96 protein-coding genes and 1 riboswitch (2 of these 97 cut by a window edge) are annotated in these 115,343 nt (G+C 54.1%); of the genes, 55 read left to right on the forward strand and 41 right to left on the reverse strand.

The annotated features are described in order from the left end of the window. Together araA and araB are read right to left on the reverse strand one after the other, a co-directional pair. On the reverse strand, positions 1–683 hold the start of the coding sequence (araA, locus tag ABK821_RS03035) for an L-arabinose isomerase (RefSeq protein ID WP_138361925.1). The gene continues 820 nt to the left of window position 1, outside the view; only the first 683 of its 1,503 coding nucleotides appear in the window; its start codon is at positions 681–683; its stop codon lies beyond the left edge, outside the window. A gap of 10 nt (positions 684–693) precedes the next feature. Beyond that, the gene (araB, locus tag ABK821_RS03040; RefSeq protein WP_138361926.1) at positions 694–2,403 is read right to left on the reverse strand and encodes a ribulokinase; all 1,710 of its coding nucleotides are present in this window, start codon (positions 2,401–2,403) and stop codon (positions 694–696) included. A 337-nt stretch (positions 2,404–2,740) separates the two neighbouring features. Here araB and araC point away from each other — a divergent pair, with 337 nt between their 5' ends. After that, positions 2,741–3,586 carry an arabinose operon transcriptional regulator AraC gene (gene araC, locus ABK821_RS03045; RefSeq protein WP_138361927.1) on the forward strand — a complete coding sequence of 282 codons (846 nt, stop codon included), beginning with the start codon at positions 2,741–2,743 and terminating at the stop codon, positions 3,584–3,586. A 179-nt stretch (positions 3,587–3,765) separates the two neighbouring features. Continuing rightward, positions 3,766–4,533 (forward strand): DedA family protein, encoded by a 768-nt coding sequence (locus ABK821_RS03050; protein ID WP_138362055.1) that lies wholly within the window; start codon positions 3,766–3,768, stop codon positions 4,531–4,533. Here the strand turns inward: ABK821_RS03050 and thiQ are convergent. The 4 genes from thiQ to sgrR all read right to left on the reverse strand — a co-directional run bounded on the left by thiQ (position 4,520) and on the right by sgrR (position 9,662). Next, a complete protein-coding gene (gene thiQ, locus ABK821_RS03055) occupies positions 4,520–5,221 on the reverse strand; it encodes a thiamine ABC transporter ATP-binding protein ThiQ (protein ID WP_142503020.1) in 702 nt (233 codons plus the stop codon). The two genes, ABK821_RS03050 and thiQ, sit on opposite strands and share 14 nt — an antisense overlap. Beyond that, positions 5,205–6,815, reverse strand: a complete 1,611-nt coding sequence (gene thiP, locus ABK821_RS03060) for a thiamine/thiamine pyrophosphate ABC transporter permease ThiP (RefSeq protein ID WP_138361929.1) — start codon at positions 6,813–6,815, stop codon at positions 5,205–5,207. The genes thiQ and thiP overlap by 17 nt, the downstream gene beginning before the upstream one ends. After that, positions 6,791–7,774, reverse strand: a complete 984-nt coding sequence (thiB, locus tag ABK821_RS03065) for a thiamine ABC transporter substrate binding subunit (RefSeq protein ID WP_343177934.1) — start codon at positions 7,772–7,774, stop codon at positions 6,791–6,793. Before thiB ends, thiP begins: the two co-directional genes overlap by 25 nt. A 31-nt stretch (positions 7,775–7,805) precedes the next feature. Further along, positions 7,806–7,969: riboswitch (TPP riboswitch) on the reverse strand. Between the two features lie 37 nt (positions 7,970–8,006). Next, positions 8,007–9,662, reverse strand: coding sequence for an HTH-type transcriptional regulator SgrR (gene sgrR, locus ABK821_RS03070; protein ID WP_138361931.1), 1,656 nt, complete (start codon positions 9,660–9,662; stop codon positions 8,007–8,009). An 87-nt stretch (positions 9,663–9,749) separates the two neighbouring features. On the opposite strand from sgrR, the gene sgrT reads away from it, so the two are divergent. Together sgrT and ABK821_RS03080 are read left to right on the forward strand one after the other, a co-directional pair. Further along, positions 9,750–9,902 (forward strand): glucose uptake inhibitor SgrT, encoded by a 153-nt coding sequence (gene sgrT / locus ABK821_RS03075; RefSeq protein ID WP_138361932.1) that lies wholly within the window; start codon positions 9,750–9,752, stop codon positions 9,900–9,902. Between the two features lie 261 nt (positions 9,903–10,163). Next, positions 10,164–11,348, forward strand: a complete 1,185-nt coding sequence (locus tag ABK821_RS03080) for a sugar efflux transporter (RefSeq protein ID WP_138361933.1) — start codon at positions 10,164–10,166, stop codon at positions 11,346–11,348. Between the two features lie 45 nt (positions 11,349–11,393). On the opposite strand, the gene ABK821_RS03085 is transcribed toward ABK821_RS03080, so the two are convergent. Continuing rightward, positions 11,394–12,704 carry an MFS transporter gene (locus tag ABK821_RS03085; RefSeq protein WP_138361934.1) on the reverse strand — a complete coding sequence of 437 codons (1,311 nt, stop codon included), beginning with the start codon at positions 12,702–12,704 and terminating at the stop codon, positions 11,394–11,396. Between the two features lie 222 nt (positions 12,705–12,926). Here ABK821_RS03085 and ABK821_RS03090 point away from each other — a divergent pair, with 222 nt between their 5' ends. Beyond that, positions 12,927–13,823, forward strand: a complete 897-nt coding sequence (locus tag ABK821_RS03090; protein ID WP_138361935.1) for a LysR family transcriptional regulator — start codon at positions 12,927–12,929, stop codon at positions 13,821–13,823. A 37-nt stretch (positions 13,824–13,860) separates the two neighbouring features. Here ABK821_RS03090 and aroD read toward each other — a convergent pair whose 3' ends face one another. The 8 genes from aroD to leuA form a co-directional block, all read right to left on the reverse strand. Next, a complete protein-coding gene (gene aroD / locus ABK821_RS03095) occupies positions 13,861–14,616 on the reverse strand; it encodes a type I 3-dehydroquinate dehydratase (RefSeq protein ID WP_138361936.1) in 756 nt (251 codons plus the stop codon). 30 nt (positions 14,617–14,646) lie between these two features. After that, a complete protein-coding gene (locus ABK821_RS03100; protein ID WP_142503018.1) occupies positions 14,647–15,858 on the reverse strand; it encodes an MFS transporter in 1,212 nt (403 codons plus the stop codon). A gap of 12 nt (positions 15,859–15,870) precedes the next feature. Beyond that, positions 15,871–16,734: a shikimate dehydrogenase gene (locus ABK821_RS03105; RefSeq protein WP_138361938.1), complete on the reverse strand. Its 864-nt coding sequence runs from the start codon at positions 16,732–16,734 to the stop codon at positions 15,871–15,873. 10 nt (positions 16,735–16,744) lie between these two features. Beyond that, entirely contained in the window at positions 16,745–18,781 is a 2,037-nt protein-coding gene (locus ABK821_RS03110; RefSeq protein ID WP_343177933.1) for an FAD-dependent oxidoreductase, read from the reverse strand. Between the two features lie 406 nt (positions 18,782–19,187). Beyond that, the gene (gene leuD / locus ABK821_RS03115) at positions 19,188–19,793 is read right to left on the reverse strand and encodes a 3-isopropylmalate dehydratase small subunit (RefSeq protein WP_138361940.1); all 606 of its coding nucleotides are present in this window, start codon (positions 19,791–19,793) and stop codon (positions 19,188–19,190) included. A 10-nt stretch (positions 19,794–19,803) separates the two neighbouring features. Next, a complete protein-coding gene (gene leuC, locus ABK821_RS03120) occupies positions 19,804–21,204 on the reverse strand; it encodes a 3-isopropylmalate dehydratase large subunit (RefSeq protein ID WP_142503016.1) in 1,401 nt (466 codons plus the stop codon). A 2-nt stretch (positions 21,205–21,206) separates the two neighbouring features. After that, entirely contained in the window at positions 21,207–22,298 is a 1,092-nt protein-coding gene (leuB, locus tag ABK821_RS03125; RefSeq protein WP_138361942.1) for a 3-isopropylmalate dehydrogenase, read from the reverse strand. Continuing rightward, positions 22,298–23,869 (reverse strand): 2-isopropylmalate synthase, encoded by a 1,572-nt coding sequence (gene leuA, locus ABK821_RS03130; protein ID WP_138361943.1) that lies wholly within the window; start codon positions 23,867–23,869, stop codon positions 22,298–22,300. The genes leuB and leuA overlap by 1 nt, the downstream gene beginning before the upstream one ends. A 208-nt stretch (positions 23,870–24,077) precedes the next feature. Here leuA and ABK821_RS03135 point away from each other — a divergent pair, with 208 nt between their 5' ends. The 24 genes from ABK821_RS03135 to mutT all read left to right on the forward strand — a co-directional run bounded on the left by ABK821_RS03135 (position 24,078) and on the right by mutT (position 52,147). Then, positions 24,078–24,251 carry a hypothetical protein gene (locus ABK821_RS03135; protein ID WP_171034906.1) on the forward strand — a complete coding sequence of 58 codons (174 nt, stop codon included), beginning with the start codon at positions 24,078–24,080 and terminating at the stop codon, positions 24,249–24,251. Positions 24,252–24,803: 552 nt separating this feature from the next. Beyond that, a complete protein-coding gene (leuO, locus tag ABK821_RS03140; protein ID WP_138361944.1) occupies positions 24,804–25,754 on the forward strand; it encodes a transcriptional regulator LeuO in 951 nt (316 codons plus the stop codon). 388 nt (positions 25,755–26,142) lie between these two features. Further along, entirely contained in the window at positions 26,143–27,867 is a 1,725-nt protein-coding gene (gene ilvI / locus ABK821_RS03145; RefSeq protein ID WP_308561877.1) for an acetolactate synthase 3 large subunit, read from the forward strand. A 2-nt stretch (positions 27,868–27,869) separates the two neighbouring features. Next, positions 27,870–28,361, forward strand: a complete 492-nt coding sequence (ilvN, locus tag ABK821_RS03150; RefSeq protein ID WP_138361946.1) for an acetolactate synthase small subunit — start codon at positions 27,870–27,872, stop codon at positions 28,359–28,361. A gap of 180 nt (positions 28,362–28,541) precedes the next feature. Continuing rightward, positions 28,542–29,546: a catabolite repressor/activator gene (gene cra, locus ABK821_RS03155; protein ID WP_138361947.1), complete on the forward strand. Its 1,005-nt coding sequence runs from the start codon at positions 28,542–28,544 to the stop codon at positions 29,544–29,546. A gap of 640 nt (positions 29,547–30,186) precedes the next feature. Further along, complete coding sequence (gene mraZ, locus ABK821_RS03160) at positions 30,187–30,645, forward strand: division/cell wall cluster transcriptional repressor MraZ (RefSeq protein WP_138361948.1); 459 nt, start codon at positions 30,187–30,189, stop codon at positions 30,643–30,645. Further along, positions 30,646–31,587 (forward strand): 16S rRNA (cytosine(1402)-N(4))-methyltransferase RsmH, encoded by a 942-nt coding sequence (gene rsmH, locus ABK821_RS03165; RefSeq protein ID WP_138361949.1) that lies wholly within the window; start codon positions 30,646–30,648, stop codon positions 31,585–31,587. It abuts the gene before it with no gap. After that, on the forward strand, positions 31,584–31,949 hold the full coding sequence (gene ftsL, locus ABK821_RS03170; protein WP_138361950.1) for a cell division protein FtsL: 366 nt from the start codon (positions 31,584–31,586) through the stop codon (positions 31,947–31,949). Before rsmH ends, ftsL begins: the two co-directional genes overlap by 4 nt. Positions 31,950–31,964: 15 nt before the next feature. Further along, positions 31,965–33,731, forward strand: a complete 1,767-nt coding sequence (locus ABK821_RS03175; protein ID WP_138361951.1) for a peptidoglycan glycosyltransferase FtsI — start codon at positions 31,965–31,967, stop codon at positions 33,729–33,731. Further along, the gene (gene murE / locus ABK821_RS03180) at positions 33,718–35,205 is read left to right on the forward strand and encodes a UDP-N-acetylmuramoyl-L-alanyl-D-glutamate--2,6-diaminopimelate ligase (protein WP_343177932.1); all 1,488 of its coding nucleotides are present in this window, start codon (positions 33,718–33,720) and stop codon (positions 35,203–35,205) included. The genes ABK821_RS03175 and murE overlap by 14 nt, the downstream gene beginning before the upstream one ends. After that, positions 35,202–36,560: a UDP-N-acetylmuramoyl-tripeptide--D-alanyl-D-alanine ligase gene (gene murF, locus ABK821_RS03185; protein WP_343177931.1), complete on the forward strand. Its 1,359-nt coding sequence runs from the start codon at positions 35,202–35,204 to the stop codon at positions 36,558–36,560. Before murE ends, murF begins: the two co-directional genes overlap by 4 nt. Further along, entirely contained in the window at positions 36,554–37,636 is a 1,083-nt protein-coding gene (gene mraY, locus ABK821_RS03190) for a phospho-N-acetylmuramoyl-pentapeptide-transferase (RefSeq protein ID WP_138361954.1), read from the forward strand. The genes murF and mraY overlap by 7 nt, the downstream gene beginning before the upstream one ends. Before the next feature lie 2 nt (positions 37,637–37,638). After that, positions 37,639–38,955 carry a UDP-N-acetylmuramoyl-L-alanine--D-glutamate ligase gene (gene murD, locus ABK821_RS03195; protein WP_142503012.1) on the forward strand — a complete coding sequence of 439 codons (1,317 nt, stop codon included), beginning with the start codon at positions 37,639–37,641 and terminating at the stop codon, positions 38,953–38,955. Further along, the gene (ftsW, locus tag ABK821_RS03200; protein WP_138361956.1) at positions 38,955–40,205 is read left to right on the forward strand and encodes a cell division protein FtsW; all 1,251 of its coding nucleotides are present in this window, start codon (positions 38,955–38,957) and stop codon (positions 40,203–40,205) included. The genes murD and ftsW overlap by 1 nt, the downstream gene beginning before the upstream one ends. After that, positions 40,202–41,272 (forward strand): undecaprenyldiphospho-muramoylpentapeptide beta-N-acetylglucosaminyltransferase, encoded by a 1,071-nt coding sequence (gene murG, locus ABK821_RS03205; RefSeq protein WP_142503011.1) that lies wholly within the window; start codon positions 40,202–40,204, stop codon positions 41,270–41,272. Before ftsW ends, murG begins: the two co-directional genes overlap by 4 nt. Positions 41,273–41,319: 47 nt before the next feature. Beyond that, complete coding sequence (gene murC / locus ABK821_RS03210; protein WP_343177929.1) at positions 41,320–42,795, forward strand: UDP-N-acetylmuramate--L-alanine ligase; 1,476 nt, start codon at positions 41,320–41,322, stop codon at positions 42,793–42,795. After that, entirely contained in the window at positions 42,788–43,708 is a 921-nt protein-coding gene (locus ABK821_RS03215; RefSeq protein WP_142503010.1) for a D-alanine--D-alanine ligase, read from the forward strand. The genes murC and ABK821_RS03215 overlap by 8 nt, the downstream gene beginning before the upstream one ends. Position 43,709: 1 nt before the next feature. Continuing rightward, positions 43,710–44,543: a cell division protein FtsQ gene (gene ftsQ / locus ABK821_RS03220; protein WP_138361960.1), complete on the forward strand. Its 834-nt coding sequence runs from the start codon at positions 43,710–43,712 to the stop codon at positions 44,541–44,543. Next, entirely contained in the window at positions 44,540–45,796 is a 1,257-nt protein-coding gene (gene ftsA / locus ABK821_RS03225) for a cell division protein FtsA (protein WP_138361961.1), read from the forward strand. The genes ftsQ and ftsA overlap by 4 nt, the downstream gene beginning before the upstream one ends. 188 nt (positions 45,797–45,984) lie before the next feature. Next, positions 45,985–47,136 (forward strand): cell division protein FtsZ, encoded by a 1,152-nt coding sequence (gene ftsZ, locus ABK821_RS03230; protein ID WP_138361962.1) that lies wholly within the window; start codon positions 45,985–45,987, stop codon positions 47,134–47,136. A gap of 110 nt (positions 47,137–47,246) precedes the next feature. Next, positions 47,247–48,164: a UDP-3-O-acyl-N-acetylglucosamine deacetylase gene (gene lpxC, locus ABK821_RS03235; RefSeq protein ID WP_138361963.1), complete on the forward strand. Its 918-nt coding sequence runs from the start codon at positions 47,247–47,249 to the stop codon at positions 48,162–48,164. 245 nt (positions 48,165–48,409) lie between these two features. Beyond that, positions 48,410–48,919 (forward strand): secA translation cis-regulator SecM, encoded by a 510-nt coding sequence (gene secM, locus ABK821_RS03240; RefSeq protein WP_206665978.1) that lies wholly within the window; start codon positions 48,410–48,412, stop codon positions 48,917–48,919. A gap of 60 nt (positions 48,920–48,979) precedes the next feature. After that, positions 48,980–51,685 (forward strand): preprotein translocase subunit SecA, encoded by a 2,706-nt coding sequence (gene secA / locus ABK821_RS03245; protein WP_308561868.1) that lies wholly within the window; start codon positions 48,980–48,982, stop codon positions 51,683–51,685. Positions 51,686–51,745: 60 nt separating this feature from the next. Continuing rightward, complete coding sequence (mutT, locus tag ABK821_RS03250; RefSeq protein ID WP_138361966.1) at positions 51,746–52,147, forward strand: 8-oxo-dGTP diphosphatase MutT; 402 nt, start codon at positions 51,746–51,748, stop codon at positions 52,145–52,147. 54 nt (positions 52,148–52,201) lie between these two features. Here the strand turns inward: mutT and yacG are convergent, their stop codons facing one another. From yacG to coaE, 3 genes are read right to left on the reverse strand one after another with little or no spacing between them, the layout of a single operon-like run. Further along, a complete protein-coding gene (gene yacG, locus ABK821_RS03255; RefSeq protein WP_138361967.1) occupies positions 52,202–52,396 on the reverse strand; it encodes a DNA gyrase inhibitor YacG in 195 nt (64 codons plus the stop codon). A gap of 12 nt (positions 52,397–52,408) precedes the next feature. Next, positions 52,409–53,152 (reverse strand): cell division protein ZapD, encoded by a 744-nt coding sequence (gene zapD, locus ABK821_RS03260; RefSeq protein ID WP_138361968.1) that lies wholly within the window; start codon positions 53,150–53,152, stop codon positions 52,409–52,411. Continuing rightward, positions 53,152–53,775: a dephospho-CoA kinase gene (gene coaE, locus ABK821_RS03265; RefSeq protein ID WP_138361969.1), complete on the reverse strand. Its 624-nt coding sequence runs from the start codon at positions 53,773–53,775 to the stop codon at positions 53,152–53,154. The genes zapD and coaE overlap by 1 nt, the downstream gene beginning before the upstream one ends. Positions 53,776–54,120: 345 nt before the next feature. On the opposite strand from coaE, the gene ABK821_RS03270 reads away from it, so the two are divergent. After that, positions 54,121–55,164, forward strand: coding sequence for a GMP reductase (locus ABK821_RS03270; protein WP_138361970.1), 1,044 nt, complete (start codon positions 54,121–54,123; stop codon positions 55,162–55,164). 29 nt (positions 55,165–55,193) lie between these two features. Here the strand turns inward: ABK821_RS03270 and hofC are convergent, their stop codons facing one another. The 4 genes from hofC to nadC form a co-directional block, all read right to left on the reverse strand. Then, on the reverse strand, positions 55,194–56,399 hold the full coding sequence (gene hofC / locus ABK821_RS03275) for a protein transport protein HofC (protein WP_343177928.1): 1,206 nt from the start codon (positions 56,397–56,399) through the stop codon (positions 55,194–55,196). Further along, complete coding sequence (gspE, locus tag ABK821_RS03280; protein WP_343177927.1) at positions 56,389–57,774, reverse strand: type II secretion system protein GspE; 1,386 nt, start codon at positions 57,772–57,774, stop codon at positions 56,389–56,391. The genes hofC and gspE overlap by 11 nt, the downstream gene beginning before the upstream one ends. Before the next feature lie 10 nt (positions 57,775–57,784). After that, on the reverse strand, positions 57,785–58,216 hold the full coding sequence (gene ppdD, locus ABK821_RS03285) for a prepilin peptidase-dependent pilin (protein ID WP_138361973.1): 432 nt from the start codon (positions 58,214–58,216) through the stop codon (positions 57,785–57,787). 183 nt (positions 58,217–58,399) lie between these two features. After that, positions 58,400–59,293, reverse strand: coding sequence for a carboxylating nicotinate-nucleotide diphosphorylase (gene nadC / locus ABK821_RS03290; RefSeq protein WP_343177926.1), 894 nt, complete (start codon positions 59,291–59,293; stop codon positions 58,400–58,402). Between the two features lie 201 nt (positions 59,294–59,494). Here nadC and ampD point away from each other — a divergent pair, with 201 nt between their 5' ends. Both ampD and ampE read left to right on the forward strand, forming a co-directional pair. Then, a complete protein-coding gene (ampD, locus tag ABK821_RS03295; protein WP_138361975.1) occupies positions 59,495–60,058 on the forward strand; it encodes a 1,6-anhydro-N-acetylmuramyl-L-alanine amidase AmpD in 564 nt (187 codons plus the stop codon). After that, positions 60,055–60,909: a beta-lactamase regulator AmpE gene (gene ampE / locus ABK821_RS03300; protein WP_138361976.1), complete on the forward strand. Its 855-nt coding sequence runs from the start codon at positions 60,055–60,057 to the stop codon at positions 60,907–60,909. The genes ampD and ampE overlap by 4 nt, the downstream gene beginning before the upstream one ends. Positions 60,910–60,985: 76 nt before the next feature. On the opposite strand, the gene aroP is transcribed toward ampE, so the two are convergent. Beyond that, the gene (aroP, locus tag ABK821_RS03305) at positions 60,986–62,356 is read right to left on the reverse strand and encodes an aromatic amino acid transporter AroP (protein ID WP_171034907.1); all 1,371 of its coding nucleotides are present in this window, start codon (positions 62,354–62,356) and stop codon (positions 60,986–60,988) included. A 651-nt stretch (positions 62,357–63,007) separates the two neighbouring features. On the opposite strand from aroP, the gene pdhR reads away from it, so the two are divergent. From pdhR to yacL, 6 genes are all read left to right on the forward strand, one after another. Beyond that, positions 63,008–63,787 carry a pyruvate dehydrogenase complex transcriptional repressor PdhR gene (gene pdhR / locus ABK821_RS03310; protein WP_138362058.1) on the forward strand — a complete coding sequence of 260 codons (780 nt, stop codon included), beginning with the start codon at positions 63,008–63,010 and terminating at the stop codon, positions 63,785–63,787. Positions 63,788–64,027: 240 nt separating this feature from the next. Further along, a complete protein-coding gene (gene aceE / locus ABK821_RS03315) occupies positions 64,028–66,691 on the forward strand; it encodes a pyruvate dehydrogenase (acetyl-transferring), homodimeric type (RefSeq protein WP_142503003.1) in 2,664 nt (887 codons plus the stop codon). 14 nt (positions 66,692–66,705) lie between these two features. Next, positions 66,706–68,592 carry a pyruvate dehydrogenase complex dihydrolipoyllysine-residue acetyltransferase gene (gene aceF / locus ABK821_RS03320; protein WP_343177925.1) on the forward strand — a complete coding sequence of 629 codons (1,887 nt, stop codon included), beginning with the start codon at positions 66,706–66,708 and terminating at the stop codon, positions 68,590–68,592. Between the two features lie 333 nt (positions 68,593–68,925). Then, a complete protein-coding gene (gene lpdA, locus ABK821_RS03325; RefSeq protein ID WP_138361981.1) occupies positions 68,926–70,350 on the forward strand; it encodes a dihydrolipoyl dehydrogenase in 1,425 nt (474 codons plus the stop codon). Between the two features lie 347 nt (positions 70,351–70,697). Then, positions 70,698–73,295 carry a bifunctional aconitate hydratase 2/2-methylisocitrate dehydratase gene (gene acnB, locus ABK821_RS03330; protein ID WP_138361982.1) on the forward strand — a complete coding sequence of 866 codons (2,598 nt, stop codon included), beginning with the start codon at positions 70,698–70,700 and terminating at the stop codon, positions 73,293–73,295. 209 nt (positions 73,296–73,504) lie between these two features. Next, positions 73,505–73,867, forward strand: coding sequence for a protein YacL (yacL, locus tag ABK821_RS03335; protein WP_138361983.1), 363 nt, complete (start codon positions 73,505–73,507; stop codon positions 73,865–73,867). Positions 73,868–73,900: 33 nt separating this feature from the next. Here the strand turns inward: yacL and speD are convergent, their stop codons facing one another. The 3 genes from speD to ABK821_RS03350 form a co-directional block, all read right to left on the reverse strand. Next, positions 73,901–74,695 carry an adenosylmethionine decarboxylase gene (speD, locus tag ABK821_RS03340; RefSeq protein WP_138361984.1) on the reverse strand — a complete coding sequence of 265 codons (795 nt, stop codon included), beginning with the start codon at positions 74,693–74,695 and terminating at the stop codon, positions 73,901–73,903. 14 nt (positions 74,696–74,709) lie between these two features. Further along, positions 74,710–75,573 (reverse strand): polyamine aminopropyltransferase, encoded by an 864-nt coding sequence (gene speE / locus ABK821_RS03345; protein WP_343177924.1) that lies wholly within the window; start codon positions 75,571–75,573, stop codon positions 74,710–74,712. A gap of 671 nt (positions 75,574–76,244) precedes the next feature. Beyond that, entirely contained in the window at positions 76,245–76,592 is a 348-nt protein-coding gene (locus tag ABK821_RS03350) for a YacC family pilotin-like protein (RefSeq protein WP_138361986.1), read from the reverse strand. 145 nt (positions 76,593–76,737) lie between these two features. On the opposite strand from ABK821_RS03350, the gene cueO reads away from it, so the two are divergent. After that, positions 76,738–78,315, forward strand: coding sequence for a multicopper oxidase CueO (gene cueO, locus ABK821_RS03355; protein WP_343177923.1), 1,578 nt, complete (start codon positions 76,738–76,740; stop codon positions 78,313–78,315). Positions 78,316–78,593: 278 nt separating this feature from the next. On the opposite strand, the gene ABK821_RS03360 is transcribed toward cueO, so the two are convergent. Beyond that, positions 78,594–80,984: a glucose/quinate/shikimate family membrane-bound PQQ-dependent dehydrogenase gene (locus ABK821_RS03360; protein ID WP_308561852.1), complete on the reverse strand. Its 2,391-nt coding sequence runs from the start codon at positions 80,982–80,984 to the stop codon at positions 78,594–78,596. A gap of 202 nt (positions 80,985–81,186) precedes the next feature. Here ABK821_RS03360 and hpt point away from each other — a divergent pair, with 202 nt between their 5' ends. Then, on the forward strand, positions 81,187–81,723 hold the full coding sequence (hpt, locus tag ABK821_RS03365) for a hypoxanthine phosphoribosyltransferase (RefSeq protein WP_138361989.1): 537 nt from the start codon (positions 81,187–81,189) through the stop codon (positions 81,721–81,723). Positions 81,724–81,784: 61 nt separating this feature from the next. Here the strand turns inward: hpt and can are convergent, their stop codons facing one another. Then, a complete protein-coding gene (can, locus tag ABK821_RS03370; RefSeq protein WP_138361990.1) occupies positions 81,785–82,447 on the reverse strand; it encodes a carbonate dehydratase in 663 nt (220 codons plus the stop codon). 107 nt (positions 82,448–82,554) lie between these two features. On the opposite strand from can, the gene ABK821_RS03375 reads away from it, so the two are divergent. The 4 genes from ABK821_RS03375 (at position 82,555) to ABK821_RS03390 (ending at position 86,120) form a co-directional block, all read left to right on the forward strand. Continuing rightward, positions 82,555–83,481 carry an ABC transporter ATP-binding protein gene (locus ABK821_RS03375; protein ID WP_138361991.1) on the forward strand — a complete coding sequence of 309 codons (927 nt, stop codon included), beginning with the start codon at positions 82,555–82,557 and terminating at the stop codon, positions 83,479–83,481. Further along, positions 83,478–84,248 (forward strand): ABC transporter permease, encoded by a 771-nt coding sequence (locus tag ABK821_RS03380; protein WP_138361992.1) that lies wholly within the window; start codon positions 83,478–83,480, stop codon positions 84,246–84,248. Before ABK821_RS03375 ends, ABK821_RS03380 begins: the two co-directional genes overlap by 4 nt. A 120-nt stretch (positions 84,249–84,368) precedes the next feature. Continuing rightward, positions 84,369–84,809, forward strand: coding sequence for a PTS sugar transporter subunit IIA (locus ABK821_RS03385; RefSeq protein WP_138361993.1), 441 nt, complete (start codon positions 84,369–84,371; stop codon positions 84,807–84,809). Between the two features lie 57 nt (positions 84,810–84,866). Beyond that, positions 84,867–86,120: a polysaccharide deacetylase family protein gene (locus tag ABK821_RS03390; RefSeq protein ID WP_138362059.1), complete on the forward strand. Its 1,254-nt coding sequence runs from the start codon at positions 84,867–84,869 to the stop codon at positions 86,118–86,120. Position 86,121: 1 nt separating this feature from the next. On the opposite strand, the gene panD is transcribed toward ABK821_RS03390, so the two are convergent. The 9 genes from panD to thpR all read right to left on the reverse strand — a co-directional run bounded on the left by panD (position 86,122) and on the right by thpR (position 93,340). Then, the gene (gene panD / locus ABK821_RS03395) at positions 86,122–86,502 is read right to left on the reverse strand and encodes an aspartate 1-decarboxylase (protein WP_138361994.1); all 381 of its coding nucleotides are present in this window, start codon (positions 86,500–86,502) and stop codon (positions 86,122–86,124) included. A gap of 94 nt (positions 86,503–86,596) precedes the next feature. Further along, a complete protein-coding gene (gene panC, locus ABK821_RS03400; protein WP_142502997.1) occupies positions 86,597–87,451 on the reverse strand; it encodes a pantoate--beta-alanine ligase in 855 nt (284 codons plus the stop codon). A gap of 112 nt (positions 87,452–87,563) precedes the next feature. Then, positions 87,564–88,355: a 3-methyl-2-oxobutanoate hydroxymethyltransferase gene (gene panB / locus ABK821_RS03405; RefSeq protein WP_138361996.1), complete on the reverse strand. Its 792-nt coding sequence runs from the start codon at positions 88,353–88,355 to the stop codon at positions 87,564–87,566. Between the two features lie 119 nt (positions 88,356–88,474). Continuing rightward, positions 88,475–88,954 carry a 2-amino-4-hydroxy-6-hydroxymethyldihydropteridine diphosphokinase gene (gene folK, locus ABK821_RS03410; protein WP_138361997.1) on the reverse strand — a complete coding sequence of 160 codons (480 nt, stop codon included), beginning with the start codon at positions 88,952–88,954 and terminating at the stop codon, positions 88,475–88,477. Continuing rightward, complete coding sequence (pcnB, locus tag ABK821_RS03415; protein WP_138361998.1) at positions 88,951–90,348, reverse strand: polynucleotide adenylyltransferase PcnB; 1,398 nt, start codon at positions 90,346–90,348, stop codon at positions 88,951–88,953. Before pcnB ends, folK begins: the two co-directional genes overlap by 4 nt. 178 nt (positions 90,349–90,526) lie before the next feature. Further along, entirely contained in the window at positions 90,527–91,408 is an 882-nt protein-coding gene (gene gluQRS, locus ABK821_RS03420) for a tRNA glutamyl-Q(34) synthetase GluQRS (RefSeq protein WP_138361999.1), read from the reverse strand. A gap of 60 nt (positions 91,409–91,468) precedes the next feature. After that, entirely contained in the window at positions 91,469–91,924 is a 456-nt protein-coding gene (dksA, locus tag ABK821_RS03425) for an RNA polymerase-binding protein DksA (protein ID WP_004098689.1), read from the reverse strand. Between the two features lie 163 nt (positions 91,925–92,087). After that, positions 92,088–92,804 carry a DNA/RNA nuclease SfsA gene (sfsA, locus tag ABK821_RS03430; RefSeq protein WP_142502996.1) on the reverse strand — a complete coding sequence of 239 codons (717 nt, stop codon included), beginning with the start codon at positions 92,802–92,804 and terminating at the stop codon, positions 92,088–92,090. Then, positions 92,804–93,340, reverse strand: a complete 537-nt coding sequence (gene thpR, locus ABK821_RS03435) for an RNA 2',3'-cyclic phosphodiesterase (protein WP_138362001.1) — start codon at positions 93,338–93,340, stop codon at positions 92,804–92,806. The genes sfsA and thpR overlap by 1 nt, the downstream gene beginning before the upstream one ends. 72 nt (positions 93,341–93,412) lie before the next feature. On the opposite strand from thpR, the gene hrpB reads away from it, so the two are divergent. The 6 genes from hrpB (at position 93,413) to fhuB (ending at position 105,060) form a co-directional block, all read left to right on the forward strand. Continuing rightward, positions 93,413–95,842: an ATP-dependent helicase HrpB gene (gene hrpB, locus ABK821_RS03440; RefSeq protein ID WP_343177922.1), complete on the forward strand. Its 2,430-nt coding sequence runs from the start codon at positions 93,413–93,415 to the stop codon at positions 95,840–95,842. 380 nt (positions 95,843–96,222) lie between these two features. Beyond that, positions 96,223–98,775, forward strand: coding sequence for a bifunctional glycosyl transferase/transpeptidase (mrcB, locus tag ABK821_RS03445; protein ID WP_308561799.1), 2,553 nt, complete (start codon positions 96,223–96,225; stop codon positions 98,773–98,775). A 320-nt stretch (positions 98,776–99,095) separates the two neighbouring features. After that, positions 99,096–101,345, forward strand: coding sequence for a ferrichrome porin FhuA (gene fhuA / locus ABK821_RS03450; RefSeq protein ID WP_142502993.1), 2,250 nt, complete (start codon positions 99,096–99,098; stop codon positions 101,343–101,345). A 48-nt stretch (positions 101,346–101,393) separates the two neighbouring features. After that, a complete protein-coding gene (gene fhuC / locus ABK821_RS03455; RefSeq protein ID WP_138362005.1) occupies positions 101,394–102,191 on the forward strand; it encodes a Fe3+-hydroxamate ABC transporter ATP-binding protein FhuC in 798 nt (265 codons plus the stop codon). Continuing rightward, positions 102,191–103,081, forward strand: a complete 891-nt coding sequence (gene fhuD, locus ABK821_RS03460) for a Fe(3+)-hydroxamate ABC transporter substrate-binding protein FhuD (RefSeq protein WP_343177921.1) — start codon at positions 102,191–102,193, stop codon at positions 103,079–103,081. Before fhuC ends, fhuD begins: the two co-directional genes overlap by 1 nt. Beyond that, positions 103,078–105,060, forward strand: a complete 1,983-nt coding sequence (fhuB, locus tag ABK821_RS03465) for a Fe(3+)-hydroxamate ABC transporter permease FhuB (protein ID WP_138362007.1) — start codon at positions 103,078–103,080, stop codon at positions 105,058–105,060. The genes fhuD and fhuB overlap by 4 nt, the downstream gene beginning before the upstream one ends. A gap of 141 nt (positions 105,061–105,201) precedes the next feature. Here fhuB and hemL read toward each other — a convergent pair whose 3' ends face one another. Continuing rightward, positions 105,202–106,482, reverse strand: coding sequence for a glutamate-1-semialdehyde 2,1-aminomutase (hemL, locus tag ABK821_RS03470; protein ID WP_138362008.1), 1,281 nt, complete (start codon positions 106,480–106,482; stop codon positions 105,202–105,204). A gap of 448 nt (positions 106,483–106,930) precedes the next feature. Here hemL and clcA point away from each other — a divergent pair, with 448 nt between their 5' ends. Together clcA and erpA are read left to right on the forward strand one after the other, a co-directional pair. Next, the gene (clcA, locus tag ABK821_RS03475; RefSeq protein WP_138362009.1) at positions 106,931–108,349 is read left to right on the forward strand and encodes a H(+)/Cl(-) exchange transporter ClcA; all 1,419 of its coding nucleotides are present in this window, start codon (positions 106,931–106,933) and stop codon (positions 108,347–108,349) included. Positions 108,350–108,430: 81 nt separating this feature from the next. Then, positions 108,431–108,775: an iron-sulfur cluster insertion protein ErpA gene (gene erpA / locus ABK821_RS03480; RefSeq protein ID WP_138362010.1), complete on the forward strand. Its 345-nt coding sequence runs from the start codon at positions 108,431–108,433 to the stop codon at positions 108,773–108,775. A gap of 39 nt (positions 108,776–108,814) precedes the next feature. Here erpA and ABK821_RS03485 read toward each other — a convergent pair whose 3' ends face one another. The 3 genes from ABK821_RS03485 to mtnN form a co-directional block, all read right to left on the reverse strand. Next, positions 108,815–109,438, reverse strand: coding sequence for a TRIC cation channel family protein (locus tag ABK821_RS03485; RefSeq protein WP_138362011.1), 624 nt, complete (start codon positions 109,436–109,438; stop codon positions 108,815–108,817). 182 nt (positions 109,439–109,620) lie between these two features. Continuing rightward, positions 109,621–110,418, reverse strand: a complete 798-nt coding sequence (btuF, locus tag ABK821_RS03490) for a vitamin B12 ABC transporter substrate-binding protein BtuF (RefSeq protein WP_142502989.1) — start codon at positions 110,416–110,418, stop codon at positions 109,621–109,623. Then, positions 110,411–111,109: a 5'-methylthioadenosine/S-adenosylhomocysteine nucleosidase gene (gene mtnN / locus ABK821_RS03495; protein ID WP_142502988.1), complete on the reverse strand. Its 699-nt coding sequence runs from the start codon at positions 111,107–111,109 to the stop codon at positions 110,411–110,413. Before mtnN ends, btuF begins: the two co-directional genes overlap by 8 nt. 83 nt (positions 111,110–111,192) lie before the next feature. On the opposite strand from mtnN, the gene dgt reads away from it, so the two are divergent. The 3 genes from dgt to ABK821_RS03510 all read left to right on the forward strand — a co-directional run. Continuing rightward, positions 111,193–112,707 carry a dGTPase gene (gene dgt, locus ABK821_RS03500; RefSeq protein WP_138362014.1) on the forward strand — a complete coding sequence of 505 codons (1,515 nt, stop codon included), beginning with the start codon at positions 111,193–111,195 and terminating at the stop codon, positions 112,705–112,707. 135 nt (positions 112,708–112,842) lie between these two features. Next, entirely contained in the window at positions 112,843–114,273 is a 1,431-nt protein-coding gene (gene degP / locus ABK821_RS03505) for a serine endoprotease DegP (RefSeq protein ID WP_138362015.1), read from the forward strand. Positions 114,274–114,464: 191 nt separating this feature from the next. Beyond that, on the forward strand, positions 114,465–115,343 hold the 5' portion of the coding sequence (locus tag ABK821_RS03510; protein WP_138362016.1) for a CdaR family transcriptional regulator. Its footprint extends 279 nt past the window's final position; the window shows 879 of its 1,158 coding nt (coding positions 1–879); it begins with the start codon at positions 114,465–114,467; its stop codon lies off the right edge, out of view.

The following is a 115,343-nucleotide window of genomic DNA, read 5'->3' on the forward strand; positions in this document are numbered from 1 at the left end:
GCGCTGATTTCGCCATCGGTAACGGCGTTGACCACCTGCACCAGATCGCCAACCGCCCAGGTGTTAACCGAGAAACCAAACTTGATCTGCGCGGCGACTTTATCACCGTCGGTAACCGCCACTTCGCGCATGTTGTCGCCGAAACGGCACACTTTCAGATGGCGGGTATCTTGTTTAGAAACCGCCTGACGCATCCATGCCCCGATACGCTGATGGGCATCGCGATCCTGCCAGTGGCCGGTTACCACGCTGTGCTGCTGACGCATACGCGCGCCGATAAAGCCGAACTCGCGGCCGCCGTGCGCGGTCTGGTTCAGGTTCATAAAGTCCATATCAATAGTGTCCCACGGCAGCGCCGCGTTGTACTGGGTATGGAACTGCAGCAGCGGTTTGTTGAGGATAGTGAGGCCGTTAATCCACATTTTCGCCGGTGAGAAAGTATGCAGCCATACCACCATCCCGGCGCACTTATCATCATAGTTCGCGTCGCGGCAGATATGAGTGATCTCATCCGGCGTGGTGCCCAGCGGTTTAAGCACCAGTTTGCACGGCAGTTTGGCTTCCGCATTCAGACTGTTCACCACATGTTCTGCGTGTTTCGTAACCTGGCTTAGCGCTTCAGGGCCATACAGATGCTGGCTACCGATGACGAACCACACTTCATAATTATTAAAAATAGTCATTTTCATGTCCTTAATGGGTGAGGGCGGCCTGGGATTGCGGGGCTGTTTCCGCCTTTGCAGTCGAAGGGAGATAAAGCTGTTCTGCGCTGACCGACCACTGCTGGTAGCGCTGATAGAGTTGTTCAAACCGTTGCGCCTGATTAGGGTGCGGCTGAAGGGTGCGTTCCACCTGGCTGGCCATATGCTGCTGTGCGGCGGGAATATCGGCGTAGACGCCAGCGGCGACGGCGGCAAAGATAGCCGCGCCAAGCGCGCAGCACTGATCGGACGCGACGATTTGCAGCGGGCGATTCAGCACATCACAGCAAGCCTGCATGATCACCGGGTTTTTCCGCGCGATACCGCCAAGCGCCATCACGTTATTCACCGGAATGCCCTGTTCGGTGAAGCACTCCATAATGGCGCGCGCGCCGAAGGCGGTGGCGGCAATCAGCCCGCCGAACAGCGCCGGGGCGTCGGTGGCGAGGTTCAGATCGGTAATCACCCCTTTCAGGCGTTGGTTAGCGTTCGGCGTGCGGCGACCGTTAAACCAGTCCAGCACCACCGGGAGATGATCGAGTGACGGATTGTTTGCCCAGGCTTCGGTCAGCGCGGGCAGCAGCTGTTTTTGGCTGGCTGTGATCTGCTCTTTTAGTTCCGGATGGGTCTGCGCCAGTTGTTCCAGCGGCCAGCCGAGAATGCGGCCAAACCAGGCGTAAATGTCGCCAAAAGCGGATTGCCCGGCTTCCATACCGATAAAATCAGGGACAACGCTGCCGTCGACCTGGCCGCAAATCCCCTTCACCGTGCGCTCGCCAACGTTTTGCTTATCGGCAATCAGGATGTCGCAGGTTGAGGTGCCGATCACTTTGACCAGGGCATTCGGCTGCGCGCCAGCGCCGACGGCGCCCATATGGCAGTCGAAAGCGCCGCCGGAGATGGTGACGGTTTGTGTCAAACCGAGGCGCTGAGCCCACTCGGCGGTCAGGGTGCCGACCGGGATATCCGCGGTGAAGGTATCGCTGAACATCGGGTAGGCGAGGTTCTGATTAATTATTGGGTCGAGTTCATCGAAGAAGCCGGCCGGCGGCAGGCCACCCCAGCTCTCATGCCACAGAGATTTATGCCCGGCGCTACAGCGACCGCGGCGAATATCCTGGGGACGTGTCGTCCCGGAAAGCAGGGCGGGCACCCAGTCGCATAGCTCAATCCATGACACGGCGGCGCGGGCGACGGCGCTGTCCTGGCGGGTGACATGAAGGATCTTGGCCCAGAACCACTCGCTGGAGTAGATACCGCCGATATAGCGGGAGTAATCCTCTTTGCCCGGCTGGTGGCACAGGCGGGTAATCTCCTCCGCCTCCTCTACCGAGGTATGGTCTTTCCACAATACGAACATTGCGTTCGGGTTACTGGCGAACTCTTCGCGTAGCGCCAGCACATTACCGTCGGCGTCAACTGGCGCGGGGGTTGAGCCGGTGCTATCGACGCCGATACCGACAACGGTAGCGCGTTGCTCAGCGCTCAGTGATGCCAGGACGCTTTTCAGCGCCGTTTCCATCGATTCGATATAGTCGCGTGGATGATGACGGAACTGATTGTTTGGGGCATCGCAGAACAGCCCTTTTTGCCAGCGCGGATACCACTCGACGCAGGTGGCCAGCTCTTCGCCGGTTGCGCACTCTACGGCCAGCGCGCGTACTGAATCACTGCCAAAATCGAGGCCAATCGCAATTGCCATGCTGTTACTCCATGCTAAAAATCATTCATGGTGAAACAGTAGATAGTCAGGCAGAAAACCGTCAGGCCGTATTCGCTAATCTTATGGACTATATTGCTGTGACGCTGCAAAGTGTGACATCGTGCAAATATTCAATGTGGACTTTTCTGCCGTCTTTATAGACACTTCAGTTATGCGCTGAAAGCGGTGGAATTGTCCGATTTTCTCAGTTATTACCGAGAAGCGGCGGGTTTTAATTCGATTTCAAACCCGCGTCGCAGTACAGGCTGTCAGCCAGGCGATAAAATGCAAGGTATGGACAATTGGTGTCCTTAATGTCTCCGGGAGAGCTGAGGTTATGGCCGAAACGCAAAACGATCCTTTATTGCCGGGTTACTCTTTTAATGCCCATCTGGTGACGGGCCTGACGCCGATTGACGCCGATGGCTATCTGGATTTCTTTATCGATCGTCCGCTGGGCATGAAGGGCTATATCCTTAATCTGACGATCCGTGGCGAAGGGGTGATCAAGAACCACGGGGAGCAGTTTACCTGTCGGCCTGGGGATATGCTGCTGTTCCCGCCGGGCGAAATTCACCATTATGGCCGTCATCCCAATGCTGGCGAATGGTATCACCAGTGGGTTTACTTCCGTCCACGCGCTTACTGGCATGAGTGGCTTAACTGGCCGACGATTTTTGCCCAGACCGGGTTTTTCCGCCCGGATGAGCAGTGGCTGCCGCGCTTTGGCGAGCTGTTCGGGCAAATCGTTGAGGCCGGGCAGGGGGCGGGGCGCTATTCCGAACTGCTGGCGATCAATCTCATGGAGCAACTGCTGCTGCGGCGTATGGAGGCGATCAATGAATCGCTGCATCCGCCGCTGGATAACCGGGTGCGCGACGCTTGCCAGTATATCAGCGATCATCTGGCGGACAGCCATTTCGATATTGCCAGCGTTGCCCAGCATGTGTGCCTGTCGCCGTCGCGGCTGTCGCATCTGTTTCGCCAGCAACTGGGGATCAGCGTGCTGGGGTGGCGTGAAGATCAGCGGATTAGCCAGGCGAAGCTGCTGCTCAGCACCACGCGGATGCCGATAGCCACCGTGGGGCGTAACGTCGGCTTTGAAGACCAGCTCTACTTTTCACGCGTCTTTAAGAAGTGCACCGGCGCCAGCCCCAGTGAGTTTCGCGCTGGATGCGAATAGAAAGTAAAGAAAGTGAAATGATGGTCCGGTTAATTAACGCAGCCAGTAAACAGGATCTACGCTAAATAATTCACGTTGCCATCTGCAACGTAAAATATGACGGGTAGAAACAATTGATGGCTTGACGAAGTATTCACGGCTCCGGAGAATCCGTGCTTCGTTTTAAAACCGGGTACATTATGCAAGCATTGCTGGAACACTTTATTACGCAATCCACGGTCTATTCTCTGCTGGCTGTTCTGCTGGTCGCTTTCCTCGAATCGTTGGCGTTGGTCGGGCTTATTCTGCCGGGAACGGTGATGATGGCCGGGTTGGGCGCGCTGATCGGTAGCGGCGAGGTTAATTTCTGGCAGGCATGGCTGGCGGGGATTATCGGCTGCTTGCTCGGCGACTGGGTGTCATTCTGGCTAGGCTGGCGGTTTAAGAAGCCGCTGCATCGCTGGTCTTTTTTGAAGAAAAATAAAGCGCTGCTCGATAAGACCGAGCATGCGCTACATCAGCACAGCATGGTGACCATTCTTATCGGGCGGTTTGTCGGGCCGACGCGTCCGCTGGTGCCGATGGTCGCCGGGATGCTTGATCTGCCGGTGGCGAAATTTATCCCGCCAAATATTATTGGCTGCCTGCTGTGGCCGCCGCTCTATTTTTTACCGGGAATCCTCGCCGGGGCGGCGATTGATATTCCGACGGATGAACACAGCGCCAGCTTTAAGTGGCTGCTGCTGGGGGCGGCCCTGCTGGCCTGGCTGGCGGCCTGGTTGTGCTGGCGACTGTGGCGGGGCGCTAACAGCGCGGGCGATCGTTTAACCCGTTTCCTGCCGCGTTCGCGCCTGCGGTGGCTAACGCCGCTGACGGTATGCGTTGCCGCGGCCGCGCTGGTTTTTACCTTCCGCCACCCGCTTATGCCGGTCTATCTTGATATTCTGTATAAGGTTATTGCGCGCTAATCCCCAGCAGCGCTGAGGCGCTGCTGTTGCCCCTGAGCAGCGCGGTAGTCTCGCCGTCCCAGAGTATCCGTCCCTCAGCCACTACCAGCGAACGCGGCGCGATGCGCGCCGCGTCCTCTACGCTGTGCGACACCATTAATAGCGTCAGTTGCTGCTGCTGGCAGACGTCGGCAACCAGCGCCAGCATCTCCTGACGTAGCGCGGGATCGAGCGCTGAGAAGGGTTCATCCAGCAGCAGTACCGGTTGCTGACGCACCAGACAGCGCGCCAGCGCCGCACGCTGGCGTTGCCCGCCGGAAAGCTCGCCAGGCAGGCGATCCAGCAATGCGTCAATCGCCATCTGCCCGGCAATGGTCTGCAAACGGGTGGCCTGCTCTGCGTTCAGCTTTAATCCCGGATGCATCCCCAGCGCGATGTTCTGGCGGATAGTCAGGTGATTAAAGAGATTATTTTCCTGAAACAGCATCGATACCGGACGGCGCGCGGGCGGCGTGTGAGTATGAGGCTGACCGTCGATCTCAATGCTGCCGCTGGCGGGTGATAAAAAACCGGCGATCAGATTCAGCAGGGTACTTTTCCCGGCACCGCTGGGACCGAGGACGGCCAGGCATTCGCCGCGTTCAGCAGAGAGGGTAAAACGCATCGGCAGATGCTGGTAAAGCCAGGTGACATCATTCAGTTTTAGCATCACGCCCCGGAAGTTTTTCAATTACGCTAAAGAGTAAAAAGCACAGCGCCAGCAGCAGCAGAGCGGTAACGGCGCCGTCCTGGCTACGATAAGCGCCAATTTGCTGATACAGATAGAACGGCAGGGTACGAAAATCTTCATTGCCGAACAGCGCCACGACGCCGAAATCGCCGATCGACAGCACGCAGGCGAAAGCCAGCGCCTGGGCCAGCGGGCGCGTTAAGGCGCGAAGCTCCACCACCCTAAGGCGCGTAAAGCCGTGCAAATCCAGCGACTGGCAAAGCGCGCCATAGCGGGTGCTGATATCGCGCATAGGATTTTCCAGCACCTTTAGCGCATAGGGAATCGCCATCAGCGCATTGGTGAAAATCACGATACCGTCGGCGGATTCCGGTAGCCCTGTGCTGTTATTGAGCAGCAGGAAGAATCCGGTGGCCAGTACGATGCCCGGCATGGCGAGGATCAGCATGCCGCTGAGTTCGAGCGCCTGTCCGGCCAACGGGCGATTACGGGCGCGAAGTTCGCGACTGCTCCACAGCAGCATCATGGTCAGCATCACGCTTAACAGCCCGGCGGCAAGGGCGATACGCAGTGAGGTCCCTAGCGCCTGCCATAGCGCAGGCTGTTGCAGGACGCTAAACAGATTGTTATTCAGACCGTCGTATATCACCGCCAGTAGCGGAGGCAGCAACAGTAAAAGCGCGATGACAATGAGCGCAATGTCGCTCAGTCGACTGAACAAACGGTCGTCAGGATCGCGCCAGCCGTGGATGTTGCTGACCCCGATGGCGAGGGCTTTGCTCAGGCGCTGGCTGAGTAATACCAGCCCGAGGCAGCAGACCATCTGGATCAGCGCCAGCATCGCCGCGCGCGCCGGGTCATAGTCGAAATTGAGCGCCTGGTAGATCGCCAGTTCGATCGTGGTCGCGCGCGGGCCGCCGCCCAGCGACAGCACGGTCGCAAAGCTGGCGAAACAGAGCATAAAGATCAGCGCCGCGACAGGCAGAATTTGCCGACGCAGCCATGGCCATTCAACCAGCCGGAAGAAGGCGTAGCCGCGCATTCCTAGCTGGGCGGCGATTTGCCGCTGTTCGCCGGGGATATTTTCCAGCGTTTGTAGCAGCAGGCGCGTGGCCATTGGCATATTGAAGAACACATGCGCCAGCAGGATCCCTTGTAATCCGTAGGGTGAAAACGTCCACTGCCAGCCGAACACGGTAAACAATTCAGCCAGCCAGCCCTGGCGACCGTAAACGCTAAGAATGCCGAATACCGCCACCAGCACCGGCAAGATTAAGGTCATCGCGCACAAGCGCAGCAGCAGCGTGCGCCCGGGGAAGCGCCGACGGTAGAGCGCGCGGGCGAGAAAAATCGCTGGTATCACGGAAAGCAGCGCGGAAAGAAACGCCTGCCAGAAAGAAAAGCGCACCACATGCCAGAGATAGCTATCGCTAACCATCGATCCCCAGACCGCTTCCGGCGCGCTGAACCACAGCGCCAGAAAAGCAGCCAGCGCGACGGCGACCAGTAAGGTCGCCGCCGTCAGGCCGGGCAGCAGCCAGCCGAAAGTTAGCGGCTGACGGCGCGTTGCCATGCGCTGATCCAGTTCTGGCGCTCAGCCGCCACCTGTTGCGGCGTAAATTCAAGGGTGGTTTGCGGTTTGATCAGCCCGTCAAAACCTGCGGGAAGCGCAACCTGGGTAACCGGATACATCCAGTTGCCGGTGGGGATCGTGTTCTGGAAGCCGGGAGAAAGCATAAATTTGAGGAATTTCTCTGCCAGCTCCGGTTGTTTGCTGGCCGCGGTGCGGGCGGCAACTTCGACCTGCAAATAGTGGCCTTCCGCGAAGTTGGCCGCCGCGTAGTTATCTTTTTTCTCTTCGATAATGTGATAAGCCGGGGAGGTGGTGTAGCTGAGCACCAGGTCGCTTTCGCCCTTGAGGAACAGGCCGTAGGCTTCGCTCCAGCCTTTGGTGACGGTGACGGTTTTCGCCGCCAGTTTCTGCCAGGCTTCCGGCGCGTTATCGCCGTAGACTTTTTGCATCCACAGCAGCAGGCCGAGGCCCGGCGTGCTGGTGCGCGGATCCTCATAAATGACCCGCCATTTCTGCTTGCCCTCAACCAGTTCTTTCAGGCTTTTCGGCGGATTTTTGAGCTTGTTTTTATCGTAAACAAAGGCGAAATAGCCGTAATCGAAGGGAACGAAGGTATCGTTGCGCCAGCCGCCGGGTATGCTGACCGCGCGGGTAGATACGCCGCTTTTGGCGAACAGCCTGCTCTGGGCCGCGGCTTCCAGCAGGTTGTTATCCAGTCCAAGCACCACATCGGCTTTGCTGTTTTTGCCTTCCATTCGCAGACGATTGAGCAGCGAGACGCCATCTTCCAGCGCCACGAACTTCAGTTCGCAGTCGCAGTCCGCTTCAAAGGCTTTTTTGACCGCCGGGCCTGGCCCCCAGTCGGCGGCGAAGGAGTCGTAGGTATAAACGGTCAGGGTGGGTTTGGCAAAAACCGGCGCGGCGACCAGCGCCAGCAGGGGAAGTAATTTTTTTAACACTTTGCACCTCAGAAGAAGGGGGGGCAAAGGATTTTGAGTGGGCCTCAAATCCCTTCGCCGGCGTTATCCGGATCAGGTTCGACGGGTATTTTCTCAGCCCATACGCTTTATCTTTCTGGTTGCTTCCGGGCTAACCGCGCGTCGATGCAACTCGAATGATATTGTGTATGTTTATTAGCACCCCGTTGAGAACGGCAGTTAGTGTAATGATTTTATCTGCTAACGAAAAGCGTTACGGCTCCGGCGGCGCAAACCAGGCTGACTTAAAGTCAAACCAGCCAAGGGTGTTCATTCGCACGCCGCGCATACTGCGTTGCCCCTGGATCATCAGCCAGTGGTGAATGAGCGGCACGATAGTTTGCGTGGTGAGCAACTGCTGGCTCCAGGCCGCCGGATTAAGCTCTCCCGCGCGCCAGCGGCCGGCATCGCGCTCCCAGTCAATGGGAATACATTTGCGAATCAGCGGGACTTCATACAGCCAGGCAAACAGGGAAAAATCGATCGGCAGCGTAAAGTTGGCGCTGTTGAGCCACACGTCACTCACTACCTCTCCGCGATGCCACTCTTCGTATTCCAGTTCCTGAATCTCCAGCTTCACCTGATGTTCGGCCAGCAGCGTCGCCATGATCTTGCCCATGACGCGATGTTCGACGTGCTCCTGATAGTAGGTCAGCCTGACCGTTTCCAGACCTGGCGGTTTTTCACAGGCATGGCTGCGCGCATGATGCCAGCGGGGCAGCAGGCCATAGGCTGGAAACCAGTTGCCCTGGTAGTGTTCACCAGCGTGATAGAGCAGGTTAGCGGGCTGGAACAGATAACTTAACCACTGGCGTACCGCCGTATTACCGCCGAGCGGGCTGCGGGAGTCGAACAGCAGGTAATAGCAGCCTTCTTCAAGGCGGCTTTCTACCGCTTTTTCACTCTCCGTACTTCCCTGAAGCGTTAACCCGCCGTTGGACTCTTCACCAATTTCCGGCAGTACCCAGACGTTGACTTCATCAATTAGCGCCCGGTAGCCGAAATAGTCGTCGAAAGCGTGAATTTTAAGTTGATTCTGGTTATTACGCACAACCGAGTAAGGGCCGGTGCCAATGGGCGTGCTGGCGAATTTTTCCATCGACCGCCACTCCTGGGGCAGGATCATCGCCTGAACCTGGCTGAGTAACCACGGTAGCCAGCGGTCGGGCTGACTAAGATGAATATCCAGGGTCCATGCGGTGGGGGAGTCGATACGCTCAATATGGGAGAAGAGCGGCAGCGTGTTGCTACGCTGTAAGGAAGAGATGACATCCGCCATCTCCAGTTCCCGACCATGATGAAAATGTATGCCCGGACGAAGAAAAAAACGCCAGTGAGTGGCGGTGATCTGCTGCCAATGGTGAGCAATATCCGCTTCCAGTTCCCCATTTTCCTCATTTACTCGCGTCAGCGCGCTAAAAATCTGCCGCACGATGTGCGTTTCTGAGCGGCGCAGCGCGCTGCCTGGCAGCAGATTTTTCATCGGTCGATAGTAGAGCACGCGCAGAATATGCCGACCCTGGCGGAAGCTGCGGCCAAGATGGGAGATCAGCATCTGTCGGACGGCGGCTTTATCACCGACTAACTGTACCAGCTGATCGATCCTGTCCTGTTCCAGCAGATCTTCCGCTCTTTGCTGCTGCAGGGCCAGACCGGTATAGAGAAAAGCCAGTCGGGAACGCTTACCGCGTCCGGCTTCCGCCTGCCAGGTCAGCCAGCCACGCTCTTCCATCATATTCAGTAAGGTGCGCATATGGCGGCGCGAGCAGCTCAGCATATCTGCCAGTTCATTAAGCGTCGTCTCCTGCGACTTACCGTCGCAGCACTGCCATAAGCGGATGAACTGCTGTTGTAAACGGCTGGAAGACATAAAAGGGGAACTCCTGATAAAAACTCAGCAATTTATGACTTCCTATATTAAGTCAATAATCACCTTCGATGAAGTGAGGAGGTGAATATGATGAGGTCTACCACACAACAGTTCTACCAACGCTACTTTTCTGCGACGCAGGATGCGTCCTGGCTGGCCCGCCTGATGGCAGGAAGACAGCAGAAAATGCTCGGCGAACTGATGCAGTGGGGAGTGACGTCGCAGACCTCGGTTCATTGACTTGCAGACATCATGTGTGACTGAGTATTGGTGTTATATTCGCCCGTTTTTCAAGCTGCAGTTATCTGTGTCGCCAGAGATTGACAGTCTGGCTGCATGATTCAGCCTGGGTCCCTCCTCTGGTGAGCCAGGGTAAGCGCTGTTCAGTAACCTTTGTATAGTTATTGTCCTGCAACTCGAAATTCATAGAGTATAGAATCACCCGCCAGCAGAAATCTTCTGCTGGCTTTTTTCTTTTTTTCGCGCGCTAAAGGATATGTGATGCTGTGGTTAATGACGATGGGGCGCCGTCTTAACGGCGTGTACGCCGCTTTTATGCTGGTCGCGTTTATGATCGGTATTGCAGGCGCGCTGCAGGCGCCGACGCTCAGTTTATTCCTTAGTCGCGAAGTGGGCGTGCAACCCTTTTGGGTGGGACTGTTCTATACGGTTAACGCGATTGCCGGCATTCTGGTCAGCCTGGCGCTGGCTAAGCGCTCGGATAGCCGGGGCGATCGTCGACGCCTGATCATGTTCTGCTGCCTGATGGCGGTAGGAAACGCGCTGCTGTTTGCGTTTAATCGTCATTATCTGACGCTGATCACCGGTGGCGTGATGCTGGCCTCGGTGGCGAACGCCGCGATGCCGCAGCTTTTTGCGCTGGCGCGGGAATACGCCGATAGCTCGGCCCGTGAAGTGGTGATGTTCAGTTCGATAATGCGTGCTCAGCTCTCGCTGGCATGGGTGATCGGTCCTCCGCTGGCCTTTATGCTGGCGCTTAATTATGGCTTCACGACCATGTTTTCGATAGCGGCGGGGATCTTTGTCATCAGTCTGGCGCTCATCGCTTTCAGGCTCCCGTCGGTCGCCCGTGTTGAACAACCCTCGGAGGAGGGGGGAGTGCTGAGGCAGGTCGGGGGATGGCACGATAAAAATGTCCGTATGCTGTTTATCGCCTCCACGCTGATGTGGACCTGCAACACTATGTATATCATTGATATGCCACTGTGGATCAGTAGCGATCTCGGACTGCCGGACAGCCTCGCCGGAGTCCTGATGGGGACGGCCGCCGGACTGGAGATTCCGGCGATGATTCTGGCGGGTTACTTCGTTAAGCGCTGGGGCAAGCGCAATATGATGGTGGCGGCGGTTGCCGCGGGCGTGCTGTTTTATATTGGCCTGATTCTGTTTCACGGCCGCGTGGCGCTGCTGGTTTTACAGCTGTTTAATGCGGTGTTTATCGGTATTATCGCCGGGATTGGCATGCTGTGGTTTCAGGATCTGATGCCCGGACGAGCAGGGGCGGCAACGACGCTATTTACCAACAGTATCTCCACCGGGGTCATTCTGGCAGGCGTCATTCAGGGCGCGCTGTCGCAAAGCTATGGGCATACCAGCGTTTACTGGATGATTACGGCGATTTCGCTGGTGACGCTGTTTATGACCAGCAGGGTTAAGAATATTTAGCGCCTGAGTGCTCCGGCAGCCTGCCGGAGCACTGTCCGTCATGCGTTATTTCAATACAATTCGTTTGATATCGCCGATAATGAAGATATACGCAATAACGCCAATCAACGCGGTCACACCGATATAAATGAGCGCGTAGAAGAAATTACCGGTCATTGAGATGATAACGCCAATGATTAATGGGGTAATGATTGACGCCATATTTGCACAAAAATTAAAAATCCCCCCGGTAAGCCCGGCCATATTCTTCGGCGCTATATCTGAGATCAATGTCCAGCCTAGCCCGACCATGCCCTGGCCAAAAAAGGCAATTGACATGATGATAATAACGGCGGTGTTACTATCCACCCAGTTAGCGGTAATTATTGTGCCGGAAAGTAATAGTCCGGAAATAATCGGGAGTTTTCTGCTAATATTTACTGAACATGTCTTTTTTAATATTTTATCCGATATCCAGCCGCCGAAAATAATGCCGATGGCCGCTGCCAGAAAGGGCCAGGAAGCAAAGAAACCAACGTGAAGCCACGGTAAATGACGCTCGTTCGCGAGATAGGTCGGGAACCAGGTCAAAAAGAAAACCAGCGTCGTGTTACCGGCATATTGCCCCAGGCTGGCGCCAATGATTTGTCGGCAGCACAGCAGGCGTTTCGCATCAGGCCAGTTAAAGGGAATATTTTCATTGGGTTGTGCGGTATTTTCTGCGCCGATATATTCCAGTTCGGCTTGATTTGCGGTTTTTGACTCATGAGGTTCATGATAAAACTTCCACCACACAAAGGTAAATACAATACCTAATCCACCGGTAATAAAAAATAATGTTCTCCAGCCATGATGTTCAAGAATTAAAAAGAGCAATGGAGAAAAAGCGGCCAGGCCAATATATTCTCCGACGGTGTAGGTCGCCGTTGCGCGCGCGCGTTCATGCTGTGGAAACCATTTACTGACAACCCGGCTGTTGACCGGGAAACAGGGCGCTTCGCTGATACCTAACCCTAAACGCAGCAGCAGTAGGGATTTCAACCCCACGCTAAAGCTTTGTAATAGGGTAAAGGTGGACCAGAAAAAAATTGACAGGGCATAGGTTAATTTATTGCCAAAACGATCTAAAAACATCCCGCCAGGAATTTGAGCCAGCGCATAAGTCCAGGCGAAAGCGGAAAAAACGATACCCATCATCGTCGGGTCGATATGTATTTCGCGGGTTAAACTGGGTGCAACAATACCCAAAATGGTACGATCGAGATAATTTATCATCGTCCCAATAGAGAGTAACAGTAGAATGACAATTCGCGTTTTGCTTCGTTTCTGTGTGGCCGACGGCAGAATCGGCCGTTCCTCAGCATTTATCGTCCTCATATAGAATTCCTTTAAAGTTTAAAATATTTTTGCATGACTACAGGCATGCAAAAATACTCTGTTGCAGGACCGATACATCGATCATCGGCAATACCGTATGCGTCGCTGGCATTAAATAACAAAATAATATTTGATATAGCCCTGGTATTTCTCTTTTATGGCTTATCAGCGATGGCTTGTATGGTATATTAGATCTATTTTTATATTATACGAGAAAAAATAATGAACCTGAAGCAACTTTATTATTTTAAGAGACTGGCGGAAACGGAGCATTACACGGAAGCAGCCTCCAGTCTTTTTATCACCCAACCCTCCCTGAGCCATGCTATTTCTGAACTGGAGAAAGAGCTGGGCGTCGCGCTGTTCGCCAGAAAAGGGCGCAATGTTAAGATCACGCAGAATGGCAAACGCTTTCTGCCCTATGTCGAGGATGCGCTGGCCTCTTTAGAAAATGGCCGTATGACGTTGCAAAAAAATAATTCAGAGAACAAAGAAAACATTCGCATCGCGTTTATTTACACCATGGGAGAGCATGTTGTTCCACGGTTAATCCATAAGTACTCACTTTCACCCTCTCGTCACAATGTGACATTTTCTTTTACTCAGGGTACCTCGCTAAGTTTATTGCAGGATCTTAAGGCCGGGAAAAGCGACCTGGTTATTTGTTCCTATATTGCTGATGAACCGGATATTGATTTTATTCCCATTATTCAGCAAGAGCTGGTGGTCGTGACGGCGAAAGATCATCCTCTGGCCAGATTGTATGAAAATGAAGTCGATCTGGCGGAAACGATTCATTATCCCTATATCTATTTTTCAGAAAACAGCGGGCTACGACCTTTTATTGATAATGTCTTTATGCAACAAAAACTGGTGCCGGATATTGCCTGCTATGTGGAAGAGGATACGGCGATGGCGGGACTGGTCAGTATTGATTATGGTATTGCGATCATGCCGCGAATTTCCGCACTCTCATATTATAACGTGCATATCCTGACGATAAAAAATGCGATTCCTCCTCGTTATATTTATCTGGCAACGATGAAAGAAAGGGTGTTTTCCCCGGCAATTCAGTCATTTAAAGAAGTCATTATCAATGACAGCCAAAAAATCAGTTGAACAGATGCCCGGAGAGATTCTCCGGGCAACCTCATTCTCAGGAGAGAATGTCCATAAGCTCACGCAGTTGGCTAATGGCGATTTGTCCCGGTGCCGAGGCGTGGCCCACGGTACCGAAAGTCATTGCCGAACCGAACAGGCGACCTGTTACCCGGCTAACGCCGCCGGATTTTCCCATCGACATGGTGATTAATGGGCGAGTGGCATATTTTTCTTTCATGGTCAGGGTCGCAGAGAGCAGCGTTAGTACATCCTGCGGTGACTGCGGCATAACCGCGATCTTCGGCAGGTCGGCACCCAGGTCCTGCATACGGCGCAAACGGTAGATGATATCTTCCTGAGCCGGTGTTTTATGAAAATCATGATTACTCATGATGACTTTTACACCAGCAGAGTGCGCATCGTTTACCAGCGAGCGAATTTGCGCTTCGTCGTTGAACAACTCAATATCAATGACGTCGGCCAGACCACTGTTGACCGCCTGGCGATTCAGCTCGAAATAGGCTTCATCGCTGATTTCCGTTTCTCCTCCCTCTTTTTTACTGCGGAAGGTGAACAGCAGCGGCATATTTTTTAGCCGCTGGCGAATTTCACTCAGTGCCAGCAGTACCTGCTCCGTCTCTCTAACCTGCGTGAAGTGATCGACGCGCCATTCGATAATGTCGGCTCCGGCCGTTGCCAGCGCGCAGGCATTGTCTTGCAGCTCCTCAAGCGTTTTGCCGATCAGCGGCACGCAAATTAAGGTTTCCCCTTCCCGGAAGGTAATGTTTTTTACTGTTACTGCGTTCGTCATGTGGGTATCCATTCTTTTTGTCAGCGACTATCAGAGGGTTGCCGCGACATGCGCGGTTTTTGCCGCGGCGCGAGTCTGAAACTGACGATAACCGATGTACAGCGCAATCACAAAACCAATGATGGCGATAAAGAAATCAAACCACATAATGCTGGCGATGCCGATCTTCGAGAGTTTTGCCGTGATCAACGGGATCGTAAAGCTGGCCACACTCCCTGCAGTGTAGAAAATCCCGGTAGCTTTGCCTTTCCCGTCCGGGAAACTCATAGCCATAATGGTCGCCCCTATTTGCATCACCCCGCCGGCGGCGGAGAAGCCAAAAACAAAAGCGAAACCGGTAACTATCATTGGCGTGGGGAACAGGCAGACGATCAGCAGCGAAATCATCGACAGACAGGTGTATATCATCATCGCAACTGCCGAACTGACGACGCCTCTGACAAGCGCGGCGGTGACGAATACGCACGTCAGCGAGCCCATGGTATAGATACTCAGCAGTTTGATGGCTGATGCGTAAGGGATCCCGGCAACAAACTGACCATACTGTGCGAGCCACTGGCTGACCAGATAAAACGTGGCCATGCTGATGTAGCCGTACAGAGTAAATACGATCATATCAAGCTTGTTGGCGTTGCTCTGCGGCGCTGGGGTCACCTGTACTTTTGCGACGCTCTCCTTTTTCGTCTGCTGGTCCGGGAACGGCATTTTCAGCAGATAGAGACCGCTGATAACGAACAGCGCGGCGGCAATGATAAACGACCAGCCAAACCACAGATTTGCCCATATCAGAAAACTAATGATAAATGGCAACAAGAACTGCCCGGCAGAGATAAAGGCTTTGATCAGCACATTCGCGCGGCTGGCAGAGTCAGGAAAAGATTCCATCAGCGCCGGGTAGGTTCCGGAGTCGAGGAAGCTGTTCGCCAGGCCCGCCATAATACCGCAGAAGTAGGCCAGATAGATGTTCTTCGTCATCAATATACCGATAAAGAAGACCAGATAGCTGGCTATCCCGAGATAAACAAAGGGTTTGCGGCCAAAGCGGTCGGACAGGAACCCTGTCACGATCGTGGCGAGCTTACCGATACCAAGCGACGAGATAACAATGGAGACGCCGGCAGCATCAGTTCCCCACTGTGTCTGTAAATTCGCCATATTGAGGGTAATTAACAAAACCCCCATGCCGTGGATCATGTAGTTGAGGTATAGCCCGGCTGCCGTTGGGACATATTTATTTTTCATCGCGCCCCATCCTTAAAAAAGGATACTTTTGACGTGTTCAACCGGCATCTCTTTTCCGGTCCAGATTTCGAAAGCTTTCGCCCCCTGCCAGAGCATCATTCCAAGGCCGTTTAAAGTACGGCAGCCTTTTTTCTCAGCGACTTCGAGCAGATAGGTTTTGCGCGGGTTGTAGACGACATCGGAAACAATCAGGTCCGGTCGCAGGAAGCTGTCGTCAGGCAGTAACATCTGGCCTTCAAACGGTTTCATGCCCACGCCGGTGGCGTTGGTCAGAATGACGCTACTGTCGATCTCGGCGCGCAGTTTATTGTGGTCGGCAATATCGTACAGGTGGATCTCGCAGTCGGTGTTGCGGCGGATCTTGGCGACAGTTTCTTCCGCGTTGGGGAAGAATTTGTCTTTCTGGTTAAAAATAGCGATCTCTTTTACGCCATCCAGCGCCGCCTGTACGCAGATCGCGGTAGCCGCGCCACCAGCGCCTAACACGGTCATTTTTTTGCCAATAATGTCGATGCCCGCTTCAGACAGGGCGCGCATATAGCCGGTGCCATCGGTGATGTGGCCAGTCAGCACCCCATCGTCGTTCACTACGGTATTTACCGCGCCGACCAGTTCCGCCGCCGGAGAGAGTTTATCCAGATACTGGCAAATATCAGTTTTGTTCGGCATTGAGACGTTCCAGCCCCGCAGCTTTAACCCTCGAAAGCCCTGTACCACATCTTTTAATTCCTTATTACCCACCTCGAATGCCAGGTAAACATAGTCCAGCCCCAGATAAGCAAAGGCTTCGTTATGCATGGTTGGCGACATGCTGTGGCGAATCGGGGTGGCAATCAGACCAATCAGCTCAGTATGCCCGGTAATACGTTCTGCCATGATAAAACCCTCAATATGTTAGAAATGGAATTTTTGTTGATTCGAGATTGCCCCCCAGAGCCCCCATATCTTCAAGGATGTCCAGCACGTTGCGTCCTTCGCGTACGCCATCAATGATTCGCCGGGCCATCAGGCTGTCGCCGATGTTCATCACTTTTACGTTATTGTCTCTGGCCCATTGTTCAATCTCATTGAGGCCACGGGTATTGGCGCGCATTCCCAGACAGACGAAGCCGTAATCAAAAGGAATGTCAAAGGTGCCATCTGTGTTTTTAACGGTGAAATGGGTTGGGGTAACGGCCATTAACTGTGTACCCATGTGCTGTTCCACGCGATGCTCATTAAGCATGGTCAACATGGCGTTTTTGGTAATAATGTCCAGGTCGCGGCCAGGGGCATCCTGCATTTCGATAAGTACGGCGTTGACGCCGCGAGTGGAAAAATATTCAATCACATCCAGACCGACGGCTCCCGCGCCGACGACGGCGATACGTTTACCCGCGGCATCGGCAAATCGATCCAGATTATGCAGCATATGGGTAATCGAAAAGACGCTGCCGCCGACGACATCGATGTTCTCGCGCAGTCCCTCAATCGGCGGCAGCAAGGGAACAGAACCGGTGGCATTGACGATTAGATCCGGGCGCAGCGCGGCAACCGATTCGACACTGGCGCGCTTACCGACCTGCAACATCAGGTTATCAAGCGAGGCGATACGGTTTTTCATAAACTGCGGGAAATCGGCGATACGTTTTTTCTCCGGCAGCAGCGAAATCTCACTGGCCAGCCCGCCGATATTGTGTTTCTCCTCAAGCAACCAGGTATGGCAGCCGACTTCAGCCGCGGTGCAGGCCGCTTCCATGCCCGCCGTCCCGGCACCGATAACGACGACGTTGACATCACGGTTTACGCGCCGCTGTTTGTAGGCGTCACCGTGGATAATATCCGGGTTAATAGAGCAACGCAGAGGGCGGGAACGGGCAATACGGTGATCCGCACAGCCGATGTTGCAGGAGATGCATTTGCGCATCAGGCGTTCATTACCGCTCTGCACTTTCTGTACCCATTCTGGTTCGGCGATAAGCCCGCGGCCAATGGCAATCAGGTCGGCATCGCCGCTGGCGATAATGTCCTCGGCGACCTTCGGCGACCGAATATTGCCGGCAATCACCGTCGGCTTATGGAATTTTTCGCGAACCGCCCGTGAGAGGTAGCGTTTCCAGCCATCTTCCAGTGACATCTGGTCAATCTGGAAATTCAGGTTATCGTTTTGTGCGGCGGAGACGTTGATAATATCGACTTTGTCCTGGCACAGTTCGAGGATACGCAGAGAGTCTTCGAGCGTATTGCCGCCTTTCTGGAAATCATCAGCGCTAATACGCAGACTGATCGGGAAACGCGGGCCGACGCAGGCGCGTATTTTATCCACAATTAAGGTTAATATTCTGGTGCGATTCTCTATACTGCCGCCAAATTCATCCGTGCGTTTATTAAATAGCGGCGATAAAAACTGGCTAATTAAATAGGAGTGGCCCGCGTGAATTTCCACGCAGTCAAATCCGGCCCGGCGTACGCGTTCCGCCGCATCGCCAAATTTATTCACCACATGATAAATTTCCTCATGTGTCATCGGCCGGGGAATATTTCCGTTCTTTTTTGACGGTGTGCTGGAGGATGAAAGCGGCATTTCCCCATTCAGGCGATATGCATAGGCTGAAGCGCCCGCATGATTTAATTGAATACTGACGCAGGCGCCGTGTTTATGCAAAGTCTCGGTTAATTTGAACAGTCGCGGGATATATTGATCGTTATCGATGCGCAACTGCGTGGTACCGTTAGACGCAAAAGGAAAATCGATACAAATATTTTCAATAGTGATAAGCCCGGTGCCGCCCCGCGCGCGTAACTCATAGTATTCAATCTGCTCCTGGGTGACTTCACCGTTCAGACTCGCCATGTTGGACCCCATCGGCGGCATGATGATACGGTTTTTGATGGTCATCCCGTTGATAGTCAACGGGGAAAAAAGATGGGGGTAGTGGCTCATATACTCTCTCTCCACGGGATGCCAGGCAGACGCTATACGGTGTCCTGGCCGATCCAAGGTTAATCTCTCTCTGTGGGGGAAGATAACGAGGCACGAAATGGAAAAATAATGCTTTTTTTTACGTTGAGCTATAGGGGAATTCTATAGGATTAACATTTCATTCACGCGCGGATGTTTTTATATTAAATATTTCAATCGATTGTTTACTTGTCCATGTGAATTGACACAAAACAGGTAGCGGAATGATTGAATAGATGCCCAATTGATAATGACTTATTTTTAAAGATTCAAATATTCCTGTCTGGCATAATGGCCAATATGAGTATATGTGCGTCAGGTCTCATTTTCGCGGGAAGAAAAAAAGCCCGAACTCACGTCCGGGCTGAGATATACACTTCTGGCCGCTTTACCCCATAAAGGCCGGCTGCTTGTTCTCATAGGCTGAGATTGCCTCTTCATGCTGCAGAGTCAGGCCAATACTGTCCAGACCGTTAAGCATGCAGTGACGGCGGAAGGCGTCAATTTTAAAGGGATAGGATTTATCTCCCGCTTTGACGACTTCAGCTTCAAGGTCGACTTCAAATTTAATGCCGGGCTGTGACAGGACCAGCTTAAACAGCTCATCGACCTGTTCTTCGCTCAGGGTTACCGGCAGCAACTGGTTGTTAAAGCTGTTGCCGTAGAAGATATCAGCGAAGCTGGGGGCAATAACCACTTTAAAGCCGTAGTCGGTCAGCGCCCAGGGCGCATGTTCCCGCGAGGATCCGCAGCCAAAGTTTTCCCGCGCCAGCAGAATGGATGCCCCTTTATATTCAGGGAAATTCAGCACGAAGTCCGGGTTGGGCTGTTCGCCTTTGTCATCCAGGAAGCGCCAGTCGTTAAACAGGTGCGCGCCAAAGCCGGTACGTGTGACTTTCTGCAAGAATTGCTTGGGAATGATTGCATCGGTATCCACGTTCGCAGCATCCAGCGGAACCACCAGGCCGGTATGTTGGATAAATTTCTCTGCCATAATGGTTTCCTTATTTCAAGCTACGGATGTCGGCGAAATGGCCGGTAACGGCTGCCGCGGCGGCCATTGCCGGGCTGACCAGATGAGTACGGCCACCGCGGCCCTGACGGCCTTCAAAGTTACGGTTGCTGGTGGAGGCACAGCGCTCGCCCGGATTCAGACGGTCATTGTTCATCGCCAGGCACATGGAGCAGCCCGGCAGACGCCATTCAAAACCAGCTTCAATAAAGATTTTATCCAGGCCTTCCGCCTCGGCCTGGGCTTTCACCGGACCAGATCCTGGCACCACCAGCGCCTGGACGCCCGGCGCGACTTTGCGGCCTTTGGCGATTTCCGCTGCGGCGCGTAAATCTTCGATGCGCGAGTTGGTGCAGGAGCCGATAAAGACCTTATCAATCGCCACTTCAGTTAACGGTACGCCAGATTTCAGGCCCATGTAGGCCAGCGCTTTTTCCGCGCTTGCCCGCTCGACCGGGTCAGTGAAGGATGCCGGGTCCGGGATGGTATCGGTGACGGAGATCACCTGACCGGGGTTCGTTCCCCAGGTTACCTGTGGGGAAATGTCTTCCGCCTGCAGAGTCACAACACGGTCAAAAGTGGCATCATCATCGGTGCTCAGGGTCTTCCAGTATGCGACGGCATCGTCAAAATCCTTGCCCTTCGGCGCGTGCAGACGGCCTTTTACGTAATTAAAGGTGGTTTCATCCGGTGCAACCAGGCCCGCTTTCGCGCCTAACTCGATAGCCATATTGCACAGGGTCATGCGGCCTTCCATGCTTAAATCACGAATGGCTTCGCCGCAGAATTCCACAACGTAACCGGTGCCGCCAGCGCTGCCGGTTTTACCGATGATCGCCAGGACGATGTCTTTGGCGGTGATGCCCGGCGCGGCTTTACCCATGACTTCGATCTTCATGGTTTTAGCACGCCCTTGCTTCAACGTCTGGGTCGCCAGCACGTGTTCAACCTCGGATGTACCGATACCGAAGGCCAGCGCGCCGAATGCGCCATGCGTCGCCGTGTGGGAGTCGCCGCAGACAATGGTCATCCCAGGCAGCGTCACGCCCTGTTCCGGGCCCATGACATGAACAATCCCCTGGTACGGGTGATTCAGGTCATACAGTTCGACGCCAAACTCTTTGCAGTTTTTAATCAGTTCCTGCATCTGGATGCGTGCCATTTCGCCGGAGGCATTAATGTCTTTGGTCTGCGTCGAAACGTTGTGATCCATCGTGGCGAAAGTTTTGCCTGGCTGGCGCACCGGGCGGTTGTGAACGCGCAGGCCATCGAAGGCTTGCGGAGACGTCACTTCATGCACCAGATGACGGTCGATATACAGCAGCGGAGTTTCGTCAGGCGCCTCATAAACCACATGAGCATCAAACAATTTTTCGTATAACGTCTTCGCCATGATTACACCCCTTCAGCGACATAGCGGGCAATGATATCACCCATTTCATCGGTACTCACCGCCGCCGCGCCGCGCGCCAAATCGCCGGTACGTACGCCTTCTTCTAACGCACGGTTGATTGCATTTTCGATAGCCGTCGCCGCGTTATCCGCATCCAGGCTATAGCGCAGCAGCAGCGCAAGCGACAGGATTTGCGCGATCGGGTTGGCGATATTTTTGCCAGCGATATCCGGGGCGGAGCCACCAGCGGGTTCATACAGACCGAAGCCTTGTTCATTGAGGCTGGCGGACGGCAGCATCCCCATTGAGCCGGTGATCATCGCGCACTCGTCAGACAGGATGTCGCCAAACAGGTTGGAACACAGCAGTACGTCGAACTGGGACGGATCTTTAATCAGCTGCATGGTGGCGTTGTCGATGTACATATGCGCCAGTTCAACGTCAGGGTACTGCTTACCAATTTCGCTCACGATTTCGCGCCACAAAATAGAAGACTGCAGCACGTTGGCTTTATCGATAGAGGTGACTTTGCGACGGCGTTTGCGGGCGGATTCGAAAGCGATGTGAGCGATGCGCTCAATCTCAAAGCGGTGATAGACCTCGGTATCAAACGCTTTCTCATGCTGACCGCTACCCTCGCGGCCTTTCGGCTGGCCGAAGTAGATGCCGCCGGTCAGTTCGCGGACGCACAGAATATCAAAGCCACTGGCGGCAATATCCGCACGCAGCGGGCAAAACTCTTCCAGCCCCTGATACAGCTTAGCCGGACGCAGGTTGCTGAATAATTTAAAGTGCTTACGCAGCGGCAGCAGCGCGCCACGCTCCGGCTGCTCTGCGGGGGGCAGGTGTTCCCATTTCGGCCCGCCAACGGAGCCGAACAGAATGGCGTCGGCCTGCTCGCAGCCCTCAATGGTGGCCTGCGGCAGCGGGGTACCCTGATGGTCGATGGCGATGCCGCCAACGTCATGCTGGCTGGTGGTAATACGCATATCAAAACGATGACGAACGGCTTCCAGTACTTTCATCGCCTGGCTCATGACTTCCGGGCCAATACCATCACCTGGTAAGACAGCGATATGGTAATTCTTCGACATTACACGGTTTCCTTATTGTTCTCTTTATTTTGAGCTTTGCGTTGCAGCTCTTTTTCGACTTCTGCGGCGCGCCAGATGTTGTTCAGGACGTGAACCATCGCTTTCGCGGACGATTCCACGATATCCGTTGCCAGACCCACTCCGTGGAAACGACGGCCATTGTAGTTAGCGACGATGTCTACCTGACCCAGCGCGTCTTTGCCCTGGCCTTTGGCGTTCAGGTCATATTTGACCAGCTCAACGTCATAGCCGGTAATACGGTTAATTGCCTGATAAATCGCATCAACCGGGCCGTTGCCGTTGGCGGCTTCGGCTTTGGTCTCTTCGCCGCAGGCCAGTTTCACGGACGCGGTTGCGATATCGCTGGAGCCTGACTGCACGCTGAAGTAATCGAGGCGGAAATGTTCCGGCTCTTCCTGCTGTTTGTTGATGAATGCCAGTGCTTCCAGGTCATAATCGAAGACCTGGCCTTTTTTGTCCGCCAGCTTCAGGAAGGCGTCGTACAAGTGATCCATATTATAGTCGGTATCTTTGTAGCCCATCTCTTCCATGCGGTGTTTCACCGCGGCACGGCCGGAGCGGGAGGTCAGGTTCAGTTGTACCTGGTTCAGACCGATGGATTCCGGCGTCATGATTTCGTAGTTTTCACGATTTTTCAGCACACCGTCCTGGTGGATACCGGATGAGTGCGCGAAAGCCCCGGTGCCGACGATGGCTTTGTTGGCAGGGATAGGCATATTACAAATCTGGCTGACGGTTTGGCTGGTGCGCCAGATTTCATTGTGATTAATGCGGGTGTGCACATCCATAATGTCTTTGCGCACTTTGATAGCCATGATCACTTCTTCCAGCGCGCAGTTGCCCGCGCGTTCGCCGATACCGTTCATCGCGCCTTCAACCTGGCGAGCACCAGCGTGAACCGCAGCAATGGCGTTACCGACCGCGATGCCTAAATCGTCATGGGTATGGACGGAGATAACCGCTTTGTCGATGTTAGGAACCTGTTGGTACAGGCCGGTAATGATGTTGGCGAACTCGAACGGCATGGTGTAACCGACAGTGTCGGGGATATTGATCGTGGTCGCCCCCGCGTTGATGGCGGCCTCGACGACGCGAGCCAGATCGGCAATTGGCGTACGGCCGGCATCTTCACAGGAAAACTCAACATCGTCGGTGTAATTACGTGCGCGTTTAACCATATAGATCGCCCGTTCAATCACCTCATCCAGGTTACTGCGCAGCTTGGTCGCAATATGCATTGGCGAGGTGGCGATAAAGGTGTGGATGCGGAACGCTTCCGCGACTTTCAGTGATTCTGCTGCCACATCAATATCTTTTTCGACACAGCGTGCCAGGGCGCAAACGCGGCTATTTTTAACCGTGCGCGCGATGGTTTGCACGGATTCAAAGTCGCCCGGAGATGAGACCGGAAAGCCGACTTCCATCACGTCAACGCCCATACGCTCCAGGGCCAGGGCAATCTGCAGTTTCTCTTTCACGCTCAGGCTGGCTTGTAACGCTTGTTCTCCGTCGCGTAAGGTCGTATCGAAAATAATGACTTGCTGGCTCATGGTTTAGATCCTTGGTCTGTGTCCTGGCGCCTTGCTCGCGAGCATAAAAAAACCCGCGCATTGGCGCGGGTTTTATCGTCTTGCTGGAAGATGACTTAACGATGAACGTCGCCCAACAGCCTACCGCGCAAAATGGATGCGTTTAGTAGTAGTAGGCTGAGTAAGCGAATGCTGCGAATCATTACGTCATGCTCCAGATGAAATCGTTATGCCTTTAGAGTTACTGGATATGGCTTTTGATGTCAACCCCCGAGAGAAGAAAACGGCTTTTTACCAAAAAGAGTCGTCAGCGTATTATGCTGGCGACTGCGCTTTTTTTACGACGATCGTTTTGTGCTATCAGCCGGGCCGCTTGCTGAGTGACTTTGATATCGTGATGTAGAGGGATCTTCAATTAAGCTCCGGGTCCATCAGGTAACGATATCTGTATAGCCATTTGTTTTACGGCTGTTATTTATGTGTGGGTTGGGTGTTGTGAATGATAATGATATGTAAATTAAAAAGGGGTAAACATATCGTATAATAAAACCCATGTCGTGGTTAGCGTTATCTGTTTTTATTCATTTTTAGAACCTATCCCACCAGGCGTTATTGGCGCAGACAGTTTGAACACGGCCAGCGCGGAAGAACCGGGCGTACACGTAGTACGTGAGGATTCTGAGCACTGCCCAGGTTCAAAATGACAAGCAAAATAGCCCTAATGGGATAGGCTCTTAATCTTTATGTGACACTTAATACTATTAAATAAAAGATAGAGATTTATTGAATACAGATGCTGTCAAATTGTTCGATTTCTGCCGGTATTCATAATCTTGATATATTCCTAAAATCGATTCCGACCCTTTTGTCAGTGTCATATGCATGATAAATGATATTCTCTGAATTAATTAATGTATTTCGGTAAAAGGATTTTAGTGTAACAGGGGAGTTAGATATGTTAAATAAAGGTACTGAATATAAATCTGTTTCTGAGGGAGAAAACAAAAAACCTCAGTTACGCATGGTGGATCTCAATCTGTTGACCGTATTTGATGCGGTAATGCAGGAACAAAATATTACGCGTGCGGCGCATTCTCTGGGGATGTCGCAGCCAGCGGTCAGTAATGCCGTATCGCGTCTGAAAGTGATGTTTAATGATGAGCTGTTTGTTCGTTATGGGCGCGGCATTCAGCCAACAGCAAGGGCTTTTCAGCTATTTGGAGCCGTTCGTCAGGCATTGCAGCTGGTACAAAATGAATTACCCGGCTCTGGCTTTGAGCCACTCAGCAGCGAGCGGGTATTTAATTTATGCGTTTGCAGTCCGCTGGATAACTACCTGACTTCAGTTATCTTTAATAAAGTCGCTGAGATTGCGCCGAACATTCATTTAGTTTTTAAATCTGCCTTGAATAAGAATACTGAGCATCAATTACGTTATCAGGAAATCGAATTTGTTATTGGTTATGAAGAGTTTCGTCGTCCTGAGTTTGCCTGTGTCCCTTTATTTAAAGATGAAATGGTGATGGTGGCGAGTCGGAAACATCCACGAATTTTCGGGCCGTTGGCGGGGAGTGATATTTATCAGGAAGAGCACGCCGTCGTCGCGCTTGATAGTTATGCATCATTTAGTCAGCCATGGTATGACACGGTTGATAAACAATCCCGTATTGCTTATCAAGGTAATGCGATGATAAGTGTATTAAATGTGGTTGCCAAAACCAACATGGTTGCTATTGCGCCACGCTGGCTGGCGGGTGAATTCGCCGATAAGCTGGACCTAAAAATATTGCCTCTACCGCTGAAAGTGAATAGCCGGACTTGCTATCTTTCCTGGCATGAAGCGGCCGGGCGTGATAAAGGTCATCAATGGATGGAAGAACTGCTGGTGAGTATTTGCCAACGTTAACCGCGTGTACAAAGGGGGGCTTCGGCTCCTTCTTTGTGTGATAAAAATCACAAAATGCAGCATTTTATGCTGTTTGCATTTATCACATGCTCTCTGTATCAGATAAAAAATGGATGATTTCCTGTAGTTAGTTATTTTCTCCGAGTATTGGCTATCATATTTTCTTATATCTGAAGTTTTTCACCGTCTTTTGCTCCGGATTCTATCTTTTCTTCTTTTTATGCGTCTCTTGCGCCGACGGTCACCAATTGCCTGCCCGTTAGTGAGCAGTTATGGTAACGCCATGCAGTCTATTCACCTCAATGCGGAGCCGTTGTGCTCCGTCTTGTGCGAGCGCGCGGAAATCGGATTCCGCTGTCGTTAAAAACAATAAGCCGGGAGGCAAATCATGGAGATGTTGTCAGGAGCCGAGATGGTCGTCCAGTCGCTGGTCGATCAGGGCGTCAAGCAAGTGTTCGGTTATCCCGGGGGCGCAGTCCTCGATATCTATGATGCGTTACACACCCTTGGTGGCATCGATCACATTCTGGTTCGCCATGAGCAGGCTGCCGTGCATATGGCCGATGGCCTTGCTCGTGCGACGGGCGAAGTTGGCGTTGTGCTGGTCACGTCCGGCCCCGGGGCAACGAACGCGATTACCGGTATTGCGACGGCCTATATGGACTCCATTCCGCTGGTGATCCTGTCCGGGCAGGTGGCAACGTCATTAATCGGCTACGATGCTTTCCAGGAGTGTGACATGGTGGGGATCTCCCGACCGGTGGTGAAACACAGTTTCCTGGTGAAGCAAACCGAGGATATTCCCGGCGTGCTGAAAAAAGCCTTCTGGCTGGCGGCCAGCGGGCGTCCTGGCCCGGTTGTCGTCGATTTACCGAAAGATATTCTGAACCCGGCTAAAAAACTGCCTTATAGCTGGCCGGACACGGTTAGCATGCGCTCTTATAACCCGACGACGATGGGCCATAAAGGGCAGATCAAACGTGCGCTGCAAACGCTGATGACGGCAAAAAAACCGGTGGTTTATGTCGGCGGTGGCGCGATTAACGCGCAATGCGAATCCCCGTTATACACGCTGGTTGAGAAGTTGAAGCTGCCGGTGGTTTCTTCGCTGATGGGGCTGGGGGCTTTTCCTGCATCGCACCAGCAGGCATTAGGGATGCTGGGCATGCATGGCACTTATGAAGCTAATATGACCATGCACCATTCCGACGTGATTTTCGCCGTCGGCGTGCGCTTTGACGATCGTACGACGAACAATCTGGCAAAATACTGTCCGAACGCCACGGTGCTGCATATTGATATTGATCCCACGTCTATTTCAAAAACCGTGTCTGCTGATGTGCCTATCGTGGGCGATGCCCGTCTGGTGCTGGAACAAATGCTGGAGTTGCTCGCATCTGATGACTCTCAGCAGCCGCTGGATGACATCCGTGACTGGTGGCGGCAGATTGAACAGTGGCGTGCGCGCCATTGCCTGAAATACGACACGCAAAGCGACAAGATTAAGCCGCAGGCGGTGATTGAAACGATCTGGCGTCTGACCAACGGCGATGCGTATGTCGCGTCCGATGTCGGCCAGCATCAGATGTTCGCCGCACTCTATTATCCTTTCGATAAACCGAGGCGCTGGATTAATTCCGGTGGCCTGGGCACGATGGGATTCGGTTTGCCTGCCGCCCTTGGCGTCAAAATGGCGCTGCCGGACGAAATGGTTATCTGTGTGACCGGCGATGGCAGTATCCAGATGAATATTCAGGAACTCTCTACCGCGCTGCAATACGAATTGCCGGTACTGGTTCTGAATCTGAACAACCGCTATCTCGGAATGGTTAAACAGTGGCAGGACATGCTCTATTCTGGTCGCCATTCACAATCCTATATGGCGTCGCTGCCCGACTTTGCCCGCGTGGCGGAAGCTTATGGCCATGTCGGGATTCGTATTAGCGAACCCCAGGAGCTGGAGGAGAAACTCGCTCAGGCACTGGAACAGGTGCGCAATAACCGTCTGGTTTTCGTTGATGTGGCGGTTGATGGCAGCGAGCATGTCTATCCGATGCAGATTCGCGGTGGCGGTATGGATGAAATGTGGTTGAGCAAAACGGAGAGGACCTGATTATGCGCCGGATATTATCAGTATTACTGGAGAACGAATCGGGGGCGTTATCCCGTGTAATCGGCCTCTTTTCGCAGCGTGGTTATAATATTGAAAGCCTTACGGTCGCGCCGACCGACGATCCGACGCTTTCCAGAATGACAATTCAGACCGTCGGCGATGAGAAAGTGATTGAGCAGATAGAAAAGCAACTGCACAAGCTGGTGGACGTCTTACGCGTTAACGAGCTTGGCCAGGGCGCGCATGTTGAGCGTGAAATTATGCTGGTGAAAGTGCAGGCCAGCGGTTACGGACGTGACGAGGTGAAGCGTAATACGGAAATTTTCCGTGGGCAGATTATCGATGTGACGCCCTCTATCTATACCGTGCAACTGGCCGGAACCAGCGACAAGCTGGATGCGTTTTTGGCTTCTTTGCGTGATGTCGCACGAATTGTCGAAGTGGCCCGCTCGGGGGTCGTTGGATTGTCCCGTGGCGACAAAATCATGCGCTGATCCCCTGAAATTGATGTAAAAATAGCCCGGCACAGCTTGTCGGGCTATTTTTTTGCGAAATCGGTGGGAACTGTAGACTAAAGCGGTTGCTGTGCTAACTTTTCTGCGTTTAGATGTTATAAAAATGAAGCCATACCTGAAGAATGGTTATGTTTTGTACTTATTACCCAAGGGGCAATTGTGAAACTGGATGAAATCGCCCGGCTGGCCGGTGTCTCGCGAACCACCGCCAGCTATGTGATTAATGGTAAAGCGAAGCAGTATCGCGTTAGCGATAAGACTGTTGAAAAGGTGATGGCGGTTGTTCGTGAGCATAACTATCATCCGAATGCGGTCGCTGCCGGCTTGCGTGCAGGACGTACGCGCTCTATTGGTCTGGTTATTCCGGATCTGGAGAACACCAGCTATACGCGTATCGCCAATTACCTGGAGCGCCAGGCGCGTCAGCGTGGTTATCAACTGCTCATTGCCTGTTCCGAGGATCAACCGGATAACGAGATGCGCTGTATTGAGCATCTGCTGCAGCGCCAGGTCGATGCGATTATCGTCTCCACTTCGTTACCGCCTGAGCATCCGTTCTACCAGCGCTGGGCCAACGATTCGTTCCCGATTGTTGCCCTTGACCGCGCGCTCGATCGCGAACACTTTACCAGTGTCGTTGGCGCCGATCAGGATGACGCTGAAATGCTCGCGGCGGAATTACGCAAATTTCCGGCGGAAACGGTACTGTATCTTGGCGCATTGCCGGAGCTTTCGGTGAGCTTCCTGCGTGAGCAGGGATTTCGTACCGCGTGGAAGGACGATCCACGAGAGGTGCATTTCCTCTATGCAAACAGTTACGAACGTGAAGCGGCGGCGCAACTGTTCGAAAAGTGGCTGGAGACCCATCCTATGCCACAGGCGCTGTTTACGACTTCGTTTCCGCTGCTGCAGGGCGTAATGGATGTTGCGCTGCGCCGGGAAGGGAAATTGCCTTCTGAGCTGGCGATTGCCACTTTTGGCGATAATGAACTGCTGGATTTTCTCCAGTGTCCGGTGTTAGCCGTTGCTCAGCGCCATCGCGATGTTGCGGAACGCGTTCTGGAGATCGTGCTGGCCAGCCTGGATGAACCCCGTAAACCGAAACCGGGCTTGAGCCGTATCCGGCGTAATTTGTATCGTCGCGGCACGCTAAACCGCCGCTGAGCATTTGCGCTAATAGGTTACCAGGATTATGCGTAAAGCGTTCGCCAGACCGATGCGCGTCTGGCGATAATTCGGATGAATGGTGTAAAAATGGCAGGGTGAAGCATCTTTCAGATAAATCCTTAATCTTTCTGCCACCTTTTTTAATTTTATTCTTACGGCCAATTATTTTGCGCTTTTATTACTCGCTAAATGGATTGGCTAAACTGTTTGTATTATTTTGTTACACTCAATCGGCGCGTTGCTGAATTAATCCTCGTTTTCTCACTATTATGCTGGCCACGAACCCTGCCTCACGCTGTAAAAGGCCCTCTCAGGCGCTAACTGATGCTGTTAACCCGCATCAGAATGACCTAAAATGCCGCTCGCGTCGCAAACTGACACTTTAATATTTTCCTGCCGAAGATATTTTGCAGCTTTTAACTGTTACACGTTTGTTGGTTATTTTCTTACCGATATTCATAGCGTTAATTTGCCTCGTTTGTTGGTTGATTTTTCGTCAGGGCGAATATCGGCTGTAAATAATGGGTTTTTAGGCTCCGTTGGTATTCGTGCTAGCTTGACAAGCTTTTCCTCCGCTCCGTAAACTCCTTCTTGTGGGAATTTGTGGGATAAAGTGGCGAAAAGAGGTGAGGCTGGCATGTTCCGTGGGGCAACGTTAGTCAATCTCGACAGTAAAGGCCGTATGGCTATCCCGACGCGCTATCGCGACGGGCTGATCGAGGGCGCTTCCGGTCAACTGGTATGTACCATTGACCTCCATCACCCATGCCTGCTGCTTTACCCCTTGCCTGAATGGGAAATCATCGAGCAAAAATTGTCGCGTTTATCGAGCATGAATCCCGCTGAGCGGCGCGTACAGCGTCTGCTTCTGGGGCATGCCAGCGAATGTCAGATGGATAACGCCGGGCGGCTGTTGATAGCGCCGGTGCTGCGGCAACATGCCGGGCTGACAAAAGAAGTGATGCTGGTCGGGCAGTTCAACAAGTTTGAACTGTGGGACGAAACGACCTGGTATCAACGGGTCAAGGAAGATATTGACGCTGAGCAGTCCGCTTCCGGGGAACTGTCGGAGCGCCTGCAGGATTTGTCTTTGTAAATGATGGAAAATTTTAAACATACTACGGTCCTTCTGGATGAAGCCGTCAATGGTCTGAATATTCGTCCGAACGGTATCTACATTGATGGCACTTTTGGACGCGGTGGTCACTCGCGTCTGATTCTCTCCCGGCTGGGAGCGGAAGGACGCCTGCTGGCAATCGATCGTGACCCGCAGGCTATTGCCGTGGCAAAAACTATTGATGATCCTCGTTTTTCCATCGTTCATGGTCCTTTTTCACTGCTGGCTGACTATGTTGGCGAGCGCAATCTTACCGGTAAGATCGACGGTATTTTGCTCGATCTTGGCGTCTCATCACCGCAACTGGATGATGCGGAACGTGGTTTTTCGTTTATGCGCGATGGCCCGCTGGATATGCGTATGGATCCGACTCGCGGCCAGTCAGCCGCTGAGTGGTTACAAACCGCCGATGAAGCCGATATCGCCTGGGTGATAAAAACCTTTGGCGAAGAGCGTTTTGGCAAACGCATTGCGCGTGCGATTGTCGAGCGTAACCGTATTGAGCCGATGACGCGAACCAAAGAACTGGCGGAAGTGGTGGCGGCGGCAACGCCGGTAAAAGACAAATTCAAACATCCCGCGACCCGTACCTTCCAGGCGGTGCGCATTTGGGTGAACAGTGAACTGGAGGAGATAGAGCAGGCGCTAAAAAGCTCGCTCAGCGTGCTGGCCCCGGGAGGGCGGCTTTCCATCATCAGTTTCCACTCGCTGGAAGACCGTATTGTGAAGCGTTTTATGCGTGAGCAAAGCCGCGGTCCGCAGGTTCCCGCGGGGTTGCCGATGACGGAAGAGCAGCTCAAAAAACTGGGCGGCCGTGAGCTAAGAGCATTAGGCAAGTTGATGCCGGGCGAAGAAGAAGTGGCGGAAAATCCACGGGCCCGTAGTTCAGTGCTGCGTATTGCAGAGAGGACGAACGCATGATCGGCAGAGTGACAGAAGCCCTCAGTAAGGTTAAAGGATCGATAGGAAGCAACGAGCGCCATGCTTTGCCTGGCGTGATCGGAGACGATCTTCTGCGGTTTGGGAAACTGCCACTCTGCCTGTTCATTTGCATCATTATCACGGCGATTACGGTGGTGACGACGGCGCATCATACGCGCCTGTTAACTGCGCAGCGCGAACAGCTGGTTCTGGAGCGTGATGCGCTGGATATTGAATGGCGCAACCTGATCCTTGAAGAGAACGCGCTGGGCGATCACAGCCGGGTTGAGCGGATTGCGACGGAGAAATTACATATGCAACACGTCGATCCATCACAAGAAAATATCGTTGTACAGAAATAAGGATTATTGCGACGCATGAAAGCAGCGCCGAAAACGTTAAAAGCAAAACGTCAGGAAGAACAGGCCAACTTTGTTAGTTGGCGTTTTGCGTTGTTATGCGGCTGTATTCTGTTGGCGCTGGGTTTTCTGCTGGGCCGCGTGGCCTGGCTACAGGTGATTAGTCCCGACATGCTGGTGCGTCAGGGCGATATGCGTTCGCTGCGTGTGCAGGAAGTGTCCACCGCACGTGGGATGATAACCGATCGCTCCGGTCGTCCGCTGGCAGTGAGTGTGCCGGTGAAAGCGATTTGGGCCGATCCGAAAGAGTTGCATGATGCCGGCGGCGTCACGCTGGACAACCGCTGGAAGGCGCTGGCAGATGTGCTGAATATGCCGTTGGATCAGCTGGCTTCGCGTATCAATACCAATCCACGGATGCGCTTTATCTATCTGGCGCGCCAGGTTAATCCTGATATGGCCGATTACATCCGTAAGCTGAAGTTGCCGGGGATTCATCTGCGCGAAGAGTCCCGCCGTTACTATCCGTCAGGCGAAGTAACCGCTCACCTTATTGGTTTCACCAACGTCGACAGCCAGGGGATCGAAGGCGTTGAAAAGAGCTTTGATAAGTGGCTCACCGGTCAGCCTGGCGAACGTATTGTGCGTAAAGACCGCTATGGTCGTGTGATTGAGGATATCTCCTCTACCGATAGCCAGGCGGCGCATAACCTCGCGCTAAGCATTGACGAGCGTTTGCAGGCGCTGGTGTATCGCGAGCTGAACAACGCCGTGGCGTTTAACAAAGCGGAGTCGGGAAGCGCGGTACTGGTGGATGTTAACACCGGTGAAGTGCTGGCGATGGCTAATAGCCCATCCTATAACCCTAACAATTTCTCCGGAACCGCCAAAGATGCCATGCGTAATCGCGCCATTACCGACGTGTTTGAGCCGGGTTCAACGGTGAAGCCGATGGTAGTGATGACGGCGCTTCAGCGCGGTATTGTTAACGAAAATAGCGTGCTGAATACGATTCCTTATCGAATTAACGGTCACGAAATTAAAGACGTGGCGCGCTATAGCGAATTAACCCTGACCGGGGTACTACAGAAGTCGAGTAACGTCGGTGTTTCTAAGCTGGCGTTAGCGATGCCGTCCTCAGCGTTAGTGGATACTTACTCACGTTTTGGACTTGGAAAAGCGACCAATTTGGGGTTGGTCGGAGAACGCAGTGGCTTATACCCTCAAAAACAACGGTGGTCTGACATAGAGAGGGCCACCTTTTCTTTCGGCTATGGGCTAATGGTAACCCCGTTACAGTTAGCGCGAGTCTATGCGACGATCGGCAGTTATGGCATTTATCGCCCGCTGTCGATTACCAAAGTTGATCCCCCGGTTCCCGGAGAGCGCGTGTTCCCGGAATCCATCGTGCGTACCGTTGTTCATATGATGGAAAGCGTGGCGCTGCCAGGCGGCGGCGGCGTGAAGGCGGCCATCAAAGGCTATCGCATCGCCATTAAAACCGGCACGGCGAAAAAAGTCGGGCCGGATGGCCACTATATCAATAAATATATTGCTTACACCGCAGGCGTTGCGCCCGCCAGTCACCCACGCTTCGCGCTGGTGGTGGTGATCAACGATCCGCAGGCGGGTAAATACTACGGCGGCGCCGTTTCCGCGCCGGTCTTCGGTGCCATCATGGGAGGCGTGTTGCGTACCATGAACATTGAACCGGATGCGTTAGCAACGGCCGAAAAAAGTGAATTAGTGATTAATAAAGGCGAGGGGACAGGTGGCAGATCGTAATTTGCGCGACCTTCTCGCTCCGTGGGTGCCTGGCGCGCCGGAGCGAATTCTGCGAGAAATGACGCTGGACAGCCGGGTGGCGGCTTCTGGCGATCTTTTCATTGCGGTTTTAGGTCATCAGGCGGACGGGCGTCGTTATATCCCGCAGGCGATAGCGCAAGGTGTTGCTGCCATTATTGCTGAGGCCAAAGATGAGGCTAACGACGGTGAAATCCGTGAAATGCACGGCGTACCGGTCATTTATCTGAGCCAGCTCAATGAGCGTTTATCTGCGCTGGCCGGGCGCTTTTACCATCAACCTTCGGAGCAACTGCGCCTGGTCGGCGTAACCGGGACGAACGGCAAGACCACCACCACTCAACTGCTGGCGCAATGGGCGAAGCTACTCGGCGAAACCAGTGCGGTAATGGGCACAGTCGGGAATGGCCTGCTGGATAAAATCATCCCGACGGAAAATACCACCGGTTCGGCAGTCGATGTTCAACAGGTGCTTTCCCGCCTGGCGTCGCAGGGCGCGACCTTTGCCGCGATGGAGGTTTCCTCTCACGGTCTGGTACAGCACCGCGTCGCCGCGCTGAAGTTTGCTGCATCGATCTTTACCAACCTGAGCCGGGATCACCTTGATTATCATGGCGATATGGAGCATTACGAAGCGGCGAAATGGCTGCTCTATTCAACCCACCATTTTGGTCAGGCTATCGTCAATGCGGACGATGAAGTCGGCCGCCGCTGGTTAGCGAAACTGCCGGATGCGGTTGCTGTATCAATGGGAGAACACATTAATCCGAACTGCCGGGGACGCTGGCTCAAAGCAACCGCCGTAAACTATCACGACGGCGGCGCGACCATTCAGTTTGACTCCACCTGGGGCAAGGGGGAGATCGAAAGCCGCCTGATGGGCGCCTTTAACGTCAGTAATCTGTTACTGGCGTTGGCGACGCTGCTGGCGCTGGGTTATCCGTTGGCTGAGCTATTGAAAACGGCTCTTCGCCTGCAGCCGGTTTGCGGGCGAATGGAAGTGTTCAGCGCGCCGGGAAAACCGACAGTAGTGGTCGATTATGCCCACACGCCCGATGCGCTGGAAAAAGCGCTACAGGCGGCGCGTCTGCACTGCGCCGGTAAACTGTGGTGTGTGTTTGGCTGCGGCGGGGACCGCGACAAAGGCAAACGCCCGCTGATGGGCGCTATCGCGGAAGAATTCGCCGACATTGTTGTGGTCACCGATGACAACCCGCGCACCGAAGAGCCGCGGGCGATTATTAACGACATCCTCGCCGGTATGCTCGACGCGGGGCGTGCTAAAGCGGTTGAGGGGCGTGCCGAAGCGGTAACCAGTGCGGTGATGCAGGCGAAAGAAAGCGATGTGGTGCTGGTGGCGGGAAAAGGCCACGAAGATTACCAGATCGTTGGCAATCGCCGGCTTGATTATTCTGACCGCGTCACCGTTGCGCGTCTGCTGGGGACGGTCGCATGATTCGCTTGACTCTCAGCCAGCTTGCCGACATTACGCGCGGCGAACTGCACGGCGGCGATGTGGCGATTGATGAGGTCACGTCGGATACCCGTAAGATCACGGCTGGCTGCCTGTTTGTGGCCCTGAAAGGCGAGCGCTTTGATGCCCATGATTTTGCCGACCAGGCAAAAGCCGCTGGCGCCGGGGCATTGCTGGTCAGCCGTCAACTGGCGTGCGATTTGCCGCAGGTGGTGGTGAAGGATACCCGACAGGCCTTCGGCGAACTGGCGGCATGGGTGCGTCAGCAGGTTCCCGCGAGGGTCGTCGCGCTGACCGGTTCTTCCGGTAAAACCTCGGTCAAAGAGATGACCGCCGCGATTCTGAGCCAGTGCGGCAATACGCTGTATACCGCAGGCAACCTGAACAATGATATCGGCGTGCCAATGACGCTGCTGCGTCTGACTAAAGACCATGATTATGCGGTTATCGAGCTAGGTGCCAATCACCAGGGCGAAATTGCCTGGACCGTTAGCCTGACGCGACCTGAAGCGGCGTTAGTCAATAACCTGGCCGCCGCGCATCTTGAAGGTTTCGGCTCGCTGGAAGGTGTTGCGAAGGCCAAGGGCGAAATTTACACCGGTCTGCCCGTCAACGGTATTGCCATTATGAACGCCGATAACAATGACTGGCTGAACTGGCAAAGCGTGATTGGCGAACGTAAGACCTGGCGCTTCTCGCCGAACGCCGCCAATAGCGATTTCACCGCGACGAACGTTCGCGTGACCTCACGCGGTACAGAATTTACCGTGTGCACTCCAACGGGCAGCGTTGATGTCCTGCTGCCATTGCCGGGACGTCACAACATTGCCAATGCGCTGGCTGCCGCCGCGCTCTCGATGGCGGTGGGGGCGACCCATGCGGCGATTAAAGCCGGTTTGCAGGGGCTGAAAGCGGTGCCGGGAAGATTATTCCCGATCGCGTTGACCGATAGCCAGCTTCTGCTGGATGACTCCTACAACGCCAACGTCGGCTCAATGACCGCCGCGGTACAGGTGCTGTCAGAGATGCCGGGTTATCGGGTGCTGGTCGTTGGCGATATGGCCGAACTCGGTGTGGAAAGTCAGGCCTGCCATCGTCAGGTCGGTGAGGCGGCGAAAGCGGGCGGGATCGATCGCGTATTAAGCGTTGGTACATTGAGCGCAGCCATTAGCGACGCCAGCGGCGTCGGCGAACACGTTAGCGATAAAAGGCAGCTGGTGACGCGACTACAAGAATTGATGTCAGAACACAAAATTATGACCATTTTAGTGAAGGGTTCACGTAGTGCCGCCATGGAAGAGGTAGTACGCGCATTACAGGAGAACGGAACATGTTAGTATGGCTGGCCGAGCATCTGGTCAAATATTATTCCGGCTTTAACGTCTTTTCCTACCTGACGTTTCGTGCCATTGTCAGCCTGCTGACCGCGCTGTTCATCTCTTTGTGGATGGGCCCGCGGATGATCGCCCGTCTGCAAAAACTCTCTTTCGGCCAGGTGGTGCGTAACGATGGCCCGGAATCACACTTTAGCAAGCGCGGCACGCCAACCATGGGCGGGATCATGATCCTGACCGCCATTGTCGTTTCCGTTCTGCTGTGGGCCTATCCATCCAATCCTTATGTCTGGTGTGTGCTGACGGTACTGGTCGGCTACGGCGTTATCGGTTTCGTTGATGACTATCGCAAAGTGGTGCGTAAAGACACCAAGGGGCTGATCGCCCGCTGGAAATACTTCTGGATGTCGGTGATTGCGTTAGGCGTCGCCTTCGCGCTGTATATGGCGGGTAAAGAGACGCCCGCCACGCAACTGGTGGTGCCATTCTTTAAAGACGTGATGCCGCAGTTGGGGCTGTTCTATATCCTGCTGGCCTATTTTGTCATCGTCGGTACCGGCAACGCGGTCAACCTGACCGATGGTCTCGACGGGCTGGCGATTATGCCGACCGTATTTGTTGCCGCCGGGTTCGCGCTGGTGGCCTGGGCCACCGGTAACATGAACTTTGCTAACTATCTGCATATTCCCTATTTGCGTCACGCCGGTGAGCTGGTGATTGTCTGTACGGCAATTGTCGGCGCCGGTCTCGGTTTTCTTTGGTTTAACACCTATCCGGCGCAGGTCTTTATGGGAGACGTTGGGTCGCTGGCGCTGGGCGGCGCACTGGGGATTATCGCTGTGCTGCTGCGCCAGGAGTTCTTGCTGGTGATTATGGGGGGCGTTTTCGTCGTTGAAACATTGTCGGTGATTCTGCAGGTCGGCTCCTTCAAGCTGCGCGGTCAGCGCATCTTCCGTATGGCGCCGATTCACCATCACTATGAATTGAAAGGCTGGCCGGAACCGCGCGTTATTGTGCGCTTCTGGATTATTTCGCTGATGCTGGTGCTGATTGGCCTGGCGACGCTGAAGGTACGTTAAACATGGCAGATTATCAGGGTAAAAAAGTCGTCATTATTGGGCTGGGCATGACCGGCCTGTCGTGCGTGGACTTTTTCATGTCTCGCGGCGTGACGCCGCGGGTAATGGATACCCGTGTCGCGCCTGCCGGGCTGGATAAACTGCCGGAAGCCGTTGAGCGCTATGTCGGCGGTCTGAACGATGACTGGCTGCTGGCGGCGGACCTGATTGTCGCCAGCCCTGGCATCGCGCTGGCGCATCCTTCCCTGAGTGCTGCGGCAGATGCTGGGGTGGAGATCGTCGGCGATATCGAACTGTTCTGTCGTGAGGCGCAGGCGCCAATCGTCGCGATTACCGGCTCTAATGGCAAAAGTACCGTGACCACTCTGGTCGGCGAAATGGCGAAAGCGGCGGGCGTCAATGTCGGCGTAGGGGGCAATATTGGTCTCCCTGCGCTGATGCTGTTGGCCCCTGAACGTGAACTGTATGTACTGGAACTTTCCAGTTTCCAACTGGAAACCACCTTCAGTCTGCGGGCGGTAGCGGCGACGATCCTCAACGTTACCGAAGATCATATGGACCGCTATCCGTTGGGGCTGCAGCAGTACCGTGCCGCTAAGTTGGGCATTTATGAGCATGCCCGGGCCTGCATCGTTAATGCTGATGATGCCTTAACCATGCCGGTACGCGGCGCTGATGAGCGCTGCATCAGCTTCGGCGTTGACGTTGGCGATTATCATCTGAACCGCCAGCAGGGAGAAACCTGGCTGCGCGTAAAAGGTGAGAAAGTACTCAACGTTAAAGAGATGAAAATTAGCGGTCAACACAATTACAGCAATGCCCTGGCGGCATTAGCGCTGGCCGATGCCGCAGGCCTGCCGCGCGCCAGCAGCCTGAAAGCGTTGACCACATTTACCGGGCTGGCGCATCGCTTTCAACTGGCGCTGGAACATAACGGCGTGCGCTGGATCAATGATTCCAAAGCCACTAACGTCGGCAGTACCGAAGCGGCGCTCAATGGCCTGCATATCGATGGCACGCTGTATCTGTTGCTGGGGGGCGATGGGAAATCCGCCGATTTCACTCCGTTAAGCCGCTATCTGACAGGGGAAAATATCCGGCTGTACTGCTTTGGCCGCGATGGCGCGCAGCTGGCGGCGCTGCGCCCGGAGGTTGCTGTGCAGACGGAAACCATGGAACAGGCAATGCGCCTGATCGCTCCTCTGGTCGTTGCCGGCGATATGGTGCTGCTGTCGCCGGCGTGCGCCAGCCTCGATCAGTTTAAGAACTTTGAACAACGCGGCGATGTTTTTGCGCGTCTGGCGAAGGAGTTAGGCTGATGCGTTTATCACTCCCGCGCCTGAAAATACCGCGACTGAGACTGCCGGGAATGTCTATTTTCGCCTGGCTGTTCGCCGCGCTGAAAGGGTGGGTGATGGGTTCGCGTCCGAAGGACAGCGATAGCCTGGTGATGTACGATCGCGTGCTGCTGTGGCTGACCTTTGGCCTGGCGGCAATCGGTTTCATTATGGTGACCTCGGCCTCGATGCCGGTAGGACAGCGTCTGGCCAACGATCCGTTTCTGTTTGCCAAACGTGATGGTTTATACATTCTGCTGGCGTTGGGGCTGGCGATGGTGACGCTGCGCCTGCCAATGGAGTTTTGGCAGCGCTACAGTACCGCGATGCTGATCGCCTCTATCGTGATGCTGTTGATCGTTTTAGTGGTCGGCAGCTCGGTTAACGGCGCGTCGCGCTGGATTGCACTGGGGCCGTTACGTATTCAGCCTGCGGAGTTTACCAAGCTGTCACTGTTCTGCTACATCGCCAACTACCTGGTGCGTAAGGCTGATGAAGTTCGTAATAATCTGCGCGGCTTCCTCAAGCCGATGGGCGTGATTTTTGTGCTGGCGATTTTGCTGCTGGCGCAGCCCGATCTCGGTACAGTCGTCGTGCTGTTTGTGACCACTCTGGCCATGCTGTTTCTTGCGGGCGCCAAGCTGTGGCAGTTTATCGCGATTATTGGTATGGGCATTTCTGCAGTGGTGCTGCTGATCCTCGCCGAGCCGTATCGTATTCGCCGTGTCACCTCTTTCTGGAATCCGTGGGAAGATCCGTTCGGCAGCGGTTACCAGTTAACTCAGTCGCTGATGGCTTTTGGTCGTGGTGAGATGTGGGGGCAGGGCCTCGGCAACTCAGTACAGAAACTGGAGTATTTGCCTGAAGCGCATACCGATTTCATCTTCGCCATTATCGGTGAAGAACTCGGTTATATCGGTGTGGTTCTTGCGCTTTTAATGGTATTCTTCGTCGCTTTTCGCGCCATGTCCATTGGGCGTAAAGCGCTGGAAATCGACCATCGTTTCTCCGGTTTTCTGGCCTGCGCCATTGGCATCTGGTTTAGCTTTCAGGCGCTGGTTAATGTCGGCGCGGCGGCGGGTATGTTGCCGACCAAAGGTCTGACGTTACCGCTGATTAGCTACGGTGGTTCGAGTTTGTTGATTATGTCGACGGCCATCATGTTGTTGTTACGTATTGATTATGAAACGCGTCTGGAAAAAGCCCAGGCGTTTACACGGGGTGTGAGATGAGCGGTCAGGAAAAGCGGTTAATGGTGATGGCGGGCGGTACCGGCGGGCATGTGTTCCCGGGACTGGCCGTTGCGCACCATTTAATGGACCAGGGCTGGCAGGTTCGCTGGCTGGGTACCGCGGATCGTATGGAAGCGGATTTAGTGCCGAAGCACGGTATTGACATTGATTTTATTCAGATTTCTGGTCTGCGAGGCAAAGGTCTGAAAGCGCTACTGCTGGCGCCGCTCCGTATTTTCAACGCCTGGCGCCAGGCTCGGGCGATTATGCAGCGTTTTAAGCCGGATGTAGTGCTGGGCATGGGCGGATATGTTTCCGGGCCTGGCGGTCTGGCGGCATGGTCGTTGGGGATCCCGGTTGTGCTGCATGAGCAAAACGGTATTGCCGGGTTGACCAATAAATGGCTGGCGAAAATTGCCAAAAAGGTGATGCAGGCGTTTCCCGGCGCTTTTCCCCATGCCGATGTCGTCGGTAACCCGGTGCGCACGGATGTGCTGGCGCTGCCGCTGCCGGAGCTGCGCTTGATCGGGCGTCAAGGGCCGACGCGCGTATTAGTGATAGGCGGTTCGCAGGGCGCGCGCGTGCTCAACCAGACGATGCCGCAGGTGGCGGCGAAGCTGGGATCTGCCGTGACCATCTGGCACCAGAGCGGCAAAGGTGGCGAGGAAACCGTGCAGCAGGCATATGCCGATGCCGGCCAGCCGCAGCATAAAGTGACCGAATTTATTGATGACATGGCGGCAGCTTATGCCTGGGCCGATGTTGTTGTGTGTCGTTCCGGCGCGTTGACGGTGAGTGAAATTGCCGCCGCGGGGTTACCGGCGCTGTTTGTGCCTTTTCAGCACAAAGATCGTCAGCAGTACTGGAATGCACTGCCGCTGGAGAAAGCGGGCGCAGCAAAGATCCTTGAACAACCGCAGTTTACCGTGGATGCCGTCGCCCGGATCCTGGCCAGTTGGGATCGGGAAACGCTGCTGGATATGGCGGAGCGAGCGCGTAGAGCCTCGATTCCGGACGCTACCGAGCGGGTAGCAGAAGAAGTGAGCGCCGCAGCACTGGCGCGCTAATCGCGGTGAATATCACCGTCCGAATAAAGAAGTTGATGGCGTAAAGAATGAATACACAAGATCTGGCAAAACTCCGTTCCATCGTGCCCGAGATGCGTCGCGTCCGGCACATTCACTTTGTTGGCATTGGTGGTGCCGGCATGGGCGGTATTGCCGAAGTTCTGGCTAACGAAGGTTATCAGATTAGCGGCTCCGATCTGGCGCCGAACCCGGTAACCCAGCAGTTGACCCGGCTTGGCGCCACGATTTATTTCAACCATCGCCCTGAGAACGTGCGTGATGCGAGCGTGGTTGTTGTTTCCAGCGCGATTTCTGCGGATAACCCGGAAATTGTCGCTGCTCATGAAGCGCGTATTCCGGTGATTCGTCGCGCCGAGATGCTGGCGGAATTGATGCGTTTTCGTCACGGTATTGCCATTGCCGGGACGCACGGAAAAACCACGACGACGGCGATGGTATCGAGCATTTATGCAGAGGCGGGGCTTGATCCCACCTTTGTTAACGGCGGACTGGTGAAAGCCGCGGGCGTGCATGCGCGCCTGGGGAATAGCCGTTATCTGATCGCTGAAGCGGATGAGAGCGACGCTTCGTTCCTGCATTTGCAGCCGATGGTCGCTATCGTGACGAATATCGAAGCCGATCATATGGATACTTACCACGGCGACTTCGAAAATCTGAAGCAGACGTTTATTAACTTCCTGCACAATCTGCCGTTCTACGGACGCGCGGTGATGTGCGTGGACGATCCGGTTATCCGTGAACTGCTGCCGCACGTTGGTCGCCAGATCACGACCTACGGATTCAGCGATGATGCTGATGTGCGCGTTGAAGATTATCGCCAGATCGGCGCTCAGGGGCATTTCCGTCTGGTGCGCCAGGACAGAGACGTTATCCAGGTGACGCTGAACGCACCGGGGCGTCATAACGCACTGAACGCGGCTGCGGCGGTTGCCGTTGCGACGGAAGAGGGCATTGACGATGTCGCCATCCTGCATGCGCTGGAAAACTTCCAGGGAACCGGACGTCGTTTTGATTTCCTTGGCGAATATCCGTTAGCTGCGGTGAACGGTAAAGATGGCACCGCCATGCTGATTGATGATTATGGCCATCATCCGACGGAAGTTGACGCTACCATTAAAGCGGCACGCGCGGGCTGGCCGGATAAACATCTGGTGATGCTGTTTCAGCCGCACCGTTTTACCCGTACGCGCGATCTGTACGACGATTTCGCCAACGTGCTAACTCAGGTTGATGCTTTGCTGATGCTGGATGTCTATCCAGCCGGAGAAGCCGCTATCCCAGGTGCGGATAGCCGTTCGCTGTGCCGCACGATTCGCGGGCGCGGGAAAGTGGATCCGATTCTGGTTTCAGATCCGAACCAGGCGGCGGAAATGCTGGCTTCCGTATTGACCGGCAACGATCTGGTGCTGGTTCAGGGCGCGGGAAATATCGGTAAAATCGCCCGCCATCTGGCTGAAATTAAATTGCAACCGCAGAAAACGCCGGAGGAGCGCCATGGCTGATAGAATCGCCGTTCTCTTTGGTGGGACTTCGGCTGAACGTGATGTTTCGCTCAAGTCAGGCTCGGCTGTGCTGGCCGCTTTGCGTGATGCTGGCGTTGATGCGTATCCTGTCGATCCGCGCGATGTTGATATTACCCAATTGAAAAATATGGGATTTCAGAAAGCGTTTATTGCGCTGCATGGTCGTGGTGGTGAAGATGGGACATTGCAGGGGCTGCTGGAATTGATTCAACTGCCTTATACCGGTAGTGGCGTGATGGCCTCGGCGATTTCAATGGATAAGTTGCGCAGCAAATTGCTGTGGCAGGGGGCTGGCTTACCCGTTGCGCCATGGGTGACCGTGACGGGAAAACAATTTAATGCAGGGCTGTCCCCTGAAGTTGAACAGCAAATTTCGGCGCTTGGTCTGCCGCTGGTTGTTAAACCCAGCCGGGAAGGCTCAAGCGTTGGTATGTCGATAGTGAGTGAAAGTTGTGCATTGCAAGCCGCATTGACGCTGGCTTTTCAGCACGATGACGAAGTTTTAATTGAAAAATGGCTCAGTGGGCCTGAATTTACCGTCGCTATCCTTGGAGAAGACATTTTACCGTCAATACGTATCCTGGCGGCTGGAACCTTCTATGATTATGAGGCGAAGTATCTTTCTGATGAGACACAATATTTCTGTCCTGGTCTTGAAGATCCTGCCCGCGAGTCCGAAATCAAGACGCTGGCGCAAAAAGCCTGGGATAGTCTTGGCTGTCGCGGATGGGGGCGAATTGACGTGATGATGGACAGCGATGGTCAGTTTTATCTGCTGGAAGCAAACACATCTCCTGGCATGACCAGCCATAGTCTGGTGCCAATGGCGGCGCGCCAGGCAGGGATGAGCTTCTCGCAGCTTGTTGTTCGAATTTTGGACCTGGCGGGGTGATATGTCGCAGGCTGCGCTGAATACGCGGAACCACGAAGAGGACGAAGGGATCTCTTCGCGTCGAAGCAATGGAACTCGTCTGGCAGGTATCTTCTTCCTGCTGGTGGTCCTGTGTACCGTGCTGGTCAGCGGATGGATGGTTCTGGGCTGGATGGAAGATGCACAGCGTTTACCGCTGTCGAAAATGGTGGTCACCGGCGAGCGCCACTATACGCGCAACGATGATATCCGTCAGGCGATTCTTGCGTTAGGGCCTCCGGGCACCTTTATGACTCAGGATGTCAATATTATTCAAAGCCAGATTGAGCGTCTGCCGTGGATTAAGCAGGCGAGCGTCAGAAAGCAGTGGCCGGACGAATTGAAGATTCATCTGGTTGAATATGTGCCGTTTGCGCGCTGGAATGATCAGCATATGGTCGATGCGGACGGGAATTCTTTCAGCGTGCCTGCCGAGCGCATCGGCAAACAGAATTTACCGATGTTATACGGTCCCGAAGGCAGTGAGAACGAAGTTCTGCAGGGATACCGCGAGATGGGGCAGGCGCTGGCAAAAGATAAATTTACGGTGAAAGTGGCGGCGATGACCGCGCGTCGTTCCTGGCAGTTGACGCTGAATAACGATATTAAGCTCAACCTTGGTCGGGGCGATACCATGAAACGGCTTCAGCGCTTTATAGAACTCTACCCGGTTCTTCAGCAGCAGGCGCAGACCGACGGCAAACGGATAAGCTACGTTGATTTGCGTTATGACTCGGGGGCAGCAGTCGGTTGGGCACCGGTTCCCGTGGAAGAGAGTAATCAACAACAGAATCAGGCACAGGCAGAACAACAATGATCAAGGCGACGGACAGAAAACTGGTAGTTGGACTGGAGATCGGCACCGCGAAGGTGGCCGCTTTAGTAGGGGAAGTTCTGCCCGACGGTATGATTAATATCATTGGCGTGGGCAGTTGCCCATCGCGTGGTATGGATAAAGGCGGAGTGAACGACCTGGAATCCGTGGTGAAATGCGTACAGCGCGCCATTGACCAGGCTGAACTGATGGCGGATTGCCAGATTTCGTCAGTCTATCTGGCGCTTTCCGGCAAGCATATCAGTTGTCAAAATGAAATTGGTATGGTGCCGATTTCGGAAGAAGAAGTGACGCAGGATGACGTCGAGAATGTGGTGCACACCGCGAAATCGGTGCGTGTACGTGATGAGCATCGCGTTCTGCACGTGATTCCGCAAGAGTACGCGATTGATTACCAGGAGGGGATTAAAAATCCCGTCGGGCTCTCTGGCGTGCGTATGCAGGCGAAGGTGCATTTGATTACCTGCCATAACGATATGGCGAAAAATATTGTCAAAGCGGTGGAACGCTGCGGCCTGAAAGTCGATCAGCTCATTTTCGCCGGGTTAGCCTCCAGCTATTCCGTATTAACGGAGGACGAGCGTGAACTGGGGGTCTGCGTGGTGGATATCGGCGGTGGTACAATGGACATCGCCGTATACACCGGTGGCGCGCTGCGTCATACCAAAGTGATCCCGTATGCGGGCAATGTGGTGACCAGCGATATCGCTTACGCCTTCGGAACGCCGCCGAGCGACGCGGAAGCCATTAAGGTGCGTCACGGCTGCGCGCTGGGCTCCATTGTCGGTAAAGATGAAAACGTCGAAGTTCCGAGCGTTGGCGGGCGTCCGCCGCGTAGCCTGCAGCGTCAGACCCTGGCCGAGGTGATTGAGCCGCGTTATACCGAATTGCTCAACCTTGTCAATGAAGAGATTCTGCAGTTGCAGGAGCAACTCCGTCAACAAGGTGTTAAGCACCACCTGGCGGCAGGAATTGTATTAACCGGCGGCGCGGCGCAAATCGAAGGCCTTGCCGCCTGTGCGCAGCGCGTGTTCCATACGCAGGTACGAATTGGGGCGCCGCTGAACATCACCGGATTAACGGATTATGCCCAGGAGCCGTATTACTCAACGGCGGTTGGGCTGCTGCACTACGGGAAGGAATCTCATCTCAGTGGTGAAGCTGAAGTGGAAAAACGCGTGACGGTCGGGTCGTGGATCAAGCGGCTCAACAGTTGGTTGCGAAAAGAGTTTTAATTTTTTAAGAGAACGCAGAAAATTAGCGTTCTCAGGCGACAGGCACAATACACAAAGCCATTTATGTCGCATCGAGTCGGCAACGACGTGAGTTTCCGGGCGCTTATATGGGTAAGCGACCGGGAAGGAACGAAGGCGCTAACAAAGAGGCGGCCTGAAGAGCGAAGTGTAAAACGGAGAGAGAAATTATGTTTGAACCTATGGAATTAACCAACGACGCGGTGATTAAAGTCATCGGCGTCGGTGGCGGCGGCGGCAACGCCGTTGAGCACATGGTGCGCGAGCGCATTGAGGGTGTCGAATTTTTCGCGGTGAACACCGATGCGCAGGCGTTGCGTAAAACGGCTGTTGGCCAGACAATCCAGATCGGTAGCGGTATTACCAAAGGTCTTGGCGCAGGCGCAAACCCGGAAGTCGGTCGTAACGCCGCTGATGAAGACCGTGAAGCGCTGCGTGATGCGCTTGAAGGCGCAGATATGGTGTTTATTGCCGCCGGTATGGGCGGCGGCACCGGCACCGGCGCCGCGCCAGTGGTGGCTGAAGTGGCAAAGGATTTGGGGATCCTGACCGTTGCTGTCGTGACTAAGCCTTTCAATTTCGAAGGCAAGAAGCGCATGGCATTCGCTGAACAGGGTATTACCGAGCTGTCCAAACATGTCGATTCGCTGATTACCATCCCGAACGACAAACTGCTGAAAGTCCTGGGCCGCGGCATTTCGTTGCTCGACGCCTTTGGCGCGGCAAACGACGTGCTGAAAGGCGCGGTGCAGGGTATCGCAGAACTGATTACCCGCCCAGGCTTAATGAACGTTGACTTTGCGGATGTGCGTACCGTGATGTCTGAAATGGGCTACGCAATGATGGGCTCCGGCGTGGCGAGCGGTGAAGACCGTGCGGAAGAAGCGGCGGAAATGGCAATCTCTTCTCCGCTGCTGGAAGATATCGATCTGTCCGGCGCGCGCGGCGTACTGGTCAACATCACTGCGGGCTTCGACCTGCGTCTGGATGAGTTCGAAACCGTGGGTAACACTATCCGCGCATTTGCGTCGGATAACGCGACCGTGGTTATCGGTACCTCTCTGGACCCGGATATGAACGACGAACTGCGCGTGACCGTTGTGGCAACCGGTATCGGTATGGATAAACGTCCGGAGATTACCCTGGTAACCAACAAGCAGGTTCAGCAGCCGGTAATGGATCGCTACCAGCAGCACGGTATGTCTCCATTGACGCAAGAGCAGAAATCGGTCGCTAAAGTGGTTAACGACAATACGCCGCAAACCGCTAAAGAGCCGGATTATCTGGATATCCCAGCCTTCCTGCGCAAGCAAGCCGATTAAGAATTGGCCGGAAGTTGGGCATCTGTGCTCTTTATGCTAAACTGCTCTGCCGAATGTGCTAAATGTATTGTACACTATCGGTTGAATAGGTAACCTGGCGAGATTATACGATGATCAAACAAAGGACACTTAAACGTATCGTTCAGGCGACTGGCGTCGGTTTGCATACCGGCAAGAAAGTCACCCTGACGTTGCGCCCTGCGCCGGCAAATACCGGGGTCATCTATCGTCGCACTGACTTGAATCCACCGGTTGATTTCCCGGCCGATGCCAAATCTGTGCGTGATACCATGCTCTGTACTTGCCTGGTAAACGAGCATGACGTACGGATATCGACGGTCGAGCACCTTAATGCCGCGCTGGCAGGCTTAGGTATCGACAACATTATTATTGAAGTCGATGCGCCGGAAGTCCCGATTATGGACGGTAGTGCAGCGCCGTTCGTTTATCTGCTGCTGGATGCCGGCATTGATGAGCTAAACAGCGCGAAGAAATTTGTGCGTATCAAAGAGACGGTTCGCGTTGAAGATGGCGATAAATGGGCTGAATTCAAACCGTACAATGGTTTTTCACTGGACTTCACCATTGATTTTAACCATCCGGCGATTGATTCCAGCAACCAGCGCTATGCGATGAACTTCTCGGCTGATGCGTTCATGCGCCAGATTAGCCGTGCACGTACTTTTGGCTTCATGCGCGATATCGAATATCTGCAGTCCCGCGGTCTGTGCCTGGGCGGTAGTTTCGATTGTGCCATCGTTGTTGACGATTATCGCGTATTGAACGAAGACGGGCTGCGTTTTGAAGATGAGTTTGTCCGCCACAAAATGCTGGATGCGATTGGCGATCTGTTTATGTGCGGGCACAATATTATCGGCGCGTTTACGGCGTACAAATCCGGTCACGCGTTAAATAACAAATTGCTGCAGGCTGTTCTGGCCAAACAGGAAGCCTGGGAATATGTGACCTTCGAGGACGAAGCAGAAATGCCGCTGGCGTTTCGAGCGCCGACTATGGTTCTGGCGTAATAAGTCAGTCCATGCTAAATGCGACTGGTGACCTGGTACTCTCTCCGGCCAGGAAGCCAGTCGTTTTCTTTTGATATATTTGTTTCCCGCTTCGATTTCTCATCCGTATTTATTGCGCGTTTGTTCCTTTTTTAAACGTTTTTACCTTATGTGGCGCCTCATTCATGCTGCTGTGAAGGCGTATTAATGTTAGTATTTGAACGCAAAAATTTTCTCTGGGTTGCGATAAACAAAAGGTAATGCAAGTGAGTGGATTGCTGACGCGCTGGCGACAGTTTGGCAGACGATATTTCTGGCCGCATCTCCTGTTAGGAATGGTCGCGGCAAGTCTCGGTTTGCCTGCGCTTAGCAACGGTCATGAGCATGAAAGCGCATCGCCTGCAAAGACGACCTCCAGCAACCATAATCCTGCTAAAGTTAATTTCTCTCAGCTGGCGCTGCTGGAGTCTTCCAGCCGTCGGCCCAATTTTGCCGTTGATTACTGGCATCAGCACGCGATTCGCACGGTCATTCGTCATCTCTCTTTCGCGATGGCGCCGCAAACTCTGCCGGTAGCCGAAGAGTCTTCGCCGCTCCAGGCCCAGCATCTGGCTCTGCTTGATACGCTTAGCGCCCTGTTAACCCAGGAGAGCAAACCGCCAGCCGTTGTTCACCCGGTGGCGTATAACCCATCTTATTCCCACTGCGCATTTCGTGTCAGTACCTGGATTAGCCAGGTTGCTGGTATTCGCGCCGGGCCTCAACGTCTCAGCTAAACCAAAAATAAACCATTCCATTTTTGTGACTCCGCATCGCGGGGCGTTTGAGATTTTATTATGCTAATCAAGTTATTAACTAAAGTGTTCGGTAGCCGTAACGACCGTACGCTGCGTCGTATGCGCAAAACTGTCAACGTTATCAATGCCATGGAACCGGCCATGGAGAAGCTCTCCGATGAAGAGTTGAAAGGGAAAACCGCTGAGTTTCGTGCGCGTCTGGAAAAGGGCGAAAGCCTGGAAAGTCTGATCCCTGAAGCGTTTGCGGTTGTTCGTGAAGCCAGCAAACGCGTCTTTGGTATGCGCCATTTCGATGTCCAGTTACTGGGCGGCATGGTACTTAACGATCGCTGCATTGCCGAAATGCGTACAGGGGAAGGTAAAACCCTGACCGCAACCCTGCCTGCATATCTTAATGCGCTGACGGGCAAAGGCGTTCACGTCGTAACCGTCAACGACTACCTGGCGCAGCGCGACGCGGAGAACAACCGCCCGCTGTTTGAATTCCTCGGTATGACCGTAGGCATTAACATGTCCGGCTTGCCTGCACCGGCTAAACGTGAAGCCTACGCCGCCGATATCACTTATGGTACCAACAACGAATATGGTTTTGACTATCTGCGCGACAATATGGCGTTCAGTCCTGAAGAGCGCGTGCAGCGCAAACTGCACTATGCGCTGGTGGATGAGGTCGACTCCATCCTGATCGATGAAGCGCGTACTCCGCTTATCATTTCCGGCCCGGCTGAAGACAGCTCCGAAATGTATAAGAAAGTGAACAAAATTATTCCGCATCTGGTACGTCAGGAGAAAGAAGACTCCGACACTTTTACCGGCGAGGGGCATTTCTCGGTTGATGAGAAAGCGCGCCAGGTTAACCTGACGGAACGCGGTCTGGTATTGATTGAAGAACTGCTGGTGCAGGAAGGTATTATGGACGAAGGTGAGTCTTTGTATTCGCCAGCTAACATTATGCTGATGCACCATGTTACCGCTGCGCTGCGCGCGCATGCGCTGTTCACCCGCGATGTTGATTATATCGTGAAAGAGGGTGAAGTTATTATCGTCGATGAACATACCGGCCGTACCATGCAGGGGCGCCGCTGGTCTGATGGGCTACATCAGGCCGTAGAAGCGAAAGAGGGCGTTGAAATCCAGAACGAGAACCAGACGCTGGCATCAATTACTTTCCAGAACTATTTCCGCCTGTATGAGAAGCTGGCGGGGATGACCGGTACTGCGGATACCGAAGCGTTTGAGTTTAGCTCGATTTACAAGCTGGATACCGTGGTGGTACCGACCAACCGTCCGATGATTCGTAAAGATATGGCGGATCTGGTCTATATGACCGAAGCGGAAAAAATTCAGGCCATTATTGAAGATATTAAAGAGCGTACCGCTGCGGGTCAGCCGGTTCTGGTGGGGACTATTTCTATCGAAAAATCGGAAGTGGTCTCTCATCAATTGACTAAAGCGGGTATCAAGCACAACGTGCTGAACGCGAAGTTCCACGCCAGCGAAGCGGATATCGTTGCTCAGGCTGGTTATCCGTCCGCGGTGACCATTGCGACTAACATGGCTGGTCGTGGTACGGACATTATGCTGGGGGGGAGCTGGCAGGCTGAAGTCGCCCAACTGGAAGACCCGACCCCGGAACAGATCGCGCAGATCAAAGCCGACTGGCAGGTACGTCACGATGCGGTTCTGGCTGCTGGCGGTCTGCATATTATCGGTACTGAGCGCCATGAGTCTCGTCGTATCGATAACCAGTTGCGTGGTCGTTCTGGTCGTCAGGGGGATCCCGGTTCTTCCCGTTTCTATCTGTCGATGGAAGATGCCCTGATGCGTATCTTCGCTTCTGACCGCGTGTCCGGCATGATGCGTAAACTGGGTATGAAGCCTGGTGAGGCGATTGAGCACCCGTGGGTGACCAAGGCGATCGCCAATGCCCAGCGCAAAGTTGAAAGCCGCAACTTTGATATTCGTAAGCAACTGCTGGAATATGATGACGTGGCCAACGACCAGCGCCGCGCTATTTATACCCAGCGTAATGAACTGCTTGATGTGACTGATGTTAGCGAAACGATTAACAGTATTCGTGAAGACGTGTTCAAAGTGACCATTGATGCGCATATTCCTCCTCAGTCGCTGGAAGAGATGTGGGATGTCGAAGGTTTGCAGGAACGTCTGAAAAATGACTTCGATCTTGATCTACCGATCAAAGAGTGGCTGGATAAAGAGCCAGAGCTGCACGAAGAAACTCTTCGCGAGCGTATTTTGCAGAGCGCCATCGAAACTTATCATAGTAAGGAAGAAGTGGTTGGCGCTGAGATGATGCGTCATTTCGAAAAAGGCGTCATGCTGCAGACTCTGGACTCGTTGTGGAAAGAGCACCTGGCCGCAATGGACTACTTGCGTCAGGGTATCCATCTGCGCGGCTATGCGCAGAAAGATCCGAAGCAGGAGTATAAGCGTGAATCTTTTTCCATGTTTGCTTCGATGCTGGAGTCGCTGAAATATGAAGTGATCAGTACGCTGAGTAAAGTTCAGGTGCGGATGCCGGAAGAGGTTGAAGCGATGGAACAGCAGCGTCGCGAAGAAGCCGAGCGTCTGGCGCAGATGCAACGCCTGAGCCATCAGGATGATGACGCCGCCGCTGCCGCAGCGCTGGCCGGGCAAACCGGCGATCGTAAAGTAGGGCGTAACGATCCTTGCCCATGCGGTTCCGGCAAAAAATATAAACAGTGCCATGGACGTCTGAGCTAAGCTTGATAAAATTGAGTATAAAGGCGCAGATATCTGCGCCTTTTTTATGGAATAAGTACAATGAAAAATCTGCAAATTTCAGTGGGCATTATCCGTAATTCGCAAGGGGAGATCTTTATTACCCAGCGGGCTGCCGACGCGCATATGGCGAATAAGCTCGAATTCCCCGGTGGAAAAATAGAAACGGGTGAGTCGGCTGAGCAGGCTTTGGTTCGCGAACTGCAGGAAGAAGTGGGAATTACGGTAAAATCATCCCGCCTGTTTGAGCAACTGCAACATCAGTTTCCTGACCGTCATATTACGCTGTGGTTTTGGCTGGTGGAGGAGTGGGAAGGCGAGCCGTGGGGCAAAGAAGGGCAACCGGGGCGCTGGATCGCACAGCGTGCGCTGACTGCCGCCGATTTCCCTCCAGCAAATGCATCCGTGATTGCGAAGTTAGTTCAGCAGGTTCAGGCAGAATAAGGTAACTTTGGTGAATTGTGGCGGCTGCGCAACGCGTATCCGCCTTTGATGAACTTACGCTTCCTTTTCGCTCCAGCCGTCGCTGTCGGACAGGTCGCTGCTGCTTGGGATGCGTTTTTCTTCCGCAGCCCATTCGCCTAAATCAATAAGCTGGCAGCGTCTGGAACAAAACGGACGGTGGCGGCTCAGTTCGTTCCAGACCACAAGTTTGCCGCAGGTCGGGCAGTTGACGGTTATCTCTTCTGACATGTTCTTGACTCCTTAACAGCAGGCCAGTTCAAAATCAAACCGCTGCGGGATGATGCCGTGTTCGCTGTCCTGCGGTAAAAAACGAATGGCAAAACGGCTCTTATGGCCTGAAATTTGTGGATAGAGCTGGCTGGCAAGGTCCAGACGCAGGCGCAGCAGATCGGCATCCTCACTGTTATCCTGATAAAAGCCATTCAGGCTGGTTTGCTTGCGGAATGTGGCTGAGTTGCGAATCAGATCGAGAATAAGCGTCAGCGATTGCGATAGAGGGTCAAGGCTGGTCAGCCATGTCGAGACCTGCTCATCCCGATGTTCCTGCGGTATATGCAACCAGAGATGCAGCGTCGGGAGATCAAAGTTACAGCAGCCGCCCGGAATACTTAGGCGCTGGCGCACCAGCCCAATCAGGCGATCTTCTCGCAGATATTGGCCGATACGCGGGGCGGACATTAATGTGCTGCCCGATTGTTTCAGTTGCTGGCGAAGCGTGTCGATACGATCCTGATCAACCCCTGGAACTTCCGCCCACGATTGCAGCTTGCGTTGCTGGCGCTCAAGCTCTTTCAGCAGATCGGTACGGACTTCACCGCGCTCAAAAACATCTAAAAGATCGCCGATATTGCGGAAAAAATGCAGCGCATCCGCATGGCTGGTAATGGCCGGATATACGGACAGTTGCTGTAGCAAAAATTCAATACGTAGCCAGGTGCGCATTTTTTCATTAAGCGGATGTTCAAACAGAACAGCGGTATGCATTACGTTTTTTCCTGTGAGACGCCCTGCGATGCCAGCAGTTGATACTTTGCATGCAGGCGGGCAACATCCGAAGCGATGGCATCAGGTGAGCCCATATTTTCAATAACATCATCCGCAACGGCAAGGCGCTGTTCGCGCGTTGCCTGTGCGGCAAGAATATGTTCCGCATGTTGGCGGCTTACCCGGTCGCGAAGCATCGTGCGCTCTATTTGCGTCTCTTGCGGCACATCGACAACCAGCACGCGATCGGCTTTGGCGGACAAACGATTTTCGACCAGTAACGGCACAACCCAGAGAAGATAAGGCGAGGTGGCAAGTTGCATCTGCCGATGCGTTTCCCGTTGAATTTGCGGGTGCAGCAGTGCATTCAGCCAGCGCTTATCCTCGACGTGGGCAAAGATGCGTTCACGCAGAACGCGACGGTTCAGAGTGCCATCTTCGTTGTTGAGTATCTGCGGGCCGAAGCGTTCAGCAATTGCGTCGAGCGCCGGCGTGCCGGGCTCGACAACCTGGCGCGCGATGATGTCTGCATCAATAACGTTAACTCCGAGGCGTGCAAATGCGTCGGCTACGGTACTTTTACCACTGCCGATTCCGCCTGTTAACGCCACTGTGTAGGTCATACACCTCAATCCTGAAACTGACTACATGCATATTGTTTAATAAACAGGACCGTTATTTACAGCACAACGACTCTGCGGCAGTGATTTTATCGATGTGATATCAAACCGACAAACTGTTGTCACCACGCATTCTGATTTTTGGGTGCATGTAAATCAAATGGTTAAAGATAATTCGCTGGCGAGTCGCTACCGCGTATTCGCTTTGGCTATTCACCAGGTAAATTTATACAATTGTAGCGTAAAAAAAGCGAAAATCGCAGTCTTGCGCGGCTATGATTCATGCGTATGATAACGTTACTGGAGTTGTGCTCTCACAATAATGCAATTAACCCCAGGAATTCGCTCATGCGTATTGAAGAAGATTTGAAGCTTGGTTTTAAAGACGTTCTTATCCGCCCGAAACGCTCTACCCTCAAAAGCCGTTCTGACGTACAGCTGGAACGTGAATTCACTTTCATACATTCAGATCAGACCTGGTCCGGCGTGCCGATTATCGCGGCCAATATGGACACCGTCGGCACCTTTGCTATGGCGAAAGCCCTTGCCGCTTTTGGCGTTCTGACTGCGGTACACAAGCATTACAGCGCTGAACAATGGCAGGCGTTTGTACAAAGCGTATCTGCAGATGTACTACGCTACGTGATGGTTTCTACCGGTACTTCCGATGCGGACTTTGCCAAAACGGAACAGATTCTGACGCAGAGCCCACAGATTAACTTTGTGTGTATTGATGTTGCGAATGGTTATTCGGAGCATTTTGTGCAGTTTGTCGCCAAAGCCCGCGAAGCCTGGCCACAAAAAACCATTATCGCAGGTAACGTTGTCACCGGTGAAATGTGTGAAGAGTTGATTCTTTCTGGCGCTGATATTGTGAAAGTAGGGATTGGTCCCGGTTCGGTATGTACGACTCGCGTGAAAACCGGCGTGGGATATCCGCAGCTTTCCGCCGTGATTGAATGTGCGGATGCGGCGCATGGTCTGGGAGGACAGATCATCAGCGACGGTGGCTGTACTATGCCTGGGGATGTGGCTAAAGCGTTCGGTGGCGGCGCGGATTTCGTTATGCTTGGCGGTATGCTGGCGGGCCATGAAGAAAGTGGTGGCGCTGTAGTCGAAGAGAATGGCGAAAAATTCATGCTGTTCTACGGTATGAGCTCAGAGTCGGCGATGACACGTCACGTTGGCGGTGTCGCCGGGTACCGTGCGGCGGAAGGCAAGACCGTTAAGCTGCCTCTGCGCGGCCCGGTGGATAACACCGTGCGCGACATACTTGGCGGTTTGCGCTCCGCCTGCACTTACGTTGGCGCATCACGCCTCAAAGAGCTAACCAAACGCACGACTTTCATTCGCGTACAGGAACAAGAGAATCGCGTGTTTAACACACTGTGATACTGCGCGCTGGCGCGTGGGCGCCAGCGCTATCCCCCCATCCCGCTAATGGCGTCGCCGAGATGAAAAATGGGTAAATACATTGCCACTACCAGTAAGCCGACAAGCGTTCCGGTGACGATCAGTAAGACGGGTTCCAGTATGGTTGCCAGGTTATCTGCCTGCTGATGTGTCTGCTCACTGTGATGGCGAGCCAGATTCTCCAGCATGGTATCCAGCGATCCCGAGGCTTCACCGGTACGAATCAGTTGCAGACAAAGCGGTGTAAAACCTCCGCTGCGGGTGAGCGCCTGCCAGATGGGATCGCCGTGAGTAATGTGCAGGCAGGCCTGCTGTAGCCTTTGTCGCCACAGCGGGCAGCTTAAGGTTTCCTCTACGCTTTGCAGGCCTTGTAAAAAGCTAATACCTGCGCTTTGCGTTAAGGCGAGTACGGTAAAAATTTGGCTAAGTCGTTGCCTGGATAGCAATTTTCCAAATACCGGGAGTGAGTGCAGCAGTTTTTGACGGCGGAGCAACCAGTCTGGTCTCTGGCGAATGAGCCTGTTGAGAACGATCGGTAAAATGCCTGATGCAACGAGCAACGGCCAGGAGTGGGTTAGCCCTGCGCCAGCGCGCATGACCGCACGGGTCAGTAGCGGCAGCGGAGTATTAAAAGTCTGATAAATAGCGGCAAATTCTGGCAAAACGAAGTACAGCATTCCCATAATCACCAGTAGCGCCAGGGATAAAATAATGCCCGGATAGCGTAGCGCTTTTTTCACTTTCTCGGTAAGAAGTAACTGCTCTCGCTGCTGCTGTGCCAGTTGGGCGCAGCAACGTTCCAGTTTACCGGTCAGTTCACCGGTACGGATCATGGCCAGATACAGTGGGGGGAATACTTCTGGCCATTTTTCCAGCGAGCTGGAAAGCGAAACGCCTTGCGCCAGATCCTCCGCCAGCGTTTGCAGAAGCGCCTGCCATTGTGCTTGAGGTTGCTGTTGTGCCAGCAATTCCAGCCCTTCCGACAGAGGGAGGCCAGCCTGCAGCAGCGTGGCTAACTGGCGGATGATTTCGCCGCTGTGGCGGGGATGCCAGAGGCTGTTTTGGACGCTGCAGCGGCGTAGCGAAAGCGGGATGATGCGTTCCTGCTGTAACATTTGCACTGCCTGCGAGCGATTATCACGCCAGAGTGTTCCCTGGCAGGGGATGCCCTGAAGGTTGATACCGCGCCAGCGCCAGAGTCGTTTAGTCGCCATGGGGGAGCCCTAAAACGCGAATCACTTCTTCCGATGTGGTCATTCCTTGCTCCACGGCCAGACACCCGCTTTCAAAGAGCGTTATCATTCCGGCGCCTCGTGCCAGGGACTCAATCTCCGTGGCGCTAAAGCCCTGAGTAATCGCCTGGCGTAGCGCACTATTGACGGGTAAAAGTTCAAATAGCGCCAGGCGACCATAGTAACCGTGATAGCAGTGCTGGCAACCCGGGGTTTCCCAACGCGGAAGCGCCCGTGGCCAGAGATTGTGCGGTATCTCGGTTACGCTGTCGGTTTCCCGACGACAGTGTGGACACAGTTTGCGTACCAGACGTTGAGCAATAACCAGTGACAGCGCAGATGAGATCATCCAGCGCGCAACGCCCATTTGCTGCAGGCGGAGCAGGGTTTCGCTGGTCGAATTGGTGTGCAGAGTGGAGAGAACCAGGTGCCCGGTTTGTGCCGCTTTTATGGCTATTTCAGCGGTTTCCGCGTCGCGTATTTCACCGACCATGATGATATCAGGATCCTGACGTAGCAGGGCGCGCAGCACGCTATAGAAGGTCAAACCGGCCTTTGGGTTAATCTGCGTTTGATTCATGCCCAAAATCGGGATCTCCAGCGGATCCTCTACGCTGCAGATGTTGACTTCATCACGATTTCGCACCTGTAGCGCACTATATAAAGTGACGGTTTTTCCGCTTCCCGTCGGGCCGGTGACCAGCAAAAGCCCCTGCGGCTGATTAAGCGCCGAATGGAAGAGAGCAAGCTGCTGAGATGAGAGCCCCAACGCCTCAATATCCAGAGCTTGTTTGACCTGGTGCAATAAGCGAAGAACGATTTTTTCCCCACCGCGACAGGGTAGTGTGGCGATACGGAAAGAGATCGGGCGATCTGCCAGTGTCAGCGTAAACTGGCCGTCCTGTGGTATGCGGTGTTCGGCAATGTCCAGATTGCCGAGCACCTTAAGCCGGGCGGTGACGGGAGCGGCGAGCTCCGGAGCAAGCGGCACCAGCGGTTGAAGGACGCCATCGACACGTAGACGAATTCTCAGGTGATTTTCACTGGGTTCAATATGGATATCGGATGCGCGTTGGCGTAGCGCTTGCTCCAGAATGTGATTAACCTTGTCAATTACATTGACTGACGTTTCGCTGTGGAGTGAGGCCAGCGCTGTTCCCGGAGCCTGTAGCCGCTTGTCCATCTGCTCCTGGCTCCAGCACTCGATGTCGATCCGTTTCCGGGTAGAGAAACGTAATGCTTCCATCAACTCCGGTGCTGGCGCATCAACGACGGCGATAGTCATGGTGGAATCATCGCTGTCGAGTAGCAGCGCCTGGTAGCGTTGGCAGAGAGGGGTTAATTGTTCAGTGTTCACGGTATGGCCCTCAATTAAAACGGAACACGTCTTCGCAGGCCTGCTTAAGCGCGCTGTCTCCGGAAATGCTACATACGCGCTGCCAGCCGGTGATGCCGCTGGCGTTATCCCAGCCCGGGGTCATGGTGACGCTTAAACCATTGAGGCTTTCCTGACCGGTGAGCGTTACAACGCCTGTGGCTACATTCATCGCTGAAATATAGCGGGTGGTTGCGGGCTCCGGGATCCCGTTGCTGCCGCCATCACAGGTGGTTAATCCGCCGTGCTCCAGCGCGCATAGCTCAATCGCGGTGCGAAAAGGCACGAAGGTTTGTAGCATGTCGGTGAGGGCCGCTTTTCGCAGGTAGTTCTGATAAGCGGGAATGCCGATAGCGCTGAGAATGGCGATGATCCCGATAACCACCATCAGTTCGATTAGCGTAAAGCCGCGTTGTTTGTCCATATGTTGCTCCTTGTTATCTTCGGGAGCACTGTGCCGGGCAGCAGAAGATGATGCGAGCAGGGGATTGTCGGCTGTGAAGCCGGATCCCTGGCTTTTTCAGCCGATTGCACTGAATGGCTACAGGGATGCGAATCGGCTCGTAAAAGAGAGCCCCGGCATGACGCATCTGCCGGGGAAGGGCGGTTAGCGGAAACGCATAGAGAGGTCGAGAGCGTGAACGTGTTTGGTCAGCGCGCCTACGGAGATGTAATCGACGCCGGTCTCGGCGAATTCGCGGATGGTATCAAAGGTGACATTACCGGATACTTCCAGCGCAGCCTGCCCATGAGTGCGTTTAACCGCTTCACGCATCAGGTCGGTAGTGAAATTGTCGAGCATAATGATGTCGGCACCGGCTTTCAGTGCTTCCTCTAGTTCATCAAGCGTTTCGACTTCAACTTCGACCGGGACATCCGGATGCAGCCAGAACGCCTTTTCTACCGCCAGCCGTACCGAGCCGGAAGCGATAATGTGGTTCTCTTTAATCAGGAAAGCATCGGACAGGCCCAGACGATGATTGGCGCCGCCGCCGCATAAGACCGCGTACTTCAGCGCCGTGCGCAGGCCGGGTAGCGTTTTACGCGTATCAAGCAGTTGGGTTTTCGTACCTGCCAGCAGATCAACATAGCGACGGACTTCGCTCGCCACGCCGGATAGCGTCTGTACGAAATTAAGCGCGGTACGCTCTCCGGTGAGCAGGATTCGTGAGGGGCCTTCCAGTTCGAATAACTGCTGATTTGCCTTCACCACGTCGCCGTCGGCAATATGCCACGTGAGGTTGACGTCATCTCCCGCCAGTTGAATAAACACTTCTTCTACCCAGCGCTTACCGCAAAATACGCCATCCTCACGGGTGATCACCACTGCATGGGAACGCGCCTCTTGCGGCAACAATTGGGCGCTGATGTCATTGTTCGCATCCACTTCACCGCCCAGATCTTCCCGCAGGGATTGGGCGACGGCATCGGTAATATCAAGATTAATACGTTCCAGCAGCGCGTCACGGCGGAGGTCGGGATTGTAGCGACGAGGCGACATGATAAAGCTCCAGATAGATAAGATTCAGAAGTAGGAAACATGCTAACCTGAACAACGTTTCCGTACCACATCCACTTCATTTTGCAGGCTGTTTCAGCGCCGGGGCTTTAGCTCCAGAGGGATGAATGAGAGTGCGTATGGCGGCAGGTATGCTTTGGCCACAATGCTGCAGGTGCATAAGTTAGTAAAAGGAGACTCAACATGCAGTTGAACGGGGGATGGCTGGTGGATGTGCGTCGGGTTCCTTCACCCCATCACGATAACCGCCCGGATAATGAAATTCCTTCTTTGTTGGTGGTGCATAATATTAGCCTGCCGCCAGGTGAATTTGGTGGTCCATGGATTGATGCGCTGTTCACCGGCAAGCTTGATCCTGATGCACACCCTTTCTTTGCTGAGATAGCGCATCTGCGTGTTTCGGCGCATTGTCTGATTCGTCGCGACGGCGAAATCGTGCAGTATGTGCCTTTCGATAAGCGCGCGTGGCACGCAGGCGTTTCCTGCTACCACGGGCGTGAGCGTTGCAATGACTTTTCGATAGGTATTGAGCTGGAAGGGACCGATACACTGGCCTATACCGATGCGCAGTATCAGCAACTGGCGGCTGTTACCCGGTCGCTGGTTGCGCGCTATCCAGCGATTGCTGACAATATCACTGGCCATAGCGATATTGCGCCAGTACGTAAAACGGATCCCGGCCCGGCCTTTGACTGGGCAAGGTTTCGCGGTCTGTTGACCCCGATGTCCGATAAGGAGAGGCTATGACGTTGTTTACTACGCTGCTAGTCCTGATTGCTGAGCGTTTGTTTAAGCTGGGCGAACACTGGCAGCTCGATCACCGGCTGGAAGTGTTATTTCGCCGTGTGAAGCATTATTCCCTCTTGAGCACTGTATCGATGGTGGTCGCAGCGGTGGTGGTCGTTTTTATTATTCAGCGTCTGTTGCAAGGGCAGTTGTTTAATGTTCCGCTGCTGGTGTTTTGGATCCTGCTTGGCCTGTTGTGTATCGGCGCGGGTAAGGTCCGTTTGCACTATCATGCTTACCTGAAAGCCGCCTCCCGTGGTGACAGCCGTGCCTGCGATGCTATGGCCAGCGAACTGACCCTGATTCATGGCGTGCCGCCAGGGTGCGATCAGCGTGAGTATCTGAGCGAACTGCAAAATGCGTTGTTGTGGATTAACTATCGCTACTATCTTGCTCCGCTGTTTTGGTTTGTTGTCGGTGGCGCATGGGGGCCGTTAACGCTTATTGCCTACTGTACACTGCGAGCCTGGCAGACATGGCTCGCACGTTACCAGACGCCGCGCCATCGTTTACAGGCGGGGATTGACGCTATCCTGCACGTGGTCGACTGGGTTCCGGTACGCCTGGTCGGCGTGGTCTATGCTCTGGTGGGACATGGAGAAAAAGCCTTACCGGCCTGGTTTGCGTCGCTGGGCGATTTGCACGCTTCTCAGTATCAGGTGCTGACACGCCTGGCGCAGTATTCTCTGGCGCGTGAGCCGCACGTGGATAATGTGGCTACGCCGAAAGCGGCGGTCTCAATGGCGAAAAAAACATCGCTGGTGGTAGTGGTGATTATGGCGCTGCTGACGATTTACGGGACGCTGATTTAATCCGTTTTCCGTCTTTCGAACACATCAAATGCTCTGCGCCCGCCCACCGTACAGGCGGGCACAGAGTCTGGGTATGTTATGCCTTTATCGCACTTGCGGTTTTCTGTTTAAACAGATAGCCGACGCCGAGAACGGCAATCCATACCGGGATCAGGTAGACGGAAATGGCCATGCCTGGGGTCATCAGCATGATAACCAGTACACCCACCATAAACAGCAGGCAAATCCAGTTTCCTAGCGGATAAAACAGCGCGGGAAAGCGAGTCACTACGCCCTGCTGCTGTTTGGCGCGACGGAATTTGATGTGCGCCAGGCTAATCATTGCCCAGTTGATTACCAGGGCAGAAACCACCAGCGCCATCAGCAGACCAAACGCTGATTCCGGGGCAAAGTAGTTAATCAGTACGCACAGCGCGGTGATCACTGCGGAGACGAGGATCGTGTTGACCGGCACACCGCGTTTATCAACGCTCATCAGCGCTTTTGGCGCGTTACCCTGTTGGGCGAGGCCAAACAGCATACGGCTATTGCAGTAAACGCAGCTGTTGTAAACGGAAAGCGCGGCGGTTAATACCACGATATTCAGGGCATTGGCCACCAGGTTATCGCCCAACTCATGGAAGATCAGGACGAACGGGCTGGTATCTGCGGTCACGCGGCTCCACGGCAGCAGGGAGAGCAACACCGCCAGTGATCCCACATAGAAAATCAGGATGCGGTAGATAACCTGGTTGGTGGCTCTGGGAATGCTTTGTTCCGGGTTGTCAGCTTCTGCTGCGGTGATACCCACCAGCTCCAGGCCGCCAAACGAGAACATAATAATCGCCATCATCATCACCAGCCCGGAGAATCCGTGCGGCAGAAATCCACCTTGCTCCCACAAGTTGCGCACGGTGGCCTGCGGGCCGCCATTGCCGCTGAACAGCAGCCAGCCGCCGAACAGGATCATCGCCACAACGGCGACAACTTTAATGATCGCGAACCAGAATTCCAGCTCGCCAAACACTTTGACGTTGGTCAGGTTGATGGCGTTGATGACAATAAAGAAAACGGCAGCAGATACCCAGGTTGGGATCTCCGGCCACCAGAACTGAACGTATTTCCCGACGGCAGTCAGCTCGGCCATCGCCACCAGGACATAAAGCACCCAGTAGTTCCAGCCGGATGCGAAGCCCGCAAAGCCGCCCCAGTATTTGTAAGCGAAGTGACTAAATGAACCTGCTACCGGCTCTTCTACGACCATTTCGCCCAGTTGACGCATGATAAGAAAGGCGATAAAACCGGCAATCGCATAGCCCAGAATAATACCGGGACCTGCATTTTGGATGACGGATGCGCTACCCAGGAACAGGCCGGTACCGATAGCCCCTCCTAGCGCAATAAGCTGAATATGGCGGTTTTTAAGGCCGCGCTTTAGCCGATCGCCATGCTGTTGACCTTCCATCATGAAACCTCGTGTGTGGTTATGGTTATTATGTTTGTACGCGTCATCCTTCAGGTGACCTCTTTTCTTTTCGTCGCTGGCGGGCGCATCGTCAGCGACGAGTCAGTCAGTCTGCGGTCCGTTTCGCCCAGAGTGATGTAACGCACATATTGTTGTGTTTGTGTAATTATGGAATTCCGTTTTTGTACTCATTTCTTTACTCAAGGCCTGGTAGTAATTCATGTAAAAGCCTTTCGTATCATCGAGAATAGTGGTAAGTGCCGGGGAATGCACCTGCTTTGTGAAGGGATGAAGGCGAAGCGAACAAAAAGAAACCATTTGTAAATGATGCCCCGCAATTTAACATTTGTTGTCACTCATTTAGCTATTCACATTTAATGAATTTATATTCATTAAGTGAGGGTTTGAATCGGTTCAGATAGCGTAGTTTTTCGTTTCGATTAAGTTAATTCCCCTGTTTTGCTGGTAAACGCAACATTTGTGCATAGTTACATTTTTGAAATGTTATTTCTGTAAGGTTGTTAAAACATGCCTGCATTAATGATTTCAATCAAAACCTGTATGGACAGAAGGTGAATACTTTGTTACTTTAGCGATACGAATTATAAATTGGTAAGACCAATTGACTCCGGGCTAATGGCAGAGACAGGGAATATGGCCTACAGCAAGATCCGCCAACCAAAATTATCCGATGTGATAGAGCAGCAACTGGAGTTTTTAATCCTTGAGGGGACGTTGCGCCCCGGAGAAAAGCTTCCGCCCGAACGTGAACTGGCAAAGCAGTTCGACGTTTCCCGTCCCTCGCTGCGTGAGGCGATTCAACGCCTCGAAGCCAAGGGATTGTTGCTTCGTCGCCAGGGCGGCGGAACGTTTGTACAGAGCCGCTTATGGCAGAGCTTCAGCGATCCGCTGGTTGAGCTACTGTCCGACCACCCTGAATCCCAATTTGATCTGCTGGAAACCCGCCACGCGCTGGAAGGCATCGCCGCTTATTACGCGGCGTTACGTAGCACGGATGAAGACAAAACCCGCATTCGTGAACTTCATCATGCCATCGAGCTTGCGCAACAGTCCGGCGATTTGGACGCCGAATCCGACGCGGTTCTCCAGTATCAAATTGCCGTGACTGAAGCGGCGCACAATGTGGTGTTGCTCCATCTACTACGCTGTATGGAGCCCATGCTGGCCCAGAACGTTCGCCAGAATTTTGAATTGTTGTATGCCCGTCGGGAGATGCTCCCGCAGGTCAGCAATCATCGTACTCGAATTTTCGAGGCGATCATCGCCGGGCAGCCGGAGCAGGCGCGTGAAGCTTCGCACCGTCACCTGGCGTTTATTGAGGAAATCTTGCTGGATCGTAGCCGTGAGCAGAGCCGTCGTGAACGCTCATTGCGTCGTTTACAGCAAAGAAAGGATGAGAACTCCGGTTCTTAAGCGCCACTTTTAGAGCGCGGCAACTAAACGCAGAACCTGTCTTATTGCACTTTTAGTTGTTCAAAATACTTTTCGATGTATCACGACGGCAAGTGACTGACCCCCAAAACATAGTGAACTATGTGTCAGGGGAGGCGGTATTGCCAGGCCGGATATCACCGGAAAGCAAGATGAAGAACAAAGAGCGCAATGGGACAGGTTCCAGATTAATCAACGATTAGATAGATAAGGAATACCCCCATGTCAGAACGTTTACCAAATGACGTGGATCCGATCGAAACTCGCGACTGGCTACAGGCGATCGAATCGGTCATCCGTGAAGAAGGTGTTGAGCGTGCTCAGTATCTGATTGACCAACTCCTTTCTGAAGCCCGCAAAGGCGGGGTGAAAGTGGCTGCTGGCACATCGACTGGCGGTTACGTGAACACTATTGCCGTTGAAGATGAACCCGAATATCCGGGTAATCTGGATCTGGAACGTCGTATCCGTTCTGCGATCCGCTGGAACGCCATTATGACCGTTCTGCGCGCATCGAAAAAAGATCTTGAACTGGGCGGCCATATGGCTTCCTTCCAGTCTTCTGCAACCTTCTATGAAGTGTGCTTTAACCACTTCTTCCGCGCCCGCAACGAGCAGGATGGCGGCGATCTGGTTTACTTCCAGGGCCACATCTCTCCGGGCGTATATGCGCGCGCCTTCCTGGAAGGTCGTCTGACTGAAGAGCAGATGAACAACTTCCGTCAGGAAGTCCACGGTAAAGGCCTCTCCTCTTACCCGCACCCGAAACTGATGCCGGAATTCTGGCAGTTCCCGACCGTTTCCATGGGTCTGGGTCCAATCGGTGCGATCTACCAGGCTAAGTTCCTGAAATATCTGGAACACCGCGGTTTGAAAGACACGTCAAAACAAACCGTTTACGCTTTCCTCGGCGACGGCGAGATGGACGAGCCGGAATCCAAAGGGGCTATCACCATTGCCACCCGTGAAAAGCTGGACAACCTGGTCTTCGTTATCAACTGTAACCTGCAGCGCCTTGACGGCCCGGTTACCGGTAATGGCAAAATCATTAACGAGCTGGAAGGCATCTTTGGCGGTGCTGGCTGGAACGTTATCAAGGTTATCTGGGGTGGTCGCTGGGATGAACTGCTGCGTAAAGACACCAGCGGTAAACTGATCCAGTTGATGGAAGAAACCGTTGACGGCGATTATCAGACCTTCAAATCCAAAGATGGCGCCTACGTGCGTGAGCACTTCTTCGGTAAATATCCGGAAACCGCCGCCCTGGTGGCTGACTGGACTGACGAACAGATCTGGGCGCTGAACCGTGGCGGCCACGATCCGAAGAAAGTTTACGCTGCACTGAAAAAAGCGCAGGAAACCAAAGGAAAAGCAACCGTCATTCTCGCCCATACCATTAAAGGTTACGGCATGGGCGACACCGCTGAAGGTAAAAACATCGCCCACCAGGTTAAGAAAATGAACATGGACGGCGTACGCTACGTCCGCGATCGTTTCAACGTGCCGGTATCCGATGCCGATATCGAAAAACTGCCGTACGTGACCTTCCCGGAAGGTTCCGAAGAGCACACCTACCTGCACGCGCAGCGTCAGAAACTGCACGGCTACCTGCCGAGCCGTCAGACTCACTTCTCTGAGAAGCTGGAGCTGCCGACCCTGGAAGATTTCGGCCCGCTGCTGGAAGAGCAGAGTAAAGAGATCTCTACCACTATCGCCTTCGTTCGTGCCCTGAACGTGATGCTGAAGAACAAATCCATCAAAGACCGTCTGGTGCCGATCATCGCCGATGAAGCGCGTACCTTTGGTATGGAAGGTCTGTTCCGTCAGATTGGTATCTACAGCCCGAACGGCCAGCAGTACACCCCGCAGGACCGTGAACAGGTTGCGTATTACAAAGAAGACGAGAAAGGCCAGATTCTGCAGGAAGGTATCAACGAACTGGGCGCTGGCGCATCCTGGCTGGCTGCTGCGACCTCTTACAGCACCAACAACCTGCCGATGATCCCGTTCTACATCTACTACTCCATGTTCGGGTTCCAGCGTATTGGCGACCTGTGCTGGCAGGCGGGCGACCAGCAGGCGCGCGGCTTCCTGATCGGTGGTACTTCCGGTCGTACGACGCTGAACGGCGAAGGTCTGCAGCACGAAGATGGCCACAGCCACATTCAGTCTCTGACTATCCCGAACTGTATCTCTTACGATCCGTCTTACGCGTACGAAGTTGCGGTCATCATGCACGATGGTCTGGAGCGTATGTACGGTGAGAAACAAGAGAACGTTTACTACTACATCACCACGCTGAACGAAAACTACCACATGCCAGCCATGCCGGAAGGTGCTGAGGAAGGTATCCGTAAAGGTATCTACAAACTCGAAACCCTCGAAGGCAGCAAAGGTAAAGTTCAACTGCTGGGCTCCGGTTCTATTCTGCGTCACGTTCGTGAAGCCGCAGAGATCCTGGCGAAAGACTACGGCGTAGGTTCTGACGTTTACAGCGTCACCTCCTTTACTGAACTGGCGCGTGATGGCCAGGATTGTGAGCGCTGGAACATGCTGCACCCGCTGGAAACGCCACGCGTTCCGTACATTGCTCAGGTAATGAACGACGCGCCGGCAGTGGCATCGACTGACTATATGAAACTGTTCGCCGAGCAGGTGCGTACTTATGTACCGGCGGATGATTACCGCGTACTGGGTACTGACGGTTTCGGCCGCTCTGACAGCCGTGAAAACCTGCGTCACCACTTCGAAGTGGATGCATCTTATGTGGTTGTTGCGGCTCTGGGCGAGCTGGCTAAACGTGGCGAAATCGATAAGAAAGTGGTAGCGGAAGCCATCACCAAATTCAACATCGATGCAGATAAAGTTAACCCGCGTCTGGCGTAAGAGGTAAAAGAATAATGTCTATCGAAATCAACGTACCGGACATCGGGGCTGATGAAGTTGAAATCACCGAGATCCTGGTCAAAGTGGGCGACAAAGTTGAAGCTGAACAGTCGCTGATCACCGTAGAAGGCGACAAGGCCTCTATGGAAGTTCCATCGCCGCAGGCGGGCGTCGTTAAAGAGATTAAAGTCTCTGTTGGCGACAAAACCGAGACGGGCGCACTTATCATGATTTTCGATTCCGCCGACGGTGCAGCCGACGCTGCGCCTGCTCCGGCAGAAGAGAAGAAAGAAGCCGCTCCGGCAGCCGCGCCTGCGGCTGCGGCAGCGAAAGACGTACACGTACCGGATATCGGCGGCGACGAAGTTGAAGTCACCGAGATCCTGGTGAAAGTGGGCGACACCGTTGCGGCTGAGCAGTCGCTGATCACCGTAGAAGGCGACAAAGCCTCTATGGAAGTGCCGGCGCCGTTCGCGGGCGTGGTTAAAGAGATCAAAGTCAACGCTGGCGATAAAGTCTCTACCGGCTCACTGATCATGGTCTTCGAAGTAGCGGGTGCTGCGCCTGCTGCTGTGCCCGCTCAGGCGGCGGCACCAGCGGCGGCTCCGGCAGCAGCGGCTGGCGCGAAAGACGTTAACGTACCGGACATCGGCGGCGACGAAGTTGAAGTCACCGAAGTGATGGTTAAAGTCGGCGATAAAGTGGAAGCTGAACAGTCGCTGATCACCGTAGAAGGCGACAAAGCCTCTATGGAAGTCCCTGCGCCGTTTGCGGGCGTGGTGAAAGAGCTGAAAGTTAACGTTGGCGACAAAGTCTCTACCGGCTCGCTGATTATGGTCTTCGAAGTGGAAGGCGCCGCCCCTGCCGCAGCGCCGGCTGCTGCTGCTCCGGCACCTGCCGCTGCACCTGCTCAGGCCGCTAAACCGGCCGCCGCGCCTGCGGCAAAAGCGGAAGGCAAATCTGAGTTTGCTGAAAACGACGCTTACGTTCACGCGACCCCGCTGATTCGCCGCCTGGCGCGCGAGTTCGGCGTTAACCTGGCGAAAGTGAAGGGCACTGGCCGTAAAGGTCGTATCCTGCGCGAAGACGTTCAGGCTTACGTGAAAGACGCTATCAAGCGCGCTGAAGCGGCTCCGGCTGCTGCGGGTGGTGGTCTGCCGGGTATGCTGCCGTGGCCGAAAGTGGACTTCAGCAAGTTTGGTGAAGTGGAAGAAGTTGAACTGGGCCGCATCCAGAAAATCTCCGGCGCCAATTTGAGCCGTAACTGGGTGATGATCCCGCACGTTACGCACTTCGACAAAACGGATATCACCGATCTGGAAGCGTTCCGTAAGCAGCAGAATGCCGAAGCTGAGAAGCGCAAACTGGACGTGAAATTCACGCCGGTTGTCTTCATCATGAAAGCCGTTGCCGCTGCGCTTGAGCAGATGCCGCGCTTTAACAGCTCTCTGTCTGAAGACGGTCAGCGCCTGACGCTGAAGAAATACATCAACATTGGTGTCGCGGTTGATACGCCGAATGGTCTGGTTGTTCCGGTCTTTAAAGACGTGAATAAGAAGAGCGTTACCGAGCTGTCTCGCGAACTGACGACTATCTCCAAAAAAGCGCGTGATGGTAAGCTGACTGCTGGCGAAATGCAGGGCGGTTGCTTCACTATCTCCAGCATCGGCGGCCTGGGTACCACTCACTTTGCGCCGATTGTTAACGCGCCGGAAGTGGCCATCCTGGGCGTGTCTAAATCCGCGATGGAGCCGGTGTGGAATGGCAAAGAGTTTGTTCCGCGTCTGATGATGCCGATCTCTCTCTCCTTCGACCACCGCGTGATTGACGGTGCCGATGGCGCGCGCTTTATTACTATCATCAATAACATGCTGAGCGATATTCGCCGCCTGGTGATGTAAGCGAAAAAGCCGGCCTGACGGCCGGCTTTTTTCTGGTAATCTCTTCTGTGTTTTGAGGTTATCGGCAATAAAGGACAAAATCGTTTTTCGTTTGTTGTTTCAAAATTGTTAACAATTTTGTAAAATGCAGGCGGATAGAACGTCCCGGTGGATATGGGCGTAATTTACACAAAAAAATTCGAGTTGCGTCAAGGCGGCAAGGGAGTGAATCCCTGGAGCGTACAAGCGGTACGTGACCGGGGTGAGCGAGCGCAGCCAACGCAGAGGCGGCTTGAAGGATGAAGTGTATAACAATAGCGTCAGACCCGCCGGATACAAATTACAGAGGTCATGATGAGTACTGAAATCAAAACTCAGGTCGTGGTACTTGGGGCAGGCCCCGCAGGCTATTCTGCTGCCTTTCGTTGCGCTGATTTAGGTCTGGAAACCGTTATCGTAGAACGTTACAACACCCTTGGCGGTGTTTGCCTGAACGTCGGCTGTATCCCTTCTAAAGCACTGCTGCACGTTGCGAAAGTTATTGAAGAAGCGAAAGCGCTGGCTGAACACGGCATCGTTTTCGGCGAACCGAATACCGATATTGATAAGATCCGCACCTGGAAAGAAAAAGTCATCACTCAACTGACCGGCGGTCTGGCTGGTATGGCGAAAGGCCGTAAAGTGAAAGTGGTAAACGGTCTGGGTAAATTCACCGGGGCCAACACCCTGGAAGTGGAAGGCGAGAACGGCAAAACCGTGATCAACTTCGACAACGCGATTATCGCAGCCGGTTCCCGCCCGATCCAGTTGCCGTTCATTCCCCATGAAGATCCGCGCGTCTGGGACTCCACCGACGCACTGGAACTGAAATCCGTACCGAAACGTCTGCTGGTTATGGGCGGTGGTATCATCGGTCTGGAAATGGGGACGGTGTACCATGCGCTGGGTTCAGAGATCGATGTGGTCGAAATGTTTGACCAGGTTATCCCGGCGGCAGACAAAGATATCGTGAAAGTCTTCACCAAACGCATCGGCAAGAAATTCAACCTGATGCTGGAAACCAAAGTGACTGCCGTTGAAGCGAAAGAGGACGGTATTTACGTTTCTATGGAAGGCAAAAAAGCACCAGCAGAGGCACAGCGTTACGATGCGGTGCTGGTGGCTATCGGCCGTGTGCCGAACGGTAAAAACCTCGATGCTGGCAAGGCTGGCGTAGAAGTTGACGACCGTGGCTTCATCCGCGTAGACAAACAGCTGCGTACTAACGTACCGCACATCTTTGCTATCGGCGATATTGTCGGTCAGCCGATGCTGGCGCACAAAGGCGTTCACGAAGGTCACGTTGCCGCTGAAGTTATCGCCGGTAAGAAACACTACTTCGATCCGAAAGTTATTCCGTCCATCGCCTACACTGAACCGGAAGTTGCATGGGTAGGTCTGACGGAGAAAGAAGCGAAAGAGAAAGGCATCAGCTTTGAGACCGCCACCTTCCCGTGGGCTGCGTCTGGCCGTGCTATCGCGTCCGACTGCGCAGACGGTATGACCAAGCTGATTTTCGACAAAGAGTCTCACCGTGTTATCGGTGGTGCGATTGTCGGCACCAACGGCGGCGAGCTGCTGGGCGAAATCGGTCTGGCGATCGAGATGGGTTGTGATGCTGAAGACATCGCGCTGACTATCCACGCTCACCCGACGCTGCACGAGTCCGTTGGCCTCGCGGCGGAAGTGTTCGAAGGTAGCATTACCGACCTGCCTAACCCGAAAGCGAAGAAGAAATAAGCTTTCGTTCTGGCAAAATGAACAGGCGGCTCGGTGAGCCGCTTTTTTAATGCCCGATGCTGAGAACGTCTCGGTGTAAATAATACGACATGCCTGTCACTGTCTGCCAAACACTCCTGATCGCATAGGACAAATATTCCGCTCACTGACCAGAAAACCTGTAATATCCTGTCCTTAACGATTCAGCTAATTTTTAATGTTGCTTTTTTGTAAACAGATTAACACCCCGCGAAAATCCTGCTATGCTGCCGATGCGGTATCGGGCATTTACCCTACAAACTGCTGTCTCACAGGAGCGTGAAGAGAATCGCCTGCCGCATTTTACAATGAGAGCGAGGAGAACCGTCGTGCTAGAAGAATACCGTAAGCACGTAGCTGAGCGTGCCGCCGAGGGGATTGTTGCCAAACCCTTAGATGCAACCCAAATGGCCGCGCTGGTAGAACTGCTGAAAAACCCGCCTGCGGGTGAAGAAGAATTCCTGTTAGACCTGTTAATTAACCGTGTACCGCCGGGCGTCGATGAAGCCGCCTATGTTAAAGCCGGATTCCTTGCCGCGATTGCCAAAGGCGAAGCGACTTCCCCACTGCTTACCCCGGAAAAAGCCATCGAATTGCTGGGCACCATGCAGGGTGGTTACAACATTCATCCCCTGATTGATGCGCTGGAAGACGCGAAGCTGGCGCCGATTGCCGCTAAGGCGTTGTCCCATACTCTGTTGATGTTCGATAACTTCTATGATGTTGAAGAGAAAGCCAAAGCGGGCAATGAATATGCCAGACAGGTAATGCAATCCTGGGCTGACGCGGAGTGGTTCCTGAGCCGTCCTCCACTGGCCGACAAAATTACCGTTACCGTTTTTAAAGTCACCGGCGAAACCAACACCGATGACCTCTCGCCAGCGCCGGATGCCTGGTCGCGCCCGGATATCCCGCTGCATGCTCTGGCAATGCTGAAAAATGCCCGTGAAGGTATCGACCCGGATCAGCCCGGCGTGGTGGGGCCGATCAAACAGATCGAAGCGTTACAGCAAAAAGGCTACCCATTAGCCTACGTGGGCGACGTTGTTGGCACCGGCTCTTCGCGTAAATCCGCCACCAACTCTGTGCTGTGGTTTATGGGAGATGACATTCCGAACGTGCCGAACAAGCGCGGCGGCGGACTGGTGCTCGGCGGAAAAATTGCGCCGATCTTCTTTAACACCATGGAAGATGCGGGCGCGCTGCCCATTGAAGTGGACGTAAGCAACCTGAATATGGGGGATGTGATTGACGTTTACCCGTATAAGGGTGAAGTCCGCCATCACGAAACCGGTGAACTGCTGGCGAGCTTTGAACTGAAAACCGACGTGCTGATCGACGAAGTACGCGCGGGTGGTCGTATTCCGCTGATCATCGGTCGCGGCCTGACCACCAAAGCACGTGAAGCGCTGGGACTGCCGCACAGCGATGTGTTCCGTCAGGCGAAAGACGTGGCGGAAAGCGCTCGTGGCTACTCGCTGGCGCAGAAAATGGTTGGCCGCGCCTGCGGCGTCGCCGGTATCCGTCCGGGCGCCTACTGCGAACCGAAAATGACCTCCGTAGGCTCTCAGGATACCACCGGCCCAATGACCCGTGACGAACTGAAAGACCTGGCGTGCCTGGGCTTCTCGTCCGACCTGGTGATGCAGTCTTTCTGCCACACCGCGGCCTATCCTAAACCGGTCGATGTGACCACCCATCACACGCTGCCGGATTTCATCATGAACCGTGGCGGCGTCTCTCTGCGCCCGGGCGATGGCGTCATCCACTCCTGGCTGAACCGGATGCTGCTGCCGGATACCGTGGGTACTGGCGGCGATTCCCATACCCGTTTCCCGATTGGCATCTCCTTCCCGGCGGGTTCTGGCCTGGTGGCCTTTGCGGCGGCGACCGGCGTTATGCCGCTGGATATGCCCGAGTCGGTGCTGGTGCGCTTCAAAGGCAAAATGCAGCCGGGTATTACCCTGCGCGATCTGGTACACGCGATCCCGCTGTACGCGATCAAACAGGGTCTGCTGACCGTTGAGAAGAAAGGTAAGAAAAACATCTTCTCCGGCCGCATTCTGGAGATCGAAGGGCTGCCGGATCTGAAAGTCGAGCAGGCATTTGAGCTGACCGATGCCTCTGCCGAGCGTTCCGCCGCGGGTTGTACCATCAAACTGAACAAAGAGCCGATCATCGAGTACCTGAACTCCAACATCGTCCTGCTGAAGTGGATGATCGCGGAAGGCTATGGCGATCGTCGTACTCTGGAACGTCGCGTTCAGGGGATGGAAAAGTGGCTGGCGGATCCGCAATTGCTGGAAGGCGATGCGGATGCCGAATATGCGGCAGTGATCGATATCGATCTGGCCGATATCAAAGAACCGATCCTCTGCGCGCCGAACGATCCTGATGACGCGCGTCTGCTCTCTGATGTGCAGGGTGAGAAGATTGATGAAGTGTTTATTGGTTCCTGCATGACCAATATCGGTCACTTCCGTGCCGCCGGTAAGCTACTGGATAGTCATAAAGGCCAGTTGCCGACTCGTCTGTGGGTGGCTCCGCCAACCCGTATGGACGCGGCGCAGTTGACCGAAGAGGGCTACTACAGCGTCTTTGGTAAGAGCGGCGCGCGGATTGAAATCCCCGGTTGTTCCCTGTGTATGGGTAACCAGGCGCGCGTCGCCGATGGAGCGACGGTGGTTTCGACCTCAACCCGTAACTTCCCGAACCGTCTGGGGACCGGGGCGAACGTCTATCTGGCCTCAGCAGAGCTGGCGGCGGTTGCGGCGCTGATCGGCAAACTGCCGACGCCGGAAGAGTACCAGACTTATATTGCGCAGGTGGATAAAACGGCGACAGATACCTACCGTTATCTGAACTTCGACCAGTTGGGTCAGTATACTGAGAAAGCTGACGGGGTTATTTTCCAGACCGCGGTGTAACATATGCCCGGGAGGCGTTACGCTTACCGGGTCTGCGTAATATAAGCCGCTATCCGGCAAAATACGTCTAAAAAATCCTTCCCCATTCGGGAAGGATTTTTATTTTACTCCTTCCGCCCGTTCCGCTTTTTTTCTTCGGTTGTACTGCGATAATTACAGCACAGACGCAATGCGGTAATGGCGCATTGCCGGGAGCAGAGGAACACATTATGGATTACGAATTTCTGCGCGATATTACCGGAGTGGTAAAAGTGCGTATGTCCATGGGCCACGAGGTGGTAGGGCACTGGTTTAACGAAGAAGTGAAAGAGAACCTGGCCTTGCTTGATGAAGTGGAACAAGCGGCGCGTGCGCTAAAGGGCAGTGAGCGTTCCTGGCAACGGGCAGGGCATGAGTATACGCTCTGGATGGATGGTGAGGAGGTGATGATCCGCGCCAATCAGCTGGATTTTTCTGGCGATGAGATTGAAGAGGGGATGCGCTATTACGACGAAGAGAGCTTATCACTCTGCGGCGTGGAAGACTTTCTGCAGGTGGTGGTGGCGTATCGTCATTTCATCCAGCAAGGTTAAATATGGCGGAGCCTCCGTGCTCCCCCGTTATGTTTACACGGCAGGGATATTGCGGCCGTAATAGATCTCGCGCATCTCTTTCCACAGCAGGTCGGTAATGACCTTGCGCTCTTCTTCAGTTAAATCTTCCGGTTTGGTATGGAACATGTAGTGCTTAAGATCGAACTCCTTAAGCAGCATTTTGGTATGGAAGATATTTTCCTGATAGACATTCACATCCACCATGTCGTACAGCGACTTCATATCCTCAGACATAAAGTTCTGAATAGAGTTAATTTCATGATCGATAAAGTGCTTCATGCCGTTGATATCACGCGTAAACCCACGCACGCGATAATCAATGGTGACGATATCGGACTCTAGCTGGTGGATCAGGTAATTCAGCGCCTTCAGCGGGGAAATCACGCCGCAGGTGGAAACTTCGATGTCGGCGCGAAAGGTGCATAGTCCGCCTTCAGGGTGGCTTTCCGGGTAGGTATGCACGCAAATATGGCTTTTATCCAGATGGGCGACGACGGCCTCGGGTAGCGGGCCCGGGTGCTCTGTTTTGTCTATAGACTGTGGGTCGACCGGTTCTTCGCTAACCAGGATAGTGACGCTGGCGCCCTGGGGTTCATAATCCTGACGAGCGATATTCAGGATATTTGCGCCGATAATGGCGCATGTCTCTGACAGAATTTCCGTCAGGCGGTTGGCATTATAGAGCTCATCAATATAGGCGATATAACCATCGCGTTCTTCTGCTGTTTTTGCGTAGCAGATATCGTAAATACAAAAACTCAGGCTTTTTGTCAGGTTGTTAAAGCCGTGCAGTTTCAATTTTTTCAATTTAGATCACCCCCTTACTTAACGGTGGACAGCGCATCCTGCAAATATTGCGGTAACGCGAATGCCGCTGTGTGGATAGACGGATTGTAATAACGGCATTTGAGCGCAGTTTGATGGAAACGCGCCTGGATAATTTCACTGGAAAGGTGGCGCAGGGCTTCGTTATCCGTGGCCCATGCGAAGGTCATTATGCCGCCGTAATAGGTTGGAATCGCCGCCTGATAGAAACTCACATCGCGGAAGTAGTGGCTAAGCTTACGGTGGCTGTCAATAGCTTCGTCCTGCTGCAGGAAGCAGACGCCGTTCTGTGCGACAAAAATCCCGCCAGGATTCAGGCAACGTTTACAGCCTTCATAAAATGCGGAAGTAAACAAACTCTCACCGGGGCCGATCGGGTCGGTGCAGTCGGAGATTATTACGTCGAACGTTTGCGTTGTCTGGTTAACAAAATTGACGCCATCGTCAATCACCAGCGTAAAACGCGGATCGTCATACGCCCCGGCGTTATGGGCAGGAAGGTACTGGCGACAGAAAGAAACGACGCCCGCGTCGATCTCAACCATCGTAATGGTTTCTATACTGCGATGACGAGAGACCTCGCGTAGCATGGCGCCGTCGCCGCCGCCGATGATCAATACATGTTTTGCCTGACCGTGGGCCATCAGAGGAACATGAGTCATCATTTCATGGTAGATAAACTCATCGCGTTCAGTCGTTTGCACCACGCCGTCCAGCGCCATCACCCGGCCAAAGGCGGCGTTTTCGAAAATGATTAAGTCCTGATGCGCGGTTTTTTCATGATACAACACATTATCCACACTGAAATACTGACCAAAATGGTCGTGCAATGTTTCATGCCACAGCTCGTTGTCAGCCACAGGTCGTTCCTCCTTTGTTAACATCCGTTACCCCCATTAAAATGAGCGCAACATCATAGCCAACTATAGATGATGATGCACGGTGGATAAATCAGCAGGGGATACTCTGATGCCGGACAGTTAAGCCGTCGATCGGGGGATTCCGGTGAATAGCCTTGTCACGAACCGCCTTCTGGTTGTCGTCCTCGCGGTCAGGCCGATTTTCTAAGGAGGGTAACGTCTTGTGGCTACGTGGGGCCGAAGGTCATAAAAGTAAATGCTCACCGAAATAATTCAGATGGAATTAAGAGCCTATCCCGTTAGGGCTATTTTGCTTGTCATTTTGAACCTGGGCAGTGCTCAGAATCCTCACGTACTACGTGTACGCTCCGGTTCTTCCGCGCTGGCCGCGTTCAAACTGTCTGCGCCAATAACGCCTGGTGGGATAGGATCTAAGCTTCCGGTAAGTAAACAATATCGGGTTTTCGCCAAAACCACCGACAGGTCATCACTGTTGTGTGATTTAGCATCAAGTGGCTTCTGTAGTTGATGGATGGCTCAGACTTTGTGAGCTGCGGCCGGATGATATTTTCGGGCGGCTTGTCGGGGATGTTTCCGCGCTTATAGCGCCTGTCGGCAAGGATCAATACGCGCCTGCTCTGCTGCGTTGTCACAGGAATTATTGGCGATAATTATTTTACGTAAGCCAGCAAGCTCAGTGAATCACGCGCCAGCGCTTTGCATTTTTTACTGGTGGGGATTTTTATTCCGCGGAGGTCCCGGTAGCTGTCTTCGCCCAATGCTTTCATGTTGAAGCTATCATAATTGTTTAAATCCCACTGATTCTGCTGAGCGAAGAAGATCAGCGCCCGGCGGATTTGCGTGTTAGGCAGATTTTGATAACCGCAGTCGTTCTTCAGAAAGACAAATACTGCCGTTAAATCAGCCATATCTTCCGCTTCGGACTCGCTTAATGCATAGCTATTGGCGGAAAGAGTAAGCAGGCTGCCAAGCACTATTGTTCTGAAAAGCGTCTTCATTTTTTCTACCATTGGATCACGGACAAATAACGTTAGCATACTTCTTTATAGTACGCTGAGCTTTATTCTTACTCTTCTGCTTGACCTTCCAGCAACGGGAAGGTTTAAGCTTAAACATTCATCAGCAGAATGAAAGGATGTGAGAATGCAACGTCGTGAGTTTCTCAAATTAACCGCTGCGCTTAGCGTAACCAGCGCATTGCCGTTGTGGAGTCGCTCGGTTTTGGCTGCCGGTCGCCCGGCGCTACCGATACCCGATCTGTTGACTGGTGATGCGCGTAATCATATTGGCTTAACTATTCAGGCGGGCAAAACGCAGTTTAATTCTCACCTTACGACCACCTGGGGGTATAACGGCAGTTTGCTGGGGCCAGCGCTGCAGCTTAAACAAGGCGAAACGGTAACGATCGATATCCATAACCGCCTTCCAGAGGAGACTACCGTGCACTGGCATGGTCTGGAGGTTGCCGGGGAGGTGGATGGCGGCCCGCAGGGCGTGATTGCCGCAGGTGCCTCCCGTTCGGTGAGCTTTACCCCTACCCAGCGGGCCGCTACCTGCTGGTTTCATCCTCACAAGCATGGCAAAACCGGTCGTCAGGTGGCGATGGGGCTGGCAGGCCTGGTAGTGATTACCGATGAAGAGAGCGAAAAGCTGCTGCTGCCAAAACAGTGGGGGATCGATGATGTCCCGGTGATTGTACAGGACAAAAAATTCACTTCATCGGGCGAGATTGATTATCAGCTCGATATGATGAGCGCCGCCGTTGGCTGGTTTGGCGATACGCTGCTGACTAATGGGGCGATTTATCCCGAACATGCTGCGCCTCGCGGCTGGCTGCGTTTGCGTCTGCTTAATGGCTGTAATGCGCGTTCGTTGAATTTCTCCACCAGCGATAATCGGCCTATGTATGTCGTCGCCAGCGATGGCGGTTTGCTGGCTGAACCGGTGAAAGTTGACGAATTGCCGGTGTTAATGGGGGAGCGTTTCGAAGTGCTGGTGGATACCTCTGACGGTAAACCTTTTGATTTGATAACGCTGCCGGTGAGCCAGATGGGCATGGCGATCCCACCGTTTGATAAACCGCAGCCGGTACTGCGCATTCAACCGTTGGTGATTCAGGCTTCGGGTAAACTGCCTGATCGCCTGGCGGCTATGCCAGCGCTCCCCGCTTTAAACGGGTTAACGCAGCGGACGCTACAGCTTTCTATGGATCCGATGCTTGATATGATGGGCATGCAGGCGTTGATGCAAAAATATGGCGACCAGGCGATGTCCGGAATGGATCAGGACATGATGATGGATCACAGGGCGATGGGAAATATGAATAATATGAACCACGCGGGCACGGGGCATATGAGTCACGGTGAGGCAGGTTTTGATTTTCATAATGCTAACCGCATCAATGGTAAAGCCTTTGATATGAATGTTCCCATGTTTGCGGCGGCCAAAGGCCAGTATGAGCGCTGGGTGATTTCTGGTACTGGCGACATGATGCTCCACCCGTTCCATATCCACGGTACCCAGTTCCGTATCTTATCTGAAAACGGCAAAGCGCCCGCTGCGCATCGTAGCGGCTGGAAAGATACCGTGCGGGTAGAGGGCGATGTCAGTGAAGTGCTGGTGAAATTTGACCACGACGCGCCGAAAGAACACGCGTATATGGCGCATTGTCATCTGCTGGAGCATGAAGATACCGGCATGATGCTGGGATTTACGGTGTAGGATGTTATCGCCTGGGCCTGTCGTTCTGGTGAACGCGCCTGATGTGAACCATTAAAAAAGGCCGGATTTCCGGGCCTTCAGATTGCTGACAAAGTGCGTTCTTCCGGAATTGCCCGGCGGCGCTTCGCTTGCGCGGGCCTACGAAAAATCCATAACATGATGATATTATTGGTTTTACATGCCAGGTAAGGCGATAGCTGCCACCCGGCAGAAATGCGAGCACAATATCTAAATCAGGTTTGTCATTAGCCGCAAGGCCCGGTTTCCGGGCCTTGCGTTTACTTCTCGTCGTCAGGTAAAGCGTAAGCGACGATGTAGTCGCCCATCTTCGTGCCAAACGAACCGTGACCGCCGGCAGAAATGACAACATACTGCCTGCCATTCACTTCATAGGTCATTGGGGTTGCCTGGCCGCCAGCAGGCAGACGGGCCTGCCATAACTTCTCACCGTTGCTCATATTGTATGCGCGCAGGTAATTATCCGCTGTCGCACCAATAAACAGCACATTACCGGCGGTTGAAATGGGGCCGCCCAGCATCGGCATACCCAGGGTGAACGGTAGCTTAATCGGCATCGGGAACGGCAGACTATCCTGCGGCGTACCGATACGTTTTTTCCAGATCACTTCGTTAGTTTTCAGATCCAGTGCGGAGATATAGCCCCAGGCAGGCTGTTTGCACGGCAGGCCAAACGGCGACAGGAACGGATTCAGCGTCACGCCATAAGGAACGCCGTACTGTGGCTGAATACCGGATTCGGTGCCGGAGCCTTTGGCGTCTTTCGGCTGCTCCATTGGATTACCGGGGCCGCGAGGGATCAGTTTTGACACAAACGGCAGCGCCATCGGGTTAGCAATAGCGACCTGACGGTTCGGATCGACGGAGATTCCGCCCCATTCGAACATACCCAGGTTGCCGGGGAAGACCAGCGTACCTTGCTCAGATGGCGGCGTAAAAATCCCGTCATAGCGTAACCGATGGAAGATAACGCGGCACACCAGCTGATCGAACAGGGTGGCGCCCCACATATCTGCGCCGGTCAGATCTTTCTTCGGGCGGAAGCTCAGGTCGGAGAACGGCTGAGTTTTCGCAACATAGTCACCTTTGGCCGCGCCCTGCGGAACCGGTTTTTCCGGCGCCGGGACAACCCGTTCGCCGTTGCGGCGATCCAGCACAAAAATGTTGCCGGTTTTTGCCGGGGCGTAGATCACAGGAACGGTTTTGCCGTTAACGTCGATATCGGCCAGCGTTGGCTGCGACGGCATATCCATATCCCACAGATCGTGGTGAACGGTCTGATAACTCCACACCAGCTTACCGGTGGTGGCATTCAGCGCCACGATGGAGCTGGCATAACGTTCCTGTTCTGGCGTCCGGTTGCCGCCCCAGATATCCGGCGTGGTCACGCCCATGGGCAAATAGACCAGATCCAGCTTCGCATCATAGGCCGCTGGTGCCCAGGAGTTCGGCGAATTCAGGGTGAAATGATGTTCATCTGCCGGGATAGCGTTTGGATCTTTGGCACCCGGGTCGAATGCCCACAGCAGCTTACCGGTGTTGACGTCAAAACCGCGAATCACGCCCGACGGCTCGCGGGTTGAGAAGTTATCAGTCACAGCACCGGCGATGACAATGGTTTTGTCGGTAATAATCGGCGGTGAAGTGGGTTCATACATGCCTGGTGTGGTGACCGGCATATTGGTTTGCAGGTTGAGAATGCCTTTATTAGCAAAGGATTCACACGGCTTTCCGTTGTCGGCGTTGATGGCGAACAGCCGACCATCGTTGACCGGCAGAATGATACGGCGCGGGCAGTCTGCAAGCACATCGGCAGGCGTGTTATCTGCTTTGGCCTCATGATAAGAGACACCACGGCAGGTAACGTGCTGGAAGGACGGGTTGGCATTGAGCTGCGGATCGAAATGCCACTTCTCTTTCCCGGTGGCCGCATCAAGGGCGAACAGACGCTGATGAGCGGTACAGAGGTAGAGCGTGTCGCCGACTTTGATCGGCGTCACTTCGTTGGTGATTTCACCCGGATCGTTAGGCTGTTTGAGATCCCCGGTACGGAAGACCCACGCTTCCTTCAGGTTCTTCACGTTATCGGCATTGATCTGTTTCAGCGGCGAGTAACGCTGGCCTTCCTGATTACGGCCATATGCCGGCCAGTCGCTATCGGCAACATCGGAGATGGCTGCAGCGGGCGTCGCATCAGCGTTCAATGTACCATTGATCTCCTGCGGGTCGTTGAAGCCAGCCCAGGTCAGGATGCCGCCGCTGATCAGCAGGGCGATAACCAGTCCGGCCACCGCGCCGCTGGATGGAACAGGCAGACGACGCCAGACAAAGGGCAGAATAAGCCAGATGCCGAAGAAGACCAGGATATCGCTGCGCGGCGTCAGCGCCCAGAAATCGAAGCCAACCTCCCATACGCCCCAGATCATGGTCGCCAGCAGTAGTGCGGCGTAAAGCCAAAGTGCAGAACGCTTACCGCGGAGTAGCATAACGGTAACACCCAGCATCACCAGGCCTGCGATAGGGTAATACCATGAGCCGCCAATCGCGACCAGCCACACTCCGCCGATCAAAAGATACAGGCCACAGAACGCTGCAAAAAGTGCCGTCAGCGTCACGAGTCGCCGTGATTGTTGATTTTTTGTTTCTGCCATAAAAAAACACTCGGTTGTTTGTAAATTTTTAACTGCAATTAATTATAGGATTTAACAAGTGTGACCGATATCACAAAATTGGCTTTATTAATCCCTGCACCGTAAATTTCTTTTTACTGGTATACTGCGTGGCTTGCCGGTCAATGTCGGCTGCGATAGCAGCGGATTTGATGATTTATATTAAGAATCAAATGGTTAGTTTATGAAACATACTGTAGAAGTGATGATCCCGGAAACCGAGATCAAAGCCCGTATCGCTGAGCTGGGGCGTCAAATCAACGAACGTTACAAAGAGAGCGGTAGCGAAATGGTGCTGGTGGGGCTATTACGCGGTTCATTTATGTTTATGGCCGACCTGTGTCGTGAAGTTCAGGTACCGCATGAAGTCGATTTCATGACCGCTTCCAGCTACGGTAGCGGTATGTCTACTACCCGTGATGTAAAAATCCTCAAAGACCTGGATGAAGATATCCGCGGTAAAGATGTGCTGATCGTGGAAGATATCATCGACTCTGGCAACACGCTGTCAAAAGTGCGTGAAATTCTTAGCCTGCGCGAACCAAAATCACTGGCAATTTGTACTTTGCTGGACAAGCCAAGCCGTCGTGAAGTGGATGTTCCGGTGGAGTTTGTTGGTTTTGCCATCCCTGATGAGTTCGTCGTGGGCTACGGCATTGATTATGCTCAGCGCTATCGCCATCTGCCGTATATCGGCAAAGTGATTCTGCTGGACGAGTAAGATTTTACACGCTATCCCGGAGCGTGCTGCCGCTTATCCGGGATAGATGCAAGCGGGTGAGTTACCTGTGGCTGGCGTGCCGGCTTTTAATGTTGGAAATGCCCTGGCGATAGCGCTGTTCCAGCGTTTCACGGCTGACGGCGGTCACGTCAAGATCGCGTAACATCCCATCGTGGATACCGTAAGCCCAGCCGTGGATAGTCACTTTTTGTCCGCGTTTCCATGCCGACTGCATAATTGTGGAATGCCCCAGGTTGTAGACCTGTTCCATCACATTCAATTCGCAAAGGGTGTCCAGACGACGCTCTTCCGGCATGTCGCCCAGCAATGAGCTGTGTTTAAACCAGATATCGCGAATATGCAGCAGCCAGTTGTCGATAAGACCGAGTTCGGTATTTTCAACTGCCGCCTGTACGCCGCCGCAGCCATAGTGGCCGCAAATGATGATATGCTCAACCTCCAGTACGTCAACGGCGTATTGCACAACCGAAAGACAGTTCAGGTCGGTATGAATCACCAGATTAGCGACGTTACGGTGGACGAACAGTTCGCCAGGTTCCAGGCCAGTCAAACGTTCAGCGGGGACGCGGCTATCAGAACATCCAATCCACAGAAAGCGCGGTTTCTGCGTATGTGCCAGTTTTTCAAAAAAACCGGGGTCTTCCTCCACCAGCATTTTTGACCATAGTGCATTATTGCTGATGAGTGTATCTATATCGTTCATGGATGTTTACGGGCCTGTAACCAAGTAAGTGCGTTGCGCTAATATAGGTTAACCTTACCGTTTTTAAAACAACCCATCGCGTGTCAGGACACGAGAAGAGATATTTAATGACCATTGCTCTGGAACTAAAACAGCTGAAGAAAACCTACCCCGGTGGGGTTCAGGCGCTGCGAGGAATCGATCTGCAGGTTGAAGCTGGCGATTTCTACGCGCTCCTGGGGCCAAACGGCGCCGGGAAATCCACCACTATTGGCATTATCAGTTCACTGGTAAATAAAACCTCCGGCGAGGTCAATGTATTTGGCTATGACCTGCAAAAAGATGTGGTCAACGCGAAACGGCAGCTCGGCCTGGTGCCGCAGGAGTTCAATTTTAACCCCTTTGAAACCGTACAACAGATCGTCGTCAATCAGGCGGGCTACTATGGCGTTGAACGTAAGGTAGCCACTGCTCGTAGTGAAAAGTATCTCAAACAGCTCGATCTTTGGGAAAAACGTCATGAACGCGCGCGGATGCTCTCCGGCGGGATGAAACGTCGCCTGATGATTGCCAGGGCGTTAATGCATGAGCCTAAGCTATTGATTCTTGATGAGCCAACGGCGGGGGTGGATATTGAACTTCGCCGCTCAATGTGGGGATTTTTGAAAGATTTAAATGATAAAGGCACCACGATTATCCTGACCACGCACTATCTGGAAGAAGCTGAGATGCTGTGTCGCAACATCGGCATTATTCAGCGCGGTGAACTGGTGGAAAACACCTCAATGAAAGCGCTGCTTTCCAAGCTGAAATCAGAGACGTTTATTCTCGATCTGGCGCCCAAAAGCCCGTTACCGGTACTGGAGGGTTACCACTATCGCCTGGTTGATACCTCGACGCTGGAGGTTGAAGTGCTGCGTGAGCAGGGAATTAACAGCGTATTTACCCAGTTGAGTGCGCAGGGAATACAGGTGTTAAGTATGCGTAATAAGGCTAACCGCCTGGAAGAGCTGTTTGTCACGCTGGTACATGAAAGAAAAGGAGAATCAGCATGATACAGCTGTACTGGATTGCGCTGAAAAGCATCTGGACCAAAGAAATTCATCGTTTTATGCGCATCTGGATCCAGACTCTGGTACCGCCGGTTATTACGATGACCCTCTACTTTGTTATCTTCGGCAATCTGATCGGCTCGCGTATTGGTGAAATGCACGGTTTTACCTATATGCAGTTTATTGTGCCGGGTCTGATTATGATGGCGGTGATCACCAACTCTTATGCCAACGTGGCTTCTTCTTTCTTTAGCGCAAAATTTCAGCGCAATATTGAAGAGCTGCTGGTCGCGCCAGTGCCTACGCATGTGGTTATTGCCGGTTATGTTGGCGGCGGCGTCGCCCGTGGTCTGTGCGTCGGGATTCTGGTAACCGCGATATCGCTGTTTTTCGTTCCGTTTCAGGTTCACTCCTGGCTATTTGTTGCTTTGACGCTGATATTGACCGCAGTGTTATTTTCCCTTGCGGGCCTGTTGAACGCGGTATTTGCCAAAACGTTTGATGATATCAGCCTGATTCCGACCTTTGTACTGACGCCGCTGACCTATCTGGGTGGGGTTTTTTATTCTTTGACGCTACTGCCGCCTTTCTGGCAAGGGCTGTCGCACCTGAATCCTATCGTCTACATGATCAGCGGTTTCCGCTATGGTTTCCTCGGCATTAACGATGTGCCACTGGCCACCACTGTTGGCGTGCTGGTGGTGTTTATCATCACCTTTTATTTATTGTGCTGGTATCTGATTCAGCGTGGGCGCGGGCTCCGCAGCTAATGAATTCAGCAGTAGCGCTTCGCGGCCCATTAAGCGAAGCGCTATCAGGCAATCTTTGACTGTCATCACCGATATTCATCACTTTCCTTGTTAGATTGTTTGCTTGCTAAGGAGGGGGCGATGTTAGGTTGGGTAATTATCTGCCATGATGAACTGGCGCAGGAAATGCGGGATCGTCTGGAGAAAAAGTTTGGCCCTCTGGCGCAATGCCGGGCGGTGAATTATTGGCGTAATCTCAGCAGTAATATGTTGAGTCGCATGATGTGCGATGCGCTGCATGAGACGGACAGCGGCGAAGGGGTGATTTTTCTTACCGATAAAACCGGCGCGGCGCCTTATCGTGTGGCAGCGCTGATGAGCCATAAACATACCCATTGCGAAGTGATCTCCGGGATTAGCTACCCCCTGCTGGAGGAGATGTATCTCCTGCGCCAGACGCTGAGCAGCGCGGCCTTTCGTCAGGCCATCGTCAGCGCCGGCGGCCCTGCCGTCAGCAGCCTTTGGCATCAGCAGCAAAAAAATCCGCCTTTCCGGCTGTTGCATGAGCCGTACGGGAATTAAGCATTGGTATTGATAGCGCTTTTGTTACAATGATAACCGCCTTTGTTTACCGGTTCGATACGCATGTTTGCCCGAGTTCTTGCTTTACTTTTCCTGTTTATGTCACTTAGCGTTTCCGCCAGTCTGCTCACTCCGCAGAGTGCCTCTGTTCGTTACATGCAAACCACGGAAAATGCCGATATCTGGGCGCAGGTTGGTCATCAGGTGGTGAGCGTGGGCAACGTAAGGGCAGGGCAAATTCTGGCGGTGATGCCGTCAGCGGCTGATTACGACACGTTTAATTTTGGTTTTGCGACGGGTTTTATTGATAAAGGGCATCTGCAGCCGGTGCGGGGCAAACGGCGGGTTGAAGATAGCCTGGGTGACCTGAACAAACCGCTGAGCAATCAAAACCTCATTACCTGGAAAGATACGCCGGTCTATAATGCGCCTTCTATCGGTAGCGAGAAGTTTGGCATGCTGGCCAGTAATTTGCGCTATCCCATTATTAGCAAGCTTAAAGACAGGCTGCATCAAACCTGGTTTCAGATCCGCATCGGCAACCGGCTGGCATGGGTGAGTAGCCTGGACGCGCAGATAGACAATGGCATTCCAGTGCTCACTTATCATCATATCCTGCGTGACGAAGAAAACACCCGATTCCGCCATACGTCGACCACCACCTCCGTACGCGCCTTCAGCAACCAGATGACCTGGCTACGCGACCAGGGTTATACCACTCTGAGCATGTATCAGCTGGAAGGTTATCTGCACAATAGCGTGAATCTTCCTGCGCGTGCTGTCGTTATTACTTTTGACGATGGTCTGAAGTCGGTCAATCGCTATGCGTATCCCATACTCAAACGGTATGGTTTTCATGCGACGGCGTTTATTATTTCGTCACGCATCAAGCGCCACCCACAGAAATGGGCGCCGAACTCGTTGCAGTTTATGAGCGTTTCTGAATTAAAACAGATTCAGGACGTCTTTGATATCCAGTCGCATACGCATTTCCTGCACCGGGTTGATGCACATCGCCATCCGATCCTGCTCAGCCGCAGCTATCACAATATTTTGTTCGATTTTGAACATTCGCGGCGGGCGCTGGCGCAGTTTAATCCGCATGTAATCTATCTTTCTTACCCTTTTGGCGGCTATAACGCGACGGCGATCAACGCGGCCAACGACGCCGGTTTTCACATGGCGGTGACGACGGTGAGAGGAAAGGTCAAACCGGGAGATAATCCGTTCTTATTGAAAAGACTCTATATTTTAAGAACGGATTCACTGGAGACCATGTCGCGGATGATTAGCAACCAGCCGCAGGGGTAAATCAGGCAACCTGCACCGGAATCGCTTTTGCCTGGCGCTTCATTTCATTGTCGCCTTCAAAATAGGCGATTTTCGGCTGCCAGCTGCGGGCCTCTTCGTCAGGCATAGTCACGAAGCTGGCGATAATCAGAATATCGCCGACGCTCGCGCAGTGCGCCGCCGCGCCGTTGACGGAAATTATTCGCGAACCGCGTTCCGCGGCGATGGCGTAGGTGGAGAAACGCTTACCGTTGGTCACGTTCCAGATATGAATGGCCTCATTCTCAAGAATGCCGGATGCATCGAGAAAATCCTGATCAATAGCGCAGGAGCCTTCATAGTGCAGGTCGGCCTGCGTGACTTTAACGCGGTGGAGTTTGCCCTGCAGCATATTACGAATCATAACGTCTACCTTTAAAGCTTATTGATAACAAAGCGGATGCGGCACCCGCTTTGAGGAAATTCCAGGCAAGTATTGCCCGATTTTTAACCCCTGTCTACCGGGCGAGCGTCACGATCTGGTTGTCGATCAGTCGTGCCTGGCCGAGCCATGCGGCCATCAGGATCACTGCCCGTTTACTGGTTTCTGTCAGCTCAAGCAGCGTGTCGGCGTCGCGGATCTGAATATCATCGGCACGAAAGCCTTTCTCGTTCAACTCCTGAGCCGCGATGGCAATTAGCTCATCAGGATTACGCGCATCGGCTGCCAGTTTTTCTGCCATGTTGCTCATTACCTGATGCAGCCCCGGCGCAATTTTGCGCTGATCGGCGCTGAGATAGCCGTTACGCGAGCTCAGCGCCAGGCCATCTTTGGCGCGTATAATGGGTACGCCGATAATCTCGATGTCATAGCCCATATCGGCCACCATCTTGCGAATCAGCGCCAGTTGCTGGAAATCTTTTTCGCCGAAGCAGGCGACATCCGGCTGTACCAGGTTGAACAGCTTACTGACGATGGTGGAAACGCCGCGGAAGTGACCCGGACGGCTGGCGCCTTCAAGCATGGTCGACAGGCCGGGAACATCAACGTAAGTCTGGTTTTCGGTCCCCAGGGGATAGATTTCCGCCGGGGCCGGCGCGAAGACAAAATCGACGTTACGTTTATTCAGCTTTTCGCAATCCTCCTGCAGCGTGCGCGGGTAGCGCGTTAAATCATCGGCGCGATCAAACTGCATTGGGTTGACGAAAATACTGACTACCACAATGTCCGCGCTGGCTTTCGCCGTCTCCACCAGCTTCATATGGCCCTCGTGCAGGTTGCCCATGGTGGGAACCAGCGCAATGCGTTGACCTTCCTGGCGTAAACGACGGATATGCTGACGCAGCAGCGGCAGGGTTTCAATAATCAGCACAACAACACTCCTGTAGCGCTAAACCTTATCCCCGCCTGGCGGGCGACAGGTTCGTATGGTCTGATAACCCGGGTAAGACGATGACGCCGCCACCCGGGGATGCCTGAGAAATTTAATGGAAACTGTGTTCATCTCCCGGATAAACGCCAGCCTCTACTTCGGCAATATATTGCCGCACCGCAGCGCGCATATCGCCCGCCGTGCTAAGGAAATTTTTGGCGAATTTCGGTATATGGCCGCCGGTAATACCGAAGGCGTCATGCATCACGAGGATTTGCCCGTCGGTAACGTTGCCTGCGCCGATGCCGATCACCGGGATGCTTAGCGTTTCAGTGATGCGTTTCGCCAGCTCGACCGGCACGCACTCCAGCACCAGCAACTGCGCGCCAGCCGCCTCTAATGCCAGCGCATCATCAAGCAAAACTTGCCCGGCATCGCCGCGTCCCTGGATTTTGTAACCCCCGAAGACATTCACCGACTGGGGCGTCAGGCCGAGATGTCCGCACACCGGTACTGCGCGCTCGGTAAGCATTTTTACGGTATCAGCCAGCCATGCGCCGCCCTCGATTTTCACCATATTGGCCCCGGCGCGCATCACGACAGCGGCGTTCCCGAAAGCGTGTTCCGGTGTGGCGTAAGCCATAAACGGCAGATCCGCGAGCAGCAGGCAGTTCGGCGCGCCGCGACGCACCGCACGGGTGTGGTAGGCGATATCTTCTACTGTCACTGGCAGAGTGGAATCGTGGCCCTGTACCGTCATGCCCAGCGAGTCTCCGACCAGCAGCACGTTAATCCCTTCGTCTGCAAACAGCTTCGCAAAGCTGTAGTCATAGGCGGTGATGGTAGCGAAGCGCTTCTTCTCCTGTTTGCATTTCTGCAGCAGGGCGATAGTCGTCGGTTTCATAACGTTTCCTGATGATGAAAGTCATATTAATCGGCATTCTAACAGCAGTACTCGGGGGGGCAATGGTTTTAGGCAACCGATTACCACGATTGCCGCCATTGTTGAAAAACGGAGAAATATTACCAGAACGCGGGTTTATCCGCGGCGAGATTCGCCAGAACGGTACTTAGCGCCAGCCCGTCCGGGAAACGCAGTTCCGGGGCGATTTCAAATAGCGGCCACAGCATAAAACCACGGTTTTTCATATCGTAGTGCGGAACGGTCAGGCGCGAGGTATTTATCACCTCTTCGCCGAACAGCATGATATCGAGATCCAGCGTGCGCGGCCCCCAGCGTTCGGCTTTACGCGTGCGTCCCTGCTGGCGTTCGATGCGCTGGGTATGGTTGAGCAGCGCTTCAGCTGTAAGCGTGGTTTCCAGCGCAACGGCGGCGTTCAGGTAGTCAGGCTGATCCTGTGGCCCCAGCGGCGGCGTACGGTAGAATGAGGATACGCTGACTACCTGGCTGTCAGGAATTTCCGCCAGCGCGCTAATGGCAGCGTTGACCTGCGCCAGCGGCGAGGCGAGGTTGCTGCCGATGGCAATCCAGGCGCGGGTCATGCGCTACCTTCGCGGCGAGGCGCGCGTTTGCGCGGACGACGGTGACGGCGGCGGGGAGCAGGATCGTCCCCCAAATCGTCAAGCATATCTTTCTGATCTGGCGGTGTGGCGACCTGAAATTCGCCCCACCATTTGGTCAGACGCTGCAGTTCGCTGTTGTTTTCCGCACCCGCGCGCAGCTCCAGCAGATCGTAGGCGGCGCGGAATTTTGGATGCTCCAGCAGTTTCCATGCGCGTTTGCCCTGGCGGCGAGACATCCGTAGCTGAAGCTGCCAGATATCGCGCACCAGCGTGGTGATGCGTTTAGGGATCGCCAGCGTGCGGCAGGCTTCATCCAGCACATCGTTCATCGCCAGCGCGAAGGCATCGTAGTAGGCCAGACCGCTCTCCTGGGCGATTTTCTGCGCCGTTTCCAGCAGTGGATACCAGAATATCACCGCAAACAGGAACGCCGGGTTAACGCGCATATCGTTGCGAATACGGTTATCGGTATTTTTCAGCACCTGGCTGATGATGCGCTCCATCGGACTATCGCCGCGCTCGGTGAAATAGCGGGTAATGCTGGGGAACAGGGGCTGGAACAGATTGTATTCGCGCAGCAGGAGGTAGGTTTGATATCCGTCGCCGGCCTGCAGCAACTTTAATACCTCTTCAAACAGACGCGCCGGGGGCACATCGTGCAGCAGCGTCGCCAGGCGTGGAATCGGCTCGGCGGTTTCTTCGCTGATACTCATGTTCAGCTTGGCCGCAAAACGCACTGCGCGCAGCATCCGTACCGGGTCTTCGCGATAGCGGGTTTCCGGATCGCCGATCAGGCGGATCACGCCATCCTGCAGATCTTTCATGCCGCCGACATAGTCGCGCACGCTAAAATCAGCCACGCTGTAATAAAGGCTGTTGATAGTGAAATCACGGCGCTGGGCATCTTCTTCAATTGAACCGAAGATATTGTCGCGCAGCAGCATGCCGTTCTGACCGCGCTGAGAGGTGACGCGATCGGTGGTGTGGCCTTCGTGATGGCCGCGGAAGGTGGCGACTTCAATAATTTCCGGCCCGAACATCACGTGCGCCAGGCGGAAGCGACGGCCTACCAGACGGCAGTTGCGGAACAGTTTACGTACCTGCTCAGGTGTCGCATTGGTGGTAACGTCGAAATCTTTGGGCTTTTTGCCTAGCAGCAGGTCGCGAACCCCGCCGCCGACCAGCCACGACTCGTAGCCCGCTTTATTGAGTCTGTACATGACCTTGAGAGCGTTTTCACTGATATCTTTGCGGGAAATTGCATGCTGATCTCGCGGGATAACCGTCATATGTTGCTGTTCAACGGCGGCTTCAGTCTCGCGTTCTTCACGGCTTAGCACCTTACGGCAAAAATTAGCGACTCGGGTAAAAATGGTACACCTCGTAGTGTCAGACGGACTTCAGGACAAAAATATTACTCTATGCATTGCGGATTGCAGCAAGATGGTAAACTTGCGACGCCCGGACGCACAGAAAAGCAACGGACCGGGGGAAACAAGCGCAGCCAACGCCGGAGCAACCTGAAAGTCGACGAGTAAAAATAGCGGCTAATCATAGCTCAGGAGAAAGCGTTTGAGAATGCTGGATTTGTTCCAGCCGCCAGTTTGCTACCGCGTGCTTGAGTAAATCTTCAATACTCAACGCCTGCCATTCCTGAATAACATCCTGGTTAAGAAACGTTAACGCCCGCACAATTTCCGGGCGCGGATCGCCTTGCGAAAGCGCAGGCGCATGGTTTTGCTTCGACAGTTTATTGCCCTGCGCATTAAGGGCCAGCGGCAAATGGATATAGTCCGGCGCCTGCCAGCCAAAATGCTGATAGAGCGAAATCTGCCGCACCGTCGGCTCGATCAGATCGGCGCCGCGGACAATTTCGCTGACGCCCTGAAAGTGATCGTCCACGACCACCGCAAGATTATAGGCGAACAGGCCGTCGCGGCGATGGATAATGAAATCTTCACGCGCCAGCGGTTCGTCGGCGATAATGGTGCCGCGCAGCCGATCGTAAAATGCCAGCACCGGGCGGGTTTGCCGCAACCGCAAAGCGGCGTTTTCTGCGCCGAGCCTTAAACTCCGGCAATGGCCATCATACAGGCCGCCAATTGCGTGAATGCGCGCACGGGGACAGGTGCAGTAATAGCAAAGTCCCTGCTCATGCAGCCAAGCCAGGCGTTCGCGATAAGCGTCATGGCGCTGCGACTGCCAGAGCACTTCGCCGTCCCAGTGCAGGCCGTAATGTTCTAACTGACGGAGAATCGTCTCTGCGGCACCGGGGATTTCACGCGGCGGATCGATATCTTCTATGCGTACGCGCCAGATACCGTTCTGCGCCCGTGCCTGTAGATAGCTGCCAAGCGCGGCAATCAATGAGCCGAAGTGAAGTTCGCCGGAAGGTGAGGGAGCAAAGCGCCCGATATAGTGTGAATCTTTCATGAGGTGACAAAAACATCAGGGCGGGAGAAAACTCCCGCCGGAAAGATGCCAGCGAAGTGATTAGCCTGCCATCTGTTTTTCGCGAATTTCCGCCAGCGTTTTGCAATCAATGCACAGGTCAGCGGTCGGGCGCGCTTCCAGACGACGGATACCAATCTCGACGCCACAGGATTCACAGAAGCCGAAATCTTCGTCTTCCACTTTTTTCAGTGTTTTCTCGATCTTTTTGATCAGTTTACGTTCGCGATCGCGGTTACGCAGCTCCAGGCTGAACTCCTCTTCCTGAGCGGCACGGTCTACCGGATCCGGAAAATTAGCGGCTTCATCCTGCATATGCGTTACGGTGCGATCCACTTCATCCCTAAGTTGATTACGCCATGCTTCAAGAATGCGCTTGAAGTGCGCCAGCTGGGCTTCGTTCATATACTCTTCGCCCGGCTTCACTTGGTACGGCTCCACCCCAGCGATGGAGAGAATACTCAGGGACGATGTTTTACGGTTTTGCCCTTCTTGCATGTTGCTTCTCCTTAACACGCACTATCGATCCCCGTGTTGGGGGAAAATCAGGCCGCTATAAATAGCAGATGCTTTTCCGGATAGCAATTATCTAAACGTTACACTTGACAACCCTGTGAAGAAAAGCGTATTCGCGCTCACGATCAGAATACTATTTAGCCGTTTACTTACCGGGGGTTAACGCCACGGTAATCGGATTATTCAGAGTCATCATTTCAGTAGAAAGTTCCGCCTTGTATGCGAGAATTTCTACCCCCTTGCTTTGCGCTTCAATCAATAACTGTGCGTATCTGGCATCAATATGATGCGCGGGTGAGAAACGGTCGATTGCCGAATGCAGCACGGCGAAAAGAATCACCGCCCGTTTACCCGTCGCCGCGACGCTCATCAGCTCCCGCAGGTGCTTCTGACCGCGCACGGTGACCGCATCGGGAAAATAACCGTATTCTTTCTCCGCCAACGTAACCGATTTCACTTCAATATAGCAGTCTTGTTGGCAATCTGCCTGTAACAAAATATCAATGCGGCTGCCTTCATCACCGTATTTCACTTCGCTTTTAAGCGTTTGATAACCCAAAAGCTGCGGAATATTTCCCGCCAGAATCGCCTCTTTCGCCAGGGCGTTGGCGCGTAGAGTATTCACACAAATTACCGCGCCTTGTGCGGTTTCCGTTAATTCCCACGTATGCGCATATTTGCGCTTAGGATTCTCCGAGGTGGAATACCAGACAGTATCGCCGGGTTCGGCGCAACCGGTCATCGCGCCGGTGTTGGGACAGTGCAGGGTCAGCTCGCGGTCATCGGGGGTTACTACGTCGGCGAGAAACCGCTTGTAACGTTTAATTAAGGTGGCGGACTGTAGCGGAGGAGTAAATTGCATCAGCTTTCCTTGTCGAAAGGGTAACGTTCCAGCACGTTGTAGCGGGTACGTCCGCGGCTAAAACCGGACTCGTAGAGCACAAATTCATTGACCGCAAACGACCAGTTGAAGCCGGGCGGCGGAATAGGCACCGCGTGGCGCACGTCGCGCAGCAGGGTGATATGAGGATGGAACGGTTGCGGGCTCTGGTAGCAGCCGCTACGGGCCGCCTGGGCGCGCAGCATATTCGCCAGTTGCAGCACCCCGCGCGGCGGCTGACGAATGCCCAGCCACACCACCCGTGAGCGCAGCCACTGCCCGGCATCGTCAAGGGTCAGGGTAAAGCCCGGCTGGCGAATACGACCGGCCATCGCCGCCAGCGCCCGCTGTTTTTCCGCGCTGACTTCGCCGAGAAACGCCAGCGTCAGATGGAGGTTATCCGCTGCGACTGGCCGACCAGCATCGGCGAGAAAGCAGGCGGCGCGCCAGTGAACGATCTGCTGCTGAACCTCGTCAGGAAGTTCAAGGGCGAAAAACAGCCTTTTCGGCTCGGACATGATAGAGACTCGGTAATGAATTATCAGAATGCTACAATGCCAGCCTTCAAATGTTAACCTCCGGAGTTTTTCGTGTCTTCATTGCCGGTTGCCGCCGTTCTCCCTGAACTTCTCTCTGCCCTGCGGCATGCGCCGCAGGTTCTGCTCAATGCGCCGACAGGTGCCGGGAAATCCACCTGGCTGCCGCTGCGTATTCTCGCGGAAGGTGAAATTAACGGTCGTATTATCCTGCTGGAGCCGCGACGGCTGGCGGCGCGGAATGTGGCGCAAAGGCTGGCGGAACAGCTAGGGGAGAAACCCGGCGAGAGCGTGGGCTATCGTATGCGCGCTGAGACCTGTGTCGGACCGGATACACGTCTTGAAGTGGTGACGGAAGGCATTCTGACGCGCATGATCCAGCGCGATCCTGAACTGACCGATGTCGGGCTAGTGATCCTTGATGAATTCCACGAGCGGAGCCTGCAGGCGGATCTGGCGCTGGCGCTGCTGCTGGATGTTCAGCAGGGGTTTCGCGACGATCTCAGGTTGCTGATCATGTCGGCAACCCTGGATAACGACCGTCTGCAGCGGTTGCTGCCGGATGCGCCGGTAATTGTTTCTGAAGGGCGTGCATTTCCGGTTGAGCGGCGTTTTGCGCCGCTGCCGACCCACCAGCGATTTGATGAGGCGGTGGCTATTGCCGCCAGCGAGTTGCTGCGCGGTGAAAGCGGATCGATGCTGCTGTTTCTGCCCGGCATCGGGGAAATTCAGCGGGTGCAGGAGCAACTGGCTGAACGGGTGGCGAACGATGTTGTCCTCTGTCCGCTGTATGGTGCGCTGCCGCTGAGCGCGCAGCGTAAGGCGATACTTCCCGCTCCTGCCGGGATGCGTAAGGTGGTGCTGGCGACCAATATTGCTGAAACCAGTCTGACCATTGAAGGTATTCGCCTGGTGGTCGATAGCGCACAGGAACGGGTCGCCCGCTTTGATGCCCGGACGGGATTAACCCGTCTGGTGACGCAGCGTATTAGTCAGGCCTCAATGACCCAGCGCGCCGGACGCGCCGGGCGGCTGGCGCCGGGGATCTGTCTGCATCTGATGAGTAAAGAGCAGGCCGAGCGCGCGGCGGCGCAGAGCGATCCGGAAATTCTGCACAGCGATCTGTCGGCGCTGTTGCTGGAGCTTTTACTGTGGGGATGTCCGGAACCGTCCCAGCTTCGCTGGCTGGATCTGCCGCCCGCGGTTAACCTGGCGGCGGCCCGTCGTTTTCTGACGGCGCTCTCTGCGCTGGATGGCGAACGGTTGTCGGCGCATGGGCGCAAAATGGCCGCTCTGGGTAACGATCCACGGCTGGCGGCGGTGCTGACAGCCGCAGATGATGCTGATGGCGTGGCGACGGCAGCAAAGCTGGCGGCGATCCTCGAAGAGCCGCCGCGCGGCGGTAGTGGCGATCTCAGTACCGTGTTTTCCCGTCAGCAGAGCAACTGGCAGCAGCGGGCGCAGCAACTAATGAAACGGCTGGCGGTTCGCAGCGGCCAGCCTGATGCGGATCGTATGGCCGAGCTTCTGGTTGCCGCGTTTGCCGATCGTATCGCTCAGCGTCGTGGTCAGGAGGGGCGCTATCAACTGGCGAACGGGATGGGGGCGATGCTTGACGTCGATGATGCGCTGAATCGCCACGAATGGCTGATTGCACCGCTGTTGTTGCAGGGCAGTTCATCGCCGGATGCGCGGATCTTACTGGCGCTGCCGGTGGATATTCACGCGCTGATCGCCCGGTGCCCGTTGCTGGCCCGGTGCGCCGATATTGTGGAGTGGGATGACGCGCTGGGTACCCTGAAGGCCTGGCGACGCACCTGCATTGGTCAACTGGTGATCAAGACTCAGCCGCTGGCGAAGCCTTCTGAAGAAGAGCTGCATCAGGCGATGCTCAACGGTATCCGTGATAAAGGATTAAGCGTGCTCAACTGGACGCCGGAGGCGGAGCAACTGCGTCTGCGACTGCATTGCGCCGCGCAGTGGTTGCCGGAAGAGGCATGGCCGGCAGTGGATGATGCTTCGCTGCTGGCATCCCTTGAGGCCTGGCTGCTGCCGCAGATGAGCGGAGTCCACTCTTTGCGCGCGCTGAAGGCGCTGGATGTGCGTCAGGCGCTGCAAAACTGGCTGCCGTGGCCGCTGCGCCAGAAGCTGGATAGCGAACTGCCCACGCACTACACGGTGCCTGGCGGTAGCCGCATCGCGATTCGTTACCACGCTGAAAACCCACCGGCGCTGGCGGTACGGATGCAGGAGATGTTTGGCGAAGCCACTACGCCGGTTATCGCTCGGGGGCGCGTGCCGCTGGTGCTGGAGCTGCTTTCACCCGCGCAGCGTCCGCTGCAAATCACCCGCGATTTGGCCGCGTTCTGGCAGGGGAGCTACCGCGAAGTACAAAAAGAGATGAAAGGGCGCTACCCGAAGCATGTCTGGCCGGACGATCCGGTCAATACCGCCCCAACCCGGCGCAGCAAAAAGTATTCATAGCGTGTTGGTGACTGTCCCGGTTCCGGTGGGAATAGAATGTATTTTTATGTCATTAAAAAACATAATTATTTCCATTTTTGGCGCTGGTGAACATGTAAAATGCTGGTTAAGAATGTCGCGGTTTAGTGCTATCCTGTCTCTTTCGGGCAGGCAGGGCGATGTCATGAACTGTTTTGCTGATGATGCTTCTAATTATTTGATTTATATGTTTAATTTAAATTAAAAATGATACAAGCAAAATGATCATCCATGGCGTCATCCATGAATGGCAGCCTGAAGGCCAGGAGATTTTGGCGTCAATTTGAGAGATTTCTTCTTTCCCTGATTCGGGGAAATATTGAGAATCAGGCCTTTACGCCTGTAAGTTGCGGAGAAACAGCATGGCGGGAGATGACCGCGAGCCGATCGGACGTAAGGGGAGACCCTCGCGTCCGACAAAACAAAAGGTAACTCGCCGTCGGGTTCGGGAAGAGAACTACGACGATGATTACGATGATGATGACTATGAGGATGAAAAACCGATGCCGAGGAAAGGAAGAGGCAAAGGCGGTAAACCCCCTCGTCGTAAACGCACCTGGTTGTGGCTGCTGATTAAGATTGGCATCGTCTGTGCGGTAGTGATTGCCGCCTACGGCGTTTATCTCGATCAGAAAATCCGTAGCCGAATTGACGGTAAAGTCTGGGACCTGCCTGCCGCGGTATACGGTCGGATGGTTAACCTTGAACCGGATATGCAGATCAGCAAAAACGAAATGGTGCGTCTGCTCAACGCCACGCAGTATCGCCAGGTGAGCGCTATGACGCGCCCGGGCGAATACACCGTTCAGGCCAACAGCATCGAGATGATCCGTCGTCCGTTCGATTTCCCGGACAGTAAAGAAGGGCAGGTGCGCGCGCGTCTGACCTTTTCTGGCGGTCATCTGGAAACCATTGTGAATATGGATAACAACCGCCAGTTCGGTTTCTTCCGCCTCGATCCGCGTCTGATTACCATGCTGCAATCGCCGAATGGCGAACAACGCCTGTTCGTGAAGCGCAATGGCTTCCCGGATCTGCTGGTCGATACGCTGCTGGCGACGGAAGACCGCCATTTCTACGAACACGACGGGATTAGCCTTTACTCCATTGGTCGTGCGGTGCTGGCCAACCTGACCGCCGGCCGTACGGTGCAGGGCGCGAGTACCCTGACCCAGCAACTGGTGAAGAACCTGTTCCTCTCCAGCGAACGTTCATACTGGCGTAAGCTTAATGAAGCCTATATGGCGCTGATTGTCGATGCGCGCTATAGCAAGGATCGCATCCTTGAGCTGTATATGAACGAAGTTTATCTCGGTCAGAGCGGCGACAACGAAATTCGCGGCTTCCCGCTGGCAAGCCTGTATTACTTTGGCCGCCCGGTGGAAGAGCTGAGCCTTGATCAGCAGGCGCTGCTGGTGGGGATGGTGAAAGGCGCGTCGATCTATAACCCGTGGCGTAATCCGAAGCTGGCGCTGGAGCGACGTAATCTTGTGCTGCGTCTGTTGCAACAGCAGAAGATTATCGATCAGGAACTGTATGACATGCTGAGTGCGCGTCCGCTGGGGGTGCAGCCGCGTGGCGGGGTGATCTCGCCGCAGCCCGCGTTTATGCAACTGGTACGTCAGGAGCTACAGGCGAAGCTGGGCGATAAAGTGAAAGATCTTTCCGGCGTGAAGATCTTTACCACCTTCGATCCCGTCGCGCAGGATGCGGCGGAAAAAGCGGCGATAGACGGTATTCCGGCACTGAAAAAACAGCGTAAGCTGCCGGATCTGGAAACCGCGATCGTGGTAGTCGATCGCTTTACCGGCGAAGTGCGGGCGATGGTCGGCGGCGCGGAACCGCAGTTTGCCGGTTACAACCGGGCGATGCAGGCACGCCGTTCGATTGGTTCTCTGGCGAAACCGGCGACCTATTTAACCGCCCTGAGTCAGCCGAATTTGTATCGTCTCAACACCTGGATTGCCGATGCGCCAATCTCCATTCATTTGTCTAACGGCCAGACGTGGTCGCCGCAAAACGATGATCATCGTTATAGCGATGGCGGCAAAGTGATGCTGGTGGATGCGCTGACGCGTTCAATGAACGTGCCGACGGTGAACCTCGGCATGACGCTGGGTTTACCGGCGGTGATTGATACCTGGACAAAACTGGGGGTATCGAAAGATCAGCTTAATGCGGTTCCGTCTATGCTGCTGGGGGCACTGAACCTGACGCCGATAGAAGTGGCTCAGGCGTTTCAGACCATCGCCAGCGGCGGTAACCGCGCGCCGCTGTCGGCGCTGCGTTCGGTTATCGCCGAAGATGGTACCGTGCTGTATCAGAGCTATCCGCAGGCGGAGCGCGTGGTTCCGGCCCAGGCCGCCTACATGACCTTATGGACTATGCAGCAGGTGGTGCAGCGCGGTACCGGTCGTCAACTGGGCGCGAAATATCCCGGACTCCATCTGGCGGGTAAAACCGGGACCACCAACAATAACGTCGATACCTGGTTTGCCGGTATTGACGGTAGCCAGGTGACCATTACCTGGGTGGGGCGCGATAATAACCAGCCGACGAAGCTCTATGGTGCGAGCGGCGCGATGTCGATTTATCAGCGCTATCTGGCTAACGAAACCCCAACGCCGTTGGATCTGACGGCGCCGGAAGATGTGGTGGATATGGGGATCGACAGTAACGGTAACTTCGTTTGCAGCGGTGGGATGCGCTCGCTGCCGGTATGGACAACGTCGCCGGATGAGCTCTGTCGCCAGGGAGAGCAGATGCAACAGCAGCAGCTCCAGCAGCAGCAGGAGAATAACCCGTTCAATCAGTCTTCCGGGCAGCCGCCGCAACAGCAGCAAAATCAGCAGCCTGAGCAGGAGAAAAGCGACGGCGTCGCGGGCTGGATTAGAGAGATGTTTGGCAGTAAATAATTACTCGCTTAAGCCTTAAAGCCGCTTTTTGTTGGCGACGTTCAGAAACCCCAGTGGCATCGTTATCGATGCTGCCGGGGTTTTTTCTTTATATTGCCATATTGCCGTAATGAGTTGGGTATCTGCAGCCCGAAGTATGATGACTACAAACTGCCTAACGGAAATGTAACTCCATAATAACTGTCTGGTTATTTATTCAGCATCGCCTCCTTTTCGGGGGCATATTCCTTGCCATATATTCCATTTTTCGCCTATTATTCCATTCGGCATAATAATAATTCTCGTTTTCTTTATCATTCAATTCTATTAGAGATATCCTCATGGCGCGTCCAAAAACTGCTCAGCAAAATCACTCGCTGCGTAAACTCGCAGTGGTAGTAGCCACAGCGGTTAGCGGCATGTCTGTTTATGCGCAGGCAGCAACTGAACCGAAAGAAGACACCATCACCGTTACCGCGGCACCAGCCCCACAAGAGAGCGCCTGGGGGCCGGCGGCGACTATCGCGGCCAGACAATCCGCTACGGCGACCAAAACGGATACCCCCATTCAAAAAGTGCCGCAGTCTATTTCTGTGGTGACCGCGGAGGAGATGGCGCTGCATCAGCCTAAATCGGTGAAAGAAGCGCTAAGCTACACGCCAGGTGTCGCTGTGGGAACGCGTGGCGCGTCTAACACATATGATTACCTGATTATCCGCGGTTTCGCCGCTGACGGCCAAAGCCAGAATAACTATCTGAATGGCCTGAAGATGCAGGGCAATTTCTACAATGACGCAGTGATTGATCCGTACATGCTGGAGCGCGCTGAAGTCATGCGGGGCCCGGTTTCCGTTCTCTACGGAAAAAGTAACCCAGGTGGTTTGTTGAATATGGTCAGCAAGCGTCCGACAACGGAACCGCTGAAAGAAGTTCAATTTAAGATGGGTACCGACAGCTTGTTCCAGACCAGCTTCGATTTTAGTGATGCGCTGGATGATGACGGTGTTTATTCTTATCGCTTAACTGGTCTTGCCCGTTCTGCGAATGCCCAGCAACAAGGTTCGAAAGAACAACGCTATGCAGTCGCACCATCTTTCAGTTGGCGTCCGGATGATAAAACCAACTTTACGTTCCTCTCTTACTTCCAGAACGAGCCGGAGACGGGTTATTACGGCTGGCTGCCAAAAGAGGGAACGGTAACGACATTGCCGAACGGTAAGCGTCTTCCCACTGATTTCAATGAAGGTGCTGACAATAATACTTACTCTCGTAACGAGAAAATGGTGGGTTACAGCTTTGACCATGAGTTCAACGATACCTTTACCGTGCGTCAGAACCTGCGCTATGCGCAAAACAAGGTCTCGCAGAACAGCGTTTATGGCTATGGCATGTGTTCGGATCCTCTCTATACAAAGGATCCGAATAACAGCCCTTGTGCCAGTATTCCACAATCACAATGGGATCACACGCTGACTCGTCAATACGTGATTGATAGCGAGAAGTTACAGAACTTTTCTGTCGATACGCAACTGCAAAGCAAGTTTGTGACCGGAGCTTTAGAGCACACGCTGCTGACTGGCATTGACTATATGCGTATGCGTAATGATATCAATTCCTGGTTTGGTTACGCAGGTTCTGTCACGCCGTCTGATATTTATAATCTTGATCGCGGCGACTTTGATTTCAGTTCACATCCGGGGCCGTCTGGCGCATATCAGGTACTGAATAAACAGCAGCAGACTGGTCTGTATGTACAGGATCAAATGCAGTGGGATAAAGTACTGGTGACCCTCGGTGGGCGTTACGACTGGGCGAAGCAGGACTCTTTAAACCGTGATTCTGGCGTTCAGAATTCCCGTAACGATAAAGAATTTACCTGGCGTGGCGGTGTTAACTATTTGTTCGACAATGGGGTAACACCTTATTTCAGCTATAGTGAGTCATTTGAGCCAGCTTCACAAACGGGGGCAACCGGTAATATTTTCTCGCCGTCTAAAGGTAAGCAATACGAAGCCGGCGTGAAGTATGTACCGAACGACCGTCCGATTGTCATTACTGGTGCTGTGTACCAGTTGACCAAAACGAATAATTTGATGGCGGATCCAAACGGCACGATATTCTCCGTTGCTGGTGGTGAAATTCGTTCTCGTGGTGTGGAAGTTGAAGCGAAAGCGGCGCTGTCGGCAAGTATCAATGTCGTGGGATCTTATACTTACACTGATGCTGAATACACTACAGATACCAGCTACAAAGGGAATACGCCTGCTCAGGTGCCAAAACATATGGCGTCACTATGGGGTGATTACACCTTCTTTGATGGTTCATTGTCCGGTCTGACGCTGGGGGCCGGTGGACGTTTCACTGGCTCCAGCTATGGCGATCCGGCGAACTCCTTCAAGGTTGGAAGCTACACGGTCGTCGATGCGTTGGTTCGTTACGATCTGGCACGTGTCGGTATGACGGGTTCCAACGTGGCATTGCATGTGAATAACTTGTTTGATCGCGAGTATGTCGCAAGCTGCTTTAATACCTATGGTTGCTTCTGGGGCGCCGACCGTCAGGTCGTGGCAACCGCAACCTTCCGTTTCTAATTTCCCTTTGGGCACGGTTTACCGTGCCCGCTTGACAAGTTGGCCGCTATGCAGGAAAACATCTCTCATCACGATACGACTTTCGCCCTCCGTCATGTCGCTTTTCGCGTCCCTGGCCGCACGCTTTTACATCCTCTCTCATTAACTTTCCCTGCGGGGAAAGTGACGGGCCTGATTGGCCATAACGGCTCCGGTAAATCGACGCTGCTAAAAATGCTTGGTCGCCACCAGCCCCCTTCTGATGGGGATATCCTGCTCGGCGGGCAGCCGCTCGACAACTGGGGCAGCAAAGCGTTTGCCCGCAAAGTCGCCTACCTGCCGCAGCAGTTGCCGTCGGCGGAAGGCATGACGGTGCGCGAACTGGTGGCGATTGGCCGCTATCCGTGGCACGGGGCGCTGGGGCGATTTGGCGTGGCGGATCGGGAGAAAGTGGAAGAGGCCATCGCGCTGGTCGGCCTGAAATCCCTGGCTCATCGGCTGGTGGACAGCCTCTCCGGCGGTGAACGTCAGCGCGCGTGGATTGCCATGCTGGTGGCTCAGGATAGCCGCTGCCTGTTGCTTGATGAACCCACCTCGGCGCTGGATATTGCCCACCAGGTGGATGTCCTGGCGCTGGTTCATCGCCTCAGCCAGCAGCGAGGGCTGACGGTAATTGCCGTGCTGCATGACATTAATATGGCTGCCCGTTACTGCGACTATCTGGTGGCCCTGCGCGGCGGTGAAATGATTGCCCAGGGAACGCCGACGGAACTGATGCGTGGCGAAACCCTGGAACACATTTATGGTATTCCGATGGGAATTCTGCCGCATCCGGCGGGTGCTGCACCGGTAAGTTTTGTCTATTGATGGAAAATCTGAATGTAATCACGCGGCGACGTTTGCTGGCCGCAATGGCGTTGTCACCGCTGCTGTGGCAGATGCGCGACGCACGGGCGGCAGAGGTTGATCTGCGGCGAATTGTCGCTCTGGAGTGGCTGCCGGTGGAGTTGCTGCTGGCGCTGGGGGTGACCCCTTACGGCGTCGCCGATATTCCGAACTATACGCTATGGGTAAACGAACCAGCGCTTCCGTCATCGGTGATTGATGTTGGCTTGCGCACCGAGCCGAATCTGGAACTGCTGACGCAGATGAAACCCTCGTTCCTCGTCTGGTCGGCAGGATATGGTCCTTCGGTGGAAAAGCTGGCGCGTATTGCGCCGGGGAGAGGATTTACCTTCAGCGACGGCAAAAAACCGCTGCAGGTGGCCCGGCAATCGCTTAATGAAATGGCTGAGCTGCTCGGCAGACAGCGGGAAGCGAAGCGCCATCTGGCGGAATTTGACGCGCTCATGGCGAACCTTCGTCCGCGCTTTGCAAAACGTGGCGATCGTCCATTGCTGATGATGACCTTGCTGGATGCCCGTCATGCGCTGATCTTTGCGCAAAACTGTCTGTTTCAGGATGTGCTCAATCGTTTTGGTATCAACAACGCCTGGCAGGGCGAAACGACCTTTTGGGGCAGCGTCACCGTCGGCATCGACCGACTGGCGGCCTACAGAGACATCGACGTTATCTGCTTCGATCATGGTAATGAACGGGAAATGGCGCAATTAATGGCGACACCGCTGTGGCGAGCGATGCCCTTTGTCCGCGCAGGGCGTTTTCAGCGCGTTCCGGCGGTGTGGTTCTATGGCGCGACGCTGTCGGCGATGCATTTTGCCCGCATTCTGGCCGATGCGCAGGGAGGTCCGGCGTGAGAGCGCGAATTTCTCCTCTGTCGATGGTGTTACTCGCCATTCTATTTATCGCCGCTTTCGGGTTAACGCTTTCCAACCTCAATACGGTTTTGCCGCGAACCGCCTGGCGACAGGCGCTCTGGCGGCCGGATATCGACAATATCGCGCAAATGCTGTTCCACTACAGCCTGCTGCCGCGGCTGGCGATATCGCTGCTGGTTGGCGCCGGGCTTGGGTTGGTCGGGGTGCTATTCCAGCAAGTACTGCGTAACCCGCTGGCGGAGCCAACGACCCTTGGCGTGGCGACAGGGGCGCAGCTAGGGATTACGGTAACGACGCTGTGGGCGATTCCCGGCGCGCTGGCCACGCAATTTGCGGCGCTGGCAGGCGCGTGCGTGGTGGGGGCGCTGGTGTTTGGCGTCGCCTGGGGAAAACGCCTGTCACCGGTCACCCTGATCCTGGCGGGGCTGGTGGTGAGCCTGTATTGCGGGGCGATTAACCAACTGATGGTGATTTTCCACCATGACCAGCTGCAAAGTATGTTCCTGTGGAGCACCGGAACGTTGACGCAGACCGACTGGAGCGTGGTACAGCGCCTGTGGCCGCAACTGTTGGGCGGTGGGATCCTCACGTTACTGCTCCTGCGTCCCCTGACCCTGATGGGGCTGGACGATGGCGTGGCGCGTAACCTCGGGCTGGCGCTGTCTCTGGCGCGTCTGGGGGCATTGACCCTGGCGATAGTGCTCAGTGCGCTGCTGGTTAATGCGGTGGGGATCATCGGCTTTATCGGTCTGTTTGCGCCGCTGCTGGCGAAGATGCTCGGCGCCCGCCGGTTGCTATCGCGCCTGCTGCTGGCAACCGTGATGGGCGCATTGTTACTGTGGCTCTCCGATCAGCTTATCCTGTGGCTGACCCGAGTATGGATGGAAGTTTCCACCGGTTCGGTGACCGCGTTGATTGGGGCGCCGCTACTGCTGTGGCTGTTGCCACGTCTGCGTAGTATGAGTGCCCCGGTGATGAACGGCGGCGATAACATCCGGGCTGAACGACAAAATGTGCTGGGGTTTGCGCTCGGTGGGCTACTGATCCTGCTGCTGACAATCATCGTTGCGTTGGCCTTTGGCCGTGATGCGCAAGGCTGGCACTGGGCCAGCGGTACCTTACTGGATCAACTGTTGCCCTGGCGCTGGCCGCGCATCCTGGCGGCGCTGTTTGCCGGGATGATGCTGGCGGTTGCAGGCTGTATTATTCAGCGTTTGACCGGTAACCCGATGGCCAGCCCGGAGGTACTCGGCATCAGTTCCGGCGCAGCGTTCGGCGTGGTTGTGATGCTGTTCTTTGTGCCGGGTAATGCGTTTGGTTGGTTGCTGCCTGCCGGTAGCCTTGGGGCGGCGGCAACGCTGCTGGTTATTCTGATCGCTGCCGGGCGCGGCGGGTTTTCGCCGCATCGTATGCTGCTGGCCGGTATGGCGTTGAGTACCGCGTTTACCATGCTGCTGATGATGCTGCAGGCCAGCGGAGACCCGAGAATGGCGCAGATCCTGACGTGGATTTCCGGTTCAACCTACAGCGCAACGCCAGAATTAGTGGTGCGTAGCGGTATCGTGATGCTGATCCTGCTGGGGGTGTCTCCATTTTGTCGTCGCTGGCTGACGATTCTGCCATTAGGTGCTGAGACGGCGAGGGCCGTCGGGATGGCGCTGACGTGGTCGCGTATTGGATTATTGCTGTTAGCGGCATGCCTGACGGCGGCGGCAACCCTGACAATCGGCCCGCTAAGTTTCGTGGGACTGATGGCGCCGCATATTGCCCGCATGATGGGGTTCCGGCGTACGATGCCGCATATGGTGATGTCGGGGCTGATTGGCGGAATGTTGTTAGTGTTTGCTGACTGGTGCGGGCGGATGATGATGTTTCCGTATCAGATCCCGGCTGGGCTGTTGTCGACCTTTATTGGCGCGCCGTACTTTATTTATCTGCTAAGAAATCAGCGTCGGTAGTTTGTATCTCTCTGCACCGTAAAACCCCGATTTCAGGCCTGATGCCGTTCACACGCAAGGAATATCAAAAATATTCTCGTATTGCCAGTGAACGGAACAGGCCAGGGCTATCGCTCATCTCCCGATAGCCCGGATTTTTATTTACAGCTTCGCGAAAGCGTTCCGCGCCGCGGCGATGGTATTATCAATATCTTCTTCGCTGTGGGCGATGGACATAAAGCCCGCTTCAAACGCCGACGGAGCAAGATAGATACCTTCTTCCAGCATCAGGTGGAAGAAGCGTCTGAAACGCGCCACATCGCACTTGACCACATCCTGATAGCAGGTGACGGCTGGCGCATCGGTAAAGAAGATACCGAACATACCGCCAACGTTATTCACCACCAGCGGAATTCCGGCGTCGCCGGCGGCGTCCAGCAGACCCTGAGCCAACTGGTTAGTCAGTTCGGTAAGGGTTTCATGCACGCCTGGCTGAGCGACTTCGTTTAAGCAGGCGAAGCCCGCCGCCATCGCTATCGGATTGCCGGACAGGGTACCTGCCTGATAAACCGGCCCCGTCGGGGCCAGTGCATCCATCACTTCCCGGCGTCCGCCGAAGGCGCCGACCGGCATACCGCCGCCAATGATTTTGCCAAGACAGGTCAGATCCGGCACGACGCCGTAGTAATCCTGCGCGCCAGCCAGCGCCACGCGGAAACCGGTCATCACTTCATCAATAATCAACAGCGCGCCGAACTCGTCGCACAGTGCGCGCAGCCCCGGCAGGAACTCTGGTAGCGGCGGGACGCAGTTCATATTTCCGGCGACCGGCTCCACGATGATACAGGCGATATCCTGCGGATATTGTTCGAACGCAGTGCGAACCGATGCCAGATCGTTATAGGTGCAGGTCAGGGTGTGTTTAGCGAAATCAGCCGGGACCCCTGGAGAGTTCGGCTGGCCGAGGGTCAGTGCGCCGGAACCGGCCTTCACCAGCAGGCAGTCGGCATGGCCGTGATAGCAGCCCTCGAATTTGATGATTTTGTCGCGGCCGGTAAAGCCGCGGGCCAGGCGAATGGCGCTCATGGTCGCTTCGGTGCCGGAGTTCACCATGCGCACCATATCCATCGTCGGAACCAGTTCGGTGACCAGCGCCGCCATTTTGACTTCCATCTCCGTTGGCGCACCAAAACTTAGACCACGCCCGGCCGCTTCAATAACCGCGTTGCGGATTGCCGGATGATTGTGTCCCAGAACCATCGGCCCCCAGGAACCGACATAATCGATATACGCTTTACCATCGACGTCGTAGAGATAGGCGCCGTCGGCGCGCTCGATAAACAGCGGCGTTCCGCCGACGCCGGTGAAGGCGCGTACCGGAGAGTTCACGCCGCCGGGGATGAGTTCACGCGCAGCGTTATACAGGTTTTCAGATTTGCTCATTGCCAGGGTCCTGGTTCGTGAAAAATGTTTTGCTGGCTATTCTAAGTTATTCCCGAAAGGTTATATACCCGTCATACTTCTGTTGCATGTGCCCTGGCTTCTGAGCGACTCGTCTCATCCATGAGACTCACTCTTACGGGCCGTCGCCCGGCGACGTGCAAATCTGTTCCTGACAGATTTGTCGCTCACCCCTGTCACGCACTGGAGTACGCTCCCGGAGATTCACTGCGTCGCCGCGTGATTCGGCCTGTGGCCTCACCTCTGTGAGGCCCGCGCAAGCGCTGTTCAAAACGGTTAACCGTTTTGTCCTGCAACTCGAATTATTTAAGGTATAAAAGCTTTGCCCAAGTGAAACAGTATGGCAATTGTGCATTTTTTTGGCGACGGAACCGATTAGTGCGGCTAAAATGCCCTCTTTCCATTTGTATTACCAATAATTGATAATGGCATGAAAGCAGAAAACCCCTCTTATGCAGAACATCAGTTTGTGCGGATTCGCCGTGGCGATGCTGTGCGGCGACTGATTCAGCGTGATAAAACGCCCCTCGCGGTCTTATTAATGGCGGCTGTAGTTGGCATCCTGGCCGGGCTGATTGGCGTCGCTTTTGAGAAAAGCGTTAACTGGGTGCAAAACATACGTATCGGTACGTTGGTTGAGGTGGCGGACCACGGTTTTTTGGTCTGGCTGCTGGCTTTTGTTTTTTCCGGCTTGCTGGCGATGGTGGGGTATTTGCTGGTGCGTCTTTTTGCGCCGGAAGCCGGGGGCTCCGGGATCCCGGAAATTGAGGGCGCGCTGGAGGAACTGCGGCCCGTACGCTGGTGGCGCGTGCTGCCGGTAAAATTTATTGGCGGGATGGGAACGCTGGGCGCAGGTATGGTGCTGGGGCGTGAAGGGCCGATGGTGCAGCTTGGCGGCAATATCGGGCGTATGGTGGTCGATATTTTCCGCATGCGCAGTGCGGAAGCCCGGCATACGCTGCTGGCCACCGGCGCGGCGGCCGGGCTTTCCGCCGCGTTTAACGCGCCGCTGGCCGGTATTCTGTTTATTATTGAAGAGATGCGCCCGCAGTTTCGCTACAATCTGATCTCCATTAAAGCTGTGTTTACCGGCGTGATTATGGCGACCATTGTTTATCGCATTTTTAATGGCGAGAACGCGATTATTGAAGTCGGTAAACTGAGCAATGCGCCGGTTAACACGCTGTGGCTCTATTTGATTCTGGGGATGATTTTTGGCTGTATCGGCCCGTTGTTTAACACTCTGGTGCTGCGTACCCAGGATATGTTCCAGTATATTCATGGCGGAAATACCCGGAAGTGGGTACTGATTGGCGGCTTGATTGGTGGATGCTGCGGCGTTCTTGGCTTTATTCAGCCAGCGGCGGCGGGAGGTGGATTTAACCTGATTCCAATTGCCGCAGAAGGCAACTTTTCTGTTGGTTTGCTACTGTTTATTTTTATCGCCCGGGTGATTACCACGCTGCTGTGCTTCTCTTCCGGCGCGCCTGGCGGTATCTTTGCGCCGATGCTGGCGCTGGGGACGCTGTTGGGAACGGCATTCGGTATGGCTGCGATGCCGCTGTTTCCGGCGTATCATCTGGATGCGGGAACCTTTGCCATCGCCGGCATGGGGGCATTGCTTGCAGCCTCGGTACGTGCGCCATTGACCGGTATTGTGCTGGTGCTGGAGATGACCGACAACTATCAGCTCATTTTGCCAATGATTATTACCTGTCTCGGCGCAACACTATTGGCGCAGTTCCTCGGCGGCAAGCCTTTATACTCGACAATTCTGCAGCGTACTCTGGCGAAACAAGAGGCTGAACAGGCAGCAAAGGCGCAGCCGGTCGGTGGGGAGAATACTTGAACGAATTACTCGGGTATTGGATAATGGCTCAAAAGACCGGGTCATTCTTTAACCGGTCAGAAGTATCAATGGGAGCATAAAATGAGTGATGATGTAGCGTTGCCGCTTGAGTTTACCGACGCCGCAGCGATAAAAGTAAAAGATCTGATTGCGGATGAAGATAATCCGAACCTGAAGCTGCGGGTGTATATCACCGGTGGTGGTTGCAGCGGTTTCCAGTACGGTTTTACCTTTGACGATCAGGTTAACGATGGGGATATGACTATCGAGAAGCAGGGGGTTGGCCTGGTGGTTGATCCAATGAGCCTGCAGTATCTGGTCGGCGGTTCCGTCGATTATACTGAAGGCCTTGAAGGGTCGCGTTTTATCGTCACTAACCCGAATGCGAAAAGCACCTGCGGCTGTGGGTCTTCGTTCAGCATCTGATACTTGCCCCGGCGGATATTCCTCCGCCGGAGAAGATTTTCAGCGCCCGTTCTCATCAAGCGCAAAAGTTGGCAGCTTCAGGTGCCAACGAATTGCCGCCAGTCGAATTGTCAGTGTAACGACCATTCCGGTCATTGCCGCGTTTTCAAGCGGAACATGAAAGATGTAATACGCCGTTGCGTGTACGATACCGCCGATGATGCAGGCCGTGGCGTAGATTTCCGTGCGCAGAATCATCGGGATTTCACGCGCCAGCACATCGCGGATAATCCCACCGCCGACGCCGGTAACCACGCCCATACAGACGGCCACTAATGGCCCGCTATGGGCAAGAAACGCTTTGTTGACGCCAATGCCGACAAATACCGCCAGGCCGACGGCATCCAGTACCGGCAGCACCCATTTAGGTAACCGACGCGGCTGGCGAACCAGCAGGATAGTGAGCATACTGGTGACCATCGCCACCACCAGGTCGGTGGGATCTTTTACCCAAAATACCGGCCCGTTAGCGAGGGCCATATCGCGAATCGTGCCGCCGCCCACTGCGGTGACCACGCCTAATACCAGCACGCCGAAAGGGTCCATACGCAGCTTTCCGGCCAGCAGGACGCCGGAGATGGCAAATACGGCAGTGCCAATAATATCGAGCCAATAGACAAGCATCGTTAGTTTCCACTTAGAGCCTATCCCATTAGGCTATTTTATTTGCCATTTTGGCCTCAGGCAGCGCTCACAATCCTCACGTACTGCATGTACACTCCGGTTGTTCCGCGCTGTGCGTGTCCAAACTGGCTGCAACAATTACGCCTACCGGGATAGGCTCCTGACACCTGGTTAGCAGGTGATTATTTTATCTGCTCAAGCGCCGTACAGAGTTGTTTTGCGGCGAGGATAATACGTGGACTTGCCCGTTCAAACCAGTCGCCATGTAGCGCAATAAGCGAAATTTTTAACTGATTCCGCCAGAAGCGGGCAACGGCGGGAAGTTCACTGGCGTCGCCAGCAATGACAATCGCCTGCGGTTGCCTTGCCAGCACCTGTTCACGGCTGACCTGCGGCCAGGGGACCCGGCTGTCGGCAAAAATGTTTTCTCCTCCACACAGCGTCAGCACCTGATCCTGAATCGATCCTTTGCTGCTGGTAAAGAGAGGGTTAGCTCCGAACTGTAAAAACACGCGTTTTTTGGGCGTTCTGGCATAGCGGGCTTTCAGCGTCAGGTACGCCTCTTCCATCTTCTGCGCCGCCTGTCGCGCTTTTTCTGGCTGCGGGCTCCACTGCGCCAGTTGACGAAGCGTGGCAATGATGTCTTCGATGGTCGAAGTCTTGACCCAGATAACCTTAATCCCAAGCGAGCTTAGCTGGTTGACCTGTCGTTCCGCGTTGCCGCCGCGCCACGCCAGCACCATGTCCGGTTTGAGTGCGACGATGCGTTCCAGATTCATTCCCTGCCAGCTGGAAACCTGCTCTATCTTTGCGGCTTCGGGAGGGTAATCGGAATAGCTACTCACGCCAACAGGCGTAATGCCGGCAGCAAATGCCAGTTCGGTATTGGCGGGAGAGAGGGTAATCACTCGCGGCGCGGCGAATAGCCACGCCGGAACCAGCAGCAGAACGGCAAGCGCTGTTTTAAACGACTTAACCACGGGACAGGTGCTGCACCAGGTTTTCCACCATCAGGGTGGACTGCTTAGCGGCGACGGCGAGGAATTCATCGAAACTCAGATGAGACTGCTGATCGGCAACATCGGAGATGGCGCGAACGACAACAAAGGGCACACCGTAGCTGTGGCAGACATGTGCGATGGCGGTCGCTTCCATTTCTACCGCGACGGCCTGCGGGAAATGGTGACGGATTTTGGCCAGACCCGTGGAGCCGTTGATAAAGGCGTCGCCGCTGACAATCAGGCCGCGTACCGCGTTAAGGTTCAGCGCTTTGATGCAGGTTTCCGCGGCGGCAATCAGTTTTTCGTCGGCGTTGAAACCAACAGGGCAGCCCGGCAGTTGACCATACTCATAGCCAAACGCGGTGACGTCGGCATCATGGTAGCGCGTTTCGTCGGAGACAACGATATCACCAACCTTCAGGGTCGACGCCAGACCGCCTGCGGAGCCGGTATTAATAACCACATCTGGTTTACAGTGTTCCATCAGCAGAGTCGCTCCCATGGCGGCGGCAACTTTACCAATACCCGATTTCAGTAGCGCGACATCGGTGCCCTGAAGCTGGCCGGTGTAGATTTCGCTGCCGCCGATAGCGATAGTCTGACGGTTGTCGATTTTGTCGCGCAGGAGGGTAACTTCTTCTTCCATAGCGCCAATAATGCCGATTTTCATAGATTTACTCGCGATGTGTGGGTTTTAACGGCATAGTCTATCATGCGCTTAGAAGGAAACGTATTGCTCGCTCGGGGGAGATCATGGCAAAGATTGATTTTCGCAATAAGATTAACTGGCATCGCCGCTACCGTTCACCGCAAGGGGTCAAAACGGAGCATGAAATCCTGCGCATTTTTGAAAGCGATCGCGGGCGTATCATCAATTCACCGGCGATCCGTCGATTGCAGCAAAAAACCCAGGTTTTTCCGCTGGAGCGTAACGCAGCGGTGCGTACGCGTCTCACCCACTCCCTTGAAGTCCAGCAGGTTGGGCGCTACATCGCTAAAGAGGTGCTGAGTCGTCTGAAAGAGCAAAAGCTGCTCGAGAGCTATGGGCTGGATGAGCTCACCGGGCCGTTCGAAAGTATCGTTGAGATGGCCTGCCTGATGCACGATATTGGCAATCCGCCATTTGGTCATTTTGGTGAGGCGGCGATTAACGACTGGTTCAGCCAGCGGCTGTTTCCCGGCGATGCGGCCAGCCAGCCATTAACGGACGATCGCTGCGTGGTTGAGGTGCTGCGTTTGCTGGAAGGGGAGAGCCCGTTGAATGACTTACGCCGTAAAGTTCGCCAGGATTTATGTTGGTTTGAAGGAAATGCGCAGAGTATTCGTTTAGTTCATACCCTGATGCGTATGAATCTGACCTGGGCGCAGGTAGGCTGTATTTTAAAATATACTCGTCCGGCATGGTGGCGCGGCGAACCGCCGGTTAGCCATAATTATTTAATGAAGAAGCCTGGTTATTATTTAGCCGAAGAAGAGTATGTCGCGAGGTTGCGTAAAGAACTTGATCTGGCCCCTTACAATCGATTCCCGTTAACCTGGATTATGGAAGCGGCGGATGACATCTCATATTGTGTCGCCGATCTTGAGGACGCGGTAGAAAAACGGATCTTCAGCGTGGAACAGCTTTATCAACATTTGTATGATGCCTGGGGCGTTCACGAAAAAGGTTCCCTGTTTAATCAAATTGTCGAAAATGCCTGGGAAAAATCGCGTGCGAATTCTCTTAGTCGAGGCACTGAAGATCAATTCTTTATGTATTTACGGGTCAATACGCTGAATAGGCTGGCGCCATATGCGGCCCGTAGATTTATTGATAACTTGCCGAGAATTTTTCACGGCGATTTTAATCACGCGCTGCTTGAGGATGACAGTGACTGCAGTCAGTTGCTTGAACTTTATAAAAATGTCGCAGTGAAACATGTGTTTAGTCATCCTGATGTTGAGCAGCTGGAATTGCAGGGCTACCGCGTTATTAGTGGTTTGTTAGATATTTACCAGCCGCTGCTCAAATTATCGCTGGATGAGTTCAGTCTGCTGGTGGAAAAAGAGCGGGTGCGAAGCTTACCCATCGCATCACGCCTGTTGCAGAAACTTTCAGCCCGTCATCGGCTGGCTTATGTCGAAGCCGTAAATAAGATCCCGCGTGACAGCAAAGAATTTCCGGTGATGGAATATTATTATCGCTGCCGTCTCATTCAGGACTATATCAGCGGGATGACTGATTTGTACGCATGGGATGAATATCGACGACTGATGGCCGTGGAATAAGCATGAGTTTTGTAAAGACGGACAATAAATTTTTACTTTTTGCCGAAACATCATGCCGGAACTTCGCGCTATAAAATGACTCTGATAGTCACGTACACAGCAACTATTCATTATCTGAAATCGAGATTGAAACATATGAAAAAAACCACGTTAGCAATGAGTGCTCTGGCTCTGAGTTTAGGTCTGGCGTTGTCCCCTCTCTCTGCGAGCGCGGCGGAAACGGCTTCTTCGGCTACGAATGCACAGCAGATGCCGAGTCTGGCGCCAATGCTGGAAAAGGTGATGCCGTCGGTTGTGAGCATTAACGTTGAGGGGAGCACCACCGTTAATACCCCGCGGATGCCGCGTAACTTCCAGCAGTTCTTCGGCGATAATTCACCGTTCTGCCAGGATGGTTCGCCGTTCCAGGGTTCTCCATTCTGTCAGGGCGGCGCGTCAGGTAATAACGATGGTAGCCAGCAGCAGAAATTTATGGCTCTCGGCTCTGGGGTAATTATTGATGCCGCTAAAGGTTATGTCGTCACTAATAACCACGTTGTAGAGAATGCCACCACCATCAAGGTTCAACTGAGCGATGGGCGCAAATTTGATGCGAAAGTGGTGGGTAAAGACCCGCGCTCCGATATCGCACTGATTCAAATCCAGGATCCAAAAAACCTGAGCGCGATTAAGCTGGCTGACTCCGATGCTCTGCGCGTTGGGGATTACACCGTGGCGATTGGTAACCCTTTTGGTCTGGGTGAAACCGTGACGTCAGGGATCGTGTCCGCATTAGGTCGTAGTGGGCTTAATGTTGAAAATTATGAAAACTTTATCCAGACCGATGCGGCAATTAACCGCGGTAACTCCGGCGGAGCGTTGGTTAACCTGAACGGTGAATTGATCGGTATCAATACTGCGATTCTGGCGCCGGACGGCGGCAACATTGGTATTGGTTTCGCGATCCCCAGCAACATGGTGAAAAACCTGACCGATCAGATGATTAAGTATGGTCAGGTTAAACGTGGCGAACTGGGGATCATGGGAACCGAGCTGAATTCCGAACTGGCGAAAGCGATGAAAGTTGATGCTCAGCGCGGGGCATTCGTGAGCCAGGTTCTGCCGAATTCTGCGGCTGCTAAAGCGGGCATTAAAGCGGGGGATGTGATCACCTCTCTGAATGGCAAGGCGATCAGCAGTTTTGCCGCGCTGCGTGCTCAGGTGGGGACGATGCCTGTCGGCAGCAAAGTTGAGCTTGGGCTGTTGCGTGAGGGTAAACCGGTCACCGTGACCGTTGAACTGCAGCAAAGCAACCAGAATCAGGTTGACTCCAGCACCATCTTCAATGGTATTGAAGGGGCGGAAATGAGCAATAAAGGCCAGAATAAAGGCGTGGTGGTGAGCAGCGTAAAAGCTGGCACCCCGGCTGCGCAGATTGGTCTGAAGAAAGGCGATATTATTGTTGGCGCTAACCAGCAGCCGGTGAAAAATATTGCCGACCTGCGCAAAATATTCGATTCCAAACCGTCGGTTCTGGCTCTGAATATTCAGCGTGGCGACACGTCTATCTATCTGCTGATGCAGTAATCGTTCTCTGTCGCTGAAGCCTCTTTTCTTCTTGCGAAGGGAAGGGGCTTTTTGGGCGCTGCCGGTTATTTTCTCCGGCGTTCTGTGATGCTTCCCACAACTCCATACTTATTCTTCCGGCTTTGTGCAAATGCACAATGCGACGTGTTGCCAACTCTTCTATTCTGTTAGCCTGCTCACGGGAGGGTTACATGGCTGGCTGGCATCTTGATACCAAAATGGCGCAGGATATCGTGGCGCGCACGATGCGCATCATTGATACCAATATTAACGTAATGGATGCTCGCGGGCGCATTATTGGCAGCGGAGACCGCGAACGAATTGGGGAATTGCACGAAGGGGCGCTGTTGGTATTATCTCAGGGACGCGTTGTGGATATTGATGATGCCGTAGCCCGGCATCTGCACGGCGTGCGTCAGGGGATCAATCTGCCGTTGCGTCTGGAAGGCGAAATCGTTGGCGTTATCGGCCTGACCGGTGAACCGGAGTCGCTACGTAAATATGGCGAACTGGTTTGTATGACTGCCGAGATGATGCTGGAGCAATCACGGTTGATGCATCTTTTGGCCCAGGATAGCCGTTTGCGTGAAGAGCTGGTCATGAACCTGATTCAGGCGGAAGAGAATACGCCAGCGCTGACTGAATGGGCGCAGCGCCTGGGGATCGATCTGAACCAGCCGCGCGTGGTCGCGACGATTGAGGTGGATAGCGGCCAGTTGGGCGTCGATAGCGCGATGGCGGAGCTTCAGCAGTTACAAACCGCGCTGACAACCCCGGATCGAAATAATCTGGTGGCCATTGTTTCGCTGACTGAAATGGTGGTGCTGAAACCGGCTCTGAATGCTTTTGGTCGCTGGGATGCGGAAGATCACCGCAAACGTGTTGAGCAGCTAATTAGCAGAATGAAAGAGAATGGCCAGCTGCGTTTTCGTGTGGCGCTGGGCAACTTCTTCACCGGCCCGGGCAGCATCGCGCGTTCTTATCGTACCGCCCGGACCACAATGATGGTCGGCAAACAGAGAATACCGGAGAGCCGGAGCTATTATTACCAGGATTTGATGCTGCCGGTG

This window comes from Klebsiella sp. KE9456, assembly GCF_043832615.1.
In the GTDB taxonomy this organism is placed as follows: domain Bacteria; phylum Pseudomonadota; class Gammaproteobacteria; order Enterobacterales; family Enterobacteriaceae; genus Klebsiella; species Klebsiella indica.

Coding starts and splice junctions, on each gene's coding strand:
- gluQRS (WP_138361999.1), bottom strand. CDS start 91,408: ATGAAAGATTCACACTATATCGGGCGCTTTGCTCCCTCACCTTCCGGC.
- ftsA (WP_138361961.1), top strand. CDS start 44,540: ATGATCAAGGCGACGGACAGAAAACTGGTAGTTGGACTGGAGATCGGC.
- ftsQ (WP_138361960.1), top strand. CDS start 43,710: ATGTCGCAGGCTGCGCTGAATACGCGGAACCACGAAGAGGACGAAGGG.
- ABK821_RS03350 (WP_138361986.1), bottom strand. CDS start 76,592: ATGAAGACGCTTTTCAGAACAATAGTGCTTGGCAGCCTGCTTACTCTT.
- hofC (WP_343177928.1), bottom strand. CDS start 56,399: ATGGCGACTAAACGACTCTGGCGCTGGCGCGGTATCAACCTTCAGGGC.
- erpA (WP_138362010.1), top strand. CDS start 108,431: ATGAGTGATGATGTAGCGTTGCCGCTTGAGTTTACCGACGCCGCAGCG.
- mutT (WP_138361966.1), top strand. CDS start 51,746: ATGAAAAATCTGCAAATTTCAGTGGGCATTATCCGTAATTCGCAAGGG.
- leuC (WP_142503016.1), bottom strand. CDS start 21,204: ATGGCGAAGACGTTATACGAAAAATTGTTTGATGCTCATGTGGTTTAT.
- ABK821_RS03135 (WP_171034906.1), top strand. CDS start 24,078: ATGCCTTTAGAGTTACTGGATATGGCTTTTGATGTCAACCCCCGAGAG.
- mtnN (WP_142502988.1), bottom strand. CDS start 111,109: ATGAAAATCGGCATTATTGGCGCTATGGAAGAAGAAGTTACCCTCCTG.
- murG (WP_142503011.1), top strand. CDS start 40,202: ATGAGCGGTCAGGAAAAGCGGTTAATGGTGATGGCGGGCGGTACCGGC.
- ABK821_RS03270 (WP_138361970.1), top strand. CDS start 54,121: ATGCGTATTGAAGAAGATTTGAAGCTTGGTTTTAAAGACGTTCTTATC.
- ABK821_RS03215 (WP_142503010.1), top strand. CDS start 42,788: ATGGCTGATAGAATCGCCGTTCTCTTTGGTGGGACTTCGGCTGAACGT.
- nadC (WP_343177926.1), bottom strand. CDS start 59,293: ATGTCGCCTCGTCGCTACAATCCCGACCTCCGCCGTGACGCGCTGCTG.
- cueO (WP_343177923.1), top strand. CDS start 76,738: ATGCAACGTCGTGAGTTTCTCAAATTAACCGCTGCGCTTAGCGTAACC.
- ABK821_RS03485 (WP_138362011.1), bottom strand. CDS start 109,438: ATGCTTGTCTATTGGCTCGATATTATTGGCACTGCCGTATTTGCCATC.
- panD (WP_138361994.1), bottom strand. CDS start 86,502: ATGATTCGTAATATGCTGCAGGGCAAACTCCACCGCGTTAAAGTCACG.
- ftsL (WP_138361950.1), top strand. CDS start 31,584: ATGATCGGCAGAGTGACAGAAGCCCTCAGTAAGGTTAAAGGATCGATA.
- sfsA (WP_142502996.1), bottom strand. CDS start 92,804: ATGCAATTTACTCCTCCGCTACAGTCCGCCACCTTAATTAAACGTTAC.
- ABK821_RS03360 (WP_308561852.1), bottom strand. CDS start 80,984: ATGGCAGAAACAAAAAATCAACAATCACGGCGACTCGTGACGCTGACG.
- ABK821_RS03110 (WP_343177933.1), bottom strand. CDS start 18,781: ATGAGCCACTACCCCCATCTTTTTTCCCCGTTGACTATCAACGGGATG.
- araC (WP_138361927.1), top strand. CDS start 2,741: ATGGCCGAAACGCAAAACGATCCTTTATTGCCGGGTTACTCTTTTAAT.
- zapD (WP_138361968.1), bottom strand. CDS start 53,152: ATGCATACCGCTGTTCTGTTTGAACATCCGCTTAATGAAAAAATGCGC.
- mraZ (WP_138361948.1), top strand. CDS start 30,187: ATGTTCCGTGGGGCAACGTTAGTCAATCTCGACAGTAAAGGCCGTATG.
- thiP (WP_138361929.1), bottom strand. CDS start 6,815: ATGGCAACGCGCCGTCAGCCGCTAACTTTCGGCTGGCTGCTGCCCGGC.
- murC (WP_343177929.1), top strand. CDS start 41,320: ATGAATACACAAGATCTGGCAAAACTCCGTTCCATCGTGCCCGAGATG.
- lpxC (WP_138361963.1), top strand. CDS start 47,247: ATGATCAAACAAAGGACACTTAAACGTATCGTTCAGGCGACTGGCGTC.
- ampE (WP_138361976.1), top strand. CDS start 60,055: ATGACGTTGTTTACTACGCTGCTAGTCCTGATTGCTGAGCGTTTGTTT.
- aceF (WP_343177925.1), top strand. CDS start 66,706: ATGTCTATCGAAATCAACGTACCGGACATCGGGGCTGATGAAGTTGAA.
- fhuC (WP_138362005.1), top strand. CDS start 101,394: ATGCAGGAAAACATCTCTCATCACGATACGACTTTCGCCCTCCGTCAT.
- ilvI (WP_308561877.1), top strand. CDS start 26,143: ATGGAGATGTTGTCAGGAGCCGAGATGGTCGTCCAGTCGCTGGTCGAT.
- dksA (WP_004098689.1), bottom strand. CDS start 91,924: ATGCAAGAAGGGCAAAACCGTAAAACATCGTCCCTGAGTATTCTCTCC.
- ABK821_RS03380 (WP_138361992.1), top strand. CDS start 83,478: ATGATACAGCTGTACTGGATTGCGCTGAAAAGCATCTGGACCAAAGAA.
- can (WP_138361990.1), bottom strand. CDS start 82,447: ATGAACGATATAGATACACTCATCAGCAATAATGCACTATGGTCAAAA.
- clcA (WP_138362009.1), top strand. CDS start 106,931: ATGAAAGCAGAAAACCCCTCTTATGCAGAACATCAGTTTGTGCGGATT.
- ABK821_RS03050 (WP_138362055.1), top strand. CDS start 3,766: ATGCAAGCATTGCTGGAACACTTTATTACGCAATCCACGGTCTATTCT.
- ppdD (WP_138361973.1), bottom strand. CDS start 58,216: ATGGACAAACAACGCGGCTTTACGCTAATCGAACTGATGGTGGTTATC.
- mraY (WP_138361954.1), top strand. CDS start 36,554: ATGTTAGTATGGCTGGCCGAGCATCTGGTCAAATATTATTCCGGCTTT.
- leuO (WP_138361944.1), top strand. CDS start 24,804: ATGTTAAATAAAGGTACTGAATATAAATCTGTTTCTGAGGGAGAAAAC.
- hpt (WP_138361989.1), top strand. CDS start 81,187: ATGAAACATACTGTAGAAGTGATGATCCCGGAAACCGAGATCAAAGCC.
- sgrR (WP_138361931.1), bottom strand. CDS start 9,662: ATGTCTTCCAGCCGTTTACAACAGCAGTTCATCCGCTTATGGCAGTGC.
- ftsW (WP_138361956.1), top strand. CDS start 38,955: ATGCGTTTATCACTCCCGCGCCTGAAAATACCGCGACTGAGACTGCCG.
- ftsZ (WP_138361962.1), top strand. CDS start 45,985: ATGTTTGAACCTATGGAATTAACCAACGACGCGGTGATTAAAGTCATC.
- ABK821_RS03085 (WP_138361934.1), bottom strand. CDS start 12,704: ATGAGGACGATAAATGCTGAGGAACGGCCGATTCTGCCGTCGGCCACA.
- ABK821_RS03175 (WP_138361951.1), top strand. CDS start 31,965: ATGAAAGCAGCGCCGAAAACGTTAAAAGCAAAACGTCAGGAAGAACAG.
- coaE (WP_138361969.1), bottom strand. CDS start 53,775: ATGACCTACACAGTGGCGTTAACAGGCGGAATCGGCAGTGGTAAAAGT.
- ABK821_RS03105 (WP_138361938.1), bottom strand. CDS start 16,734: ATGGCAGAACGTATTACCGGGCATACTGAGCTGATTGGTCTGATTGCC.
- leuB (WP_138361942.1), bottom strand. CDS start 22,298: ATGTCGAAGAATTACCATATCGCTGTCTTACCAGGTGATGGTATTGGC.
- thiQ (WP_142503020.1), bottom strand. CDS start 5,221: ATGCTAAAACTGAATGATGTCACCTGGCTTTACCAGCATCTGCCGATG.
- dgt (WP_138362014.1), top strand. CDS start 111,193: ATGGCAAAGATTGATTTTCGCAATAAGATTAACTGGCATCGCCGCTAC.
- panB (WP_138361996.1), bottom strand. CDS start 88,355: ATGAAACCGACGACTATCGCCCTGCTGCAGAAATGCAAACAGGAGAAG.
- ABK821_RS03375 (WP_138361991.1), top strand. CDS start 82,555: ATGACCATTGCTCTGGAACTAAAACAGCTGAAGAAAACCTACCCCGGT.
- folK (WP_138361997.1), bottom strand. CDS start 88,954: ATGACCCGCGCCTGGATTGCCATCGGCAGCAACCTCGCCTCGCCGCTG.
- leuA (WP_138361943.1), bottom strand. CDS start 23,869: ATGAGCCAGCAAGTCATTATTTTCGATACGACCTTACGCGACGGAGAA.
- leuD (WP_138361940.1), bottom strand. CDS start 19,793: ATGGCAGAGAAATTTATCCAACATACCGGCCTGGTGGTTCCGCTGGAT.
- ampD (WP_138361975.1), top strand. CDS start 59,495: ATGCAGTTGAACGGGGGATGGCTGGTGGATGTGCGTCGGGTTCCTTCA.
- yacL (WP_138361983.1), top strand. CDS start 73,505: ATGGATTACGAATTTCTGCGCGATATTACCGGAGTGGTAAAAGTGCGT.
- sgrT (WP_138361932.1), top strand. CDS start 9,750: ATGATGAGGTCTACCACACAACAGTTCTACCAACGCTACTTTTCTGCG.
- ilvN (WP_138361946.1), top strand. CDS start 27,870: ATGCGCCGGATATTATCAGTATTACTGGAGAACGAATCGGGGGCGTTA.
- ABK821_RS03385 (WP_138361993.1), top strand. CDS start 84,369: ATGTTAGGTTGGGTAATTATCTGCCATGATGAACTGGCGCAGGAAATG.
- araB (WP_138361926.1), bottom strand. CDS start 2,403: ATGGCAATTGCGATTGGCCTCGATTTTGGCAGTGATTCAGTACGCGCG.
- ABK821_RS03080 (WP_138361933.1), top strand. CDS start 10,164: ATGCTGTGGTTAATGACGATGGGGCGCCGTCTTAACGGCGTGTACGCC.
- pdhR (WP_138362058.1), top strand. CDS start 63,008: ATGGCCTACAGCAAGATCCGCCAACCAAAATTATCCGATGTGATAGAG.
- fhuD (WP_343177921.1), top strand. CDS start 102,191: ATGGAAAATCTGAATGTAATCACGCGGCGACGTTTGCTGGCCGCAATG.
- degP (WP_138362015.1), top strand. CDS start 112,843: ATGAAAAAAACCACGTTAGCAATGAGTGCTCTGGCTCTGAGTTTAGGT.
- rsmH (WP_138361949.1), top strand. CDS start 30,646: ATGATGGAAAATTTTAAACATACTACGGTCCTTCTGGATGAAGCCGTC.
- fhuA (WP_142502993.1), top strand. CDS start 99,096: ATGGCGCGTCCAAAAACTGCTCAGCAAAATCACTCGCTGCGTAAACTC.
- lpdA (WP_138361981.1), top strand. CDS start 68,926: ATGAGTACTGAAATCAAAACTCAGGTCGTGGTACTTGGGGCAGGCCCC.
- ABK821_RS03090 (WP_138361935.1), top strand. CDS start 12,927: ATGAACCTGAAGCAACTTTATTATTTTAAGAGACTGGCGGAAACGGAG.
- yacG (WP_138361967.1), bottom strand. CDS start 52,396: ATGTCAGAAGAGATAACCGTCAACTGCCCGACCTGCGGCAAACTTGTG.
- murF (WP_343177931.1), top strand. CDS start 35,202: ATGATTCGCTTGACTCTCAGCCAGCTTGCCGACATTACGCGCGGCGAA.
- secA (WP_308561868.1), top strand. CDS start 48,980: ATGCTAATCAAGTTATTAACTAAAGTGTTCGGTAGCCGTAACGACCGT.
- thpR (WP_138362001.1), bottom strand. CDS start 93,340: ATGTCCGAGCCGAAAAGGCTGTTTTTCGCCCTTGAACTTCCTGACGAG.
- murD (WP_142503012.1), top strand. CDS start 37,639: ATGGCAGATTATCAGGGTAAAAAAGTCGTCATTATTGGGCTGGGCATG.
- aceE (WP_142503003.1), top strand. CDS start 64,028: ATGTCAGAACGTTTACCAAATGACGTGGATCCGATCGAAACTCGCGAC.
- aroP (WP_171034907.1), bottom strand. CDS start 62,356: ATGATGGAAGGTCAACAGCATGGCGATCGGCTAAAGCGCGGCCTTAAA.
- aroD (WP_138361936.1), bottom strand. CDS start 14,616: ATGACGAACGCAGTAACAGTAAAAAACATTACCTTCCGGGAAGGGGAA.
- hemL (WP_138362008.1), bottom strand. CDS start 106,482: ATGAGCAAATCTGAAAACCTGTATAACGCTGCGCGTGAACTCATCCCC.
- mrcB (WP_308561799.1), top strand. CDS start 96,223: ATGGCGGGAGATGACCGCGAGCCGATCGGACGTAAGGGGAGACCCTCG.
- ABK821_RS03100 (WP_142503018.1), bottom strand. CDS start 15,858: ATGAAAAATAAATATGTCCCAACGGCAGCCGGGCTATACCTCAACTAC.